This is a genomic window from Bacillus sp. SD075 (genome assembly GCF_017355165.1).
GTDB lineage: Bacteria > Bacillota > Bacilli > Bacillales > DSM-1321 > Peribacillus.
The window spans coordinates 173015-256079 of record NZ_JADILK010000002.1; the positions used below are offsets into that span (position 1 = coordinate 173015).

The 83065-nt window shown below is 38.2% G+C and carries 75 protein-coding genes, 3 tRNA genes, 4 pseudogenes and 1 riboswitch; of the genes and pseudogenes, 18 read left to right on the forward strand and 64 right to left on the reverse strand.

The genetic code is table 11. The features are described from left to right. The first annotated feature begins 967 nt into the window (after nucleotides 1-967). The gene (locus tag IOC57_RS25645) at nucleotides 968-1096 is read left to right on the forward strand and encodes a hypothetical protein (protein WP_255256698.1); all 129 of its coding nucleotides are present in this window, start codon (nucleotides 968-970) and stop codon (nucleotides 1094-1096) included. A gap of 282 nt (nucleotides 1097-1378) precedes the next feature. On the opposite strand, the gene IOC57_RS02900 is transcribed toward IOC57_RS25645, so the two are convergent. The 5 genes from IOC57_RS02900 to IOC57_RS02920 all read right to left on the reverse strand — a co-directional run bounded on the left by IOC57_RS02900 (nucleotide 1379) and on the right by IOC57_RS02920 (nucleotide 7770). Next, nucleotides 1379-2902: a sodium:solute symporter family protein gene (locus IOC57_RS02900; protein ID WP_286184475.1), complete on the reverse strand. Its 1524-nt coding sequence runs from the start codon at nucleotides 2900-2902 to the stop codon at nucleotides 1379-1381. After that, nucleotides 2899-3099 carry a DUF3311 domain-containing protein gene (locus tag IOC57_RS02905; RefSeq protein ID WP_207437335.1) on the reverse strand — a complete coding sequence of 67 codons (201 nt, stop codon included), beginning with the start codon at nucleotides 3097-3099 and terminating at the stop codon, nucleotides 2899-2901. The genes IOC57_RS02900 and IOC57_RS02905 overlap by 4 nt, the downstream gene beginning before the upstream one ends. A gap of 12 nt (nucleotides 3100-3111) precedes the next feature. Beyond that, complete coding sequence (locus tag IOC57_RS02910) at nucleotides 3112-4299, reverse strand: M20 family metallopeptidase (RefSeq protein ID WP_207437336.1); 1188 nt, start codon at nucleotides 4297-4299, stop codon at nucleotides 3112-3114. Nucleotides 4300-4527: 228 nt separating this feature from the next. Continuing rightward, complete coding sequence (locus IOC57_RS02915) at nucleotides 4528-5826, reverse strand: helix-turn-helix domain-containing protein (protein WP_207437337.1); 1299 nt, start codon at nucleotides 5824-5826, stop codon at nucleotides 4528-4530. 639 nt (nucleotides 5827-6465) lie between these two features. Then, complete coding sequence (locus IOC57_RS02920; protein ID WP_207437338.1) at nucleotides 6466-7770, reverse strand: helix-turn-helix domain-containing protein; 1305 nt, start codon at nucleotides 7768-7770, stop codon at nucleotides 6466-6468. A 472-nt stretch (nucleotides 7771-8242) separates the two neighbouring features. On the opposite strand from IOC57_RS02920, the gene IOC57_RS02925 reads away from it, so the two are divergent. The 4 genes and pseudogenes from IOC57_RS02925 to IOC57_RS02940 form a co-directional block, all read left to right on the forward strand. Further along, on the forward strand, nucleotides 8243-9787 hold the full coding sequence (locus IOC57_RS02925) for an AbgT family transporter (protein ID WP_396020754.1): 1545 nt from the start codon (nucleotides 8243-8245) through the stop codon (nucleotides 9785-9787). A gap of 120 nt (nucleotides 9788-9907) precedes the next feature. Further along, a complete protein-coding gene (locus IOC57_RS02930) occupies nucleotides 9908-11167 on the forward strand; it encodes an amidohydrolase (protein WP_207437339.1) in 1260 nt (419 codons plus the stop codon). Between the two features lie 36 nt (nucleotides 11168-11203). Further along, nucleotides 11204-12610 (forward strand): M20 family metallopeptidase, encoded by a 1407-nt coding sequence (locus IOC57_RS02935; protein ID WP_207437340.1) that lies wholly within the window; start codon nucleotides 11204-11206, stop codon nucleotides 12608-12610. Nucleotides 12611-12929: 319 nt separating this feature from the next. Further along, nucleotides 12930-13259 (forward strand): annotated as a pseudogene (locus tag IOC57_RS02940) (transposase); the annotation flags it as partial. A 397-nt stretch (nucleotides 13260-13656) separates the two neighbouring features. Here the strand turns inward: IOC57_RS02940 and IOC57_RS02945 are convergent. The 8 genes from IOC57_RS02945 to speB all read right to left on the reverse strand — a co-directional run bounded on the left by IOC57_RS02945 (nucleotide 13657) and on the right by speB (nucleotide 21981). Further along, nucleotides 13657-14715, reverse strand: a complete 1059-nt coding sequence (locus IOC57_RS02945; protein ID WP_207437341.1) for an alkene reductase — start codon at nucleotides 14713-14715, stop codon at nucleotides 13657-13659. Nucleotides 14716-14985: 270 nt separating this feature from the next. Beyond that, nucleotides 14986-16413, reverse strand: a complete 1428-nt coding sequence (locus IOC57_RS02950) for an MDR family MFS transporter (protein ID WP_207437342.1) — start codon at nucleotides 16411-16413, stop codon at nucleotides 14986-14988. A gap of 61 nt (nucleotides 16414-16474) precedes the next feature. Next, nucleotides 16475-17047 carry a TetR/AcrR family transcriptional regulator gene (locus IOC57_RS02955; RefSeq protein ID WP_207437343.1) on the reverse strand — a complete coding sequence of 191 codons (573 nt, stop codon included), beginning with the start codon at nucleotides 17045-17047 and terminating at the stop codon, nucleotides 16475-16477. A gap of 251 nt (nucleotides 17048-17298) precedes the next feature. Next, nucleotides 17299-17391 (reverse strand): putative holin-like toxin, encoded by a 93-nt coding sequence (locus tag IOC57_RS25655; protein WP_220126990.1) that lies wholly within the window; start codon nucleotides 17389-17391, stop codon nucleotides 17299-17301. Nucleotides 17392-17560: 169 nt separating this feature from the next. Then, nucleotides 17561-18550, reverse strand: coding sequence for a D-2-hydroxyacid dehydrogenase (locus IOC57_RS02960; RefSeq protein WP_207437344.1), 990 nt, complete (start codon nucleotides 18548-18550; stop codon nucleotides 17561-17563). Nucleotides 18551-18638: 88 nt separating this feature from the next. Then, nucleotides 18639-19445 carry a class II aldolase/adducin family protein gene (locus tag IOC57_RS02965; protein ID WP_286184476.1) on the reverse strand — a complete coding sequence of 269 codons (807 nt, stop codon included), beginning with the start codon at nucleotides 19443-19445 and terminating at the stop codon, nucleotides 18639-18641. Beyond that, complete coding sequence (locus IOC57_RS02970; RefSeq protein WP_207437346.1) at nucleotides 19442-20881, reverse strand: sodium:solute symporter family protein; 1440 nt, start codon at nucleotides 20879-20881, stop codon at nucleotides 19442-19444. Before IOC57_RS02970 ends, IOC57_RS02965 begins: the two co-directional genes overlap by 4 nt. 101 nt (nucleotides 20882-20982) lie before the next feature. Further along, entirely contained in the window at nucleotides 20983-21981 is a 999-nt protein-coding gene (speB, locus tag IOC57_RS02975; protein WP_207437347.1) for an agmatinase, read from the reverse strand. A 314-nt stretch (nucleotides 21982-22295) separates the two neighbouring features. Here speB and IOC57_RS02980 point away from each other — a divergent pair, with 314 nt between their 5' ends. Beyond that, nucleotides 22296-23699 carry a sigma-54 interaction domain-containing protein gene (locus IOC57_RS02980; protein WP_286184477.1) on the forward strand — a complete coding sequence of 468 codons (1404 nt, stop codon included), beginning with the start codon at nucleotides 22296-22298 and terminating at the stop codon, nucleotides 23697-23699. Between the two features lie 271 nt (nucleotides 23700-23970). On the opposite strand, the gene IOC57_RS25660 is transcribed toward IOC57_RS02980, so the two are convergent. The 5 genes and pseudogenes from IOC57_RS25660 to IOC57_RS03005 form a co-directional block, all read right to left on the reverse strand. Continuing rightward, a complete protein-coding gene (locus IOC57_RS25660; protein WP_286184478.1) occupies nucleotides 23971-24150 on the reverse strand; it encodes a hypothetical protein in 180 nt (59 codons plus the stop codon). Nucleotides 24151-24551: 401 nt separating this feature from the next. Further along, nucleotides 24552-25117: pseudogene (locus IOC57_RS26435) on the reverse strand (substrate-binding domain-containing protein). Between the two features lie 117 nt (nucleotides 25118-25234). Continuing rightward, nucleotides 25235-25399 carry a hypothetical protein gene (locus IOC57_RS02995; protein WP_207437348.1) on the reverse strand — a complete coding sequence of 55 codons (165 nt, stop codon included), beginning with the start codon at nucleotides 25397-25399 and terminating at the stop codon, nucleotides 25235-25237. A 425-nt stretch (nucleotides 25400-25824) separates the two neighbouring features. Beyond that, entirely contained in the window at nucleotides 25825-26145 is a 321-nt protein-coding gene (locus IOC57_RS03000) for an antibiotic biosynthesis monooxygenase family protein (RefSeq protein ID WP_207437349.1), read from the reverse strand. Between the two features lie 574 nt (nucleotides 26146-26719). Then, nucleotides 26720-26899 (reverse strand): IDEAL domain-containing protein, encoded by a 180-nt coding sequence (locus IOC57_RS03005; RefSeq protein ID WP_063235405.1) that lies wholly within the window; start codon nucleotides 26897-26899, stop codon nucleotides 26720-26722. A gap of 438 nt (nucleotides 26900-27337) precedes the next feature. On the opposite strand from IOC57_RS03005, the gene IOC57_RS03010 reads away from it, so the two are divergent. Beyond that, complete coding sequence (locus IOC57_RS03010) at nucleotides 27338-28636, forward strand: MFS transporter (RefSeq protein WP_207437350.1); 1299 nt, start codon at nucleotides 27338-27340, stop codon at nucleotides 28634-28636. 79 nt (nucleotides 28637-28715) lie between these two features. Here IOC57_RS03010 and IOC57_RS03015 read toward each other — a convergent pair whose 3' ends face one another. The 9 genes and pseudogenes from IOC57_RS03015 to IOC57_RS25675 all read right to left on the reverse strand — a co-directional run bounded on the left by IOC57_RS03015 (nucleotide 28716) and on the right by IOC57_RS25675 (nucleotide 35017). Further along, nucleotides 28716-29411 carry a YjjG family noncanonical pyrimidine nucleotidase gene (locus IOC57_RS03015; RefSeq protein ID WP_207437351.1) on the reverse strand — a complete coding sequence of 232 codons (696 nt, stop codon included), beginning with the start codon at nucleotides 29409-29411 and terminating at the stop codon, nucleotides 28716-28718. A gap of 227 nt (nucleotides 29412-29638) precedes the next feature. Beyond that, complete coding sequence (locus tag IOC57_RS03020) at nucleotides 29639-29815, reverse strand: hypothetical protein (protein WP_207437352.1); 177 nt, start codon at nucleotides 29813-29815, stop codon at nucleotides 29639-29641. A 435-nt stretch (nucleotides 29816-30250) separates the two neighbouring features. Continuing rightward, complete coding sequence (locus IOC57_RS03025) at nucleotides 30251-30979, reverse strand: anti-sigma factor (protein WP_207437353.1); 729 nt, start codon at nucleotides 30977-30979, stop codon at nucleotides 30251-30253. Further along, nucleotides 30980-31534, reverse strand: a complete 555-nt coding sequence (locus IOC57_RS03030) for an RNA polymerase sigma factor (protein ID WP_207437354.1) — start codon at nucleotides 31532-31534, stop codon at nucleotides 30980-30982. 77 nt (nucleotides 31535-31611) lie between these two features. Then, nucleotides 31612-32082, reverse strand: a complete 471-nt coding sequence (locus IOC57_RS03035) for a COG4315 family predicted lipoprotein (RefSeq protein WP_207437355.1) — start codon at nucleotides 32080-32082, stop codon at nucleotides 31612-31614. Between the two features lie 21 nt (nucleotides 32083-32103). Then, nucleotides 32104-32886: an extracellular solute-binding protein gene (locus IOC57_RS03040; protein ID WP_207437356.1), complete on the reverse strand. Its 783-nt coding sequence runs from the start codon at nucleotides 32884-32886 to the stop codon at nucleotides 32104-32106. Between the two features lie 447 nt (nucleotides 32887-33333). Beyond that, the gene (locus IOC57_RS03045) at nucleotides 33334-34440 is read right to left on the reverse strand and encodes a GerAB/ArcD/ProY family transporter (RefSeq protein ID WP_207437357.1); all 1107 of its coding nucleotides are present in this window, start codon (nucleotides 34438-34440) and stop codon (nucleotides 33334-33336) included. Nucleotides 34441-34829: 389 nt separating this feature from the next. Continuing rightward, a pseudogene (locus tag IOC57_RS26440) lies at nucleotides 34830-34901 on the reverse strand (hypothetical protein); the annotation flags it as partial. Then, nucleotides 34895-35017 (reverse strand): hypothetical protein, encoded by a 123-nt coding sequence (locus IOC57_RS25675; RefSeq protein ID WP_286184482.1) that lies wholly within the window; start codon nucleotides 35015-35017, stop codon nucleotides 34895-34897. The gene IOC57_RS25675 and the pseudogene IOC57_RS26440, both read right to left, overlap by 7 nt. A gap of 398 nt (nucleotides 35018-35415) precedes the next feature. Here IOC57_RS25675 and IOC57_RS03055 point away from each other — a divergent pair, with 398 nt between their 5' ends. After that, nucleotides 35416-37482, forward strand: coding sequence for a Na+/H+ antiporter (locus tag IOC57_RS03055; RefSeq protein WP_207437358.1), 2067 nt, complete (start codon nucleotides 35416-35418; stop codon nucleotides 37480-37482). Between the two features lie 635 nt (nucleotides 37483-38117). Here the strand turns inward: IOC57_RS03055 and IOC57_RS03060 are convergent. From IOC57_RS03060 to IOC57_RS03085, 6 genes are all read right to left on the reverse strand, one after another. After that, entirely contained in the window at nucleotides 38118-38534 is a 417-nt protein-coding gene (locus IOC57_RS03060) for a DUF3021 domain-containing protein (protein WP_207437359.1), read from the reverse strand. Next, nucleotides 38534-38989, reverse strand: a complete 456-nt coding sequence (locus IOC57_RS03065; protein WP_207437360.1) for a LytTR family DNA-binding domain-containing protein — start codon at nucleotides 38987-38989, stop codon at nucleotides 38534-38536. The genes IOC57_RS03060 and IOC57_RS03065 overlap by 1 nt, the downstream gene beginning before the upstream one ends. A gap of 236 nt (nucleotides 38990-39225) precedes the next feature. Beyond that, nucleotides 39226-39711: a PaaI family thioesterase gene (locus IOC57_RS03070; RefSeq protein ID WP_207437361.1), complete on the reverse strand. Its 486-nt coding sequence runs from the start codon at nucleotides 39709-39711 to the stop codon at nucleotides 39226-39228. 329 nt (nucleotides 39712-40040) lie between these two features. Continuing rightward, nucleotides 40041-41831, reverse strand: a complete 1791-nt coding sequence (locus IOC57_RS03075; protein WP_207437362.1) for a glycosyltransferase family protein — start codon at nucleotides 41829-41831, stop codon at nucleotides 40041-40043. Nucleotides 41832-41868: 37 nt separating this feature from the next. Further along, on the reverse strand, nucleotides 41869-42192 hold the full coding sequence (locus tag IOC57_RS03080) for a hypothetical protein (RefSeq protein WP_207437363.1): 324 nt from the start codon (nucleotides 42190-42192) through the stop codon (nucleotides 41869-41871). A 20-nt stretch (nucleotides 42193-42212) separates the two neighbouring features. Then, complete coding sequence (locus IOC57_RS03085) at nucleotides 42213-43397, reverse strand: glycosyltransferase family 4 protein (RefSeq protein ID WP_207437364.1); 1185 nt, start codon at nucleotides 43395-43397, stop codon at nucleotides 42213-42215. A 1000-nt stretch (nucleotides 43398-44397) separates the two neighbouring features. Here IOC57_RS03085 and IOC57_RS03090 point away from each other — a divergent pair. Continuing rightward, nucleotides 44398-45234, forward strand: a complete 837-nt coding sequence (locus IOC57_RS03090) for an RMD1 family protein (RefSeq protein WP_207437365.1) — start codon at nucleotides 44398-44400, stop codon at nucleotides 45232-45234. A 196-nt stretch (nucleotides 45235-45430) separates the two neighbouring features. Here IOC57_RS03090 and IOC57_RS03095 read toward each other — a convergent pair whose 3' ends face one another. The 7 genes from IOC57_RS03095 to IOC57_RS03125 all read right to left on the reverse strand — a co-directional run bounded on the left by IOC57_RS03095 (nucleotide 45431) and on the right by IOC57_RS03125 (nucleotide 50938). Then, nucleotides 45431-45997: a YdhK family protein gene (locus tag IOC57_RS03095; RefSeq protein WP_207437366.1), complete on the reverse strand. Its 567-nt coding sequence runs from the start codon at nucleotides 45995-45997 to the stop codon at nucleotides 45431-45433. Nucleotides 45998-46134: 137 nt separating this feature from the next. Next, the gene (locus IOC57_RS03100; protein WP_207437367.1) at nucleotides 46135-46278 is read right to left on the reverse strand and encodes an anti-repressor SinI family protein; all 144 of its coding nucleotides are present in this window, start codon (nucleotides 46276-46278) and stop codon (nucleotides 46135-46137) included. A 303-nt stretch (nucleotides 46279-46581) separates the two neighbouring features. Next, nucleotides 46582-47199: a hypothetical protein gene (locus IOC57_RS03105; protein WP_207437368.1), complete on the reverse strand. Its 618-nt coding sequence runs from the start codon at nucleotides 47197-47199 to the stop codon at nucleotides 46582-46584. 354 nt (nucleotides 47200-47553) lie between these two features. Further along, nucleotides 47554-47790 carry a hypothetical protein gene (locus IOC57_RS03110; protein ID WP_063235375.1) on the reverse strand — a complete coding sequence of 79 codons (237 nt, stop codon included), beginning with the start codon at nucleotides 47788-47790 and terminating at the stop codon, nucleotides 47554-47556. A gap of 176 nt (nucleotides 47791-47966) precedes the next feature. Further along, the gene (locus tag IOC57_RS03115) at nucleotides 47967-48734 is read right to left on the reverse strand and encodes an arylamine N-acetyltransferase family protein (protein WP_207437369.1); all 768 of its coding nucleotides are present in this window, start codon (nucleotides 48732-48734) and stop codon (nucleotides 47967-47969) included. Nucleotides 48735-48932: 198 nt separating this feature from the next. Continuing rightward, nucleotides 48933-49913 (reverse strand): NAD(P)H-quinone oxidoreductase, encoded by a 981-nt coding sequence (locus tag IOC57_RS03120; protein ID WP_207437370.1) that lies wholly within the window; start codon nucleotides 49911-49913, stop codon nucleotides 48933-48935. Nucleotides 49914-50092: 179 nt separating this feature from the next. Beyond that, nucleotides 50093-50938, reverse strand: coding sequence for a manganese catalase (locus IOC57_RS03125; protein ID WP_207437371.1), 846 nt, complete (start codon nucleotides 50936-50938; stop codon nucleotides 50093-50095). A 293-nt stretch (nucleotides 50939-51231) separates the two neighbouring features. Between IOC57_RS03125 and IOC57_RS03130 the strand changes: the two genes are divergently transcribed. The 3 genes and pseudogenes from IOC57_RS03130 to IOC57_RS03140 form a co-directional block, all read left to right on the forward strand. Beyond that, nucleotides 51232-51750 (forward strand): DUF2243 domain-containing protein, encoded by a 519-nt coding sequence (locus IOC57_RS03130; RefSeq protein WP_207437372.1) that lies wholly within the window; start codon nucleotides 51232-51234, stop codon nucleotides 51748-51750. Further along, nucleotides 51740-52525: a cytochrome c oxidase assembly protein gene (locus tag IOC57_RS03135; RefSeq protein WP_207437373.1), complete on the forward strand. Its 786-nt coding sequence runs from the start codon at nucleotides 51740-51742 to the stop codon at nucleotides 52523-52525. Before IOC57_RS03130 ends, IOC57_RS03135 begins: the two co-directional genes overlap by 11 nt. A gap of 140 nt (nucleotides 52526-52665) precedes the next feature. Beyond that, a pseudogene (locus IOC57_RS03140) lies at nucleotides 52666-52827 on the forward strand (carboxymuconolactone decarboxylase family protein); the annotation flags it as partial. A 106-nt stretch (nucleotides 52828-52933) separates the two neighbouring features. Here IOC57_RS03140 and IOC57_RS03145 read toward each other — a convergent pair. The 7 genes from IOC57_RS03145 to IOC57_RS03175 all read right to left on the reverse strand — a co-directional run bounded on the left by IOC57_RS03145 (nucleotide 52934) and on the right by IOC57_RS03175 (nucleotide 61129). Continuing rightward, entirely contained in the window at nucleotides 52934-53563 is a 630-nt protein-coding gene (locus tag IOC57_RS03145; protein WP_207437374.1) for a spore coat protein, read from the reverse strand. Nucleotides 53564-54217: 654 nt separating this feature from the next. Next, nucleotides 54218-55999 carry a phosphomethylpyrimidine synthase ThiC gene (gene thiC / locus IOC57_RS03150; RefSeq protein ID WP_207437375.1) on the reverse strand — a complete coding sequence of 594 codons (1782 nt, stop codon included), beginning with the start codon at nucleotides 55997-55999 and terminating at the stop codon, nucleotides 54218-54220. A 136-nt stretch (nucleotides 56000-56135) separates the two neighbouring features. After that, a riboswitch (TPP riboswitch) is annotated at nucleotides 56136-56250 on the reverse strand. 115 nt (nucleotides 56251-56365) lie between these two features. Next, nucleotides 56366-57154, reverse strand: a complete 789-nt coding sequence (locus tag IOC57_RS03155; protein ID WP_207437376.1) for an HAD family hydrolase — start codon at nucleotides 57152-57154, stop codon at nucleotides 56366-56368. 167 nt (nucleotides 57155-57321) lie between these two features. Next, on the reverse strand, nucleotides 57322-57855 hold the full coding sequence (locus IOC57_RS03160) for a histidine phosphatase family protein (RefSeq protein ID WP_207437377.1): 534 nt from the start codon (nucleotides 57853-57855) through the stop codon (nucleotides 57322-57324). 236 nt (nucleotides 57856-58091) lie between these two features. Continuing rightward, on the reverse strand, nucleotides 58092-58544 hold the full coding sequence (locus tag IOC57_RS03165; protein ID WP_207437378.1) for a hypothetical protein: 453 nt from the start codon (nucleotides 58542-58544) through the stop codon (nucleotides 58092-58094). Between the two features lie 370 nt (nucleotides 58545-58914). Further along, nucleotides 58915-60054 carry a zinc-dependent alcohol dehydrogenase gene (locus IOC57_RS03170; RefSeq protein WP_207437379.1) on the reverse strand — a complete coding sequence of 380 codons (1140 nt, stop codon included), beginning with the start codon at nucleotides 60052-60054 and terminating at the stop codon, nucleotides 58915-58917. 154 nt (nucleotides 60055-60208) lie between these two features. Further along, entirely contained in the window at nucleotides 60209-61129 is a 921-nt protein-coding gene (locus tag IOC57_RS03175) for a glycerophosphodiester phosphodiesterase (protein WP_207437380.1), read from the reverse strand. A gap of 649 nt (nucleotides 61130-61778) precedes the next feature. Between IOC57_RS03175 and IOC57_RS03180 the strand changes: the two genes are divergently transcribed. After that, nucleotides 61779-63005 (forward strand): ATP-binding protein, encoded by a 1227-nt coding sequence (locus tag IOC57_RS03180; protein ID WP_207437381.1) that lies wholly within the window; start codon nucleotides 61779-61781, stop codon nucleotides 63003-63005. Between the two features lie 57 nt (nucleotides 63006-63062). Here the strand turns inward: IOC57_RS03180 and IOC57_RS03185 are convergent, their stop codons facing one another. The 4 genes from IOC57_RS03185 to IOC57_RS03200 form a co-directional block, all read right to left on the reverse strand. Beyond that, nucleotides 63063-63212, reverse strand: coding sequence for a hypothetical protein (locus tag IOC57_RS03185; RefSeq protein WP_207437382.1), 150 nt, complete (start codon nucleotides 63210-63212; stop codon nucleotides 63063-63065). 1036 nt (nucleotides 63213-64248) lie between these two features. Further along, nucleotides 64249-64833 carry an ATP-dependent Clp endopeptidase proteolytic subunit ClpP gene (gene clpP, locus IOC57_RS03190; protein ID WP_207437383.1) on the reverse strand — a complete coding sequence of 195 codons (585 nt, stop codon included), beginning with the start codon at nucleotides 64831-64833 and terminating at the stop codon, nucleotides 64249-64251. Between the two features lie 30 nt (nucleotides 64834-64863). Continuing rightward, nucleotides 64864-65571, reverse strand: a complete 708-nt coding sequence (locus IOC57_RS03195; RefSeq protein WP_207437384.1) for a sigma-70 family RNA polymerase sigma factor — start codon at nucleotides 65569-65571, stop codon at nucleotides 64864-64866. 413 nt (nucleotides 65572-65984) lie between these two features. After that, a complete protein-coding gene (locus IOC57_RS03200; protein ID WP_207437385.1) occupies nucleotides 65985-66251 on the reverse strand; it encodes a hypothetical protein in 267 nt (88 codons plus the stop codon). Between the two features lie 602 nt (nucleotides 66252-66853). Here IOC57_RS03200 and IOC57_RS03205 point away from each other — a divergent pair. Both IOC57_RS03205 and IOC57_RS03210 read left to right on the forward strand, forming a co-directional pair. Further along, the gene (locus IOC57_RS03205; RefSeq protein WP_207437405.1) at nucleotides 66854-67375 is read left to right on the forward strand and encodes a tyrosine-type recombinase/integrase; all 522 of its coding nucleotides are present in this window, start codon (nucleotides 66854-66856) and stop codon (nucleotides 67373-67375) included. Then, nucleotides 67362-67556, forward strand: a complete 195-nt coding sequence (locus IOC57_RS03210; RefSeq protein ID WP_207437386.1) for a hypothetical protein — start codon at nucleotides 67362-67364, stop codon at nucleotides 67554-67556. The genes IOC57_RS03205 and IOC57_RS03210 overlap by 14 nt, the downstream gene beginning before the upstream one ends. Nucleotides 67557-67835: 279 nt before the next feature. Here the strand turns inward: IOC57_RS03210 and glsA are convergent, their stop codons facing one another. Next, on the reverse strand, nucleotides 67836-68777 hold the full coding sequence (glsA, locus tag IOC57_RS03215; RefSeq protein WP_207437406.1) for a glutaminase A: 942 nt from the start codon (nucleotides 68775-68777) through the stop codon (nucleotides 67836-67838). Nucleotides 68778-69267: 490 nt separating this feature from the next. On the opposite strand from glsA, the gene IOC57_RS03220 reads away from it, so the two are divergent. Both IOC57_RS03220 and IOC57_RS03225 read left to right on the forward strand, forming a co-directional pair. After that, nucleotides 69268-69471 carry a hypothetical protein gene (locus tag IOC57_RS03220; RefSeq protein ID WP_207437387.1) on the forward strand — a complete coding sequence of 68 codons (204 nt, stop codon included), beginning with the start codon at nucleotides 69268-69270 and terminating at the stop codon, nucleotides 69469-69471. Between the two features lie 421 nt (nucleotides 69472-69892). Beyond that, complete coding sequence (locus tag IOC57_RS03225) at nucleotides 69893-70183, forward strand: hypothetical protein (protein ID WP_148357349.1); 291 nt, start codon at nucleotides 69893-69895, stop codon at nucleotides 70181-70183. 653 nt (nucleotides 70184-70836) lie between these two features. On the opposite strand, the gene IOC57_RS03230 is transcribed toward IOC57_RS03225, so the two are convergent. The 3 genes from IOC57_RS03230 to IOC57_RS25680 form a co-directional block, all read right to left on the reverse strand. Then, nucleotides 70837-71235: a hypothetical protein gene (locus tag IOC57_RS03230; RefSeq protein ID WP_207437388.1), complete on the reverse strand. Its 399-nt coding sequence runs from the start codon at nucleotides 71233-71235 to the stop codon at nucleotides 70837-70839. A 168-nt stretch (nucleotides 71236-71403) separates the two neighbouring features. Further along, the gene (locus IOC57_RS03235; protein WP_207437389.1) at nucleotides 71404-74292 is read right to left on the reverse strand and encodes a DEAD/DEAH box helicase; all 2889 of its coding nucleotides are present in this window, start codon (nucleotides 74290-74292) and stop codon (nucleotides 71404-71406) included. A 389-nt stretch (nucleotides 74293-74681) separates the two neighbouring features. Continuing rightward, a complete protein-coding gene (locus tag IOC57_RS25680; RefSeq protein ID WP_286184484.1) occupies nucleotides 74682-77354 on the reverse strand; it encodes a hypothetical protein in 2673 nt (890 codons plus the stop codon). 454 nt (nucleotides 77355-77808) lie between these two features. On the opposite strand from IOC57_RS25680, the gene IOC57_RS03245 reads away from it, so the two are divergent. Next, nucleotides 77809-78033 (forward strand): hypothetical protein, encoded by a 225-nt coding sequence (locus IOC57_RS03245; RefSeq protein WP_207437390.1) that lies wholly within the window; start codon nucleotides 77809-77811, stop codon nucleotides 78031-78033. Nucleotides 78034-78049: 16 nt separating this feature from the next. Here IOC57_RS03245 and IOC57_RS03250 read toward each other — a convergent pair whose 3' ends face one another. From IOC57_RS03250 to IOC57_RS03290, 9 genes are all read right to left on the reverse strand, one after another. Further along, nucleotides 78050-78718 (reverse strand): DUF1129 domain-containing protein, encoded by a 669-nt coding sequence (locus tag IOC57_RS03250; RefSeq protein WP_207437391.1) that lies wholly within the window; start codon nucleotides 78716-78718, stop codon nucleotides 78050-78052. Nucleotides 78719-79013: 295 nt separating this feature from the next. Next, nucleotides 79014-79481, reverse strand: coding sequence for a hypothetical protein (locus IOC57_RS03255; RefSeq protein WP_207437392.1), 468 nt, complete (start codon nucleotides 79479-79481; stop codon nucleotides 79014-79016). Nucleotides 79482-79604: 123 nt separating this feature from the next. Then, complete coding sequence (locus IOC57_RS03260) at nucleotides 79605-79934, reverse strand: hypothetical protein (protein WP_207437407.1); 330 nt, start codon at nucleotides 79932-79934, stop codon at nucleotides 79605-79607. Between the two features lie 257 nt (nucleotides 79935-80191). Continuing rightward, nucleotides 80192-80728, reverse strand: a complete 537-nt coding sequence (locus IOC57_RS03265; protein WP_207437393.1) for a MerR family transcriptional regulator — start codon at nucleotides 80726-80728, stop codon at nucleotides 80192-80194. A gap of 22 nt (nucleotides 80729-80750) precedes the next feature. Continuing rightward, nucleotides 80751-81566, reverse strand: a complete 816-nt coding sequence (locus tag IOC57_RS03270; protein WP_207437394.1) for a replication initiator protein A — start codon at nucleotides 81564-81566, stop codon at nucleotides 80751-80753. 157 nt (nucleotides 81567-81723) lie between these two features. Then, nucleotides 81724-82650: a tyrosine-type recombinase/integrase gene (locus IOC57_RS03275; protein WP_207437395.1), complete on the reverse strand. Its 927-nt coding sequence runs from the start codon at nucleotides 82648-82650 to the stop codon at nucleotides 81724-81726. Between the two features lie 130 nt (nucleotides 82651-82780). Beyond that, nucleotides 82781-82861, reverse strand: a tRNA-Leu gene (locus IOC57_RS03280). 8 nt (nucleotides 82862-82869) lie between these two features. Then, nucleotides 82870-82943, reverse strand: a tRNA-Cys gene (locus tag IOC57_RS03285). An 8-nt stretch (nucleotides 82944-82951) separates the two neighbouring features. After that, a tRNA-Gly gene (locus tag IOC57_RS03290) sits at nucleotides 82952-83026 on the reverse strand. Between the last annotated feature and the right edge of the window lie 39 nt (nucleotides 83027-83065).

Here is an 83065-nt window from a genome sequence, read left to right on the forward strand (position 1 = left end):
TATTAATATGTAAATACGTAAAATGATTGCTGGTGCTCCCAAATTTTAACACGGTGGTTTTCAGAATTCAACGAATGTTGAAAAAATGGATCTTCTTACTCATTACCCTTCACATTTGAGCTTTTTTTTAACAGGTCAATGTCATGATTCTTCATTTTCTGAACATCTGGCATGGCACTGTTACAATGAATCCCACGGAGGATTTTGGTGTTTCATGAAGCATGATTTATGGTGATTGACTGCCTGGCGGATAAATCCTGAGAAAACAAGAAATTGCTTAGCGAACAAAATAATTATATTTGATAAACAAGTACTGGAGTATGTGGAGCATCCCCTTATTGACCTTATGGGGTAATGATAATAAAACCATGAGAACAGAAGAATGCATCTAATTTGTGGGCAACGCTGCACCGCGACTTTCTACCTGGATCTGCTCTTGGTGTTTACGATGGGTTGGGGAAATTGGTATCGTCTTTTTCGGTAAGGCGGTGATCACCGTAAATTCTGTAAAAGCATAATGACCTTTCATAAAGTACATAGCATGATAGCACGTGAAAATATATTCAAAATACCCTTCCTTCAATTTAAACCTCTTGAATGAACCTATGTTAAAAGATCCTCTAGTTCCAACTTTCCCTAACGATTATTTTATTTTCATCTCCCTAATTAGAACTTTCAACATCCAAATAGCCTTTTGCACGCTTTGTCGTAAGACCATCTCAAGGGCAAATGACAATTCCCTTTACTTGGTTCCAGATCGATTAACTTGGAGGATGACGTTTTTTAGAATTTAACTCAGCCCTCTGCAACTCAATTCTAACCAACCTGACTCGATATGCAGCTGAGCCCCTTTTCAACAGGTAATGATTAAAAAATATCACTTGAATAAAGCTGTTCCTTTCAAGTGAAAACATAAGTTCACCAAAAAGGGACAAACTGTATTTGAAAAAGAAAGGAGATGTGAGACATGACAAAAAAATTCAATAAAGGCAGCCGTAATCAAAATTCACCGCAATTACACGGACAAGCTCCTGTTAGTGGGGACAACAGCAAAGGAAATAAAAGAAATAAAGATCAGAGCTCTAAAACAGAATAACTAAATGAAACAAACCGGCCATATTCAGACCGGTTTGTTTCATTTGTAGATAGTCTTCTTTGTTATTGGGGCAGAAAGCCAAATAATCATTCTGAAAGTTACCCTTCCCCCTTCAATCCAAAATGGGCGACTCATTGAATGATCCTGTGTCCACTGGACACACTTTGGTTCCAAAAAGTCCAATTCATTATCTGCGTTCATGACTGCCCCGAAAAAAGTTTTAAGTGGAGAGCATTCGTTTTTCAAAACCATATTGGAAATTAGTATAAAAACCATGTAGAGTTAGCTATTTGATTCTTTTTGCATCAGGACCTTGTGCCCTGCTGTTGATGTCTCCAAATCATCGGTACCTTGATGAGTATAAGTAATGTTTTTGGTCATCAGGCTTACCACCACCAAGACTGCGATATTGACAACTAGGGCTATAATTCCTACATTCAGGTCTTTAATGGCTTGAGGAAGATAAGGAAACAGTTGTCCAATTTTTATGTGCCCCAGTTCCATAATAGAGACTAGCACTCCTCCTGTTATAATCCCGGCGAATGCTCCATGTTTGGTTACAAAATTCTTTCTCAACAAACTTGCGAAAAAGGCAGGAGCAAGTTGTGTAATGAAATTATAGGCGATTAAAGCAAGACTAAAGAGGGAATTTCCACCTTTAAAGGTCAAGTAAATCCCTATGAGAGAAATTAAGGGAACCAAATATTTTACCAGTTTTGCAATCTGATTTTCCGTTGCTGATGGAGTGAATACGCTATATATATTTTTTGCAAGCAATGTTGATATTGACATCAACAGCATGGAACTTGGCACTAAAGCGGCTAACACGCCAGTTCCACCAATTAAGCCCACAAACCATGGATCAAAATCCTGTTTAGAAAGCTGCAGCAAGATTTGATCGGCTTCGCCGCCTTTTAATCCAGGCATCTGTAAGATAGCTGCAAATCCAACAAAAAAGGCAAACAATAAAATCAATTGGTACATTGGCATTAGGATTGCGTTTTTCCGTAAAGCTTTTTCGCTAGAGGCAGCATATATGGGAGAAAAACCGTGCGGCCACATATAAAATCCAATAGAGCTTAATATAACAGTGGATATATACCACGAAACGCTCATTCCCTGATCTGGAAGTATGGTATAGTTCGGCTTTGCCTGTTCAATTGCCTCATACATAGGCTGAAGACCGCCATAATAATGAAGAGGGAAATAAACTCCTAAAAATACGACAATGCCAAGAATCAGAATATCCTTCAAAATAGCTGTCCTGGCAGAGCCGTGAATACCGGAAATCATGACAAAAATGGTAACGCCAATTGCTCCTACCCAAATGGCAGCTTTAGAAGAAATAGCCCCATAGGATGTTGCTGAAACGATATATCCTAACCCCTTCAATTGCAGCACCAGGTAGCAAGTACAAGCTACAACACCTATAACCGCAACAAGCACACCAAGATAAGGACTTTGATATTTTTTTACAAAAAAGTCAGATTGGGAAACTAATTGGTGTTTCTTTGCATACCTCCAGATAGCAGGAAATGTCCAATAGGAGATCACTGTAGCCAGGCAGCCATATGATACGATACTAAAGATGGAACCCCCTTCCCCATAAGCAGATCCACTTGCACCCAAAAAGGTAAAGGTTGTATACATTTCACCAGCGGACAAGAGGAAAATCAATAGGGCTCCCATCCCGCGTCCTCCAACCGACCATTGTTCCAAGTTCATTTCTTTCCCTTTTTTAGCCTGTATACCGATCAAAACAGAAATGACGAAAAAAAACAGGATAAAAAACACGGCAATATTCATCTTGAATCCCCCTTCTGATTAGCAGGATCCAGTAGATAGATAACCCCCATAATACCTGTGGTCAGCACGGACCAGAGTACAATCCAAAAGTGGAAAAATGGCATTCCCAGAACATAGGGAGTCACTTTATTTGTAAACAAAGCGCCTACTATAAAGCCAAGAAAAGGGATAACTCCGAGCCAATATATTTTTTTCATCCTCTTAACCCCCTAGTACGTTAGATTTAACATTTTCAAAGCCCCATGAACATATAACTTCACCCCATATTGTAAAGCCTGTTCATCGACTGTGAATTTGGGATGATGGTGAGGATATATAATCCCCTTTTCTTCATTACGGGCTCCTATGACAATATAAGATCCCGGAACCACTTTTTGAAAAGCAGAGAAGTCTTCACTTCCCATAATCGGCTTTACTATCTCACGACTTCCTTCACCAAATACTTCACAGATCGTTTCGTCCATCAATCGGGTAACTTCTTCATCATTAATGGTAGGAGCATAACCAAACTGATAATCGAATTCATAAGTGGCTCCATGTGCTTCCGTAATCCCTTTTACTATGCGTTCGATAAAGGTTGGAATGTTTTCCCTCAGCCCCGGATTGAAGCTTCGAACTGATCCACCAATGCTTACCGTACTTGGAATGACATTAATCGCACTTCCCGCATGGAACTGAGTCACTGAAATCACAAGGGATTCCTGGGCATCCCGATACCTCGAAACAATATGCTGGAGATTCGATACAACCTGTGTTCCAATTGCTATGGGATCGACGGTAAGTTCAGGCTGTGAGGCGTGCCCCCCTTTACCCACCACGGTAATGTTAAAAGTATCAGCTCCAGCCATTACCGGACCGTAGCCCAAACCAATTTTCCCTAAAGGATGAGTCGACAAAAGATGGGTGCCAATGATTATATCCACTCCATCAAGCACACCGGCTCTCACCATTTCTTGAGCTCCACCGGGCGGAAGTTCCTCAGCATGTTGAAATAAAAAGCGTACCTCCCCTTTAATTTGATCCTTTAAGTTAGTAAGAATTTTTGCTGTGCCAAGCAGCATCGCCATATGCCCATCATGACCGCAAGCATGCATGACTCCAGAATTCTGTGACACAAAGTCAAAATCATTCTCTTCCACAATTGGAAGCGCATCCATATCAGCCCGAAGTGCAATCACTTTCCCAGGCTGCTGACCGATCAAACGAGCCATAATACTCGTTTTTGTCGGACGTGAAATTTCCAATTCACCAAAAGTTTGCAACGTGTCATAAACAAATTGTGCTGTTTTTTCCTCCTGAAAAGAAAGCTCCGGATACTTATGTAAATATCTTCTCCAATCAACCACTTCATCTTTAACCGCCTCGATTAAATCATGAATTATTATCGTTTGAGACACCCACTACAACCCCTTTTTCATTCAATTTACATAACAACCATTAATTTAGGATAGTTTAAGGAAAAAATTCCTTAAATAGAGTATAATCTCACAAGGTCTTCATTACAATATTTTTTGAAAATTCCAAACTGTTTTTTTTACACTGCATCTCTTTGTTAAATTTTCAAAAATACTTTCACATGCGAAATGAAGGCAGAAAAAAACACCCAAATTATGGGTGCCTGCAATTCATGATAATCGATAAATTTTACTCGGCCTTCCACGGGTGGCATTAGCCTCTTCACCAATGCATTGTGCCAAATCAACTTCGCACAGATCTGCAACAATTCGTCGTACATTGCGCTCTGTCATCTCAAGATGTGTTGCTAAGTCCTTTGTAGTAAAATCACTCCAGCCCATTCTTTGAATGAGAGCCGATATTTTCTTATACGTTTTAACACTGATATTTCCGTTTTTCAACTTTTCTATAAGGGGTTTATTGTGGGAACGGGTATCATATTGCAGTTCTTTATTTTTGCCTGGTGATTCGATAATCTTGCCATCATCTTGAATAATCACAATTTCACGCTTTTTCATCTCTTTTGAATGTTGAATAGCACGAAAAGCATTGATTTCCGCTGAATAGGCAGTCTCACCGAAGCCAATTCCAACGGTAACGGGTGTATCTGCTTCAAAGACCAATTTTTGAATGGTATCTTCGAGCGTAATGATTTCTCGCTCGATTGCGCCGCGAGAACTAAAAATCATGTACCTTCCATTCCCTTTTTCTGAAAAGGAACCATTTATTTTTTCTCCAAGTTGAATCAACATTTCTTTTAGGCGAAGCTCCAAGTACTGTAAATGATATGGAGTTTTCATTTCCTCTGCCACTTTGTTAAAATATTCGACTTCAATGATTTCAACTCCGATTTGTGTATCCTTAAAGTAGGATGTCTTTACTTTTTCAGAAAGAATTCGAAGCGTTTGCCGTACTTCCATCTTACTCATCGACATACGGTAGGCTGGAATGCCATATCCCCTTAAAGCTTCACACACGGACGGAAAACAAGAAAAAGCTCCTTCTGTCTTTCCCGCATTCCATAAATTCAAGTGAAAATGTACCAATTCATCCGTATCAACATCTGTCTCAAACACTTTCGTATAAACCTTTTGGGTTTTTATATTCAACTGTGACAAAGCTTCTTCGCTAATATTATTTGAGGACATTGTATCGATACTTAAGTGCTCAATGATTTTCTCTTGTTGGTAGATCATCTCTAAAAAGGATTTATAAAAACCTGATTCCGTGGCAGGAACATGGACCATTATTTTATCCGTACCTAGTGTTTTTTTTGCAATTTCAAAGGGAAGCGGACCAGAAAAAAGCCATGCATGTACGTTAGAATCATGTTCCTTTACAATATTTCCTACCTCTTCTGTCTTTACATAGGGCAAAGAGATGAATTCCAACTCATGTTTATATTCTTCTGCCAAGATTAAAATTTGTTCAATAGAAGTTTTTAGACCGACCAGTCCGATTTTATACATCCAGTAATCGACTTCCTTTTATAATCTGTAATAGATTCATTGTTCTTTTTAGAATATCCCAGTTTAATCTAAGTCATTATCGTAATCCTAATTCTTCTGCTGTCTAACTATTGAGTCATGATTATCAGTTGTCTAGTTACTCTTATCCTATCAGCAGCCAAAAGAAAAGAGTGATGGCAATGGTATAGATAGTGGTATTCATACCACGCCAAACTTTTCTCTTTTGAATCATTTTATCATGCAACACTTTTATACGTGAACACCTCCTCTTAAGAATTATTATACTTTCCTGCCCAATGCAATAAAAAAGCTGCCTCAATGGCAGCTTCGCAATTCTATAAAGAATCCTTACGAATAGGACCCGATCCAGCATACATATCACTGGTCATAGGCAAATTCCCAGGAGCAACGATTTTTCCCAAATAACAGGTGATAAGATGCGGGAAATTCCTGATTGACTCGTTGAATTTCATTTGCAAATTCCTTACTCCCCTTTGGTACTCGTGAAAGTGCATCCGCTTTTTCCTGCGAATCAATAATAGCTCCAGGTGGTACAAACCTTTCAGGTGGTATCCGAACGCCATTTGTCACTACTGCATTATAAGAAATATTTACGTGTATACCAAGATCGTCGAGGTGTTACTTCTTTAACATATAAATTTTACGAGGTCTTCCCCGTGGTGATTGAAGTTCTTCTCCTTTGAACTCCACTAAACCGCTATCACTCAAACTACTCATAATTCTCTGGGCATTTCGAACTGTCATGGATAAATGAGAAGCCAAGTCTGAGGAAGTGAAGCCGTCCCAGCCCATACGATCAACCAATGCTTCTATCTTTTTATACGTTTTTACACTAATGTTAGCCTGATTCAATTTATCTAGCAGTTCTTTATCATCAGAACGAAAGGTATATGCCAATTGTTCTTCTTGACCTACGGATTCAATCATTACACCATCTTCTTGGATAACGACAATTCCGGAACTATCTTGCTTCTTCGAATGACGGATCGCCTTGCGGGCATTGATTTCTGCCGATGCAGCCGTCTCACCAAAACCAATACCAACTGCAACTGGGACATCCATTTCAAGGGCCAGTTGTTGAACAGTACTTTGCAAGCTGCCAATTTCCCGTTCAATTGCCTTTCGTGAACTAAATATTTGATAGCGTCCGTTTCCATTTTCGATGAGGGATCCATCTAATTTTTCGCAAAATGTAAGTAAGGTTTGTTTAATCTTAAGCTCCACATGCTGCAGATGGTAACGAATATTAACCTCGTCAACAAATTGATCGAACTGATCAATCTCAATGATTTCTACACCTATCTGGCTATCCTTGAAATAAGTACTTTTTGCTTTTTCAATTAAAATCTTGACCGCTTGCCGGATTTCCATCTTAGTCATATTTATTTTGTAGACAGGAACATTCTCCTTCTTCAATGCTTCATATACAGATTGTAAAACGGTAAGGACACCATGTACCTCCCCTTCCCTCCACAAACGAAGATGAAATTGAACAATGTCTTGAAAATCATATTGTTCATCAAATGTTTTTACATAAATATGTTCGGTGGAAATCCCTAGCTCTTGTAGCGATTCTTGCAAAAAAAAGTCTTCCAATCGGATCATATCGATGGATATCTTATCGAAAAAATATTTTTGATCAGCAGACATTTGTAGAAAACATCTATATAAACTAGATCCTACAGGAGGACAATACGTAAAATTGGCATCTGAATCTAACATTTCTTTAGCTATTCTATATGGGACCGGTCCAGAGAAAAACCAACCATTTACTGCATTTTGGTGATTTTTTATAATGTCGGTTACCTCACGTGCATCTTCATATGGAAAATCAATAAAATCTATTTCATGTTCAAATTCATTAGTAACATCCCGAATTTTCTTTATAGATGAAAGTGGACCTACAACACCAATTTTATACAAGTTTATTTCACCCCTACATCATACTATTAGTTTTATTATATCAAAATAACCAACCCTAACAGGGAATAAAATATGAGCTCAACATATAAAAGCATGTAAAGCACCGTTTGCTATAAATAAACGGTGCTACTTAATATGGTTTCTTATCTATCGTGAGTTCAAGAGTGGCAGGACTTATTGATTCAAAGGATTAGAATCCCAGAGTTCACTTCAAATAATTACCAGAAAATAATTTCCCCTTTTTCTGAAAATTTTATTGAAATAGATTATTCTTAATTATATAATACATTTAACGAAAATAGCGTTAAATGTTCGTTAAATAAAAACCAGTATATTGAAAGGAATTAATGGAGTCCACAAAGGATGAAAGATGGTAATTTGAGTTTAAGGCAAGTTTAGAGAAAAAGTTTATAAATGGAATGGTGTAAAACGCACAAACTACAAATGGAAGAAGGTTTAGGAGGAGAATGTAATGGAACAAAAGTTAATGAAAGATACAACTGATCTTCAAAATCATAAAACGGGTGGATTTTTCAATCGAGTAGAGCGAATAGGAAACAAGATCCCCCACCCCTTTATCTTATTTATTTATATGATTGCCTTTTTATTTGTTGTAACCGCTCTCTTATCAGTCTTCCATGTTTCGGCATCGGACCCCATAAGTGGAGAGAAAGTGGAAGTTCAAAACCTCTTAAGCCGTGAAGGCATCCAATGGATCTTGCCGAATATGATTAAAAACTTTTCCGGCTTTTTACCACTGGGATCTATTTTAGCTCTTATGCTAGGAGTAGGATTAGCGGAAAAAGTTGGATTGTTAGAAGTTTTGATTCGGAAAATGTCGTTAAAAGTCTCAGGGAAATACGCTAGTTATTTAGTTGTATTTGTTGCCTTTTTTAGTCATGTTTCTTCTGATGCTGCGCTTGTTATCATGCCTCCCCTTGGTGCCTTGATTTTCCTTGCTGTAGGACGTCACCCTGTTGCCGGGTTGCTCGCTGCCATCGCTGGGGTTGGTTCAGGTTTCACTGCTAACTTATTAATCGTCACAACAGATGTCTTGCTTTCAGGAATTAGTTCGGAAGTAGCGAAGGGCATGAATGCAAATTTGACCGTTAATGTTACAGATAACTGGTTCTTTATGGCGACTTCCGTTCTCTTACTCACGGTAGTTATATCCTTGATTACAGATAAATTTGTCGAGCCGCGCTTAGGAAAGTATGAAGGTGGCGGTCAGCATAAAAAATTGGAGCAATTAACGAAGCAACAAAACAAAGCACTCCTGGCTACAGGTATTTCAGCATTGATTTTTATAGCTGTTATGGCCGTTCTGGTCGTTCCAGAAGGAGCTCTATTACGAAATCCAGAAACTGGAGCCATTCTCCCCTCTCCATTCATGTCTGGAATTGTCGCAATCATCTTACTCTTCTTTTTTACAGTTTCCATTACTTATGGAGTTAAGGTGGGAGCAATCAAGAAACAAAATGACATTCCGGAATTATTGGTGGACCCAATTAAAGGAATGGCCGGATTTATTATTATGGTCTTCCCGCTTTCCCAGTTTGTCGCCTGCTTTAACTGGAGTAATATGGGTAAATTTTTGGCTTTATCCATCACGGACCTCTTGGAACAGCTAAACATAGAAGGTGCACCTGTCCTAATTGGACTAATGTTCTTATCCGGGCTTCTCTCCATGTTCATTGCTAGCGGATCTGCAATATGGTCTATATTGGCACCTGTTTTTGTTCCAATGTTCATGGTATTAGGCTATCATCCTGCCTTCGCCCAAATGTTGTTCAGGGTAGCAGATTCATCTGTCCTGCCATTGGCACCTGTATCTCCATTTGTCCCACTATTCTTAAGTTTCTTACAAGAGTATCGGAAAGATGCAAAACTAGGAACTTATTATTCTCTTATTTTGCCTTATCCGATTATCATCTTTATCATTTGGACGCTATTGGTAGTCGTTTGGTATTTCCTTGGCCTCCCAATTGGTCCCGGAGTATATCCGAAATTACCGTAATTTGAAAAAATCTCAAGCGCCCCGCATGCCCCTTATCCGACTTGAGGGGCTGGGCTGCTTGGAATGGACACCAAATCGGATTATCTGAATTATCATCAAATAAATTAGGAGTGAAACGAATTGGATATTATTTCTTTAAGACGTGATCTTCATCAACATCCAGAAGTTGGCTTTACCGAATTTCGAACTGCTTCAAAGGTAGTGGAGGCACTTACTTCTCTGAAATATAACGTGATATTTGGAAAAGATGCTTTAGATGGTGATTCTCGCCGCGGAGTCCCCCCTATAGAAGTATTAGAGGACACATTTAATAGAGCATTGCAAGATGGCGCCAATCCAAAAATCCTCCAAGAAATGGAGGGTGGATATACTGCCGTCATTGGTATATTAAAAGGAAAAACTGATGGCCCAACCGTAGCTTTCCGCTTTGATATGGATGCATTGCCTGTTACGGAAAGTACTGATTCTGACCACTTCCCGCAAATAAACGGTTTTCGTTCCAAATATGAAGGGAATATGCATGCCTGTGCACACGATGGCCATACAGCAATTGGCTTAGGACTTGCTGAAAAATTAGCGGATGGGAATTTTGCAGGAACGGTAAAGCTTATTTTTCAACCTGCTGAAGAGGGAGTACGCGGTGCCTATTCAATTGTACAAAAAGGGATTTTGGATGATGTGGATTTTTTATATTGTCTGCACCTTGGCACAGATGTCCCCCTAGGAGAATTCCATGGTGGTTCTTCCGGCTTTTTAGCAAGTACGAAAATGGCTGCCCATTTTCATGGGGTATCTTCTCATGCAGGTGCTTCTCCGGAAAAAGGGAAAAATGCATTGTTAGGAGCAGCAACCGCATTATTAAATATACATGCTATTCCAAGATTCAGTTCAGGTTCTACCCGCATAAATGTAGGGATTCTTAACGGAGGAACAGCAGCTAATATTATTCCAGCGCATGCAAAAATGGTCATTGAAACCCGGTCTATATCCGAAGAAATAAATGCTGAAGTGGAGCAACGTGTTCGAAATATCGTGGCTCATAGTGCAGGTATGCATGAGCTTGAACATGAAATTGAAATCATAGGTCAAGCAATTACGATTCGTTGTGATCAAGAACTTGTCGAACTGGCCATGGAAGAAGCCAGGAATGTAGATGGTTTTTCAACAATCAAAGCATGCAGGGAATCCGGTTCTGCTGGTAGCGAAGATGCAAGTTTTATGATTCGAAGAGTACAGGATAATGGCGGTAAAGGGACATATATGATTATTGGGACTGATATTCCTGCACCACATCACCACCCTAAATTTGATATTCAAGAAGAAGTTTTACCAAGGAGTGCAGACCTTTTGAATCTAATTGCAAGACGCCTATTAAAATAATTCTTCAGAATATATATAGGAAGGAAAGAGTGTAAAATGACACATATAAATAGATTATCGGAAATCATCGAACAAAAAAAAGAAAAATTCATTGAAGTCAGTGACTGTATATGGAATTTTGCGGAAACACGCTTTGAAGAATATCAATCAGCTGAATTGCTTTGCAGCACCTTAGAGAACGAAGGATTTACTGTTGAAAAAGGTGTTGGAAACATAGAAACAGCATTCATTGCCAGCTTTGGAACTGGTAAACCTGTTGTGGCAATCATGGGAGAATTTGATGCGTTGTCAGGTATGAGTCAAAAAAAAGCTACAGCTAAACAAGAGCCAATTGTTCAAGGTGAAAATGGACATGGATGTGGTCACAATTTACTTGGCACCGGATCTTTAGCTGCGGCTGTTGCAGTGAAGGAGTATATGGAAGAGAATCATATAAATGGGACAGTTCGTTATTATGGATGTCCAGGAGAAGAAGGCGGATCTGGCAAAACCTTCATGGTCAGAGAAGGTTTGTTCGATGATGTTGATTTTGCATTTTGTTGGCATCCACTGGATGTTAACGGCGTTATGTCAATGGATTCACTTTCCAATTTCCAAGTGTATTATAAATTTAAAGGTAAAAGCTCTCATGCAGCAGCATCACCACATTTGGGACGGAGTGCTTTAGATGCCGTTGAACTTATGAATGTTGGCGTGAACTATTTAAGAGAGCATATTATCCAAGAAGCAAGAGTCCACTATGCGATAACGAATTCAGGTGGATTATCGCCTAATGTGGTCCAACAAGATGCAGAAGTTCTTTATTTATTACGCGCTCCAGAAGTTTCGCAAGTTCAAGATATTTACTTGAGAGTTTGTAATATTGCTAGAGGAGCTGCCCTTATGACAGGAACTGAAGTGGAAATCGTTTTCGATAAGGCCTGTTCCAATGTTATCCAAAACACTGTGTTGGATTCCGTCATGCATAAGAATTTCCAGGAATTAGGCATTCCCCAACACGAGGATAAGGAAAAACAGCTTGCCAAAGAAGTCCGTGCTACCTTAAGCGAACAAGAAAGGAACAGTACAATCAATCCATTTAAAGATAATCAAGATGATGCACTGGCAAATTGGTTAGAACCCATTGAGGGATTACAAGCGCCATTAACAGGTTCCTCGGATGTGGGAGATGTTAGTTGGATTGTCCCTACTGCCCAATGCACAACAGCTTGTTTTGTTCTTGGTTCCCCTTTGCATAGCTGGCAGTGGGTTACACTCGGATCAACATCCATTGCCCATAAGGGGATGCTTCATGCTGGCAAGGTTATTGCGGCCACTGCAGTAGAAGTACTTCAAAATCCTGAATTGATTGAAAAGGCAAAAACAGAGCTAAAAGAACGATTACAAGGGAAGAGCTATATCTCCCCTATACCGCAAGATGTAATGCCTTTAGTTAAAAGATGATAGATTGGATTAGTGAGTTGCAGTAATCGTCCATTGTTCGTATCAGTATGGTGATTTAGTTCATAGAAACGTTTGATGTATAAAAAAGGGATCTTCGATTGGAAGATCCCTTCAGAATGTAGACAAACTCGATGGTAATCGAGTTTGTCTACATTTTTTTATGGCTTGTACAATTTGGACCCGGAGGCCTCCTCGGCTTTCGCCTGCGGGGTCTCGAACACCCGTTCCAATCAACTTTGTTTTACCTTTTAGATGGAACCCTTTTGCCTAGAGTCTTTTTTGTTTTAAAATAGAAGTATTAAAACTTGAGGTGATGAGGATGCTTTCTAAACATGATTCTATTCAGCGAGATCAACTTGAAATGATTACTTTAGATCAACTGGTGCCAGCGAACCATTTGGTTCGTAAAATGGAGGCTGCCATTGACTTCACTTTCATTTATGACTTGGTGAAAGATAGGTATTCAGAGGTAGGACGCCCAAGTATTGATCCCGTTATTTTAGTTAAACTGACATTCATTCAATATACCTTCGGTATTCGTTCCATGCGTAAAACGATGGAAGAAGTTGAAACAAATATGGCTTACCGTTGGTTCTTAGGCTATGGTTTCCATGATAAAGTACCTCATTTCTCTACGTTCGGGAAAAATGAAGGCACGAATCGCTTCTGCTCATTTACTAATAACGATTGCTTACAACATCTTAAAAACAGGGGAACCCTATCAAGAACTAGGCTCAAATCACCTTTTAAGAAAAACAAACGAACAAAGAATTAAAAATGATCGAATACCTAAAAAAGAAAGGCTATACAATCGCTCCATCTGAACAACAAACTGCATAACCAATTAAAATAACGACATAGTGCATTTACGTCCTTCAACAAAATTAGAATATGGTGGGCTTATTTAAGTATGGCCTTTCACTAAAGTGTTTTCATACAAAAAGGCGACCCTTCTTGAATGAAGAATCGCACCAGTTATAGAAAAGGAAGTATGGTTACTGAGTTGCCCTGGCAATGAACAAGCCTGCCTCATCTTTTTATCTCTATTAAATCAGCTGCCCTAAATGTTTCTTGACCTCGTAATCAACAAGTTTTTCATCCTGCTTAATTCGTTCCAGATAATCCGGATTGGCTATAAGCGGGCGTCCAATCGCCGCAACGTCAATGATGCCTTTTTCCAGTGCGGCTTCTGCAGTTTCCGGATCAAGCCCGCCCACACCGACTATAATTCCATCCCAGTGGCTGCGTACCAATTCATGCATGGTCAATCCTCTTGCAATCGGTTTGGTAAATTCCATCGTGGATGGGTGAATCATTTTGACTCCTGTTTCATTGAACGCTTCGATAAATGTTTGGATCGCTGTTTCAGGGTCTTCCCACATGTAAGATGGCTGGTCAATTTTCAAAGCTGAGAAACGAATAAGGGTACGATCCACTCCAACCGTATCCATAACAGCTTTTAGCACCTCCTTCATAAATGTCAGGCGCTGTTTTAAATCCCCACCGTACCGATCGGTCCTTTTATTGGAAGTGTCAGAATTGAACTGGTCTATCAAGTAGCCATGTGCACCGTGAATTTCAACGCCGTCAAAGCCAGCATCCATTGCATTCTTGGCAGCTTGTTTATATTGGTTCACAACTTCTGAAATATCCGTCTCCGTCATTTCTTCAGGAATGTCAAAAGGTTTGCCGAATCGTGATACCTTTCCTTCCGCAGCAATAGGTGACGGAGCCTGGGGAGGAAGTCCTCCTGCAATTTCATGGTGGCTTGCACGGCCCACATGCCAGATTTGCGCTATAATCGTTCCGCCTTCTGCGTGTACGGCTTCCGTTACTTTTTTCCACCCGTTGATTTGCTCTTGAGTATATATTCCGGGAACGCCAGGATTCCCCTTTGCTCTTGGTGAAATTACTACCCCTTCAGTAATAATAAGTCCGATTCCATCTTGGGCCCGTTTCCGGTAATATTCTACGGTCAAGTCACTTACAACACCAGTTTCGTTATCGGCAAACGACCGTGTCATAGGAGCCATTGCCGTTCTTGTTTTTAAATTCCATGCTCCTATTGTTACAGGTTCAAACATTTTGGTTTTTATTTTATTCATTTGAATTCCTCCTGTTAACCGCTTTATTGAACTAACTTTTAGTAACTATTACTGTGTAAGATTATCCGATAAGTGGTTGATTTTCAAATAATTCACTCTGTTTTAATAATTATTGGTAAAATACAGTAATAAAGACAATGAAAAACCGATTTATTCCTCACCAATAGGTAGATGTTGCTCATGGTGTCACTGCTTTTTTTCAAACAAAAAAGCCAAACAGGGAATATCTTGTCCCTGCTGGCTAATTTATTTTTCTTCATCAATATCTTATTAGTCTCGTGCTGCCCTGATAAAAAACGACACGATCAAACCAATGATTGCAAGGACAAGACCGAAAATGAAGGCATCTTGAACGCCTGCAGTCAATGAACCGCTAATGGCAGATGGATCGAACGGATCTTCTGCATTTGCCATATAATTTTTTTGTGATGCTGACATGATTGTAATGGCAACGGTTGTGCCGATGGCCCCCGATACTTGTTGCAATGTATTCATTAGAGCCGTTCCATCCGGATAAAGATTTTTCGGCAGTTGATTCAGCCCATTTGTCTGGGCTGGCATCATGACCATCGAAACACCAATCATTAGGAGAGAATGCATGACGATTACCATAATGATCGAAGTTTCAGTCGTTACGTTCGTCAAAGTCCATAACATGACAATCATGATCATGAAGCCTGGGATCACTAACCCTTTTGGCCCGAACTTATCAAAAATGCGCCCCGTAACCGGAGACATGATACCATTAAGCACTCCACCCGGTAAAAGTACCAGGCCAGCTGAAAACGCAGCTAATGCAAGCCCGGTTTGCAGGTATAGCGGTAAGAGAATCATGGATGACATGATGATCATGAAGGTGATGAAGACGGTTATTAACCCTAACGAGAACATCGGGTATTTAAAAACGCGCAAATCAATCATCGGTTTATCCATGTTGAATTGTCTCACAGCAAACAGGAATAGCGATATAAGTCCGACAATGATCGAGGATAGAACTATCGCATTGCTCCATCCTTGCTCTCCAACGATACTAAAGCCATAAACAATTCCCCCAAAACCAATGGTCGATAAAACGATGGATATTCCATCGATTTTAGGTTTGGTGATGGTTGAAACGTTTTGCATATACTTGAAACCGAATAGTAAAGCGATCACAAAGAAGGGCAACGACACCCAGAAAATGTAATTCCAATTCAAGTTTTCGATAATCAAACCTGAAACTGTCGGTCCGATGGCTGGGGCAAACATGATCACCAGCCCCATCAATCCCATCGTCGCTCCCCTTTTATGAATAGGAAAAATCAATAATATGGTATTGAACATGAGAGGCAATAAAAGACCCGTTCCGATTGCCTGGATGACACGGGCTAGCATCAAGAGGCCGAACCCAGGTGCAATTGCTGCAGTGAGCGTCCCAATGATGGAGAACACCATGGATGCAATGAATAATTGACGAGTAGTGAACCACTGAATCAAGAGTCCCGAAACGGGAACCAATATCCCCAATGTTAATAGGTAACCCGTTGTCAGCCATTGCACGGTGGAGGGACTGACATTGAACTCCTGAATTAAATCCCCCAGCGCCATGTTTAATGCCGTCTCGCTGAATAACCCAATGAACCCTGCAATTAAAAAAGCAATTAAAATGGGGGTCGTTCTAATGACTGGGTTTTGTTGCTGTGTTGCATCTGTAGACATAAAATAATTCCTCCAATTACTAACAGTTCGACCTTAGCTTAAGATGATTTTTCCGCATGACTTATTTATTTATCAGCAATAATGGTATCTGTTCCGCGATGGCTTGAAGAGGTTCACCGTTTTTCGCAGTTAAGGATAAAAGGATACCGCCTTCAATTAAAGCATTAATTACGATACTCAATTCCTTTGCCCGTTTTTCACTGAATTCCGCCTCGCGTAATTTCTCCACATATATGGCTTGCCAATCTTCTATCGCTTCTTGACAAGCCGTTCTTATCTGCTCACTCGTCGTATATGTTTCCGCTGCAATCGTCCCGATTGGCAGTCCTAATAGATTTTCACTATCTCCAAAAACCTCGGATAAATGAAAAATATGAGCCTGAATGGCTTTGATAGGATCTTCGATTTCATTAAAGCCCCTTTTAATTTCACCTATCACGAATTCCTTTGTATGAATAATCGCCTCGATCGCCAATTCTTCTTTGCCTTTCGGAAAATAATGATACAGCGAACCTTTTGGGATACCACTTTCCTCAATAATGTCCTTGAGCCCTACACCGTAATATCCACGTATACGAAAAAGTCGGGAAGCAGCTTCAATAAGAATGTCTTTCGAGTTTCGTTTTTCTGCCATAGCTGGATCACTCCTTGAAATTATATCAACCGGTCTATTAGAGACTATACTTGTAATTCATTGTTTTGTCAAAAATGACAGCCTAGAATGGAATATGCTATTGAACTCATTGAAAACAAGAAGAACACCTCATAAATGGTGTTCTCTGCAAGTTTAAAAAATCGAGAAGATCATTGCCTTCTATATAAAATCTGCATTTTTTTTAAACGCTTTCATGATTTTTCAAACAAATTGGCCGGCCTTCAATATCTTCAAGGATTCTTGTCATGATTTTTGAAATCAAGAATAGCAATTACAAACATGCCAAAGCTTAGCATCAGGGAAATGACTTCGAAAGTACCCATTCATACATCGCCTCCTTATATCCAGCTTTTCCTGATCGGAGATTGTCCTATACAAGAAAAAAATGAAGGGGTGGCTTTTAAATAAGAAAAGGCAAACCCACTCAGGGTCTGCCCTCTATTCCATTTAAATCATTCGTTGAATTTTTTCTGTTCAAATGACCGATCACTCTTAATAACCAAGTTTTTTTTCCACGACATTCATTAGAGGTTTACCGTCAGAAAAAAGCTTTAAATTTTTCAGGAATAATTCCATCACACGATCTAGGTGTTTGGAAGAGTTATATGCATTATGTGGGGAAACCATGACATTTTCCAGCTTCCAGAAAGGGTGATCCCCAGGTAAAGGTTCTACTTCGAATACATCGAGCGCGGCACCAGCTAGGTGCCCATTATTCAAGGATTCGATTAAATCTTTATCCACAATCGTATTACCCCGGCCGACATTAATTACATAGCTGCCTTTTTTCATTTTATTTAAGCGTTCTTTATTAAAAAAGTATGAGGTATCTTTTGTAAACGGGAGTGCCAAGACGACAAAGTCGGAATTGGAAAGGACATCATCCACTTGATCCAAACCCATTATCAAATCAGCAGGTTCATATTCTTTGTTTCTCTTGGAGGGATTCCGGCGGCAGCCAATAACGGTCATACCTAACGCTTTACATCTCTTTGCTATCTCATAGCCAATATCACCGTACCCAATTATCCCCACTGTCGAATTTTCAAGATCTTTCACGGGAATTTCATCCCAAGTTTTGTTTATTTGATTTCTGATCATTGTCGGTACGCCTCTTGCTAACGAAGATAGCATCCCAATTGTATGCTCGGCTATCGGGATAGATGTGCAGCCTTTAACATTGGTTATGATTACATTGCTGTTTTGAATATCTTCATTTAGCATGGCCTCCACTCCAGCACTGTCTGAATGGACCCATTTAATCTTTGGAGCTTTTTTTATAATGTTAAGATTATCATGAAGCCCCATCGTATAAAGGACATCGAACTTTGATAAATCAACTGTTGGCTGTGGTTCAGGTTGGCCGAATTCCCATGGCTCGACAACAACTTCTGAACAAATCTCCTTAAACTCATTGATATATTTTTCCGGTATATCGACCCTGATATATAGTGAAGGTGCTGTTTTCTTAGAAGCGGACATTATAAAACCTCCTCAAGAACCTACAATTCCCTTTTCCTCATTTATGGGAAGGCAATCCGTTGCGATTATACAATGCTATGCTTTATGATCATTTCAGGAAATCAGGTTGCTCTTTTCTGATTCTGTTCCAAAGAGGCTGAAAACTCAGCCAGCCCTCATATTCCGTTCCCGTTTGTTCTGCCGTTAACTTTGCATACTCTTCTTCTATAAAAATAGGCTTACCTACAGATTCAGCCATTATCTGTGCTTGACATGAACGTTCCATCGTTATGAACCACCACGCAGCTGAATCTACAGACTGGCCCACCGTAAGCAGACCATGGTTACGGAGGATGACAGCTTTGTATTGACCTAAAGCCCTGGCAATTCTTTTCCCTTCCTCTGATGCATAAACCACACCAGTAAAATCATCAAATAATGCATGGTCATTGTAAAATTGGCAGGCGTCTTGCGTAATCGGATCTAAAAGTCTCCCTAAGGAAGACCATGTCTTCCCATAGACCGAATGAGCATGTGCCGCTGCAATTGCGTCCGGCCGTGCTTTATGAATTTCGGAATGAATGGCAAAGGCAGCACCATTCACTGAATGTTCCCCCTCTACAATATCACCCTTATGATTGACCAATATAAGATCCGAAACGGAAATTTGACTAAAATGCATCCCAAACGGATTGACCCAGAAATGATCTGTATATTTAGGATCCCGGACCGTAATATGGCCAGCTATCCCTTCATCGAAACCAAACTTTGAAAAAAGTCGGAATGAAGCTGCCAACCGTTCCTTCCTGTGATTGCGTTCTTCTTCCATTGTATTGAATGTTGCGGGTTGCAGGGAAATTGCCTTTGTCATTTTCCTTTCCTCCTCAATTTTTTCGGTTTTTTTCTGAACCCTCAATTAGCCATGGTATCCATATCAGCTTTACCCTTTACGTCTTGCTTTCCTTCACTTTCGTTCTTGTGAACATGATTGGAACTTAGTAAAGTAATCGTGGTGATGACAACAAAACTAGTAGCGAGCCCGTACAGAATCGGTTGCGTGGAGGAAGGTCCATTAATCACCAATCCTACAATAATAACAATCATGCTGGCCAGAATGGAGTAAAATGCTGCTGTAGCCGTGACCCTTTTCCAAAAGAAGCCAAGGATGATTGGAAAGAACACAGCACCGGATAAAATTGCGTAAGCTACATCCAATGCAACTAAAATATCTTGAATCCATATCGAAACGATTATGGTCAATACACCAATCGTTAAAGTTGTAATTCGAGATGTTTTTAAAAATTGGCGTTCACTCATTCCTGGACCGATATATTTTTTTATGATGTCATTAACGACTAAAGTGGACGAAGCAAGCAAAGTTCCTGAAGCTGTGGACATAAGGGCAGATACCACACTCGCTATGACAACCCCCAATAGACCCGCAGGTAAAGTTTCCATCGCTATACTCGTAAATGCATTTTGTGCATCGCCTAAATTAGGAAGGATAATAAAAGCACACATTCCAATGATACTGATTGCGATCGCATAAAAAACACTATATATTCCCGCTCCTACCGTTCCACCCCGGGAGATCGCTTCGGTTCGTGCGGTAAAAAGACGCTGCCAAATATCTTGGCCAACAACCACCCCTAGAGTAAATAGTAGGAAATATTGAAAAATTGTCTCTCCGCCAATATTGCCTAACTCGAAATGTGATGCAGGGAGATTTTCTTTAAGCGAGCCCCATCCTCCTGCCTTAGAGATGCTCATTGGAAGCATGATAAAGAAAATCCCGATCGTCATGATGACGAATTGCACGACATCAGTCATGGTGACTGACCACATACCTCCTAAAATTGTATAAAATAAAACAATCCCACCCCCGACTATCATGGAAACCGTTAAATTCCAGCCAGCCAAAACATGTAAAATCGTCCCCATCCCAATCACTTGCGTTACAGTCAGCATGAATGTATAGATAACAGAGACAAGGGCACTGATCAATCTTGTTTGAGAGTTGTATCGCTTCTCAAGCATTTCACTGATCGTCAATACTTTTAAATCAAATATCTTATTTGTTAAAAACAACCCGATGGCGATAATGCCGAGCCCGATCATCACCACTAGCCAAATACCGGATATCCCAAACTGATAACCTAACTTTGCTGTTCCTAGAGTAGAAGCACCCCCTAATATCACAGCAGCTAAACAGGATAAATACATAAAATGACCGAGATTACGTCCTGCCACAATGAAATCATCTGCTGTTTTTGCCCGTTTGGATCCGATTACTCCCACAATGATCAAAACAGAAAAATATAGAATCATGATCGATATATCCAAAATATGCATGTACACATCTCCTTTTGGGCTTGTTTTTTTCTTTTCGCTTTGTAATGAGGCAAGGAAGGGATTTCACCCATTCCTTCCTTCTTTACATTTAAATGAGGAAACTAGTTGTTAAGCTGCGTTTCCATATCTCCCACTCTCTCTTTTTTCTCCAGTTTACCTTTTTTTGCGAGAGCGATGAGAGTGATGAATTCATAGACGATATTAGCGGCTGCGGCAGCTGTGATTTGCCCGTGATCGTATGATGGTAAAACCTCAACAAGATCGAATCCAACAAAATCTATATTCGTCAATCCCCTCACTAAGGCTAAAGCATCATCAATGCTGGCACCGGAAACTTCAGGGGTGCCCGTTCCTGGAGCATAGACCGGATCTAAAAAATCAATGTCAAAAGATAAAAACACTGGACCATTTGCAACACGCTCATGAATGATCCCTAGCATCTTTTCGACCCCGATACGTTTATAATCGTTTGTCGTATAAACGCCCAAACCTAAATCCCGGGCATCCTGAAGATCTTCCGGTCCATAAAGACCGCCCCTCATACCAATTTGAAGAGACCGCGATACATCGATGAGACCCTCTTCTATTGCGCGGCGGAAAACGGTTCCGTGATTATACTTTTGATCAAAATAACTATCCCAAGTATCAGAGTGAGCATCGAATTGAAGCAAGGCAACAGGTCCATGCTTTTTGGCGATCGCACGTAACTCCCCTAGTGTAATGGAATGATCGCCTCCCAATGAAATGGGAATGATCCCTTTTTCAATGATGGGAGTAAGCTCTTCTTCGATCTTTTTATATGTTTCAGAAATATATCCCGGAATGATCGGAATATCCCCATAATCAATTCCTGATATGTAGTCAAAAATATTAATATCTTGTTCTGGGTTATAAGGACGTAAAAGGATTGAAAAATCACGAACGGCTTCTGGTCCGAATCTCGCACCCGTTCTAAATGATTGCCCGGAATCAAAAGGAATTCCCGTAATGACAAAATCCATATGTTCATCTATCTGTTCAACAAATGGGAGCCGCATAAACGTACGCACTCCACAAAAACGGGGTGATTTGAATGAGTCTTTCGGTTGATACTTCATCATGTAACATCCTCCTAAATTCTAATTCTGCTATTATTATTTTTTACACCACTGCAATTGCAGATGCCATACAAACTTCCATCTTTTCTAATAGAATGGTTATATAACACCCTTAGAAATTCTCTTCTTACCTTTTACACAAGCAAGATTCAGGCCAACTATTTCGCTGCAGTCTATAAGGCTTTTCGTTATTTTGTTTCATTAAACGATTAAAAACTTAATCATTTTCTTGTTTTTTGATTTAATTTTTGATTATTTAGACTTTTTGATTTATATTTTAATTAAACAGCATCCAAAAACCCAAAGGAGCGGAACTCATGTATGACGATATGCTGGAGGAAGAACTAAATAAGATTATTGAGACATCGAATAATAACATTCTCATTACCGATCAAGATGGAATCATTTTATATTCCAACCCAAAGCTTTGGGAGATTTATGGGATGGAAAGTGATTCTTATATCGGTACCTCCGTCTATCAATTGGAAAGCGAGGGCCTTCTCACACCTTCCATCAATGCGATTGTTTTAAAAGAAAAGAAAGCGAAGCGCATAATGCAAGCAACAAAAACCGGGCATGTTGTCATGTCGACTGGCTATCCCATTTTTAATAAGGAAGGACTTCTCGTTAGGGTAATCAGCTATGGTCAGGATCAAACCGAGATCCTGCAATTGCAGGATCAATTTGAGCAATTGCAACGAAAAGTAAAAGGCTATCAAACGGAAGTCGAGGATTTAAGAGAAAAGGAACTGGATTACCATTATATGATTGCTAGAAGTAATGAAACGAAGCATATTTTAAAAACGATCCATAATGTTGCAAAAACCGATGTCACGATTCTCTTATTAGGACCTTCGGGGGTAGGGAAAACCACTTTTGCCCGTGCTCTTCATGACCAAAGCAACAGAAAGAAAGAACCTTTTATCGAAGTGAATTGCAGTACGATACCTGATAGTTTGTTTGAATCAGAAATATTCGGCTATGAGCCGGGATCATTTACAGGGGCAAATAAACAAGGGAGGCAAGGTCTGATTGAGCAGGCTGACAGCGGAACTCTTTTCTTGGATGAAATCGGTGAACTTCCACTTACCATGCAAGCTAAATTACTGAAAGTATTACAGGAAAAAAAGATAAAGCGCATCGGTGGAAAAAAAGAAAACCATATTAACTTCCGCCTGGTTGCAGCAACTAATCAAGATTTGAAGGAGATGGTAAGTCAAGGTAAGTTTAGATTGGACTTATTTTATCGTTTGAATGTGATTCCCATCCAAATTCCGGCATTACATGAACGTAAAGAAGATATCCCGCTCTTAATTCAGCATTACTTACAGAAAACCAATGATAAATACCAGAAATTCAAAAAAATCCATCCATCGACTTATGAGGTTTTAACCCATTATCATTGGCCCGGAAATATACGGGAATTAGAAAACTTAATTGAACGGTTAATCCTGACCATCGAAGAACCAATTATATTTCCCGAACACCTTCCGCAATCCATCACAGGGCAAATAGAACAGCCTGAAGAATCCACCTTCTTGGCTATCGAACAGGAATGTGAAGAGAATTTCGATTTAAAGAAGACACTGGAAAAGGTTGAAATGCAACTGATTGCAAAAGCATGGAAAAAATGTAGAACCACATACGAAATGGCAGAACATTTGGGCATCAGCCAGCCAACAGTCATCTATAAATTAAAGAAATACAAAAAATATTTGTAAATTCATCTTGACTAGAATCCCTGTATACCTTGAATGGTCCTAAACTTTTAGTCAAAGATGTATTCAAGCTAAGGGTGCTTTTTGAAACCTTTTATTCCGGCAAATCAGTGAAACCTATGATGTTATCGACAATAAGTCCAATTAAAAAGACTACATACATTCGACCGAAAAAAATCCATATTCAAGATGAATGATTCACAAGTATCATTTACGTTTCCCTATTATTAAAGTTAAAGTTTTGCAGGATTACATGGATTCAACGGAATGATTGTCAGTGAACCTCCTGCATCCCCTCCACTGTCAAGACAATGGTAGCCGCTAAACCAAATATCTGAAGGGAGGTTGTATCAGCTGCTGACACATTTAAAATCACATCATTATTATCAGCAGAAATCGCCGTTGCTGGTGGTATTATGAAGCTGGGAATGGGTGTAGCACCATTTAGAATCAAACCTCGTACCAGCAGGAAGTCCAGCGGTTGTAATTATTTGATACATCAAATAATTAAGACCAGTAACAGGAACGGTAAACGTAGTGTTTCCTCCACTCACTGAAAATGACCCTGAATTTGACCATAAAAAAACTGAAACCCATTATTCCTGTGGCTACTGTTTATCCATTTGCTCCAGTTGTACCAGTTTCCCGGGTGATCCAGTAGCCCCCATTATTTCCGTTGTTCCGGTTGCCCCCTGCTTTATAAACTCAAAGATACATACTGAAAAACCCTCCTGCTATGTTTGGCCAACTCCCAAATGTGGTTACTTCACAGCTCAGTATTAATGCAAAAAAGCTCCCATAAAAGGAAGCCATCCACTTACTACCATAGCAATCTTACCAACCATTTTTATCCTTTCAAGCTTTTTTCCAATTTGGAACCGCAAGATTCGCGGATGACTCATCTTCCAAAACAAATTTTTTCTTTTCAATGGTTCCGCCTTTCATTAAGGTCAGCAATAAGTTCGTTGCCTTTTTCCCTATTTCGTACTTAGGCTGGTCAATAGTCGTTATATACGGACTAAAAATCGATGCTATTTTCAAATTATCAAAACCTACTACAGCAATATCTTCGGGAACGCTCAACCCATGATCCTGGATCGCCTTTACAGCTCCCAGCGCCATTTCATCATTAAAAACAAACATGCTTCAGGCTTGTTTTCCAGCGATAATAGTTTCACCATCTGGTCATAACCTGAATCAATGCCATAATCCCCTTCCTGGATGAATTCTGGGTTGACTTTCAAGTGATGATTCTTCATTGCCTGCTGAATCCCCCCTAGGCGATGCCGGCTAAGAATGATGTTCATTGGCCCTGTTATATGGGCAAACCGTCTATGCCCAAGCTTGATTAAATGCTCCGTTACTTTTCTGGCACTGCTTACATTGTTTCGTGTTTGAATTGGATTACCGTCCTTATACATGGAATTCCATTGAAGAAACCTTTCCCAATATCAAAGCTCATAAAACCGCGAATGAAATCGATTTCATTTTTTGGGGGAGTTTCACCTGAAGAAAAACCAATCCAGGCTAAGGAATATCTAACCATCCTTAAACATGGAATAGTTCATGAATATTCGCACGTCAACTTCTGAATAATAAGCTTGTCCATTATTGCTTTCCGGGATGAAATCATTTTCATTTACTTTATAAGGAAATAATACAATGGGATTTTTTCCCGCAAACACTTTTTTTGTTTTTTTCATAATATTCCCTCTTCTATCCACTTCAAATCATTGATAGTTATGGAAATGGGCTTGTATATTTAGTTAACCGCATTTCCAGGAGGAAGAATATCTCTTCATCGTCATTGAAATCCCAGCTTGGACAGTTCTTGATCCTATATAATAACCACGATATCCTTAATGGTATTTTTGAATATTAATATTTCTAATCATAACTGACTTTATCGTTGGGATACCAACGATAATTAGAACTGCATCCCTTATAAACTGTTTATATAAACATATCGAACGACCTTCCTGCTCATTCCTTTACTTCACGTTTCCATCAATGTGACCATTTAATAAAATAAAAGATATTTTACTATATCAACAGAATAGGCATTACATAATAAAAAAAAGGCACCACTAATGGGAGCCGAAATTTAGAACAGGTTAGCTTAACGTCATTATTTCACTGCCTTTTTAGTAGCTTTCACTTCATATAAAGACCCTTCCGAACTGACAATATATTCAGGTTTTGGTTTCCCTAGGTTTGCTTTATGACCTGCGATATGGGCTTCACTTTTTTCCCACTGTTTCCAATGCGCCTCCGACTCCCAATTGATCATAACGATGACCTCTTCATCCCCGCGTCGCACTTTTTTCACCAACACACTTAAATCAATGAAACCTTCCTGCTTTTCAATGATCCCTTCCCCACTGAACCGTTTTACTACTTGTTCTGCATTACCTTCTTTTACCACCGTTTTTCTCATCTGAACGAACAATATGAACAACTCCAATCGATATACTTATATGAAGGATTTTAGTCGATAACGATTCTCATTGTCAATTATTAAGCTTTTGACTTTAGGATACAACTTAAAAACTTAAATTCCTAAAACAGAAATGGATCAGGAAGCTATGAGATCTTCCTGATCCATTTTTATTGTCATTCACCTTTTATCTTTAAGACTTTTGGGAACATAGTCATTCAGTTTGTTAAATAAAGAAGTAATGTAGGAGCTGAGTTCGAATCGATCCTCCTGAACAAATTCAACTAAAGACACTCCATTCTTTTTCATACCTTTTCCCCCTTTTAGTTTTTATCCCGGTGCAAAAGCTTTTCAGCCACTAATACCTGTGAATCCAGCCATTTTACTTACATATCTTCTCTCCATCATTTTCTTTATTTAATTATACAAGAAAGCGCTTACAATGTAAAATATTATAATACTATAGATTGCTATTTACTTAGAATGTTGCAGATAAATGAAGGTTTATCATCATATTTATATTATCAAGCTGTGCTGGTTTTTAGGTGTACTTCCTATACTTGTCTTGTTCACAGTGTTTAAAATTTCATGAGATGCCCTTCAAAATTTCTGTTAAACGTAGGAACTCTTCCTTATCACGATTCTTTAATGAGTCATCGATTTCTTTTTCAATTTGTGCTTTCCGATAATCACTAAGGGCCTTTTTTAAAACCATTTCAGCCATCTCTTCAGGTTCAAGCGATGTTCCTGGCAATTGCTTCTCCATACGAAACCAACTCCTTAACCTTTTTTCTATTATACTAAATAACTTGGAGATTATTATTATTTATTAAAATCTTATCCTGTTTTCATTTCCTTATCCTCATGATTTCCACTTTGCCACTCTTCTATACATGAAAAATAGTCAAAACTTTTCCATTTTATTTCTCTTTAGTCATTTTATCCGGGAAGGGAAGGTCGGATCGTTTATTTCCATTACTTTAGAATTAATTATATTCCAATACAGGTGATAAGAGCTAAGTTATTCGCTTCATTTTTTCAGAAAAGCCAGAAATATATTGACCCATATGAATAACCCCTCTAAAATAATCTAAATAATCCATTTTTTACTTATATTCCTCAACCACCGCTTTTGTTCATTTCGGCTGTATTTATTTTTATTAACAATTTTGATGAAAAACTATGCATTAAAGGAGCATCTTCCATGAAAAAAAGTCGAGTTCTTTTTGCTAGTTTAGCTGGTTCCGTTATTGAGTGGTATGATTTCTATTTATACGGGACGGCAACAGGTCTAGTTTTTACAACTCTATTCTTTCCCAATCATGATCCTGCTATTTCACTTCTTCTCGCCTTTGTTACTTTCGGGGCTGGCTACGCAGCCCGTCCAATCGGAAGTATCCTATTCGGTCATATGGGTGATCGCATCGGACGTAAGGCAGCACTCATGTTCACCCTCATTGGTATGGGAGGGAGCTCAATGCTTATCGGTGTTCTTCCCACTTACGCCCAGGTTGGATTGGCCGCCCCCGCCATCTTGGTAGTGCTAAGGTTGATTCAAGGAATTTCCTTGGGTGGTGAATGGGGAGGAGCCATCCTATTGGCAACGGAGTCTGCTCCAAAGGGGGTCCGTGGGTTATATGGTTCCGTTCCCCAACTAGGGGTCCCCATCGGTTTGGTTGCCGGTTCGTTTAGCCTAACCCTTATCAGTTCCTTGACAACCGATGCCCAATTTTTATCTTGGGGTTGGCGAATTCCATTCCTTTTAAGCGGTGTACTGATCGGATTGGCAATCTGGGTGAGGAGTGGCATTGAAGAAACTCCGGAATTCCAACAGCAGAAAGATAGCGGTGATCTTGCGAAAGTTCCCATTATTGAAACGTTGAAACACGATTGGAGAAGTGTGCTGCAAGTAATCGGACTGAAAATTGGGGACGGGTTCTTCAATGTATTCATCATGTCCTATGTTCTCGTCTTTACTACACTGTATTTTGGTTATTCCCAAGATTCAGCCCTTACCGGTTTAACGATTGGCTGCGCTACAATGCTAATTACCATTCCTGTCATTGGGTACATTTCTGATTTTATCGATCGAAAAATCATCTATTTTGGGGGCCTGATTCTCCTTTTCGTCTCGGCCATCCCATATTTCACAATGATTGGGCGTGGGGTCGGCTGGTTCTACTTTATGCAGGCAGTTGTGCTCGGCGTCATCTGGGGAGCCATTTTTTCTACACAAGGGATATTATTCTCCGAACTCTTCCCAGCTAAGGTCCGTTATACTGGATTATCTGTCGGTTATCAGATCGCTGCAGCCATTGCAGGTTTCGGTCCGCTCATCTGGACTACCATGGCAGTATCATATGGCCCATCCCCTTTGGTATTTGGCGGATTCATGATGGCAGGTCTCGCAATTTCCCTTGCGCTTTGTATATTAGCACCGCATTTCAGCAGAAAGCCTGTAAAGGATCAAACACACAAACCCCATGAGCTGGATATGAACTGATTCTAAAGTCCCTGGCATAAGAAAAACAGAGGCCGCTTGGACAAGCGGCCTCTGTTTTTCTTAAAACGCATATACCTCTCTAAACTTCCTTACTTCCTACAATCTCCAAAAGATCAGCCAGTGTCCGGATTTCATAGGTAGGCTTGATTCCCAGATTATTATCCTTTTGATGGGGATTGTACCAGCATGTATCCATTCCATAATTCAAGCCGCCCTGTATATCTGATGTCAAGGAGTCACCCACTATCAGCGCTTTCGATTTATCTGTAATCTTTAACTTGGAAAATGCATAATCAAAAATCCCTCTATCAGGCTTCTGAACCCCCACCTCTTGGGAAACTATTAAAGTTTCAAAGGTATTGCAAAGGGGTGACCCCCCGATTCTTGCCTTCTGCACTGTCGTGAAGCCATTCGTTATAATGGCCAACCGGCATCCCCCAAGCTTCTCACAAACCTCAAAAGCACCAGGCACAAGATGTATTTCCTTTCCCAAATGTTCTAAGTACGTACGGCTGAAGGCATCCGCATTGATATCAAGCCCATGCTTCAGGAACAACCGCCTGAACCTTTCAACGCCTAGATTTGTTAAATCAATTAGCCCCTGTTCCAAATCTCTCCATAATACCTCACTGATTTCTTGGTAGCATCCCGTATAATCCTCTGCCCCTCTGGGAACACCGAACTCTAAGAAAGCTTCATGCAGTGCCTTTTTTTCCGATACTCCAAAATCCAGCAATGTATCATCAGCATCAAATAAGATAATCTCGTATTTCATCGCTGCCTCCATAATCATTTTTGTCTAACTTAACACATTTCCTTTAATTGCGTATTACTTAAAGTAGATTCATGGTAAAGATATACTGCAAACTTGGAGAACTACAAAAGGATAGCTTCAAAGACTATCCTTTTTTGTATGGTTCTTTATAGGATTTATCGATAGTCATAGAAGATAAGGCGAATAGGACGGTCTAATATACCACGCTCCCTCTGATCAAGAAGTGATTATTCGTTTAACCCCATCGTTTGTTGGTTCTTTCTAGTGAAAGCACTGACAGCCAGCATGACGATAAGGTTAAAGGTAATGGCGACGATTCCTCTATCAAGATCCTGTATGAAATGTGGTGCATTTTGGGAAAAAGGGGCCATTGTTGCCTCTGCCAGCGTAAAGTAAGCGACCAAACACCACCCCTAAAACCATTCCCGCAGAGTCCCCCATTTTACTTGCCGGTTTTCTCTTAAGCAAGCTGTTCATTCGATGTGTCAGGTTAACGGCTTTGTAATATTCCTTGATCAAATCGTGGCTGCTGTCAAGATTAGCATCGAACATAGTCCAAGGCCTGCTTCACCAACAACTTAGAGTTTCGAACATTGGTTGTATCCCACAGAAGTAATGCATTGGCAAATATATGACCAAAAACACACTTATGACAAGAATGGGATATATTCCAATACTTCGGTCCGAGCAGAACCGTGAATTCCTGACACATATACAAAACCAGTTACGCAGAGCATTCCGATCAAACGCCAACCGTTTGGGGGAATTAATCCAAATGATGCTTCGGTAACTATGATTTGAAATCCTTTTAACCCTTTGGCGGCAAGTCTCTTATTTTTTTATGAAGATCCTACTATTTTTTCACCTCTCGGTTTTGTACTATTAGAATCCGGTTCTCTTGTGATGCCAATTTGATTGAATTTATCTTTAATCGACAGTTTGTATGTCAATGATCCCGTGCCGGCTTCATCAGGTTTGAAAACTCCTGCATTTGTCCGTTTTCCATCTTTCAGCAACCATACCTGATACACCTCGGACTCTTGAAGGCTAGGCAAATTCTGAATCTGCACGATTAACCTTCTTTCTTCACCTTGCTGCAAAATGTATGCTGCTCCCTCTGTATTCATATTTACAGCCATTTTATCGGATGGCTGCAGAGGTAGAGCCGTCTGAACTTCCATTGGCAGATTGATAGCTGCACGTTCTTTCTTTAGTTGAATATTGGAATATAACAGCACAGACACTAAAACCAGAGCGGCAAGCAAGAGAGCTGAAGTCACTGGTGTAAATTGCTTAATGAAATAAATACTCCAATTCTTATTCTTTTCCTTTCTCATCGGAACTTCATCATCAGTCTCAAAGACGAAATTCATAACCTCTGATTTCAGGGATGAAGATGGTTCTATTTCTTCGAAATCCCATTTCAATGAAATCCAGGCTTCCGTCATTTGCTCATACTCCTTAGTGCATCCAGAGCATTGAAATAAGTGTTCCGCGAATGCTTTTTTTTCCTTTTCTCCCAGTTCACCCGATAAAAATGAAAGCAGGTTAGCGCACTCTGTATTCATTTACAAACCACCTACTTCCAAATGCTTTTTCAACAATTTAAGCGACTGATGAAGTCTGCTCTTGATGGTACCAATCGGTTCATTTTCGATTTTGGCAATTTCCGATAACGAATAGCCTTTCCAATACAGTAAATCAATCAGTCTTTTTTGCGGCTTGCTTAACTTACTTTTTGCATTGGCAATTTCACTGTGTAATAGCCCATTTTCTATATCATTATTCGGATCTTCTATGTCAATTGGATAACACATGTCCATGTGTTTGTTATTCCGAATATGAACGCTGTCTTTACGGACATAATCCACACACACATTACGTGTAACGGTCAAAAGCCAGCTTACAAAGTGCCCCTTTTCGGAATTGTAACTGCTTTTTGTGGTCCAGAGCTTTAAAAAGACCAATTGCACAACCTCTTTAGTTTTTTCAGCATTTCCATTTGTGAATTTAAAAATAAAACCATAGATTAATTTAATATGCCGATCATAAAGTTCTTCCAGAGCAGGACGATGGTTTTTCATTACTAATGCCATCAATTCCTTATCAAGTTTTTCTTTCAACCGCACCTGCAACTCCTCACCAGTAAATTTGGAAAAAACGTGTAACAGGAACGACCCTCAGTGATCGGCCCTTTTTCTTATTTTGGAAAAACCGTCTTGTTATTTACAATATACCAAACATTTTTCACACCTTCGCCATTGACATCTCCCACTGCCTTATCATTCACAAAATAGTAGAGTGGAAATCCTTTGTACGTTACCTGTTCTTCCCCTGTATCTTCCCTTTGAACGGTTCCAAAGTCTTTTTCCTCAAATCCTTTAGGAACAGCAAAATCCCTTTCCATGAACGGCGGCCATTTTTTCAGACAATCACCCATGCAATTGCTTTTTCCTGATTTATCATTCTTGAAAAAGTAAAGTGTCATTCCCTTGGAATCAGCCAGGTATTCGCCTGTTGTTTCACTTTCCAATAATTTCAGGGTTACTGCTTTTTCACCGGGAGTACCACTATCCACTTGATCATTTTGGGATGAATCATTAGCTTCATTTCCACATGCCGCCAAAACTAGGACCATCATAAAAACTGAAAATACCAACCACTTTTTCATACACTCTCACTCCTCGTCAATTTACTTCCATCCCCATTTTTGAAATACTTGATGGGATTCTTCCGTTTTAAGATAATTAATGAATTGTTTTGCCTTTTTCTTGTTTTCACTCTTACTTGTTATGCTTACTGGGGTTCCTCTATAGAGCTTGTCTTCCTCAGGGAGTTGAACCAGGTCCGTCACATCCGCCAGGCGGTAATGCCAGGATTCATATGTAATCCAGGCATCCAGTTTAGAATTTGCCTTCCATAGATCGATGGCATCTGCACTGGACTTCACTGAAATGTCAATATTCCTGCTAATTTCAGGAATCAATCCTTTTCTTCCAGCCAAATCTTCCCATAGCCCCAGTTGTCCGGCTCCATTAACATCTACAATCTTAACGCCCTCCTTCGCTAAACCCTCCAATGACTGTATATTCTTTGGGTTTCCTTTTCTGACCAGAATTCCAGCTGACCGTGCATACAATTGGGTACGTTTTTTTTCGTCAAGGACCTCCGGATGATCATGCATAAATTCAGTTAGCATATACTCGGACCCTCCGTAAATGATATCCGCATCCTGTTTGGCTTGATCAATCCATTTTTCTTCAGGCCCAGCTGTTACTTCAACTTTTATCCCTGTTTCTTTAGTGAATTGTTCCGCCACTTCCTTGATAGGTCCAAGAGGTCCGCCTGGACCATATACTTTTACGGCGTCGTTGACATCATGCCCCTGATTCGAACCCATTTCCGGTGAAAATCCTAACAAGGCTGCCATCAATGATATCCACCCAACAAAAATGACCTTTTTCAAGTTTTTCATCTCTCCCTTCTAAAAAGCCTTTGTACAATAGATAACGGGACTAATCCCAAAACGGTTTGAAAAAAATTGTTAATTATTTTTATCCTGCTGCCAAATAAACCTTATGGTCTTCAGCTATTCCCTTTTTTGCCTCAACAAAAAAACCATTCGAAAACGGAATGGTTGCAGACAGTAGACCATCCCGATAATAATTGGGTGTGTCTACGGTTTTTTGAGGATATGTATAAATTGAAGGTTGCGTTCACTTCAGGCACTCGCTTTCCGAGGGCGGTCCGCCCTCGGCGCCTTTACGGCTGCTTGGTATCCCTTGGACGCGTTATCACCCAGGAGTCCCGTACTCTTCCTTTCCAATCAACTTTGGTTTTAAATTAAGATAGAACTCCCTTTTGCCTACTTTCATGCCCACTTTTTTTCAAGTCTCTTAATTCTAGGCAGTGGCAACAAAAGTTAGCTTGAATTCCTTCCCTTTCTCTGTCTACTTCTTTTACCAATCACAGCAATCACCAGCAATAACAGAGGAATAATCGTTTGCATCAAAATTCCTTGTAATGGAAATACGTTGACATCATTACGACTGACTTCCATAGAGCTAGGCAACGACCACAAACTGAATATGACAATCAAAATCCCTACCGGCCATACAATAGCACGATAGCCGGAGAGATTCAGCCACTGCGCTGTACCTAAAGCAGAAACATAATAAAAAACGGAAATTTTCACAAACGCCCCTACTATCCATACTGCCATGACGGCAGACTCTACATGTTCAAAAAAGTCGGCCAAACTAATGTATCGAGATACACTCATCAAGGGGTACAGTTTTGTGGATGTGGCTGACCCAAGTATAAAAAGAACCAGAAGATTCACCACAACTAACGTCATCATCACGGCAAACACAGACATCATCCCGGATTTCATTCCTTTTTTCATATCCGCCAAGAAAGGAAGAAGAAAAATGATCAGGAAAAACTCGCTGAACCATCCCCCCGGAACAATCGCTCCCTTGATTGGGGGCATTATACCATCCTCCAATACCGGGAATATATTCTTAAATTCGAGATCGGGAATCAGCAAGAGGATTAAGATACAGATTGGAAAAATGAAAACAGGTAGAAACAATTCAGCAGCTCGTCCCAGCACTTCTATTCCCCCGCGTACAATGAAAGCACACAGAAGCACCATCGATGCCATGATCACACTAATCGGGGTACGTACCAGAAAAGAGCCGACAACAAATTCTGCGTAGCCTCTAACGATTAGTCCCGTGTTTTCGATATAAAAAAACAAGAGTAAAAAACCAAGAATTTTCCCCGGAATCCGACCAATCATCTTTTCAGTGAATTGGAAAACCGTTTGTTTCGGAAAAATTCGGTGCAGTTTACATGCGATATACACCGTCAGGTAACCTATGAGAGCAGCAAAAATGGGGGACAGCCATAAATCTGTTTTGGCATATTTGGCAGTGATGCTTGGAACTCCGAGAATGGCCGTTGCCACAATCGTCGGATACATCATGAATGCCATCTGCAAAGATGAAATTTTTCCTTTCTCCATCATCTTCCTCCTTTCTAGGATAGAATGGAAAATTGAAATCACATAACCTACTGATAGATTCACTTTTCCATAAATTCCCCAAACGGTCTAAACAAAGTTTGAATCCATTCAGTAGGCCCTGACATTTGTGGGAGATTGAACATGGACAGAACCAGGCCCATGAGGAGCAGTGTAAGAAATGCCACTTTATCTTTTTTAGGATTTTTTTTTCATTTTCGGCCATTCATACAAAATGATTAGAGTTACAATCGCGGTTGTACAAAAAAAAGCCCCCCATCTCACTTGTCCTTCACCTCTTTCTCAGACATACCCATCGGTTTGTTTATATAGCCTTGTCTTCGAATATGGGCCACTACATCGATTTCCACTTCCATTTCCGCGAATATCTCATCCCAATGGTTTTCGACCTTATTAAACTGTTTAGGATATTTCTGATAGAAATCTTTGCCTAATCCTAAAATGTCCGACTGAAATTGGCATCAAGTGAATCTGCAGGCTTAGAATCCAGGTAATTATCTTGCATCAGGGATTTTTTCACATTCTTTTTTCTTAACAATTTGCCTACATTACGAATCAAGCTGGTTACCCCCATTTTTTTTTGCAGGTCGCTCTAACTCCATTTTTCTATGTTTCTTCATTAAGGGGATTTTATACAGAAAATCCTGAGCCCGGCATGAACTTATATTCAGCAGATTGAAAAGCTATATTAAAAGTCGATATTGAATAAACCGTAAACCTTTGTGATATCCTGTTTGTAATTAATAACTAAGGGGTATATCAAAAATCGAGACTACATATTATTCAAAAATACTGTCTCTGACTATATATTGTTTATTGATACGTAAGGCCATAAAGTAGCGGTAATTTTTTTAAAGGATGGATCTTCTCTTTAAAATACCTCTACTTTCTTTTTTTTATAAGTTCCATGAGCATTCAAACTAAACAATAGAAGATATAGAAGATAAGGGAGATTCTATGCCATTCTTAATCACATTGCTCGGATTATTAGTTTCGACAATAATCGCTACAATATTAAATGCCAAATGGCCTCGTATTCCACTTCCGATATATCAGATTTCCATGGGAGCAGTACTTTCATTATTACCACTTCACTTATCCTTTGATTTTCATTCAGAATTATTTATGATCTGTGTCATTGCACCGCTGCTCTTTACAGAAGGAAAAAATACGTCCCGTAAAGAAATGCTCGAATTGCGTAAGCCTATTTTGTTATTGGCCTTTGGGTTAGTATTTGTGACCGTTTTTGCCGGAGGGTTTTTCATCCACTGGTTAATACCTGATATGCCGATGGCTGTTGCTTTTGCTTTGGCAGCTACAATTACCCCTACGGATGCTGTAGCGGTACAATCGATTACTAAAGGATTGAAATTACCCGGAAATATGATGCCCATCCTGGAAGGTGAATCACTTTTCAATGATGCTGCCGGAATCGTTGCTTTTAAAGTTGCCCTGGCAGCTGCCCTAACTGGAGCATTTTCTATAAAAGATGCTTCTCTTAATTTTATATTTGTAGCTTTAGGCGGTATCTTTATAGGTATCCTATTGGGCTATTTAATCGTTAAATTACGATTATTTTTACGGGTTCATGGACTTGAAGAAATCCCCATGTCTATTGTTATTGAACTAATCACTCCTTTTTCCATATATATGGCAGCTGAAGAATTCCATGTATCAGGAATCTTGGCAGTGGTTGCTGCTGGTGTAATTCATGGCATCGAGCGGGACCGCCTTCAGAGTTCCACAACTAAATTACAAATTGTGTCAACTAATACATGGTCTGTATTAGGTTATGTTTTGAATGGACTTGTATTTGCTTTGTTAGGATTTATGTTGCCGAATGTTTATCAGGAAATGGAGTCCAGCTTAAATAGGGGTAATCTTTTTGGGATAAGTGTCTTGATTGTTCTTTTATTATTGGTGATCCGTTTTATTTGGGTATACATTCTGCATGATACTTTTACGAAAAACAGAGTGAATCCATTAGAGCAATTCATTATGTCCAGGGTTCACCCAGAAGGTAGCAATGACACCGATGAGGAGAATGTTTCAAGATCACGATTTGCATTTCTGGCATCCGTTAGCGGCATTCATGGAACCATTACATTAGCTACAGCTTTATCCATACCCTATTTTATGCCGGATGACACTTTATTCCCGATGCGTAATACAGTCTTGTTTATCGCAGCTTGCGTTATATTGTTAAGCGTCACATTGGCTACGGTTCTCTTGCCATTACTGGTAAAGACACCGATTGAATACAAAGATGAACGCCTAACCACTAAGGAGGCTTATAAAATTGTTTTAAACAAAACGATCCATCAGCTTAGCAAAGAAGCAACCATGGATAATCAGAAAGCTGTCCATCAAGTAATGGAAGACTTAAATGAACAACTGATAGATTTGGAACGAGGAATAACGAATAAACCGGATAATCCAACAATACGCGGTTTAGTGGAGCTAGGGGCCAATAAGGAATTGGAGATCGTTTCCGTATTAGTCGAAAAAGGGACTATATCTGAAACAGCCTTTGACCTTTATAAAGTGTATATTTCAAGAAACTTAAATTATATGCAAAAATCTTCACTGAAAAGGGCTTGGATCAATTTGCAATCCATTCTTTTCAAGAAAAAGATCAATATAAAATGGGATAAGAAATGGGAAGCAAAATTAGAGGAGTCCATCGTTAAAAATGCGGACCTGATCCGGGAGTTCCGTAAAGCACAAAAAGAAGCTTCAAAGGAAGCCATTTCATTGATCAAACAACAAACTACACCTAAAAACCGTCATGAAGTCATGCTTGTCATTCAACGATATAATCGTTATTTGAATCCATTCGGAACATTAAGTGAAAAAGAAGCAAATCGCTTTGAAGAGATGGTGAGTCATTTTCAGTTGAATGCGATGCAAATCGAACGGGATATCATTCAGCAAATGGTTGAAGATGAGCAAATATCCATGCAAACGGCAACTGAGCTAAGACAAAACCTAATCTATGATGAAATGTTAATGATACAAAATTGATAAATTATAAAGAGACACCGATGCAACAGGGTGTCTCTTTATTTAAAACCAAAGGGGGTAAAACAAATGGAGGAATAACTATGGAAAAATGAAATGAAAAGACGTGCTATAGATCGAGCAGGTATAATGGCTTTCATGGGAAATCCAGAAGATTTTAGTTTAAGTTGGTACGAAATCCTCATGGCATCTCTTCCCATAATTCTTTTTGGGGTTCTTGTTTGGTCACAATGGTAAGTTAAATCACCGTTTTGCAGCTTTATCTTCAAGGCTCTTTTTGTAAAGATTGTTGTTTTTCAAACGAAACTATTTAAGGTCGATTGGAGCGGAAGTGCGAGACTCCTGCGGGAGCAGCGGGACAGGTGAGATCCCACAGGCGTTTCCTAGGAGGCTCACCGCCCGCCCCGCAGAAAGCGAGCATCTGGAGGGGAAATCAACCACACCGCACTACTTAGTAAATAGCAACAAAGTATGCGAAAACAGCCATCTTCAAAGAGAGCTTCCCCATTTTATAGTAAAAAGCAGTTGTTGTTACAATTGAACCCACTCAGTTATATGAAAACGTCTTTCCTGTCGGTTTATTTTTTTCTTACGGGACACCTCCCCCTCCAAGTTGCTCTACTTAGTTCAATCCGCTCTCAATTTCTTCTTTTATCAAGTCCATCATTCAATATTTTCACTTGGAAGCGAAAGTAGAGATAGAATACGGTCCAAATGATCATATAAAATGGTATGAAAATCCCCATTCCTATAGCTAATCCTTTTAAACTGAATGGAATCCAACCAACAAAGAAAGATAATAGGAAGTAAAGAATGCTGACAGTAAGGAAGTGCAGAATAGTTTGAGATAACAAACTCCACTTTTCATTTTCAAAGAAGATTGTTGCCGTGCTGAAGAACCAGCCACATAATATACAGCCTATCGCGTTTTTTACAAATATTCCACTGTCTAATGCAGTGACCTCCCCAAAAGCGATCACTCCAAAACACGTCAGCACCATCACGAGTGCCCCAAAGCAAATCCCAACAAAGCTACGGAATAATAGTGTTTTCATCATAATCCCTTCCTTTTCCATTGAAATGCTTTCTTGATCCCTTGAACATAGTGCCGAGAAACATATTCTTTTTCCCCTGATCGGAAATACACACATAAAGTCCCGTTGAAAGATGCTTCGAATCTGCTTAACTCATCTAAATTGGCAATCACTGACTTGGACAAGCGCACGAATTGATTACCAGGAAGGTCCCTTTCCAATTCATATAACCTTTCTTTCATTTCGAAAGTCCCCTGTTTTGTCCGCACCTTTATGGAATCTTGCTCAGTGAACAAACAGATAATTTCCTCTGCCCGGAATACGTGCTGCATTTCTTCTTTCCTGCCAACAAAATACGGTCTTTTCTTTTCCTTCAAACGCTCCATCAATTCCTCCACGTCCTCATTCCATTCATTATTACGAATAAGCACCTCTATCGCCTTGATCTCCTCATCTATCTCTACGTTTATTTTCATTTCTGCGACCTCCCTTTGCTTATAATGTAAGTATATTGATATTTTTGGCAATTTGCTTATGATTTCCGGCTACATGTAACTTCACAGTGATAACATGCTTGAAATGGATACTCAGATACACTAAATAACCGTCCAAATAATAATTGGACGGCCTTTTGATATGAAAAATCTACTCCCTCATTTGATGCGTTTACATTAATTAACCTATTTAATGTCCTTTTTCTCTAAGGGTTCAATCACTCTTTGCTTGTAAAAGTACTTGGCATCACCACAGCAATTACCTCACCACGGGCACAAAGTTTATCGATGGCAAACACCTCTGTTTCGATTCTCCACTTCTTAGGATGAACTTCATGAATCGTCCCAACGGCTATTAATGGCACATCATTTGGGGTTGGCTTTACGAACTCCACTTTCAGTGACGCAGTCACGAACCTGGGAGGCTCCACTCCATCTCCAACTTCATGACCATTTTTACGGTGTAAAGCCAATGCAGCGGAACCTGTTCCATGACAATCAATTAAAGATGCAATCAAGCCGCCATAAACAAATCCTGGAATTGCGATATGCTCTGGACGTGGTGTATAAATTGTCCTTGTTAGCTCGCCTTGCCAACCCGTTCGAAAATGATGACCATCTTTGTTTAACCGACCACATCCATAACACCATGCATATGCATCTGGATAATCATCTTGAATCGCTTTTAGCACATTCTCCTCCATCAGCTCTCCTCCTTTTTCGGAATATTATAACATTTCCAAAGGATGATCGGTCTATTTAGATAATTGCTGAAAGGCTAGTTTTTGTAATTCCTTGATTCTTTGTTAAGCTTACATCCAATTATTGATTTTCATAGATTAGTAAAACTTACGCAGCTCTATACATGCTGTGTAAATCTCCAACATAAAAAATTCGCAAGAATCCCTGTTCCTTTACTAGAAATGACAAAGGCCCCTGCGAGCAGCATTCAGGAGCTTTCCTTTGACTATTCACTAGTTAAGAAGTGTCTTTCATTACATCGTCTACTTTTCTGTTGCAGGCTTACTTCTTTTTAAAAGTTAAGCCTTTTTCTTAAATCCCAATACTTGAATGTCATTTTACCCATCTTCGACTTCGAAAGTGAATCATATTTACGCCCAATTGCTAGGTTTCGTTTTTCTAGCTGAGTGATTTGTTTAAGTTGAACTGCATTAAGTCTTTTTAATTGCTTTACTTCTTTTGCCAATTCTTTATTTTTCACTTTCATATCATTTTTTTGTTTATCAACTATTGCCCGTTCTTTCATGGGAATTTCCACATCTTTTGGTTTTAGTTTAGGATTGCCATAGGTTTCGAATTCTATAGTTTTTAGGTATGGCATGTTATATTGAAAGTTTTGTTCAAAACTCCCATAACTTTTATGGATGTGGAGAAATGTATAACATCCAGCTTTTTCTGCTGAAGAGATCTGTCCATACCCAGACAGTTTAAATAGTTTCTCGACTCGTTTTATTTCTTCAGGTATATTTTTGACAATATAGGTGAAAACTTCGTCCACATGAAACTCTGCAGGCAATTTTTTCACTTTTTTTGATGGTGCATGCTTATTCAGTTCATCAAAGTCATCTTCATCAATATAAAATATGTTTGTGCTTTGATCTACATAATCTGTAATACGCTTGCTCCATAATAGTCCTTGCAGGTTTTTTATTGCTTCCGAAAATAAAAACTGCCTGCTGACCTGATACATTCGTTTTGCCGCAAACTCATATATCTCCTTGTTACATAGTGCTAATTTTACTGAGTCTCGGAAATCCTTCTCTGTAACAGCATATAACGGGTAATCTTCACCAAAAAGCTTTTTATGCATTTCGGTTGGATTCATTATTACAGCCTTCCTTAAAATCCCATACTCCAATAGCTTTGTAGACAGTTCCAGACTGCTATCCATTTCCTCACTTCTCCAGGTTATCCCAATATCACTGTTCACGATTAATTGTTGGGCATTCTCCCTTGTCAATGCCCCGTACCATGTAAGCCCATCTGTATTTTTAAGCAGGTATGCCGCTTCTTCCTTAAACAGAGAATCATCTTTAGCCCATTTGAATTTATCTCCCGCTACATCAAGTGATAGATTCGGAATCTCACGTTTTAATTCTTTAAAAGCGGTAATGATGGGAATGGTCTTCCAATCTGGATCGAATTTCCCTGTATATACAAGTTTGTTTTTTAACCAGGTCTGCCCTTCCGCTATTTCAATGTTCGGTATCATCGGGGTAAGCAAGGAAACTTTGTTTTTTTCTTTATTCAATTTAAGAATCTCAATGACAAATTCGCACATCTCTTCTGTTTGACATAAGAAATACGCACACTGATCATATATATCTTTGATGCTCTCAAATTTTTCTTCATTAATATCCTGGCCTATGTGGGTCAATCCAGTAGCATATACTAATGTATTCTTTATGATATGCTTATGCTTTGCTATTTTTTCAACAGTCTCGATGCTTCTAACAAATAGCCAATCATATTCCTTTTGACTCCAATAATGAGAAATGAGCATTTCAGCTATATCAAAATCAATGGCACCTTTTTTTACCCATTCATCATCATTGGTACTAAAAAAAGGATCAAGAAAAGGATTGAGAATGGTTATATTATCAAATTTCTCAAGAGGCTGAATTAAGATATCGCGTTTTACCGGGCTAGCTAAAAGTAAGTCAACTTCGATGTTAGAATCTAACGCAATGGTCGATGCTAAGGAAGATAAAAATACTGCAGATCCATCCATTGAATTCATGTCAATAAAGCCAAATAGAAGTACCTTCAATTTTCTGTTTTCAACTAGTTCATGTGAATTCAAAGTTTTCACTCCAATGACTGAAATCTGATATGAATTTTTATTTTTTTATTTGTTCTTTTATAGATGATTTAAGCGCAAGATATTTTAACGTGAATTTCCCTGCATATGTAACGTTGAATTTGTGTTCTAATAACTTAAGTCTTCGTATCTCTTTGTTAAGCTTAATATTTTCTATTTGGGCCGTCTTACTCTTTTCTAATTCTTCTCGCAGCATATTATTTTCTTTTATAACGTTCTCAATTATTTTTTGTTTTTCAATGCCATTGCCCTCTATGAGTTCCAATGTCATGGACATCATGTCCTTCACTTGTAATTCAAGTTCCTCATACATAGTTTTCCAATATTCGTTTCGTTCGTCCATATTGAAAAAACTCCCCTCTTTTAACCTTGGATAATCTCCAATTCTCTTTTAATAACGACATCTACCGCGCATTTTTCTCGAATCGACTGAGAAGCTTGTTTTGACACTCTTAAAAATACGTCCGAGTTGTAATATAAACGCTCTATTGCATCGGCAATATCGATAGGAGACTCAGGTTTTGTTAGAAGGCCCGAAAAATCATGTTCAACGAATTCCGGGATTGCCGTAATATCTGTTGAAATCGGCACTAGTCCGCTCGACATTGCCTCACACATAGAAACCCCTTGAGAATCCAAACGGGTCGGGCAAAGGAAAATTCCATACTCCTTATGTAATGCAGCGATTTTCTCCTGAGGTAGGAAACCTTTATGAATCGTTACGTTCTCAAAATCCCGGATTGGCTCAACGGTTTGATCGAACAATTTTCCATCACCATAAAATGCAAATTCCAAACTATAAAAGTATGGTCTCTTCGATAGTTCCAGCACTGCCTTCACCGATAAATCATTAGCGTATTTTCGTGAAGCGTATGGCCTGATTGAAAGGACTTTTGTCCGCATTTCAACTGGCTTTTCAATAAAGGTAAACAGGTTGTCATCTATTACATTAGGAATGATTACTGAATTTTTCGACTCTGCTCTTGCGTCACATTCCGCTATATGTTCTTTGAACCATTTGGAAATATGAACAAAGGTTGTATCCAATTCATTCGTTTGATAAAACCAATTCATGAAAGAAAGCTGTGCTACATAGTAGTCATCAGACATTTCAAGTATCTTTCGCAGGCTTTCAGGGCTTTCAAGAAAATTAAACCATCTTCTATGCCATGCTTCCGTTTCAAATCCATGTATCCAAGTGATAATCGGTAAATCTGTGTTCGTTTCTTTTATCACTTGTACCATTTTGGGGGTAACAAAATGAATGAGCGCTTTTTTATGTACTTTATGATTTAAGAAAATGCGCAGATGCTGTTCAGTTCCTCGATAAACAGGCACATTTTCAAACGTATACTTTTCTTCTTTTTTGTAGGAAGGATGCAAGACAAAGACATCAACCTTCAAACCCTCATCCAGATAAGCCTTGACTCTTCGGTGGATAAACCCATTCCGATATAACTGATCTTCATGTGGATAAGCATTCGTAATGATTACATATCTATCTTTTTCACTAAATGCAAGCTCATATAGATTTACAGATTCCTCCATTTTGTTCACCCCTACTATTCAGTCATCTTCAACCAACCTGCTACTTTCTGTTAATGAAGGATTTTTAGAAGACCCTTTTCCAATTACTTTTAAAACCGTCAATCGATTATAACAAACGTGTATTACTGAATATTGACATCAATATGAGGATTCTGTAAATAAAAGTGAAGTTTTCATGAACTTTTATCCATTTTTGTAAAGTTTCATTAATGCCTTAACACAGGGGGATCAGTATTCGTATAAACAAGCAAAATAAAGAAGGACGATCCTTTTATCGAAATCGCCCTCTTACATTTAAACTATTGTAACGATGTTTGCCACTTCATTTGTATATAGCAAATGATAAGCTATATGTATCAATGTTTTCATATCCTCCAAGGAAAAACTCCCCTCTTTCGCAAGTTATTTCCCTAATAAAACAATCCACCAAGAGGTGATCCTAGAATATTCTTTATAGGAAAGAAAAGTGGTTAAGATTTGTTATGATAAATTACGTCACCTCACATCGTCCTACATTATGAGGCTAAACTGGATTATTGTGTTTCAGGTGAATTCCCAGTAAGAAGAAATGAGGAAGATATTTTTAAATGCCTTGGTTATACCGTGGTTTGGCAGTTAGAAATCAAACGATGTTTGTTTATCGGCCAAAGTTGAGGGTAGACATATACCGGTTTTATAAAAAAACGCACGAACATATTGCTAGATTGCGGGATTTATGTTCGAGGCATCTCTACGAAACTTTTATCTTTTGTCCATATACCGTCTGAAGAAATTTACGGAATATGGGTTGTTTGAATACAGTAGATAGCCTATTTTTCTGTTGTTAACTATTTTTTATATCCTGAAGTTATTTGTGTAGTTACTTGATCATCAGTATCACTCTCTTTATCCCTTGAACAGTCAGTAAACTTTTTTCTACCTTCAAGAATTATTCAAGCATGTTTTTGTAAGAATAGAATAGAATCGAAAAAAGACCAATTTGCTGAAGAGAGTGATATTGATGGGACCAATTACCTTTAAAGCATGTGCAATCACTAATGAAATTGATTTGAACAAAATCGCCATTCATTGCGGCATTCCTAAAAAATTCACCTGGGAAGAGCCCTTAATCCTTAAAGGCGATATTCTAAGTTCCATCCTAAAAAAAAATGTGGACGAATCGCAACAGGTACTGGTTTTTTCCTTTGGCAGCATTGTCTTCATTAATTACTCACACGCGGATGAACTAAAGGAATTTTCATCCTTTATCCATTCTTTCGAACCGGACATTGATCTCGTCACTGCAGATAGATTTACAGATGATTACAGCCTTCACTTCAGTGAAACTGAAAACATTAATTTGACAGACGAATATGTTGTTGTGCCTAAATATGAATTTTTCTACCCTGAATTAATTTCCACTATTCTCGCAAAATCGGTGGCACTTGAAAAAACGGAGGAACAACTCGGAAAAATCCACGACAAACTGGAAGCCATGATAGACCGACTGGAAAAAGGCAAGCTGAGAATCGGCAACAAGGAACTAGCGAGAACGACGGCAAAAATCGTACGTCACGAGTATAATACCCTAGCGTATATCATGATCTTGGATAAACCTGATATTACATGGACAAGCAGTATTGCCGGTGAATTTTATGACAGAATGCTTGATTTTTTTGAATTGAATGATCGCTATAAAATCTTGAAAAGTAAAACCGAAATTTTATATAACATCATGGATGGGTTTTCTAACATCAGCCATTCGATCAGGGGACTATTCGTTGAATGGATCATTGTGATTCTCATTGTCTTTGAGATTGTTCTGACGCTTTTAGAAATTATAGGATGGATTCCATGAATTACGAAAATAGCGTATCCATATTAAAATTTCGGGGCCAATTTTCACAATCCAATAAGAATTTATAGTAAAAAACATGAAGGATTATTTAGTCTTGTTTTAAAATCATGGTTCGGGACGAGACCGTCCCAAACCAATTTTCGTCACAAACTGAAGGAATTCCCAACCACTTTTTCTTGCAAATCATGATGTTAAATCATTCAGACACCGATAATTCACTTTCCGTTACCCATTTATGGTTCTTCACTTTTTCTCCTCCCGTAGTCGGTATGAAATCGACCATATAAACAGTCGTTTTTTCAGCAGATTCAACTTCAGCGACTGTCCCGTTCATCCCTTCCATATGAGAAGCGTTTACTGTGACCTCTGCTCCTGGTTCATATGTTTTCTCACCTGCATCTTTAATTTCTTCGTGAATGATCCATTTATGGTTTTTGACTTTTTCTCCGCCAGTTGGTGTATACGAAATTGCATAAGCAGTCGTATCATAGGCACCAACTATTGTTGCTTTCGCCCCCTTCATACTTTCCATATGACCTGATTCGATAATCGCTTGACTTCCAACTTCATAAGTTGGATTTTCTGCAGCTTTTAATCCTTCTGGAACATCACCCGAGCTAGAATGATTCATGTCCATTTGACTATGTTCCTTTTCTTCTTTATTTTCATTGTTCTTATCATCGCTGTTGGAACATGCGCCAAGAATTAAAAACAGGGCCGTTAACAACGAAACAATGATAGGCAATTTTGTTCTTTTTTTCATATTGAATAAAACCTCCCTTATGATTACATCGATCTTACCAATTAAATATGCAGAAAATGTGGAGTAACTCGTGGTAAAAGGAATGGGACCTCATATTTTTTATGTAAATCGCCTTACTTGCCCGAACAGAATTCTATTTAGCCACCACAATCGCTGCTTTTATTTTTATTCGACTTTTCTTGCAGAAACTTTTTGAATTGCTCTTTTGAAACATCCGATTTCATTGCCAATGTTACTAATTCCACCCATTCGTCAGGGAGTTTTCCATCAAAGTCCTTCATCACATCATCTCCTTCTTTTTATCTAATGATAAATTAGCTCGATCATCTATAGCTGCATTTGAGTGTACATTTAAAAAGTCTACATAAGGTCCCCACGTTTGTTATGTAATCAAGTAATTCCCCATTCTTCTATATTAATAACCATAATTATTTATTGATAAAAGTGAATAGCATCTATCGCTGGTGGTAAAACGAAGGTAAAAAGAGATGATTTATTGATAGAGGTTATTTGAGGTTTTCAATCCTGCCGGAGATTGCTTGAAGACAAAGCAAGAAGGACTTGTCCAAAAGTCCTTCTTAAGTCTAGTCTTCCAAAGTTGATTGTTCGATTTTTTGTATGATATGTGAAAGGTTCATGGAGGCACGTTTTTTATAATCCCTGCCTATCGATTTGAATAACCCTTTCGCTATACCTATTAATATGATTTTGGTATGTCCATCCAAAATCATGGACTTATTAGGGAAACTTGATTCAGCATGTGCACCACCAATCTTATTAGCTGTTTCCTTAATAAAATCAATGATTTTAATTTCCTGGATTTTCCCTTCGATATCTGCTTTATAGATAATTTGATTTCTCCAAAGCCTAAGCTCAACCCTCTGCTTAGTATAATCGAAGAGGTCTTCCGTAATAGGAACATTGCCCATTTGAATGGAGTCTTTAATGGGATACAATTTCGGGTTAGGATTGATTTTCTTTATTAAGGATTGGTCAATCGTGACCTTTTCCCGCTTTATGCGCGTATTTTTCGTTTCACATAGAATCAGCCTCAACTGTCCGGCAATTATATTGTTGAACTCTTCTAATCCAAAGAATTCAACAAGCATTACACTATATTCCAAAATGGTGATCGCTTCATCAAATTTTCGTTTAGCAGCTGCATTCGATCTAGTAAAAACCAATCGATTCTTCCTCTCCATATCCCTTTCACCCCACTGAATTCGAATCTATTGAAAAAATAGTAAAAACATCCATAATGGATGTTTTAGACTGTAGACAAATTCAAAGAAAGCGAGTTTGCCTACATTTTTTTCTTAAACGTTTCAATCTTTTCAAAAATTCGCTACATTTCCGCCGACTGTCTGCCAAGGCTCCTTGCCGCAAGCATCCAGCGTCTCGACTAGTCTATTTATTCGGCAGGAGTGTCGCAAATTTCTTCCATTCACTGAGAAAAATTCATAAAACATAAATTATATACTACTCTTAATATTGGTTCGGAATGAGACATTCCGAACCCCCTTCTAGCGAAAAACTGAACATTTCTCATGGACGTTTTACTTATTTGGCCTGAACTTTATCGACTCCGATTTATGATTACCTTTTTCTCCTGTATATTCAATACTGATTACATTAGCCAAATTGATATGTTTGCCACCAGCTTGCAGCCACGTCGCATTTTGAATTAATTGCAATTTCAGGATACTATTCGCTTCATCGGAATATTGCTCATTCGTCTCTAACTCTTCTGTTTCACCATTCACATAATAAAATTTATATTTTGCATTACTCATTTCATCAGCCTCTTTTCAACTACTTCATTCGACAAGGAATGACAATTGTCCTGCTTTCAGCAAAGTTAGATCTTCTTTTATATCATTGACGTCCCATGGGATTATCATACTATTCATAAAAAGACTGTCTAGAATGGACAGTCTTTCGGTGAGGTAGCATTCGATATTTAGACCTTTTATCTATCGAAGTGTTGTTTCATTAATTCTTTAAATCGTGTTCCATCTATTTCTTCTTTCGTCACTTTCCCATCTTCCCACTGTGTAAAGGATGTATCAGTTAAAGTGATGTTCCCGCTGTTTGTCAAACGGGTGATTAATGGATGCTTATTGAATGGCGATTGGGAATTTTCCCTGATGATCGTTTGAACCTCATTAAGTTCCGCTACATTTCCTACTGGTTTTGAAGAATCGAAAGCATAACCTATTCTCCAATCGCGATCTTTATGTTTCAGTTTTAATTCAAGGATATAATCTCCATGGTCGGTACATTCTTTTTTTATCCTGAATTCGCCATTTTGGGAAACGACCGTTTCTCCGTTCAACGGAACTGGTTTTAAAGGTAGATTCCCGCCAAAACCCGTATCGATCAAATAGGTTTGGCCTTCATGGTTCAATAGAATGGTGACATGGGTCCTTCCTATCGTAATCCACCCCTTATTATGGATGACACCCCGAACCAAGAATACATCAAAGTCATTTTCCATCAGGAAAAAATAAAGGGCTGCATTCAATTCATAGCATAGTCCCCCCTCATTCCTCACAAGGACTTTGTTTATGATATTCTCTTTATTGATATCACAAAGATGGGATGCCATGATGGATAAGTTTTCAAAAGGAATGGTTTTCGCTGTCTTATCCAGAATTTCATCTAATTTTTCAAATGTCAGTTTCACATCTTCCTGAATCCCTATTCTTTTCCTGAATAATGCATTCAGTTCATTCATTATGATCCTCCTCTTTAGACAGACACCGATGAAGAGTATCTGACTTTGTATCTATTCATTATACTTTGTCTATATTTCATTCTCCAATCAATCTGCCATTAGCTCCACCTTTTCCTTATCACATGAAAAGAGGTCGCCCAATAATGTCTGAATCCTGGGCAACCTCCCCCATTCATGCTTCGAAGCAGTTTTCTGTAATCATTCATTTACCTGTAAGATGATTTTTCCTAAATTCTTATTGGCTTCCATATGTTCATGCGCCCTTTTTATCTCTTCGAAAGCGAAGACATGATCCACGATTGCCTTGATTTCATTTTGGAGGAACAACGGCATGGCCTTTTTAATGAATTCTTCCGTTAACTCTTTTTTATATTCATCACTCCGAGGAGTTAATAGAGTTCCTTTTAATTGGACTCTTTTTAAGAGAAGTTCCATCAGGTTCACCTTCTCGACTACAGTTCCTCCTAGAATGCCTATCAGTACCCATCGTCCATCAGTTTTTATGCTTTTTAGGTTTTTCTCCCAGTAAGAAGCACCGATGAAATCCAGGATAACATCCACTCCTTGATTATTTGTAGCTTTCAGTACTTCCTCATCAAAAGATTGTTCTTTATAATTGATACAGATATCCGCTCCTAGTGAGTGACAGAAATCCAATTTCCCCTTTGATCCGGCTGTAGTGATGATCTTCGCTTTTGTCAATTTTTTTGCCAGTTGGATAGCGGCTGTGCCTACACCGCTTCCTCCAGCATGAATCAATACCGTATCTTGATCCTTTAGTTCACCTAGCCAAAACAAGGTTTGGTAGGCCGTCAAGAATACTTCAGGAATTGCTGCCGCTTCTTCGAAAGACAGATTATCCGGGATCTTAATCGCCCGATCAGCCGGCATCAAGGCATATTGAGCATAACCGCCGCCGTTTACAAGGCCCATCACCCTTGTCCCTAATTGCATATTTGCACCTTCACCTGTTTCCACTACTTCCCCAGAAACTTCAATCCCCAATATTGGATTGGCCATATAACCGGATTTCCCTTCTCTCGAAATAATATCCGTTCTATTTATCGCAGAGGCTTTCACCTTAATTAATATTTCCCCTTTTCCGGGCATGGGCTTTGAAAAATCTTTAAATAGTAATTGTTCTGCTCCACCTGGTTCCTTAACTACTACTGCTTTCATTTGACCCACTCCTTACCATTAAATTAGTGACCATCCTTTGAAATGATTTGTCTTGAAGATGGAAACTATGCTACTCCAAAAAATATCCACAAGCAAATAATTAGGTTATGGTAAAAATGAGAGAATAAAAAAAGCCGATGTCCCTTTAGGGGCCATCGAGCATATTTTAAAGGATTCTATTATCTTTCATTAAGCGATTGATTTCTATCCAGGTCATGATGCAATTGTGCTGCAGGTACCTTAAGGTTAGGAATCTGCCCTTTTGCAATTGGTTCTGCTACATAAACAAAATCTCCCGTACCATCTGGGGCGCTTCCGGTTGCCCACAGGCCGTCTGCTGATTCATTACCTTCTGACAAGTTCCAGAATTCGTACGCTTCCGGTTGAGATTCCATTTCCGCTTCCGGTGGGAATGACGCGGGAACGACAACGCCATTTTTCTTTTCAAGTTCTGCAATGGCCGCCATCCATTGATATTGGTGGTAACGATCACGGGCTAACATTTTACGAAACGTAGCACGGACCCCTTCATCTTTGGTCATATGATATAAACGGGCAACTTGAAGGCGCCCTTGGCTTTCAGCATGCAGATTCGATCGCATGTCAGCTAATAAATTTCCGCTCGCTACAATATAAGATCCGTTCCAAGGCACCCCATTCGAGTTGGTTGGCAGTCCGCCAAGCCCGCTTACGATCAAATGCTGGGGATTGTTTCCTCCCATGATCGCTGCCATAGCAGGATCTTTTGCGGCTTCAGCCTGATCTTCCGGAGAAGCGCCATCAAGCAATTGACTAATGAGCGAACAAAGCATCTCTACATGTCCAATTTCCTCTGTCCCAATATCCATCAGCATATCTTTGTATTTTTCTTCTCCACGGCAGTTAAAACCCTGGAAAAGATACTGCATCATGACAGTCATTTCCCCAAACTGTCCACCTAACACTTCCTGAATTTGACGGGCAAGCATCGGATCTGGTCGATCTACCTTGACTTCAAATTGCAATTCTTTTTGATGACGAAACATATTAACTCCTCCTTTATTATAGGTTGTTTTTATAATCTACGGTTTTTTATTACCCGCCTGTCCATCCTTGAAACTTGAACCTATAACAATTAGAAAAATTTTACATACAGATAACAATGATCACTGAACTTAAAAGCAAAGGATTATCTTTGGGCTATGAATGGCTCGATAATTAGATATAGATTTATAAAAGGTCCATTTACCTGTCTATAACTTTACAATACAGGGTAAAGTAGAAAGAACCATATACAGGAAAACGATCCATATAAAAGAATCCGGAAGGAGGATGGTAAATGGAGTTCAAGCCCCGAAATCAAAAAGCTCAATCCATTTCAGAATTGCGTTATACTTATTCCGCTCGTAATCTATGGTCCGGTTTTCTATTCGGGATCGGATTGGTGGCATTCATCGATGAGGCCATTTTTCATCAACTATTACATTGGCACCATTTCTATGACAAGTCCACATCCAATATCGGGCTGGTCTCGGATGGTTTATTTCATGCCCTAAGCTGGTTTGCAACGGTCGGATCTTTGTTCATGTTTGCTGACCTTCGTCGCAGAAAGGGATTATGGCTGAAAAGGTGGATAGGAGGAGTTTTACTCGGTGCAGGTTCATTTCAGTTATATGACGGGATCATCCAGCATAAGCTCATGCGTCTCCATCAAATCCGTTACAATGTCGACATTTTTCCATACGACTTGATTTGGAACATAGCAGCCACAATCATGATCTTGATTGGCATTACCCTCGTCATTCAAACAAGGCGCAGCTTACTTAAAATGAAAGATGACGCCCGCAATGCACAGTAATGGACATATTCATGATAATGGTCCTGGTTTTGAACCGAGTTTATTGATTTTATTCGCGCTTGTTATAATGATTTATATCGCAGCTGTCGTAATTTCGAACCGCCGCTATAAAAAAAAATGGCCCTTACTCCGCACGTTCTTTTGGGTTCTTGGCACCCTCTGTGCAGCATCTGCAATTACAGGCCCCATAGCCAATCGCGCGTATATGGACTTCACGGCGCATATGGTTGGTCATTTACTGCTTGGAATGATTGCACCGATCTTACTCGTGCTTGCTGCACCTATTACTCTTGCCCTGCGAACACTTGATGTGCCATCAGCAAGACGCCTTTCACAGGTATTGAAAAGTTGGCCGCTGCGCATTTTAAGCAATCCTATCACTGCCTCCGCACTTAATATTGGGGGGCTTTGGTTACTCTATACAACCGGTTTATTTGGGACGATGCATAAGGACGCCCCTCTACATGCATTGGTGCATTTTCACGTGTTCACAGCGGGTTATCTATTCACTGCCTCGATGATTTATATGGACCCGACACCCCACAGGTTCAGCTTCATGTTTCGAGCTATCGTATTTACAATTTCACTGGCCGGCCATGATATTCTATCTAAATATATTTTTGCCCATCCGCCAAGCGGGATCACCAAGGAACAAGCGGAAAATGGAGGAATGTTAATGTACTATGCCGGTGATGCCATTGACGTCGCACTTATCTGCATCCTTTGCTATCAATGGTTCATAGCCAGCCGTCCTAAAGGCACCTTTTCCTTGTAGCAGGCACGGTCCTCTGATTGCTTCGGTAAACCCCTGTGTTTATGTTTTAATCGTCCAACACTAATTTTTGATAAAAAAATACAGGATGGAGCTGAATGGAAAACTGAGGCTAACCATTCTACTAAAAATGCTCTTCGTGATTAATCTATCATACAAAAGGATGTCTTGATCAAGGCTGTGCCGAACTAGAAATTCTTGAAGCGATTGGCGCCACAGCAGCATTTGGCGGAGGGGCAAACCAGAGTCAGGCTGTGACACTCGTCCAGGAATGCATCCAGGAAATAAATCAGATGATACAGTAATAAAGAAGGGATAGGACAGTCTTAGTCCTACCCCTTCTTTATGTTCTTGACAAGGAAATCCGTTTAGCATTCATGGCCAAAAAGCCTTGTCATATAATGTGTGCTTTTAATGACTTATGTTGTTATTTCTTTGTGCGGGTGCATATGAATTCATCATTTGTTGCATATCCTGCTGTGCAAGCTGTGGAACTTGGTAGTAATGATGCTTGTTTTGATATAACGAAATCTCATATGCCATCTCAATGCCATTCGGAACGGAATCCGCAAATACGCGGCGAACCACAGGATTCGTTATTTCAAGCGCTGACATCGCCTTCAAGGATGCTGCGGACTTAACAGCTCCAAGCATCATGCCTGAAATGCACTCATCCGTGATTTCCGAGACGGATTTCAAAGGTTTCTTTGGCTGGGTTGGAGTCAATCCATATATAAAATCGTTACCTTGATTCATTTTGTAACTCTGGGTCGGTTTAGAAGGATCCTGGCCTGTTTGAAAGCACTCCAATGTAATATTATATTCATCTTGGATGAACTGATATTGGCGATCCAAAATGTCCAGCAATTCCTGATCCTGTACATGCTGACGCAAAAGCATATAAGTGTTTAATGTACCAATCGTTCCCGATAACACTTCATGTACATCGAATACTTCGTGGCCACCGTGATTCATTTGTGGAGGAATAGCACCCGTTTGCATGTTTTGGTGTACTTGACCTTGTTGATATTGATTTTGCATTGTATTTCCCTCCTCGTTTTATCGATCATGCGAACAAGTTTAGTATGTTAAAACCCAACAGGATTATTCAACCTAAACTCTTCCAGGAAGACCGGTTAAGCTGCCTACATCATGTTTTCTGTATAAAAAAAGCCGTGGCGCCTTAAACTATAAACACTTTTATTTGCAGGGAAGGATTTCTAATGACACATATAAATGCTTCTATTATATAGGTGAAACGGCCAAAAAAAATCCATATCGTAACGTTTCAAGTTACTGATACGGATGAAAATGCACTTTCATGAATGTTTTCAAGAATGGCTGTAAGCAATAAAAGGTTAAGTATCAAGCAGCATCTATATTTTCCAACCTTGCTTTAATGGCTGATCTTAAACATATCCCCTTAATCATGTTGCCTTGTGATTGAATCCCAACATGATTTAAGGGGTGATTCCGATATTGAAAGGACGATTAAGGAAACACTACCATTGCAGACTTTCGATTAAGTGGCACTTTGTACATTGTTGACTATAATCATTTTTTATAAATTCATGATTACAATTCTCCCGAAAAATATCCAACTCTCTTTTCAGCTGTTCTAATTGAGTTTCCAACTGTTTCATTTCAACTTTTATCTGGATTACCCGATTCATCGAATTCTCCCTCTCATCGGAATCATTGATAGATCTTCCCGTCCGTTTTCCTAAATTCATTCGCTTTTTCTTTAAGCCCTTCATCGATCACCGACCCAAAACCCAGACCCTTTTCCTTCGCCAAATCTCGAATGTCCTGAGAGATTCTCATACTGCAGAATTTTGGTCCGCACATTGAACAGAAATGGGCTGTTTTGGCACCTTCAGCCGGAAGGGTCTCATCGTGATATTCGACTGCTCTTTCAGGATCGAGTGAAAGATTGAATTGGTCTCTCCAACGAAATTCGAATCTAGCCTTAGAAAGCGCATCATCCCGTTTTCTTGCATGCGGGTGGCCTTTAGCTAGGTCAGCTGCGTGTGCAGCAATTTTATAAGTAATGACCCCCACTCGAACATCCTCTTTATTTGGAAGGCCCAAATGCTCTTTCGGTGTCACATAACAAAGCATGGCAGTACCAAACCATCCAATCATGGCAGCACCAATCGCAGAAGTTATATGATCGTATCCAGGGGCTATATCCGTTGTCAATGGTCCCAGGGTATAGAATGGGGCTTCTTGACAGACTTCCAGCTGCTTATCCATATTTTCTTTAATCAAATGCATCGGTACGTGACCGGGTCCCTCCACCATGACTTGAACATCGTGCTTCCAAGCAATCTTCGTCAGTTCCCCAAGTGTTTCCAATTCAGCAAATTGTGCCTCATCGTTTGCATCTGCAATGGAACCCGGACGGAGGCCGTCACCTAATGAGAACGAGACATCATACGCCTTCATGATTTCACAAATCTCTTCAAAGTGAGTATAGAGAAAACTTTCTTCGTGGTGGGCCAAGCACCATTGTGCCATGATGGAGCCCCCACGGGAAACAATTCCCGTAACTCGCTTTGCTGTCATGGGGATGTATCGTAAAAGCACACCAGCGTGTATGGTGAAGTAATCGACACCTTGCTCAGCCTGCTCGATTAGTGTATCCCGGAACACTTCCCAATTTAAATCTTCCGCGACTCCATTCACTTTTTCCAATGCTTGATATATCGGAACCGTCCCAACTGGAACAGGTGAATTCCTGATAATCCATTCCCGGGTCGTGTGAATATTCTTTCCGGTTGAAAGATCCATTATATTGTCTGCACCCCATCGTGTAGCCCAAGTCATTTTCTCCACTTCAGCTTCGATCGATGAACTAACAGCGGAATTTCCAATATTCGCATTTATTTTCACATGAAAATTACGTCCGATGATCATGGGCTCACTTTCAGGATGGTTAATATTTGCCGGAATGATCGCACGCCCGCTAGCTACCTCTTCTCTTACAAACTCAGGGGCAACATTCTCCCTGATCGAAATGAACTCCATTTCCGGAGTAATGATACCTTTACGGGCATAATGGAGCTGGGTTACGTTTTGCCCTTTCACTGCACGCAATGGTTTTCTTTTCAATCCCGGAAAAACTTCGGCGTTGGATTTTGCATCCACTTTTTTATACCCGTTATCTTCGGGCCTTATTTCACGCCCTTCATACTCTTCAACATTGCCCCGTTCCAGAACCCAGCTGCGTCTAATCGGGGCAAGACCTTTATGAATATCAATGGGGTATTCTGAATCCGTATAAAAGCCGCTTGTGTCATATACTCGCAAAGGCGGATTCTCCTCTTCACCGAATGCCCCTGTAGTCGGGCTTAGCTTAATTTCACGCATAGGTACTTTAATATCAGGTCTAGATCCCTCAACATACACTTTTTTACTTCCGGCAAAACTGGACATAATTGAAACGTTCATGTCATTTACTGAATTACTCATCATGATTTCATTTCTCCTTTTTAAGTTCAGTTAAAAAGAACAAAATCCAATCCATTTCGCACGAAAAAGCCAGATCTCATATTTAAGACCCGGCTAACGTTAGTATGACTACAAAAAATGACCAATCGGAATGGCATTGTTTAGTAGATTCTAACTTCCCCACGCTGGTATGAACCAGATCAGGTCCTGAGGGTTAAGAAGCTTAAGCGCTTCTCTCTCAGCCCAACTTTTATTGGACACCCCTAGTCTGAATTATTTTATTGAATACAGGGTAACTATATATCACCCTTTTCATTCTGTAAATACTTTGAAAGACCTAATATCCCCTTTACAAATCCCAAAAATAGTTATTTCAGGGAGTGCCGTCAATTAGTTCCCCAGGCTCTCAAGGATAGGGAAAAGCTCCTCTAAATGCTTGATTTCATAAGTTGGTAGCACTTCATTCCGGTGCTTATCATGGCGATTTATCCAGACCGACTTTATGCCTACCCGTGATGCTCCAAGGATATCAGTCATTAAATTATCGCCGACCATCAATACTTCATCCTTATCTAGTTCCATGATTTCCAAAGCATGCTCAAAAATGGAGGCATCTGGTTTACCTCGTCCAAATGCGCCTGAAATCACGATTTGATCGAAATAGGGAACCAGTTCAGGCGTAATTTCCAGTTTGGTATTTTGCAGTTCAGGAGATCCGTTCGTAAGCAATAGCAATTTGTACTTCCCTTTTAATTCATCCAGAACACGGAATGATTCTTCATAGATAAATGGCTTTTTACGTCTCTCGGCTGGAAAACGTTCTGCCAGTTCAAGCCCAAATTCCGGGTCATCGATCCCTAATGCCTTTAAACCTCTCGTCCATGCTTCTTTTCGATAAGCCGGTGCAATCCCGGCCATCTTCCGGAATTCATCATGATCATCCTGAAAGTTTCCCCATAGTCCCTCAAATGGGTTAATTCCGATCATTTGAGTGAATGCATATGTATCGTAAGAAGAATAAAGCTCACGTGCTTCTTTTCGTACCGCTTCCTCAAACTCGTCGACATTCAGATCATATTTCTCCTTGGCCACTTCGCATGTGGCCACAAAAGCCTCTTTTACACTTTTCTGATCCCATAGTAATGTATCATCTAAATCAAAAAAAACTGCTTTAAGCAAAATGTCCACCCCTCTTTCCCTATTATTGAATTCGTAAAATTACACTATTACAATAATAAACCACAACCAATGAAAAAAGAATAACTATTCGGAAAATGCCTTCCTCTTTCTTAAAATCAGCAAAACGGCTTACTCTTTCTGGAAAGGAAACCCTATATTCCCCCTCATCATCTTTCAAATACATAAAGCTTTCCATTACTGGCAATCTTGAATTTCGGGCCTGTGAACCCCCGTCGGATCAGCTCCTTCCTTATATATACCATGAGGGCCGCATGACTCACGATCAGAACATCCCTTTCCCCCTTTGCAAAGATTTCATCCAATACTTTATTGATCCTTCGCTCTGCAATCTTAATTTCCGCCCTTGTCTGCTTGTTCAACACCGAGCAGCAGCGTATCCAGATGGCCCAAAGGATGAACGGCAGTTTCACCCGCCCTTTAAGTGGGGGAGAAGGTATTTCCCGCAGCTCCTCCATCCGATGAACCGTACCTGGATAGATATGTTCCGCTGTCTTGACAGCCCTCGACATATCACTGCAATAACATTCCTGCCATTCCTTCACGCCAAATAAAGTCGTTCCATAAATAATATCCGCTGCATCATAGTCCTCAAACCATTGCTTCATTTCATCCGCAGTCACAGATCTCCCAGTAGGAAATTCATGTGCCACCTTAAAATGCCGTACCAAACCAATTTTCATATATTCTCCTTTTTATCTTTTAAAATATTCGTTTCTTTTTCTTGGAAAAAACCCTTATCAATATATTACCCTATGTAAAACTATATATTAATGCAAGTTGAAACCAGTAAAAACCTTACTGAATCCTCCTTGACATTGTGTCCGCTAAAAAATTCTTACGGTTTGTGTCACTGCTAGGCTTTGATTATGATAGCATCGAAAAAAAGAGAAAGCATCTCGCCTTCTCCAGTCATGGTTTAATCTATGAATTGAAGTTCTGTTATCGTACACCTTTTCCTAAATTTATATTTCCCGCTCAAATCACTGAATTGATATTCATTGAGGGATTTCCCCAGTTGTTCCTTTAGCTTATCCAACGTGAGGGTTTCCTCAACAGTCTCTTTCCAATTTTCATTTCCTATTAATTCTTCGAACGGAATGGTAGTCAACACTTCATCATATATCTGGATGCTTTGATCGATGCCGAAGCTGCCATAGATACTGCCATTTTCATCAGCAAATATATGCTCCGATTCCAATTCTTCCACCAAGACTTCTAGATATTCCTTTGGCTTAACAGGTTTGATGGCAATCTCCGCTTCTGCCTTTACAGGTCCCAATCTCTTATCTATGATCTCTATCGTCAATTTACCGTGAACGGGCGGATATCCAAACCCTTCACAAATTTCTGCTGCCGAATTATATACCATCTGTACATCCTCCTTTTGTCACTATCATTATATAATAAAAATACTTCATTTCATTACCAAAAACCCTTAATCAAGTTCACTTGGCACTGCATCTTATTTTTAAATCAACTCTTCTTTTTCAAATCATACGCTCCTTGGTCATCTGAAGGGACAATCGTCACATATCCAGATTCCCTTGAAACGAAGGCCACGATTATAGTCAAAAAATCATTGTAATCCTGATTTCTTCCATTCACGGGCTTACTTATCAATCATATTTCACATCACTTTTATACGGATTCCTAATACAGCATGAACTTCGATCCATTTGTATGCCCAACTAAAAAAAGTTCAATGCATGGAGATGCATTGGACTTTTTTTAGCTTCACACTATGGCTTTAACACCACTTTAATACATTCATCTTCGTGATCGTTAAAAATTTGATAAGCTTCACTCGCTTTTTCAAGAGGGACTTTATGGGATATGATTTCCGTGGGGTCTATCTCTCCTGCCATGATTTTATCAAAAAGCTTGGGCATGTAGTGAATGACCGGTGCTTGCCCCATTTTCATGTTAATGTTCCTCTCAAATAAATTGCCTAATGGGAACATATTGTATTTGGATCCGTATACGCCAGTCAGTTGAATCGTGCCGAATTTACGTACGGCATTAATCGCAATCTCGATAGCACTTAACGTCCCGCCCTGAAGTTTCAACTTTTGCTCAATCGCCTCGATCGTTGATTTCTTTCCATCCATTCCCACGCAATCTATGACCACATCCGCCCCGCCTGATGTGATTTCCTTAATGTAGCTGCCCATATCGTTATATTCATCGAAGTTATACGCTTCAACCTTATTCATCTGTTTTGCCCTATTGATTCTATAAGGAAGGTTATCGATGGCAATGACCCTTTTTGCCCCTTTCATCCAAGCGAAGTTCTGAACCATCAAACCAATCGGGCCACAGCCCAATACCGCTACCGTATCATTTTTCTTGACGCCAGCGTTCTCTACACTCCAATATGCGGTTGGCAGCACATCGGACATGAACAATAGTGCCTCATCTTCAAGTTCACATGACTCTGGGATGACAAACGGCATGAAGTTTCCATATGGGACCCTCAAATATTCTGCCTGCCCGCCTGGATAGTTCCCATATCGTTCAGTAAAACCAAAATATCCACCTGTATCCACCGCTTCATTGGGGTTGGAATTATCACATTGACTCTCCATATCATGTTCACAATAATAACAGTGCCCACAAGAAATGTTGAAAGGCAGGACAACCCTGTCCCCTTTTTTCACCTTCGTCACTTCCGGACCCACTTCTTCAACGACGCCCATCGGTTCATGGCCAATGATATAATCTTTATGCGTCGGCAAAGCACCCTGATATATATGGAGATCGGACCCGCATATGGCCGTTGAAGTCACCCGGACGATGATATCATCCTTTTGCTGAAGTTTCGGATCTTCAACTTGTTTTACCTGAATATCTTTTGCTCCTTGAAACGTTACAGCCTTCATAATCAACCTCCTAAAACATTTTTATTACATTTAATATACCCGTCCAAAAGACTACTAAGCCTATGAAACCTAATTTTCCCAAGAATTAGATGTCCTACATTACAAAAAAGTCCCGGAAAACCGGGACTCACCTATGAAATCATTTATTTGCACTTTATTTATTGCCATTATTATTGCGCTTGTACTCTCTTAGCACCCCATTGAATACATCCGGATAATTCGTAAACAGCCCCGTAGCACCCCATTCGAGAGCCTTTTTCATATCGGCTCTTTCATTTACCGTATATGGATGGAATTGAAGGTCATGACTGCGAACCATCTTCACATATTGTCCGTCTACCTTATTGAAGTTCGGACCAACTCCCATTGCATATTCCTTAATGGAATCCAATTCTTCATCGGAAATGGCCGCTTGGTTCTTATAAGAAAAAAGCTGCACAAGCGGTAACTTTGGATTCATGTCATGAATCTTCATAAGGCTTTCTTTACTGAAAGATTGTATTAATACATTCTTGGTACGGCCTTTTGAATCCACCATTTTATATTCTTCCAAAACCTGCAGGAGTTCTTCTTCCATTCCTGGATACACATCAGGGGACTTTGTTTCGATATAGTAATTTGCCTGCTTGCCGAACTTCTTAAAGACTTCTTCAAGAGTGGGAACCGTTAACCCTTCATAGACCTTTTTTGCCAATTGCGGATTTTTTTCATTGAACCATGTACCGGCATCCAGTTTCTTGATTTCTGCCAGCGTTAAATCCTTCACCAGGCCAGTACCGTTCGTTGTACGATCCACCTTTTCATCATGCATGGCTATCAATCTTCCATCCTTGGTCATCTGAAGATCGATTTCTATGTAGTCGCCTTTCATTTGTTCTCCCAATTGATAAGCGGGAATGGTATGTTCAGGTGCATAACCAGAAGCTCCCCGATGTGCGATATTCACGATTTTCTTCTCATAAATAGATGAATAGGAATGATTTCCTTTTGCTGCTGAAACCCCCATGGAAGTTGCCTGCAATATAAAGGCCGCACTCATCATACATAAACCGAATTTCTTTATATTCGTTTTCATTTCCCTCTCTCCCTCCTATTATTACCATTATTCTAAAAGGGGAATGTGAATCTACAGCGAATATAGTGTAAAGAAATAATATATTATTAAACACGGGTAAATAACCTATCAAATACCCTACCCGCAGTGCACTCATTTAGTTCGTTGTACCTGACCAAACAGGGGAATGACAGGATTAGAAACCCACTATAATCCCCTTTTTCTAAAAAAATCATAAATGAAAAATGTGCTAAATATGGATACTGGTAAACCAATAAGAAAATATAGTAAGTTTCTTGGCATGAACATATTAAAATAGTAGAAAAAAACAGTCACCCAAATGAACAGAACTAAATATTTCAATACTTTCGCTAGCCTCATTCTTTATCACTCCTTCTCTCAATAGTCTTCCTATCCATAATAAATCAAACTTAGAACCCATAAACTCCAGATATCGGATCAGATATGCCAATGTTGACTTACGAAGGGACCTGGACAAATGATTTCCTATACTGCACCCCTTCCGGTACTAATTTTCACTTGAACCTTGCCTGGAGAAAAGCCCTTTCTAAAATATAGATAGACAAAATCTATCTTTTTCTGATTTACAAAAAACTAGTATCATATTACTATTAAACAAACAAACAGAATATTAATATTAAGGGGAATTATGTTAAAAAATTATCAATATTATCAAAACAAACACCGATTTATACTGAAAGCATTCATGGCAATGATATCCTTTTTACTATTAGTTGGGATTTCTGTATCACCTATAAGTTGGAAAGATAATCCCTACGAGATGATATTACAGGTCATTTTAATATCGGGGATGATAATTTCTCTGTTATTTTTCTTAAAAACAGAAGTCAATTTTTATAAGACCCTATTCATTTTCTTAATTACTGTTTATTTATATAGCAAATTCTGGATATTTCCAGATACCGCCATCATGCTGGCCTTATTTGCCATTGCGCCCTTGATTCCCATTTTTCTCTTTGATAAAATCGGGTTTTATATTGTCGCCACTTTAAATATCATATTAGGCCCCGCTTCCATCTTGATCATTTCAAAAACGGACCTTCAATACACTTATGAATATGTCGCTTTGGATAGTTTCGGCAACACGCTTAATTTCATCGCTATACAAATCATATTGGTATTCGTATTCATAGGAACCAATAATAGGGTGGAATCCACTAATGCATTTCATAAGGAAATGCAGCAGGCTAAGCAATTGAACTCAGTCGGACAGCTAGCTGCCACCATTGCACATGAGATACGTAATCCGATTACAGTCGTTAAAGGCTTTGCCCAGTTATTAGATCAAGAGAAGGAACTGAATGAAACGGAAAAGTTTTATGTACAGACCATGCTTACAGAACTTGAATATACACAAGTGATAATCAATGACTATTTGTCTTTGGCAAAACCGCAAACGGATAATGTAAAGGTCATTCCTTTAAATTATGAAATCCAAAAGATTTCCGATCTATTAACCAGTTTCGCCAATAATCGAAACATAGGCTTTCTCCTGGATTTCCGTGACGACCTGTTCATTAACATGAATCCCATCGAGCTTAAACAGATACTGGTCAATATCATGAAAAATGGAATTGAGTCAATGAACAAACCCGGATTCATCAAGGTGGAAACGGAGCAGGAACGCACCATGGCAAAAATACGAATAACGGATACAGGAATAGGGCTCTCAAAAGAACAGCTTGAAATACTAGGTACCCCATTTTTTTCACTTAAAGATAGGGGAACCGGTATCGGCCTGACCGTTTGTTATTCCATCGTTCAAAAATACAAAGGGAAAATCGTGGTACAGAGCGAAGTGAACAAAGGAACATCGTTCACCATTTATTTGCCCTTATATAAAGAAATAGATTAAACATGCATTCCAAATAAGAAAAAGGATGAACACCCATCAGCGGGCGGTCATCCTTTTTCAATTAGGCTTTACAACTATCTGCCATTTCAGCAAATGATTTTCTAAAAAGCGTACAAACGAGTCTGAGATTTTACCAGCGACGGCAAAAATGAGGATACCTACGAATACGACGTCCGTTTGCATGAATGAATGGGCATCCTGGATCATGAAGCCCCCCTTATCCTCAATCCGGCAATTCAGCGACGACCAGGCACATCCAAGCCTAGCTTAAGGCTAAACTCCAAGTTTGGGGCAACATCGTATAGTTTTTCATTCACATCCCGAAGGCCCAAAAAAGTTTGTAAATATAAAGGAAAAGAAGCACCTAAAGCAATAAGCAGCACTTAAGATCGTTCACCAAATCCGAACCACATAATGAATAAAGGGGTAATCGCAAGTAAAGGGACCATTCATAACATTTGAATGCTTGGGTTTAGATATTTTTCTGATTTTTATTTCATGCCAACGATGACTCCTAACAATAAGCCTAAAAAAACACCGATGCAAAGCCAAATAGAGCCCGCGTTAAACTGATTTGTAAATGCAAGCCCAATTCCCCCGACTGAACGAGATCAATGAAAGTCGTGACGATCAATAAAGGTGATAAGAATGATTGGGGCAAGATGCCAACCGAGCCTAATATTTGCCCATGCAATCAACACGCCAACAGGAAGGACCGAACCCCGCAATGCCGATTTGACAAGTTGGGATTATTTTGTCGTTTCCCTCATTACTAGCGGATTGTTTTGAGCAACGATCTGTGTAGACATAATTTTCATCCTTCCTTATTTCAAACATTCAATTAAATGCTCCAATCTTCCACTTCCACTGGATAATGATCAAGTTGGGTTAATATGTCGGACCTGAAACGCTTTGCTTGTTCGAGTCCTTGGGTATGGTAAATCAATGGGAACGATAGCCTTAATCCGCCCAGGCTTTGCATCCATGGGGAAGATGATTCATTCGTCCCTTATGCCATGCTGGATGACGCATACAACGCAGCAAATGTAGTAGACTAAGGAAATTGATAATACCGGGGCAGTGCATCGTGAAGCCGAATGAGTGGATCCGGAAAAGTATTGGAACAAGGTGTGGGTGTTTGCGGATAAATATATGGTGTAATGTAAGAGGGTAAAAAAAGAAACGGCCGATTTACATATCGACCGTTTCTTTTCGTTTTCATCCAGCTTACCAGGTCTTTTGATTAATTACCTTTAATGATAATTTCATCGATTAAACCGTAATCCTTCGCCTCATTTGCACTTAAGAAGTAATCACGATCTGTGTCCTTCGCCACCTTTTCGAAAGGCTGCCCAGTCCTTTCAGAAATGATCTGATTGATATGATCCTTCAGTTTCAAAATCCTTCGGGCAGAAATTTCAATTTCCGTTGCTTGCCCCCTTGCCCCACCAAGAGGTTGATGAAGCATGATTTCACTATTTGGCAAAGCGCACCTTTTCCCTTTCGTACCCGCCAATAAAAGCATGGCACCAAATGAAGCAGCCATCCCCGTACATACAGTCCGGATATCGGGCTTAATATATTGCATCGTATCATAAATGGCGAAACCGGCACTAGTCGATCCCCCCGGACTGTTTATGAAGATGGTAATTTCTTTATCAGGTGCATCTGCTGCCAAGAATAACAATTGGGCAACGACACTATTGGCTAAATGATCGGTGATTTCTTCCCCAATCATGATGATACGGTCTTTTAGAAGTCTGGAATAAATATCGTATGAGCGCTCACCCTTGCCTGAATGCTCAATTACATATGGTATGGTGGTCATATCTCTTCTTCCTCCTAACAATGGTATTGGCTATGCAGCCATTGAGAGTGTGTTTGAAGGAGTGAGGCTTGCTTTGGAAAGGATCGAATGATTCATCAGTTTAGGTACCACCGATTCACTGTTCAGGGATTTGAAAGATGGGATGCTTCTAATGAGGATATCAGGATTTTGGGCTTTTAAAGCCTGTGTCATCAGGGATATGAGCCGTTGTTCCTCCTCGTCTTGCCAATCTTCCACGAAATACAGCTTACACTTATCAACGTCATTGTCAAAACGCTTTTTCACACGGTTCAAGATGGCCTTCACTGCCATTTCCGTGGTGTTCAAATAATCCGATATTTCTTTGGACCGATAGAGAAATCCTTCCTTTAATATGAACACTACAGCTTGTTTCGGAGTAAGGGATTTAATTATATATTCAACCGTTTCAAAGACATTTTCCCCACCTGCCCCTTGCTGTTCGGTATCCAAAAAATCCTCTAAAGATTCTTTTTTTCTTTTTCTAATCGTATCAATCCAGGAATGGTGGGCTATCGTCTTCAATAAAGCGGTCGTTATCTCCTTGTTCTTCCCATATCCCTGCATTGCCTTCAATATCGTTTCTTGTGCCAAATCATCCCCATCCCAATTATTTTGGGTCAGGAATCGGCAAAACCGAAGCAATTCAGGATAGACCTCACGCAAAATCGAACCGTTATCATTTTCTTCAGAAATGTCTTCCCTTAACTTATTTATCATTTTCCTCACTCCTTCAACACCCTCTATCCTATAAACGTTTCAGAAAGAGAAAAAGATATGGGGGTGAAAAATTTTTCTTCATTCTTCATTATTCTATTCCATTTTTTCCATTGGATTTCCTTTCATACTAAAAACCTGTTTGGTTAAAATCCAAACAGGCTAATCTCAAAATTCTGTATGCAAAAATAGGGCGTCCCCCGCTTGTACCTGGTTCGTCACCAATCATTTCAACGAAGCTCTTATTTTCCGAAACACTTAATATCTCCGTGCATTCCGCTCCGTTCACAATCAAATCTTTTGATGTGACCACCCGCTTACGTTATCCCAAATCGCGTTTTGTTCGATCCTCCAGGATGTATGGTGTGGTGTATCCTAAATTCCAAATTTCCGGGTGATCCATAGTAACTCTGTTGCTATTCCAAGTGTTCAATGCATTCAACCGTGTATTCGCTAGGTTCCATTTCGTTTTCTTCAATGCCAAACCAACTGGAGGATCGACTCTCATTAGCGCTATCTTTACAATAGTTCACCAAAGAACCTGCTGGCTTCTCTTCTAATTCCTGATCGCTCATCTCTTCCAGATTCACTGATCGCTCGTTATGCCGCTCGCTGTCGGTCTTTTCATTCTCCAGGTCTGCGAACATGAACATACAGTAAAAAACCGCAATCATAATTGCCATAGTAAAAAACCTTGATATTAAAGGCGGTGACTTTTTCGATATAACAAAAAAACTTTTCATGGTGGTTTCCTCAATCCTGATAAAGCATAATGATTATTAAAGACCCATTCTTTCTGAATGAAACCTATTAAATATCCATCAATAACACTAGTTTAGAAAAATATTACTATTGATTCATTATATCAAGTTTCAGTAGTTTTTATAACTATCCACGCTTTAATTTCAACCTTAATAAAAAGAAGCAAGGCCGTTCATGACTATATCGTAGAACTCTATACCCTCTTCATCAAATCTAGGAATGTACTATCAATAGTGAAGTTTGCACTTACCTAAAAACGCGGCCCTTTCTTCAAGAGGAGATCGTATTTTTTTCTTCTTAATTCGTCCAGTTACCGTAACCTCCCCCCTACACCCCCGAATCCATTGCCCTCAATATACTCCTCACATTGACTTCCATCCTTTTTCAGTGTTACTCTTAAATCAATAAAAAAGTATACATTCAAAACACTGATTCCATTAAAGTGAAATAAGGGGGATCACATTTGCCAAAAGAACATTTAATTGACGTACAACCAATCAGATCATTGGAAAAATTAGCTGATATGAAATGGTCATTGAAAAGACATTGCAGCGAGAGAGACTACATATTGTTCTTGTTAGGCATCAATACCGGCCTGCGTGTGTCTGACCTATTATCGCTGAGGATAAAGGACATTAAAGGCAAGATGGAGGTCATCATCAAGGAAGGGAAAACAAAGAAGCCAAGAACCATACAGCTTAATACTGTATGCAATGAATTGGCCGCCTATATAGCCACCATTGATGGTGAATGGCTATTCCCCTCACGCAAGGGCGATAAGCCTATAAGTAAGATACAAGCCTACAGGCAACTTAATAAAGCAGCAGAAATGGTAGACATCGAGAGCGTCGGTACCCATACCATGCGGAAAACATTCGGGTACTGGTTCTATAAACGAAGTAAGGACCTTGCTGAGTTACAAATGATCCTTAACCATTCACACCCTAAAATTACACTTAAGTACATTGGGATTGCTGATGAAGGAACAGATAACAGCTTAAATGACTATGTACTATGGGAGGACGGAAGAAATGTCACTGACTGAATACAATGCAAAATATGAATATATCATTCGCAGCAATATTTCCGACAGACAAAAGGCATTGAAATTAGCTGATTTAATGACAGATATGGAAATTCAGCTAAGAAATGAAATCGGGGAACATCGAAATAAAGAGGTAAATGCTTTATATAAAAAAGTATCTCTTTTCTCCAACTTGTTATAATCAGCTTAAGACCTTGCCCTTATGTGCAGAGGTCTTTTTTTGCCGTGAAAGGAAATGCTTTGTATCTGTAAGGCTTTAGACTAAATCTCATGAGCACTGCCACCGTACCACTCGCATTTCCTCTCCTCTTCCTCTTTTTACCACACCTACCCTAACGAAAAAGCTCTTATTCCAAGCTTCATTTTCTCTCTTTAACGAAATAATCTTCAACTATAGACAACATTCCATTCAAAAATAACGTGATCAATATCATCGGCTCATCACTAATGATGTCAATGTTTACAAATTAAACATGCTTAGGGAATACTTCTTCGCCATCATTTCCAAGATTTTTATCCCGGCAACGCTGTTCCCCTTCTCATCCAGGGCAGCACCATAAATCCCAATCCCACATTTTCCCGGGACGGCCCCCATGATTCCCCCTGACACACCGCTTTTAGCCGGTATGCCAACATTAATGGCAAATTCACCTGATGCGTTATACATGCCGCAAGTAACCATGAATGTCTTGCAAATACGGGCAATGTCCCCTGGGATGATTTGCTTACCCGTCTGCAAATCTTTCCCATTCATGGCCAGCACACAGCCTATCCGCGCCAAATCCTGACTGTCCATTTCTATGGCACACTGCTTTGAATATAATTCGATTAATTCCTCAACATCCTCATTTATTACATTATGCTGCTTTAAAAAATAGCTTAACGCCCTATTTAAGTCTGCTGTATTGTATTCCGACCGGGCAACCTCTTCATTAAAGCCAATAGTAGGATTTTGCGTCAGCTCCCGGATAAAATGTAAAACACGCTGAAATCGCTCATTTACACTGTCACCTGCAATCATGTGGGTCACAGTCAATGCTCCTGCATTGATCATTGGGTTTAACGGCTTAGAGGGCTTGTTTGTCTCTAGCTTGGAAATTGAATTAAAAGGATCGCCAGTGGGTTCTTTTCCTATTTGGGAAAAGACATATTCCTCCCCTTTTTCCATTAATACCAGTGCAAGCGTCAAAACTTTTGATATGCTTTGCAGCGTCATTTTTCCGCTCACATCCCCCGCACAATACCCTTTTCCGTCAGGATAGTAAATAGCAACAGACAAATCCCCAGGATTCGCCTTTTCAAGAGCGGGTATATAGTCTGCCACTGTTCCCATATTTGTATATTTTTTTGCCTCATCGACCAAATGCTGTAATTCTTCATTGGACCTGCATTGACATCCCATATTGTTCACAATTTTCCGCCCCTTAGAAAATTTGTCATGTGAAGTGTTCTTTAATAGTGGTTTTATTAGTTATTACCATATTTCAACGATATTATTTACAAAACCAGGAAGCGGAATAGAAGTAATGTTAGAGGAACTACTTTCCTGGTTTTAGATTTCTTGAATAAAAATTCTTTAAAGAAATTTCCAAATGCTTCTCCATCTATTATTTACTGATTTTAACTCACCCATGTAAATCTAATGCACAGGTTTTGAATTTTTTTCCTCGTGTTAAAGAAAAAAAATACAAAATATACGGCATCCGCCAAACCGTAAGGCAGGTAAACTAATGCCTTGTAAAAAAAATCAGGAACCACTTCACTGTTCCTTAAAGATGAGTTAATTGAAAAAAGAAGGAATTAGAAGCGCTCAGAGGGAAATATAGACCATACGAATATTATCGCATAAGCTTTCATAAGCATTTTACATTTGATGGAAAGTAGGATAAGCCATGGGAAAATCGAAGAGTTTACAAGAAATCTATAACGCAAACCGTCCAGAAAATACGGAACTTTTCCGAGAGATACAACAGCATCTACAATTGAAGCATCCTAACAAACGAATGACAGCTACGAGAACATTGCAAATAATTGTGGCTGATAGTGTTTCATCTGGAGAGCTGCGTAATGTGGAGGCCCGTCTCCTATACAGTTAATAAGAATCTGATGTTTCATAAGCCCTTTGAAATTTTCGAACACAGAAAGAATCTTATCAATGAAAGAGATTCTAAAAAAAATCGACCATTTATTAAATAAAATAACTGAAGTGAAGTAAATAATATGTATCTCTTTCGGTCCTGAGACCTAGCAATCGAGTTTGAATCAGCATGCCACAGGTCTTTTGTTTGCTTCGTAAACTCATGCAACATTCTTTCTTTCGCTTACTTCGTGCACTTCGGTTCAATCACTTTTGCCTTTGTAAAAGTCGCCTGTTTTCTATTTACTAAATTTGAGTTCATATTTACTTTCAACTGTGAGTAAAAATGCTTAAAAGATAAAGATTGACAACATTTTTAGAGTGACTCATACTAGTAGTAACTCAAATGACAGAATATTAAGAATAGTGGAGGGGTAATTATGAATAAGATTTTCGTTCCTAACGCAATCGCCACTTTAACAAGACTTTTCTACAGTTCGACTACAATGAATGAGTATTTAGCGATGAGAACCGCTCAATTCTACATTGAAGACCTAAAGTTACTGCAAGATGTGGAAGCTGTTGCCTTGGCAATTGAAAATCAAAATGCTTTCGCTTTAATGTCTAAATTTAAATTATTTGATTATAAGGCTGCTGAAGAAATTGAAATCGCACTATCCTCTTCTGGCTATACGGAAGCAGAGCTAAGTGCTATGAATATTGAAATCTAAAATCATTGGCCCATCTGTTTACGGAACGAATGGTAGAGTTAATACTCTTTGACCCATTCGTTTTTATTTTCATCGCAAGAACAAACGTGCAATAAACTAATGCTGATAATATATTATTTATTAGAGAATATTTATTATATCTCTCCCCAATATCTGTGGCCAACAACTTCATGTATCATTTCGGATCTTCCATAGACCAATGTCATAGTTTAATTGAAAGCGATATGCTACCCATCCATTTTAAATGAATAATCTAGCATGAGTGTGTCTAAGTGTATGACATGAGATCCTAACACCTTTAATATGCTTGATTCGTTTTGGTTTTTTCCCCTTGGTTTCAATTCTCCTTGAGTGATAAAAAAACATTGCACACACCTCCCCCACACATTATTTCCACATATTTTGTAGTGCGTGATAAACACAAAAAAGCTTCACGCAATTATGCGTGAAGCTTGATGTAATAGCGATTCTTCGCTATTGATGATACCGGTGGCCGGGGTCGAACCGGCACTCCAGAGGAACACGATTTTGAGTCCCATTATATTCCACAAAAGCTATATAATCAGTAATATCAACGTTTGTTGAACAAACTCATTTTTATTAGTAACACGATTACTGATAATTATGCCTTTACTTCTTATAATCGTCAAGAATCAATGCATTTTCTTATTGAATTTTGCCTGTCCTAATTGTTTATATTTTTGAATGAGCACAGCTTCGTACTTCCTTGCATCTTCTACTTTTTCGTATTCACCCACTATACGATATTCAAGTTTTCCAGATTCCATTAGATGCACATGTTCCGAGTTTCTTCTATTTTTATATCTCCTGCATCTATACCAAACACCGCTTCCAACATAAACGACTTTTCCATGGTGCCAATGTTCATAAACTGTATATTTATTAACTTTTCTTAGTTCATTTGGGTTAAGCTCGTACTTCTTTATCAGATAAATTATTTTCTGAAAAGTTGTACCGTATATATTTGCAATATCTTGATTTGTCATTTTATCGGATAGATGCAATATAATTTTCTCTTTTTTTGGTTCCATGAAAAACCACCTCATTTTACTTATATCTAAGTAAAATGAAGTGTAAATTGAAATATTAATTTTTTCTTTGTCATAAAATCAACTTAATATGACATCAATCTCTATTATTTCTATTCAACTTTAGCGCTTGAGTGTTGAACAATAGCAGTTTTTGTTTTAGTAAAATGTTTAATTACTTCCCCATATTTCTAAATTCCTAACTTTTCCTGAATTACTGATATAATATCTTGCGGCAGCCAATACTTCTTGTATTTTCTCTGGCATATCAGTGTTCTTACTAATAGATGGTTGTACTATTACAATCTTTCCTTTTATCATTTTATCTTCATTTTTAATATCTCTTCTGAATGCCTCATACTCTCCACGAATAAAATTACAGTGGCTTGATCTTCTCCTTTCTGAAACCTTTTTTAATAAAGCAGATTTATTTTTTAGCCAAATAATTGATTTTACAGCTTGTCCTGCAACCTCGTAAACATCATTCATACTACTATTATAATTTGCCGCACTCATCTTTTTTACATGAAATAGGGTAATTTCATATTCATTTTCACATTCAGATACTGTTATATAATCTGCAATTTCTCCAGTTGAATGGTCATATATAATATACTTAAATTTAGTATTCTCTTCCAATATCTCCTTTAATGATGACTGTATTGACTTTACACTAGAAGAGTCATCATTGAATTCAACCGTTATATCAGTTCCATATTTTCCTTTCCAGTCAATTGGAAGAATATTTTCATTACTAAATACTATTGCATTCGGATCACCTTGACTTAATTCTATTCCTTGAATCAAAACGTCATCAGTAGTACGAAAAGTTAGGGGATAATTATTTAGGTAATCTGAAAGGCTATCTTTTCTGCGCCCTTCTGATACTAGAAATTTACTTTCAGCTGAATTATATCTACCATTAACATCACAAACTATCTCTTCTTCGACATCATTTATACTAAATGAGAGCTTAATATTTTCTTTTTTTATATCTATAATTTTTATTAGTATATCCAGTAATATTCCTTCAGGCTCATCTTTCCCTACCTCATAAATAGTTGGAGGGTTAGAATAAGTCCTTCCAGAGAAATCACATAGAAATATATTGCTAGGGTATTTCTCTAATTGTTGAGGAATGGGCAAGAAGTCAAAATTTGTATTGGTCTTCACCTGAATATCACTATTTGCTATTTTCAAACCATTTATGTCACACCATCTTATATAGTCTCTTAATGTTAGATATGAGGAACTCCAAAACTTTGAACCACTACTATAACCGATTGTTATACTACCTTCATTTGTAGTTGCTTTACAAAAAACATGTCCAGCAGAGTATAACTTACCTGTACTTGGATCTATAGCATTACTTACATCTGCACCTGCAGAAATTCTGTATGATTCCCCAGATTCATTAAACCTATTTTGCATACCTGAGTTAAATATCTCAAATTCCTGCAAGTTGCCAAGCACCCGATTCATGGCATGTTTTGGTATCTTTTCAAATGATCCACAAAACGCACCGGCTATTTCCTCATAAATGGATTCACTTTTAATTTGTGAGTAAATAAATAATAATTTAGTTTCTGCCTGAAAATGAACCAAATATAGAATATTTTCTAAATCTTCTAATTTCCCCCCAATAGACCACCTTGGAGATAACCTATCCCTTCCAATTGCAGCAACTGTATTATCATTTTCATTTAAAAATGGACCTAATTCCACTTTACAAATCCTAGGGAAATTTGCATTAATAATAAAATCGTTCACTTTATATATCTTTGCATGACAATTAGGCCTTATGCCATGTAAAGAAAAGTCTTGAATAGAACTTGTATTCTCACTATTTCTTATGTGATATTCAGATATATATTCTTTTTCAGATTCTTCTTGTATAACCTTTGATTCACTCATATCAATAATCATTTCTTGCCATGTTGCATCATTAGAATAGAGGACATTATTTTCAATTAGTAGATCACTATCATTCATAGCAATGAACTTTGCAGCACCTATATTATCAGCATTAGTTCTTGCAAACCTACCGATGAATTGCAGGGTATTAGCCAATGATTTGTGAGGATCATGAATTGCTGCTATCTTTAAGTTAGGGAAGTCAAATCCCTCTCCTAACATATCTACACAAATAATTCCGTCTAGCTTTCTTTCTTTTAATTCCTTAATACATTTTTTTATTGTAGAGTTAGCCATAGAGCTATCTATTCTTTTTAATTTTAAATTTGTTATTTCTCCATATAACTCTTCAAGATATTTGGCTTTCTTTTTACTATTAGTTCGAATCATCAAGTAATGTTCTAAATTTTTCTCCCTATCAGTAAGAAATACTATTTCGGCCATTTCAGCTATTAACTTGTCCTTATCAGGAGCTTCATCAATTGGAACATATTGAATTTCACCAAAGATACCGTCTTTGTAAGCTAACGATAAAGGATAATTATATATCAACTCTCCACTAATTTCCTTCTTATCAATTCTAAACGGTGTAGCAGTAAACAATAATTGCTTTGCATGTTTCATATTAATTAGAATTTGTTCCCAAGTTTTTGCTGGTACATGGTGAGCTTCATCAATTAAAACTATGTCTATTGATTTATTTATTTCAGTATTATTTGTTAATGATAGTGCACAAGCTGGAGTTGCTACTATAATTTGAGAACATATAATAGAATCTTTAAATTCTTCTTTATATAGATTTTCCATTTCATAAACTATAGGTTTGTCAATATTTGTATTTAACACTCTTGCATCACATAGTGTTTTCAAATTACTGTAATCTTCTACTATTTGTCCTCTAACCATCCTACTTGGTGTAACGATTAATACTTTTTTGGCCATTAATACATAAGGTGCCATCATTAAAACTGCTGTTTTTCCTGAACCAGTAGGCATCACAACAATCGCCGCATTTGATTTATTTAATGTAAAAAAGGAAGATATTGCATGAATTGCTCCTAATTGAGCATTCCGTAGTCCCGGTATTTCTTCAAAACTCTTAGGATAATTTATATTGTCATAATTATTCATGAAATACGAAACCATATTTCCACCTCATATTGATTGGAAAGTGAGCATTTTAAGTAGCGTCATTCCCAAAAACATTCATGTGATTTAAATACATTCTTTTAGCACTTTTAAAATTTATAATGGCTTATTTTGTAACATTTGGACGAATCTAAGTACTTATTTGTTTATCCTTGAACTTGAAAACTCAATGGTTTGACCAATATTGGCCACCCTATAAGATTGAATATGCAGCAATCTGGTCCATTTGTGGATGAAAGAGTTTTTAAGATTGTTTAAAGAGAGAATCACAAAATAAATAATAAAATTGATATTTTATACTTAATATGAAAACTTAAAGCACTTATATAAAATAACAACATAAGTCAACATGTTTTTTGACACAATAGCGTTTATATTTAAATGAATTAATCGTTATTAAAATTTATCTCTTTTACATTGGTTACTGAATAATCATTATGTTCAAGCATGAAAACTTGAATAGACTCTTTTTTATATTCATTCTTTTTTAAATAAAGTTTTAAGAATTCAAAATCATGTGTTGAGAAAATTAACTGTTTATTAATAGAAGATAATACGTCACAGATAGAAAATTGATTAACATCGTCCATATTCTGTATTGGATCATCAATTCCAACAAAACTAAGCTTACTGACACTCTGGACTTCATTTATCGCTAAAAAAATAGAAATAGCTAATACATATAACTGACCAGAACTTAATGAATACTGAACATTACTTTGATTTATTGATAAATCTTTTTCGTTTTTATAAGATAGAACAATCTCTAATTCTTCAGGACTCGATGAGTTAAATAAAACTTTATTTACACTTGGTACAGGATTTAAATATCTAAAGTATTTTTGAATACTAGAATTAGGCTTATTCAAAAGATCCGAAGCTTTACTTCCAATTTCATTATATATAGAATCTCTATGTTCATTAATACTTTGGTATTCAGCGTCATAAATCTTTATTTTTTTCTTCTTGGCAGAAATTACATCTTTGTAATGCTGGATATTCTTCTCTATTTTAGAATTATCTTTGAGCATTTGAAAGAAATTAGAAGCCTTTTTTAATTTCTCCAACTGTGTCTTAATACTGTTAATTTCTTGTAGAATTTCGTTGATATAGAATTCGATTGAAATATGCTTTTGATCACTAGGTAGGACTTTAGATAATAAAAATATATTTTTATTTAAAGTCTCATACTCTTTTTCATTATTATGTATATTTTGTAGTTCAAGTTCTTGAAACTCTTTTAATACGCTCTCTCTCTTAGAAAGTGTTAAACTTCTGCTCTTTAAGTTATCATATATTTTCTGATCACCTTTGAGTTCCTTTTGAGGCAAATTAATTAATTTACGCTGAAGAGATCTTAGTGTATGAAAATTGACTTTGTAATTGTTGATTTTAGTAATTTCTTCTGATGATAATTTTAATAAGCCTTCAATTTCAAGAAGCTCTCGTTCAAAAAAGGCCCTGTTATATAAGATATTATTTTGTATATCTAAAACATTCTTCTCAGAAATTAAAAACTCAGTATCTAAATTTTTAATTTCTTTCTCTATTTTTAATTTATCAATTTCGAGTTTTTCAATTTTTTGTTTAACTGTTTTTATTTTTTCATTTATTTTGTTAATTTTATTTGATTTTTGTGCAATCTTGTCTAGATTGTTTTGTATATTATTTACAATTTCTGAATGTAAATTATCTCCTCTATCAGCTGAACAAACAGGACAAATTCTATTTTCATTATTATTAACTAAATAGGCATAAACATCTTGGATGGCATTATTTAAGCTATTTAATGATGTAGACTCATTTCCACCCTCAAGAAGTCTTTGAAAAATATGAAGATACTTTTGGGTATTCTTTATTCTCCAGTTGATTTTTTCTATATGTATTTTCTTTTTGTTTATCAAAATAGGATTTCTATCTCTAGTAATAGTAGAATTTCTATAGTTTTGTAAATGACTCTGAGCATAAAAAAGTTCTTGTTGTTTTTTCTCTATTTTTAAATTTAATGCGTCTATTTCTTCTTCTATAATCTCATTTTGCTTTAAATAGGCTTTTAAATCTGCGACTTTTTTGGAACCATATTTTTTCTGCCATTCATGAATACCAATATCTAAGAACTCTAAATCACGCTTCATTGATTCAATTTTAGTCCTGATAGCTTGACCATAAGGAACTTGAATAAACAATCGTACTTTTCTATTATTATCGCCTTTACGAACTCTTGCTACTGATTGTCGAATACTTACAGAAGAAGGTATACCTAGAATAACGACATTTTTTACATCTTCATTAAAGTTAATTCCAGTATCCATAGCAGCAGTCATAAATCCAATTTGACGATCGGTTTTTTCTTCTTTGAAAATTTTCTCTCGAATATCTTCATCATTTTTATTCTTGAAAGTTTGATTACCCTTACTGCTAATAAAGAATGGATTGTGTTCTAAGAAACTTCTAGACATTTCGTATGCCGCAGTTGCTGATGATGAAAAAACTAAAGTCTGTTGACCATCGTGCAATTCTTTTCTGATTTGATTTTCAATCATCTTTGTGGAACGAGTTAAAAATACTACTTCAACATTATTATTTGAATAATCGACATTAGTCATAATAATAACAGGTTTATTAAATTCTACATACTGCAATGGTTCAGGAGTTCCTGTAAGGAAAATTTTCACTGCCTCTTTTTCATTATTAATGAAATCGAATGACCGTTCAGTTTCATCATTAAAGTCAGCATCTTCTACAAAATAATGAGGTTCATCACAGACTATGTAATCATAGTGATTTATGATTATCCCTTTACTCAAGTCTTCTTCTAAAGATTGATAAGTTCGATAATCAATTACATGAGATGTAAATTTATTTTTAAGTTGATTTGCAATGGCTGATCTAGGATACAGATACAATATTGACTTGTTCTCTCTTTCTGATAACGGAATAAGATGCATACCAATCATCGTTGATTTACCACTGTCAGGTTCTGACCAAAAAGCATAATTGTGGCCTGGCTCCATATTTTTAAAATCTTGTTCATTGAATCTTTCTGATAGGTATCTCATAGTAGTTAATTCCTCCGATTATTTATTTGACGCTGTTATTCTATCTGAATAAATAAAAACGTAAATTCTATCGGAGAAATTATATTGCTCTTAACTGTATATCATTCCCTACTTACATACGTTTGTAGCACACCTAATCAAGAGGAACATTTTTTCCTCCACTGCTAGTATTAGCAATCAGGGAATTTTTGTTCCGTCTCATAACAACTTAACAAAGCGTTCAAGGCAAGAACACGCCTTGACGCTGGCAAAGGCTGAGCCTTTGGCCATGAAGGTATTTTTATAAGAATATTAAGATGTCACTTTTTTCTCTGATTGCTAAGTATTAAGAATCAAGGAATTTTTGTTCCTCTAAAATTGGCTCCTACGTGGGACTTATAATGTTAGACTTCCTTGGTGAAAAAAGGTAAAGTGGAGTTAATAAACTAGGTTATATTAATTGAGGAGGAGTTACGTGTTCTTTAAAAACGATGACAAGATTGACCGCAGAGCCGTGAATATTGCTTATTTTGCAACCTTTATATTCTGGTCTGTGGCACTTCTTATAAATTCTGCTTTCGAATTCTATAACAAGGAATTCATTTCTAGTTCATTTATTATTCTTCTAATGGGACTAGCCGTTTTCTTTCTTACTGAATTTATCGCTTCTAAAATCAGGAGATCTCAGGCTCATAAATAGCCTGAGATCTCTTTTATTATTTTCTTGCAGCGCAAGACCAGCTATGAGTTGCACCTATTCTAACATCTGTAATAACAACGCCTTTGCTGTATTTATTGCATTTGTTTAGGGCGGCTACTCCCAATACAGGTATAGCTACGAGCATTGCAGTCAGAAGAGTAGGGTTTTTTGCAAAAGCCTTCGCTATTGCCGATAAAACTGCCCATGTTCCACCATAAAGTCCTGCATCTTTAATAATATTATTAACTTGCGTATTTGAAAGGTAATACTTTTTAACAGCGCCTATGGATGAGGCAGAAACTTGTCCACTAGCTTCTTGTTTAGTAGAAGCTACATTTACATTATTCATAGACTGATAGTAAGTTGCAAGCGTGGCTATAGCCTTTTCAGCATCATCACCATTCTCTTTGACTACCTGTTCAAATATGTAATAGAACTCTTGTGCCTCTTTGCTAAGTTTGTTAATTTCACTTTGCTTGTTCTTGGACAGGTTATCCATATTTAAGTTACTCTGATCCAATTCATTAACTACATCGATTAATTCCTGCGTGTCACCAATTTGTTCTTTACTAACTTGCACGGTTGGCGTCTCGACTCCTGTCGAAGCGAATGATGCAGATGGTGAAATGCAGCTAAGTAGAGTAACGGCTGATACAACACTGACGATTCCTTTTTTAAATTTCATGCTTCCAATCCCTCCCAATTTCTCCAAACAAGTCAATTATACTAGATTCGACACCAAAAAAAATACATTTTTTTATATTTTTGTGCAAAATAGGATATACTAACGTTTTGTAAATGGTTATTTTGGCGAAGTAAGCCGAAACTTGAAGAGCTTTAAAACTTACCCAGGATGAAATAGCTATTAAGTGTCAGTGTCTGGAATTATGAAATTTTCTTGAATGAAGAATATGATTTCCTTTGTAAACCATTTTTTATGGTAAATAAAATATTGATTTTATGTAAAAAAAGACCGAGCATTAAGATGCCCGATCTTGTATATTTAAAGCTTTGTATAATCTAACGATTTCTTCTTCGATTTGCTTGATTTCCCCCTCAATACTGCATAGATCGAAAAAATTGTCTTTATCCATCCATTCCAGATCCACCCATTCCAATTCAATTCTGCTACTATATAGAGAAATCAATATGTGCATATGATTTATTATCTTAGTATTTGCATTTCCAATTTTTAAGTGATTGAACCCTATGTTTAAAAAGTCGTCTGTTAGTGAGATAGTATTAACTAAGTGATTTAAAATATTTTCTTTTTCTTTCTCTTTTCTTGTTTCTTCTCTAGTTTCTTCATACCACTGTTTTGCTCTTTTTGGATTCAATAATAGAACCAAAAGAATTTTGAATCCAATTTTATCAGCATTTTCTTGATTAAAACATCCATCATCTCCATAAAGATAATTACTGAAAATTTTTACTATCATTTTTCTCAATTAAACCGACTCCCTACTAATTAATTTTCTTCATCTTACGGAGTCATTATATGGACGTTATTAAGAACGTAAAGCAAATTGGAAACTTTTTTTAAAATAAAAAAAGATTGGACATATGCCCAATCAATAATCATCAGTATTATCCCTTCTTTCCAACAAAAACACTTCCCTTTCCAATTTATTAAGCTTGTCTGCAAGGAATGCTATTTCCGTTTCACGCTCTGTTGAAAATTGAATATTTAACCGATTGAAATACATATCAAATTTTCCAACCTTTTTACTAAGAAATTCGATATCTTTTTCAAGGTTTTTAGTAAGTTTCTCGTTATAACGAACAGCACCGCCCCCGTCATAGTATTTATCATACATATTGTCGAGTAGCTTTATACGTTCTCCGTTGTCCATATTGTTTATTATCTCTATTACTTCATTAGCAGTCACTTTATCAGCCATTTAATAGTTCCTCCCCTATTTTCTTCATTATTAAACGTGATTTTTAAACATGTAACTTTATAACATTACTATCGTTACAGGCAGTACAGCTATAGTTAAAAGCCAATAATAGGCACCATAAACACGATAATCCTTTAATCTTTTATTTGGCCTGTATTGAGCTTCGAAGGAGTTCTAATATAATTCTATATCAAACTCTATTAAAATCCAACGTTGGACATTTTGGGGCTAATGAGCGCTATTCTATTTTATTTCTTTTATGACTTTTTAAAGCTATGTTTCAATTTCCCCTCAAGCTCTTCTAGTTGATATCCAATTACTTCCTTCACTTCTTTAATTGAAGACTCTAATTCTTGATCGCTAATTACTAAAGTCTGACTAATTCTCTTTTCTTGTTCCATTACCATCTTTGTTAAAGTTCCATATTTATCATCAATTATTTTTAATTTCTCTTGTTGATCATTGATAATCTTTCGCTGTTGCCGAATGAGATTCTTTAAATTTGTAATTTCAGCCATCATATTCGAGACTAGTTGATATACATTAGAAACATCATTCTCATTATCTTTTATCAGCTGTTTTACCGCATTATGTACCTTCATACCAGGCTCATTCTTTAATTCAATCAACTTATTAAATAAATCAATATCCTTTTCTGAAAACATTAGGCGACCCTGATTGCTTCGCTTAAACTTGTAGTTCTGCTCTTCAAACATTAAATAATACTTCTTTACTGCTGAAGGAGTGACACCTAGCACTTTTGCTACCTCATCAACTTTGTGATAAGCTTCCATCCCTATCATTCCTTTAAATTAATTAACTTTCTAGCCAATTATAGCTCTCTTCTGGAACTTTGATCTTCATGCTTCGAAACTCATTTAATTCTTCATCATGTTTATAGTCCGAGTTATTGCAAATCCTCTCTAGTGATTTATATGCGTATCCCTTTATCTTTTCTTCAGGTACATTAGTCCATCTGCCACTCGAAATAGTATCATCAACAAATTTATTGATTAAAATATTCCATGATTTCTTAGACCATCTTCCAATTGAGAGTTCAGTATAGAATTCATTTGATTCCTCAATCAGTAATTCTCTAAATTTATCAGGTGTTAAAGATTCCTTGTAATTACAATTGAAATTTCCCATATTATTATTTTTCTCAATCTTTATACTCTTATTATTATTTGTTGCTCGTATTTGACATTCATGTGTGCTCTCATTGAGCACTTCTGATTGTTCAAATTGAACACTCCTTGATTCGTCCATATTATAAAGGTCATTATTAGTATGCGATAACCTACCAAGGTAAATTCTATTTGGTTTATTTAGCCCCATTCGTTTTTCTTCAACTAAGTTAAATTTCTTTAATTCAGATTTACATCTTCTAAAAGTTGAATGTGAGAATCCAAGCATTTCTGCCCCATAATCGATGGACATGATTACAAAGTATCTACCTTCATCATCTTTCCAATCCTTTATCATGCTTAATTTTAATTTGTCCAATAGTGTAATATAAAGTAGCTTTGCTTGGGGCATCATATCTTTGTACTCTAAACCATATATCAATACTTTAGGTGTTTGAACATAAATCAAGTTATCGATTTGCTGTTCAGTGTAATACTTAATCATCTTTTTCCCCTTTTGACACAACAAAAGAAGACATGCTACTATTAGTTAGCAGGGGTCTTAACTCCTGTTTGTATTTTATTTAGAGATGGTAGAGCCGCCAAACTCCATTACCATCTCTTTTATTTATTTTATTATGTGACCGAACATTCGTACAATTTTATAATTTTAATCCCTTTAACGCTCCGTATTGTTCATGCTTTCGTTCAATATCAGGTCCCCATAAGTTTACATACCTTTTTGTAATAGACATGTCTTGGTGCCCCAACAATGTCATTAGACTAAAAGCATCAATTCCAGACAGAATCATCCTCTTGGCCATTGTATGACGAAAAGTATGAGGGCTCACTCTTTTATCGATTTTTGCTTCCTTTCCATACTTCGTGAATCTTGTTTGTATACTATGAGATTTCAATTCTTTGTTATCTTGGTTGATAAATAATTTCTGAGTTTCTAAATTACCCCTTATTGAAATATATCTTTTTACTTGCTCCTGGGTTGCTTCAGACAAATAAACAGTTCTTTCAAATGAATTTTTAGTCTTCCTGATGATAATTTTATTTTCTCTGACATCCTCCACCTCAACCCCAACCAATTCAGACAATCGCACTCCAGTATCTAAAAATACAAGCAAAATTACTTCATCCCTAAATCCTACAAACGTTTTTTGTTTTCGTATTGTCTTTAGTAACAACTCCAATTCTTTACTATCTAAAGTTTCTATTGTTTTCAATCTGTCTCTTAACAATTTGATGTTTTTCATCGGATTTTTATCAATTAACTTATTTTTATAAAGATAATTGTAAAATGATCGGAGAGCACGTAACCGAGTATTTATAGTAGTTACTTTTATTAACTTTTTGCTTTCTATAATCAGATTTTCTATATCTTGCTGTTCACATTCAACCAGTGTCTTATTAATAAACTTCTTAGCAGCATGAAATTCATTTTTATAATAATCAATTGTTGCTGGTCTTAGATTTCTTAAAAAACAATCTCTAAAGAAATTTTCAAATGCTTCTTCATCTGTTATTTTCTTTTTAATGATTTTTAATTCATCCTTTGTAAGGTCTCCACGTCTTGCCATACTCTCCTCCTGTCTAATTCAAGGCACACGATTCGCAGCACACGATTCTTAGTTATTTTTGTCGTGTAAAAGACAAAGAAAAAAGGCCTCAACAATTAAGTTGAGACCTTGATTCTATAAGCTTTCATGATACCGGTGGCCGGGGTCGAACCGGCACTCCAGAGGAACACGATTTTGAGTCGTGCGCGTCTGCCAATTCCGCCACACCGGCATGTATGTTGGAGGCGGCAACCGGAATCGAACCGGTGGTAAAGGTTTTGCAGACCTCTGCCTTACCGCTTGGCTATGCCGCCAACGTTTTTGGAGCGAAAGACGGGATTCGAACCCGCGACCCCAACCTTGGCAAGGTTGTATTCTACCACTGAACTACTTTCGCATATGGCTGGGCTAGAAGGGATCGAACCTTCGCATGACG

Coding starts and splice junctions, on each gene's coding strand:
- IOC57_RS03165 (WP_207437378.1), bottom strand. CDS start 58,544: ATGGTATATAATTCGGCAGCAGAAATTTGTGAAGGGTTTGGATATCCG.
- IOC57_RS03015 (WP_207437351.1), bottom strand. CDS start 29,411: ATGAAATACGAGATTATCTTATTTGATGCTGATGATACATTGCTGGAT.
- IOC57_RS02955 (WP_207437343.1), bottom strand. CDS start 17,047: ATGGCAGAAAAACGAAACTCGAAAGACATTCTTATTGAAGCTGCTTCC.
- IOC57_RS03040 (WP_207437356.1), bottom strand. CDS start 32,886: ATGAAAAACTTGAAAAAGGTCATTTTTGTTGGGTGGATATCATTGATG.
- IOC57_RS03025 (WP_207437353.1), bottom strand. CDS start 30,979: ATGAATACAGAGTGCGCTAACCTGCTTTCATTTTTATCGGGTGAACTG.
- IOC57_RS03135 (WP_207437373.1), top strand. CDS start 51,740: ATGCACAGTAATGGACATATTCATGATAATGGTCCTGGTTTTGAACCG.
- IOC57_RS03265 (WP_207437393.1), bottom strand. CDS start 80,728: ATGGAAGCTTATCACAAAGTTGATGAGGTAGCAAAAGTGCTAGGTGTC.
- IOC57_RS03260 (WP_207437407.1), bottom strand. CDS start 79,934: ATGGCTGATAAAGTGACTGCTAATGAAGTAATAGAGATAATAAACAAT.
- IOC57_RS03205 (WP_207437405.1), top strand. CDS start 66,854: ATGAAATGGTCATTGAAAAGACATTGCAGCGAGAGAGACTACATATTG.
- IOC57_RS02995 (WP_207437348.1), bottom strand. CDS start 25,399: ATGAAAAAAACAAAAAAAGTGTTTGCGGGAAAAAATCCCATTGTATTA.
- IOC57_RS03180 (WP_207437381.1), top strand. CDS start 61,779: ATGTTAAAAAATTATCAATATTATCAAAACAAACACCGATTTATACTG.
- IOC57_RS03235 (WP_207437389.1), bottom strand. CDS start 74,292: ATGGTTTCGTATTTCATGAATAATTATGACAATATAAATTATCCTAAG.
- IOC57_RS03065 (WP_207437360.1), bottom strand. CDS start 38,989: ATGAAAATAAACGTAGAGATAGATGAGGAGATCAAGGCGATAGAGGTG.
- IOC57_RS03185 (WP_207437382.1), bottom strand. CDS start 63,212: ATGATCCAGGATGCCCATTCATTCATGCAAACGGACGTCGTATTCGTA.
- IOC57_RS03105 (WP_207437368.1), bottom strand. CDS start 47,199: ATGGAGAGGAAGAATCGATTGGTTTTTACTAGATCGAATGCAGCTGCT.
- IOC57_RS03115 (WP_207437369.1), bottom strand. CDS start 48,734: ATGAATGAACTGAATGCATTATTCAGGAAAAGAATAGGGATTCAGGAA.
- IOC57_RS03045 (WP_207437357.1), bottom strand. CDS start 34,440: ATGGAGAAAGGAAAAATTTCATCTTTGCAGATGGCATTCATGATGTAT.
- IOC57_RS03220 (WP_207437387.1), top strand. CDS start 69,268: ATGGGAAAATCGAAGAGTTTACAAGAAATCTATAACGCAAACCGTCCA.
- IOC57_RS03055 (WP_207437358.1), top strand. CDS start 35,416: ATGCCATTCTTAATCACATTGCTCGGATTATTAGTTTCGACAATAATC.
- IOC57_RS03170 (WP_207437379.1), bottom strand. CDS start 60,054: ATGAAGGCTGTAACGTTTCAAGGAGCAAAAGATATTCAGGTAAAACAA.
- IOC57_RS02950 (WP_207437342.1), bottom strand. CDS start 16,413: ATGTCTACAGATGCAACACAGCAACAAAACCCAGTCATTAGAACGACC.
- IOC57_RS03175 (WP_207437380.1), bottom strand. CDS start 61,129: ATGAAAACGAATATAAAGAAATTCGGTTTATGTATGATGAGTGCGGCC.
- IOC57_RS03275 (WP_207437395.1), bottom strand. CDS start 82,650: ATGGCAAGACGTGGAGACCTTACAAAGGATGAATTAAAAATCATTAAA.
- IOC57_RS02970 (WP_207437346.1), bottom strand. CDS start 20,881: ATGCATATTTTGGATATATCGATCATGATTCTATATTTTTCTGTTTTG.
- IOC57_RS02905 (WP_207437335.1), bottom strand. CDS start 3,099: ATGAAAAAAATATATTGGCTCGGAGTTATCCCTTTTCTTGGCTTTATA.
- IOC57_RS02915 (WP_207437337.1), bottom strand. CDS start 5,826: ATGTATAAAATCGGACTGGTCGGTCTAAAAACTTCTATTGAACAAATT.
- IOC57_RS03130 (WP_207437372.1), top strand. CDS start 51,232: ATGGAGTTCAAGCCCCGAAATCAAAAAGCTCAATCCATTTCAGAATTG.
- IOC57_RS03110 (WP_063235375.1), bottom strand. CDS start 47,790: ATGAGTAATGCAAAATATAAATTTTATTATGTGAATGGTGAAACAGAA.
- IOC57_RS03095 (WP_207437366.1), bottom strand. CDS start 45,997: ATGAAAAAAAGAACAAAATTGCCTATCATTGTTTCGTTGTTAACGGCC.
- glsA (WP_207437406.1), bottom strand. CDS start 68,777: ATGGGATGTCAATGCAGGTCCAATGAAGAATTACAGCATTTGGTCGAT.
- IOC57_RS03080 (WP_207437363.1), bottom strand. CDS start 42,192: ATGGACGAACGAAACGAATATTGGAAAACTATGTATGAGGAACTTGAA.
- IOC57_RS02900 (WP_286184475.1), bottom strand. CDS start 2,902: ATGAATATTGCCGTGTTTTTTATCCTGTTTTTTTTCGTCATTTCTGTT.
- IOC57_RS03035 (WP_207437355.1), bottom strand. CDS start 32,082: ATGAAAAAGTGGTTGGTATTTTCAGTTTTTATGATGGTCCTAGTTTTG.
- IOC57_RS03125 (WP_207437371.1), bottom strand. CDS start 50,938: ATGTTTCGTCATCAAAAAGAATTGCAATTTGAAGTCAAGGTAGATCGA.
- IOC57_RS03120 (WP_207437370.1), bottom strand. CDS start 49,913: ATGAAAGCAGTAGTAGTTAAGGAACCAGGTGGAGCAGAACAATTACTA.
- IOC57_RS02925 (WP_396020754.1), top strand. CDS start 8,243: ATGGAACAAAAGTTAATGAAAGATACAACTGATCTTCAAAATCATAAA.
- IOC57_RS03145 (WP_207437374.1), bottom strand. CDS start 53,563: ATGCAAAATCAATATCAACAAGGTCAAGTACACCAAAACATGCAAACG.
- IOC57_RS03250 (WP_207437391.1), bottom strand. CDS start 78,718: ATGAAATTTAAAAAAGGAATCGTCAGTGTTGTATCAGCCGTTACTCTA.
- thiC (WP_207437375.1), bottom strand. CDS start 55,999: ATGATGAGTAATTCAGTAAATGACATGAACGTTTCAATTATGTCCAGT.
- IOC57_RS03160 (WP_207437377.1), bottom strand. CDS start 57,855: ATGAAAATTGGTTTGGTACGGCATTTTAAGGTGGCACATGAATTTCCT.
- IOC57_RS02935 (WP_207437340.1), top strand. CDS start 11,204: ATGACACATATAAATAGATTATCGGAAATCATCGAACAAAAAAAAGAA.
- IOC57_RS02960 (WP_207437344.1), bottom strand. CDS start 18,550: ATGTCCGCTTCTAAGAAAACAGCACCTTCACTATATATCAGGGTCGAT.
- IOC57_RS03005 (WP_063235405.1), bottom strand. CDS start 26,899: ATGGAGAAGCAATTGCCAGGAACATCGCTTGAACCTGAAGAGATGGCT.
- IOC57_RS03060 (WP_207437359.1), bottom strand. CDS start 38,534: ATGAAAACACTATTATTCCGTAGCTTTGTTGGGATTTGCTTTGGGGCA.
- IOC57_RS02980 (WP_286184477.1), top strand. CDS start 22,296: ATGTATGACGATATGCTGGAGGAAGAACTAAATAAGATTATTGAGACA.
- IOC57_RS25645 (WP_255256698.1), top strand. CDS start 968: ATGACAAAAAAATTCAATAAAGGCAGCCGTAATCAAAATTCACCGCAA.
- IOC57_RS03230 (WP_207437388.1), bottom strand. CDS start 71,235: ATGGAACCAAAAAAAGAGAAAATTATATTGCATCTATCCGATAAAATG.
- IOC57_RS03225 (WP_148357349.1), top strand. CDS start 69,893: ATGAATAAGATTTTCGTTCCTAACGCAATCGCCACTTTAACAAGACTT.
- IOC57_RS03090 (WP_207437365.1), top strand. CDS start 44,398: ATGGGACCAATTACCTTTAAAGCATGTGCAATCACTAATGAAATTGAT.
- IOC57_RS25655 (WP_220126990.1), bottom strand. CDS start 17,391: ATGGGTACTTTCGAAGTCATTTCCCTGATGCTAAGCTTTGGCATGTTT.
- IOC57_RS03100 (WP_207437367.1), bottom strand. CDS start 46,278: ATGAAGGACTTTGATGGAAAACTCCCTGACGAATGGGTGGAATTAGTA.
- IOC57_RS25680 (WP_286184484.1), bottom strand. CDS start 77,354: ATGAGATACCTATCAGAAAGATTCAATGAACAAGATTTTAAAAATATG.
- IOC57_RS03070 (WP_207437361.1), bottom strand. CDS start 39,711: ATGGAGGAGAATGTGCTAAAAGCGATTCAAGATGATTATCCAGATGCA.
- IOC57_RS03200 (WP_207437385.1), bottom strand. CDS start 66,251: ATGGCAATTATGATTGCGGTTTTTTACTGTATGTTCATGTTCGCAGAC.
- speB (WP_207437347.1), bottom strand. CDS start 21,981: ATGATGAAGTATCAACCGAAAGACTCATTCAAATCACCCCGTTTTTGT.
- IOC57_RS03195 (WP_207437384.1), bottom strand. CDS start 65,571: ATGATAAATAAGTTAAGGGAAGACATTTCTGAAGAAAATGATAACGGT.
- IOC57_RS02945 (WP_207437341.1), bottom strand. CDS start 14,715: ATGAATAAAATAAAAACCAAAATGTTTGAACCTGTAACAATAGGAGCA.
- IOC57_RS03010 (WP_207437350.1), top strand. CDS start 27,338: ATGAAAAAAAGTCGAGTTCTTTTTGCTAGTTTAGCTGGTTCCGTTATT.
- IOC57_RS03085 (WP_207437364.1), bottom strand. CDS start 43,397: ATGGAGGAATCTGTAAATCTATATGAGCTTGCATTTAGTGAAAAAGAT.
- IOC57_RS03210 (WP_207437386.1), top strand. CDS start 67,362: ATGTCACTGACTGAATACAATGCAAAATATGAATATATCATTCGCAGC.
- IOC57_RS03270 (WP_207437394.1), bottom strand. CDS start 81,566: ATGATTAAGTATTACACTGAACAGCAAATCGATAACTTGATTTATGTT.
- clpP (WP_207437383.1), bottom strand. CDS start 64,833: ATGACCACCATACCATATGTAATTGAGCATTCAGGCAAGGGTGAGCGC.